General features: G+C 52.4%; 120 protein-coding genes, 1 riboswitch and 2 other annotated features (2 of these 123 running past the window's edge). Of the genes, 25 read left to right on the top strand and 95 right to left on the bottom strand.

The genetic code is table 11. The annotated features are described in order from the left end of the window. The 24 genes from rpoB to ACZ5FK_RS10940 all read right to left on the bottom strand — a co-directional run. On the bottom strand, positions 1 to 2519 hold the 5' portion of the coding sequence (gene rpoB / locus ACZ5FK_RS11055) for a DNA-directed RNA polymerase subunit beta (protein WP_464804962.1). Its footprint begins 1024 nt before the window's first position; only the first 2519 of its 3543 coding nucleotides appear in the window; it begins with the start codon at positions 2517 to 2519; the stop codon falls past the left edge of the window. Positions 2520 to 2737: 218 nt separating this feature from the next. Then, positions 2738 to 3340, bottom strand: coding sequence for a class I SAM-dependent methyltransferase (locus tag ACZ5FK_RS11050; RefSeq protein WP_464804961.1), 603 nt, complete (start codon positions 3338 to 3340; stop codon positions 2738 to 2740). A gap of 100 nt (positions 3341 to 3440) precedes the next feature. Further along, on the bottom strand, positions 3441 to 3806 hold the full coding sequence (gene rplL, locus ACZ5FK_RS11045) for a 50S ribosomal protein L7/L12 (protein ID WP_464804960.1): 366 nt from the start codon (positions 3804 to 3806) through the stop codon (positions 3441 to 3443). 73 nt (positions 3807 to 3879) lie between these two features. Continuing rightward, positions 3880 to 4380 carry a 50S ribosomal protein L10 gene (gene rplJ, locus ACZ5FK_RS11040; protein WP_464804959.1) on the bottom strand — a complete coding sequence of 167 codons (501 nt, stop codon included), beginning with the start codon at positions 4378 to 4380 and terminating at the stop codon, positions 3880 to 3882. Positions 4381 to 4413: 33 nt separating this feature from the next. After that, positions 4414 to 4558: a sequence feature (ribosomal protein L10 leader region), on the bottom strand. A 42-nt stretch (positions 4559 to 4600) separates the two neighbouring features. Beyond that, positions 4601 to 5299 (bottom strand): 50S ribosomal protein L1, encoded by a 699-nt coding sequence (gene rplA, locus ACZ5FK_RS11035; RefSeq protein WP_464804958.1) that lies wholly within the window; start codon positions 5297 to 5299, stop codon positions 4601 to 4603. Positions 5300 to 5411: 112 nt separating this feature from the next. Beyond that, positions 5412 to 5837, bottom strand: a complete 426-nt coding sequence (gene rplK / locus ACZ5FK_RS11030) for a 50S ribosomal protein L11 (protein ID WP_464804957.1) — start codon at positions 5835 to 5837, stop codon at positions 5412 to 5414. A 244-nt stretch (positions 5838 to 6081) separates the two neighbouring features. Further along, positions 6082 to 6618, bottom strand: coding sequence for a transcription termination/antitermination protein NusG (gene nusG / locus ACZ5FK_RS11025; RefSeq protein WP_464807420.1), 537 nt, complete (start codon positions 6616 to 6618; stop codon positions 6082 to 6084). Positions 6619 to 6725: 107 nt separating this feature from the next. After that, complete coding sequence (gene secE, locus ACZ5FK_RS11020) at positions 6726 to 6911, bottom strand: preprotein translocase subunit SecE (RefSeq protein WP_464804956.1); 186 nt, start codon at positions 6909 to 6911, stop codon at positions 6726 to 6728. Between the two features lie 45 nt (positions 6912 to 6956). Then, on the bottom strand, positions 6957 to 7106 hold the full coding sequence (gene rpmG, locus ACZ5FK_RS11015; RefSeq protein ID WP_464804955.1) for a 50S ribosomal protein L33: 150 nt from the start codon (positions 7104 to 7106) through the stop codon (positions 6957 to 6959). A gap of 104 nt (positions 7107 to 7210) precedes the next feature. Then, positions 7211 to 7861 carry an RNA polymerase sporulation sigma factor SigH gene (sigH, locus tag ACZ5FK_RS11010; protein ID WP_464804954.1) on the bottom strand — a complete coding sequence of 217 codons (651 nt, stop codon included), beginning with the start codon at positions 7859 to 7861 and terminating at the stop codon, positions 7211 to 7213. 70 nt (positions 7862 to 7931) lie between these two features. Beyond that, on the bottom strand, positions 7932 to 8447 hold the full coding sequence (locus tag ACZ5FK_RS11005; RefSeq protein WP_464804953.1) for an NYN domain-containing protein: 516 nt from the start codon (positions 8445 to 8447) through the stop codon (positions 7932 to 7934). A gap of 10 nt (positions 8448 to 8457) precedes the next feature. Further along, entirely contained in the window at positions 8458 to 9201 is a 744-nt protein-coding gene (gene rlmB / locus ACZ5FK_RS11000) for a 23S rRNA (guanosine(2251)-2'-O)-methyltransferase RlmB (protein WP_464804952.1), read from the bottom strand. Beyond that, a complete protein-coding gene (locus tag ACZ5FK_RS10995) occupies positions 9198 to 9617 on the bottom strand; it encodes a Mini-ribonuclease 3 (RefSeq protein ID WP_464804951.1) in 420 nt (139 codons plus the stop codon). The genes rlmB and ACZ5FK_RS10995 overlap by 4 nt, the downstream gene beginning before the upstream one ends. 6 nt (positions 9618 to 9623) lie before the next feature. After that, complete coding sequence (gene cysS, locus ACZ5FK_RS10990; protein ID WP_464804950.1) at positions 9624 to 11024, bottom strand: cysteine--tRNA ligase; 1401 nt, start codon at positions 11022 to 11024, stop codon at positions 9624 to 9626. Beyond that, a complete protein-coding gene (cysE, locus tag ACZ5FK_RS10985; protein WP_464804949.1) occupies positions 11005 to 11673 on the bottom strand; it encodes a serine O-acetyltransferase in 669 nt (222 codons plus the stop codon). The genes cysS and cysE overlap by 20 nt, the downstream gene beginning before the upstream one ends. Positions 11674 to 11781: 108 nt before the next feature. Beyond that, positions 11782 to 12008: a binding site (T-box leader), on the bottom strand. A gap of 70 nt (positions 12009 to 12078) precedes the next feature. Beyond that, a complete protein-coding gene (gene gltX, locus ACZ5FK_RS10980; protein WP_464804948.1) occupies positions 12079 to 13536 on the bottom strand; it encodes a glutamate--tRNA ligase in 1458 nt (485 codons plus the stop codon). A 78-nt stretch (positions 13537 to 13614) separates the two neighbouring features. Further along, positions 13615 to 14091, bottom strand: coding sequence for a 2-C-methyl-D-erythritol 2,4-cyclodiphosphate synthase (gene ispF, locus ACZ5FK_RS10975; protein ID WP_464804947.1), 477 nt, complete (start codon positions 14089 to 14091; stop codon positions 13615 to 13617). A gap of 10 nt (positions 14092 to 14101) precedes the next feature. Beyond that, complete coding sequence (gene ispD / locus ACZ5FK_RS10970; protein WP_464804946.1) at positions 14102 to 14782, bottom strand: 2-C-methyl-D-erythritol 4-phosphate cytidylyltransferase; 681 nt, start codon at positions 14780 to 14782, stop codon at positions 14102 to 14104. After that, positions 14782 to 15903, bottom strand: a complete 1122-nt coding sequence (locus tag ACZ5FK_RS10965) for a PIN/TRAM domain-containing protein (RefSeq protein ID WP_464804945.1) — start codon at positions 15901 to 15903, stop codon at positions 14782 to 14784. The genes ispD and ACZ5FK_RS10965 overlap by 1 nt, the downstream gene beginning before the upstream one ends. A gap of 145 nt (positions 15904 to 16048) precedes the next feature. Further along, the gene (radA, locus tag ACZ5FK_RS10960) at positions 16049 to 17425 is read right to left on the bottom strand and encodes a DNA repair protein RadA (protein ID WP_464804944.1); all 1377 of its coding nucleotides are present in this window, start codon (positions 17423 to 17425) and stop codon (positions 16049 to 16051) included. A 128-nt stretch (positions 17426 to 17553) separates the two neighbouring features. Beyond that, positions 17554 to 20001 (bottom strand): ATP-dependent protease ATP-binding subunit ClpC, encoded by a 2448-nt coding sequence (clpC, locus tag ACZ5FK_RS10955; RefSeq protein WP_464804943.1) that lies wholly within the window; start codon positions 19999 to 20001, stop codon positions 17554 to 17556. A gap of 228 nt (positions 20002 to 20229) precedes the next feature. Continuing rightward, on the bottom strand, positions 20230 to 21312 hold the full coding sequence (locus ACZ5FK_RS10950; protein WP_464804942.1) for a protein arginine kinase: 1083 nt from the start codon (positions 21310 to 21312) through the stop codon (positions 20230 to 20232). Beyond that, positions 21299 to 21853 carry a UvrB/UvrC motif-containing protein gene (locus ACZ5FK_RS10945; RefSeq protein WP_464804941.1) on the bottom strand — a complete coding sequence of 185 codons (555 nt, stop codon included), beginning with the start codon at positions 21851 to 21853 and terminating at the stop codon, positions 21299 to 21301. Before ACZ5FK_RS10945 ends, ACZ5FK_RS10950 begins: the two co-directional genes overlap by 14 nt. Before the next feature lie 28 nt (positions 21854 to 21881). Continuing rightward, positions 21882 to 22355, bottom strand: a complete 474-nt coding sequence (locus tag ACZ5FK_RS10940; protein ID WP_464804940.1) for a CtsR family transcriptional regulator — start codon at positions 22353 to 22355, stop codon at positions 21882 to 21884. A 293-nt stretch (positions 22356 to 22648) separates the two neighbouring features. On the opposite strand from ACZ5FK_RS10940, the gene ACZ5FK_RS10935 reads away from it, so the two are divergent. Beyond that, complete coding sequence (locus ACZ5FK_RS10935; RefSeq protein ID WP_464804939.1) at positions 22649 to 23227, top strand: GNAT family N-acetyltransferase; 579 nt, start codon at positions 22649 to 22651, stop codon at positions 23225 to 23227. Positions 23228 to 23284: 57 nt separating this feature from the next. Here ACZ5FK_RS10935 and bioB read toward each other — a convergent pair whose 3' ends face one another. From bioB to ACZ5FK_RS10920, 3 genes are all read right to left on the bottom strand, one after another. Next, complete coding sequence (gene bioB / locus ACZ5FK_RS10930) at positions 23285 to 24289, bottom strand: biotin synthase BioB (RefSeq protein ID WP_464804938.1); 1005 nt, start codon at positions 24287 to 24289, stop codon at positions 23285 to 23287. Further along, positions 24286 to 24885: a biotin transporter BioY gene (locus ACZ5FK_RS10925; RefSeq protein ID WP_464804937.1), complete on the bottom strand. Its 600-nt coding sequence runs from the start codon at positions 24883 to 24885 to the stop codon at positions 24286 to 24288. Before ACZ5FK_RS10925 ends, bioB begins: the two co-directional genes overlap by 4 nt. Positions 24886 to 25512: 627 nt before the next feature. Continuing rightward, entirely contained in the window at positions 25513 to 25698 is a 186-nt protein-coding gene (locus tag ACZ5FK_RS10920; protein ID WP_464804936.1) for a histidine kinase, read from the bottom strand. 126 nt (positions 25699 to 25824) lie between these two features. Then, a riboswitch (SAM riboswitch) is annotated at positions 25825 to 25928 on the top strand. A 111-nt stretch (positions 25929 to 26039) separates the two neighbouring features. Between ACZ5FK_RS10920 and ACZ5FK_RS10915 the strand changes: the two genes are divergently transcribed. Together ACZ5FK_RS10915 and metH are read left to right on the top strand one after the other, a co-directional pair. Then, positions 26040 to 27899 carry a bifunctional homocysteine S-methyltransferase/methylenetetrahydrofolate reductase gene (locus tag ACZ5FK_RS10915; protein WP_464804935.1) on the top strand — a complete coding sequence of 620 codons (1860 nt, stop codon included), beginning with the start codon at positions 26040 to 26042 and terminating at the stop codon, positions 27897 to 27899. Further along, the gene (metH, locus tag ACZ5FK_RS10910) at positions 27880 to 31317 is read left to right on the top strand and encodes a methionine synthase (RefSeq protein ID WP_464804934.1); all 3438 of its coding nucleotides are present in this window, start codon (positions 27880 to 27882) and stop codon (positions 31315 to 31317) included. Before ACZ5FK_RS10915 ends, metH begins: the two co-directional genes overlap by 20 nt. Positions 31318 to 31389: 72 nt before the next feature. Here metH and ACZ5FK_RS10905 read toward each other — a convergent pair whose 3' ends face one another. The 6 genes from ACZ5FK_RS10905 to ACZ5FK_RS10880 all read right to left on the bottom strand — a co-directional run bounded on the left by ACZ5FK_RS10905 (position 31390) and on the right by ACZ5FK_RS10880 (position 36803). Then, a complete protein-coding gene (locus ACZ5FK_RS10905; RefSeq protein ID WP_464804933.1) occupies positions 31390 to 31680 on the bottom strand; it encodes a hypothetical protein in 291 nt (96 codons plus the stop codon). A 76-nt stretch (positions 31681 to 31756) separates the two neighbouring features. After that, positions 31757 to 33205, bottom strand: coding sequence for a cryptochrome/photolyase family protein (locus ACZ5FK_RS10900; protein ID WP_464804932.1), 1449 nt, complete (start codon positions 33203 to 33205; stop codon positions 31757 to 31759). Positions 33206 to 33228: 23 nt separating this feature from the next. Further along, on the bottom strand, positions 33229 to 33897 hold the full coding sequence (locus tag ACZ5FK_RS10895; protein ID WP_464804931.1) for an ABC transporter ATP-binding protein: 669 nt from the start codon (positions 33895 to 33897) through the stop codon (positions 33229 to 33231). A 4-nt stretch (positions 33898 to 33901) separates the two neighbouring features. Beyond that, positions 33902 to 34969, bottom strand: coding sequence for an ABC transporter permease (locus ACZ5FK_RS10890; protein ID WP_464804930.1), 1068 nt, complete (start codon positions 34967 to 34969; stop codon positions 33902 to 33904). A 14-nt stretch (positions 34970 to 34983) separates the two neighbouring features. Next, entirely contained in the window at positions 34984 to 36291 is a 1308-nt protein-coding gene (locus ACZ5FK_RS10885; protein WP_464804929.1) for a protoglobin domain-containing protein, read from the bottom strand. A gap of 38 nt (positions 36292 to 36329) precedes the next feature. Beyond that, entirely contained in the window at positions 36330 to 36803 is a 474-nt protein-coding gene (locus tag ACZ5FK_RS10880) for a hypothetical protein (protein ID WP_464804928.1), read from the bottom strand. Positions 36804 to 36922: 119 nt separating this feature from the next. On the opposite strand from ACZ5FK_RS10880, the gene ACZ5FK_RS10875 reads away from it, so the two are divergent. Further along, positions 36923 to 37810, top strand: coding sequence for a MerR family transcriptional regulator (locus ACZ5FK_RS10875; protein WP_464804927.1), 888 nt, complete (start codon positions 36923 to 36925; stop codon positions 37808 to 37810). Positions 37811 to 37873: 63 nt separating this feature from the next. Here the strand turns inward: ACZ5FK_RS10875 and ACZ5FK_RS10870 are convergent, their stop codons facing one another. Continuing rightward, positions 37874 to 38053 carry a hypothetical protein gene (locus ACZ5FK_RS10870; RefSeq protein ID WP_464807466.1) on the bottom strand — a complete coding sequence of 60 codons (180 nt, stop codon included), beginning with the start codon at positions 38051 to 38053 and terminating at the stop codon, positions 37874 to 37876. A gap of 218 nt (positions 38054 to 38271) precedes the next feature. Between ACZ5FK_RS10870 and ACZ5FK_RS10865 the strand changes: the two genes are divergently transcribed. Then, the gene (locus ACZ5FK_RS10865; RefSeq protein WP_464804926.1) at positions 38272 to 38664 is read left to right on the top strand and encodes a thiol-disulfide oxidoreductase DCC family protein; all 393 of its coding nucleotides are present in this window, start codon (positions 38272 to 38274) and stop codon (positions 38662 to 38664) included. A 164-nt stretch (positions 38665 to 38828) separates the two neighbouring features. Here ACZ5FK_RS10865 and ACZ5FK_RS10860 read toward each other — a convergent pair whose 3' ends face one another. Both ACZ5FK_RS10860 and adh read right to left on the bottom strand, forming a co-directional pair. Then, on the bottom strand, positions 38829 to 39197 hold the full coding sequence (locus ACZ5FK_RS10860) for a DUF779 domain-containing protein (protein ID WP_464804925.1): 369 nt from the start codon (positions 39195 to 39197) through the stop codon (positions 38829 to 38831). Between the two features lie 31 nt (positions 39198 to 39228). Further along, on the bottom strand, positions 39229 to 40770 hold the full coding sequence (gene adh, locus ACZ5FK_RS10855; protein WP_464804924.1) for an aldehyde dehydrogenase: 1542 nt from the start codon (positions 40768 to 40770) through the stop codon (positions 39229 to 39231). Between the two features lie 284 nt (positions 40771 to 41054). Here adh and ACZ5FK_RS10850 point away from each other — a divergent pair, with 284 nt between their 5' ends. The 3 genes from ACZ5FK_RS10850 to ACZ5FK_RS10840 all read left to right on the top strand — a co-directional run bounded on the left by ACZ5FK_RS10850 (position 41055) and on the right by ACZ5FK_RS10840 (position 44441). Next, positions 41055 to 42215, top strand: a complete 1161-nt coding sequence (locus ACZ5FK_RS10850) for a S1C family serine protease (RefSeq protein WP_464804923.1) — start codon at positions 41055 to 41057, stop codon at positions 42213 to 42215. 97 nt (positions 42216 to 42312) lie between these two features. Further along, complete coding sequence (locus ACZ5FK_RS10845) at positions 42313 to 43014, top strand: winged helix-turn-helix domain-containing protein (RefSeq protein ID WP_464804922.1); 702 nt, start codon at positions 42313 to 42315, stop codon at positions 43012 to 43014. After that, entirely contained in the window at positions 43011 to 44441 is a 1431-nt protein-coding gene (locus tag ACZ5FK_RS10840; protein WP_464804921.1) for a sensor histidine kinase, read from the top strand. The genes ACZ5FK_RS10845 and ACZ5FK_RS10840 overlap by 4 nt, the downstream gene beginning before the upstream one ends. A gap of 248 nt (positions 44442 to 44689) precedes the next feature. On the opposite strand, the gene ACZ5FK_RS10835 is transcribed toward ACZ5FK_RS10840, so the two are convergent. The 4 genes from ACZ5FK_RS10835 to ACZ5FK_RS10820 form a co-directional block, all read right to left on the bottom strand. After that, positions 44690 to 45295 (bottom strand): alpha/beta hydrolase, encoded by a 606-nt coding sequence (locus ACZ5FK_RS10835; protein ID WP_464804920.1) that lies wholly within the window; start codon positions 45293 to 45295, stop codon positions 44690 to 44692. Positions 45296 to 45429: 134 nt separating this feature from the next. Beyond that, positions 45430 to 46623 (bottom strand): DUF3238 domain-containing protein, encoded by a 1194-nt coding sequence (locus tag ACZ5FK_RS10830; protein WP_464804919.1) that lies wholly within the window; start codon positions 46621 to 46623, stop codon positions 45430 to 45432. Positions 46624 to 46759: 136 nt separating this feature from the next. Then, positions 46760 to 48403 carry a ribosomal protection-like ABC-F family protein gene (gene abc-f / locus ACZ5FK_RS10825; RefSeq protein WP_464804918.1) on the bottom strand — a complete coding sequence of 548 codons (1644 nt, stop codon included), beginning with the start codon at positions 48401 to 48403 and terminating at the stop codon, positions 46760 to 46762. Between the two features lie 324 nt (positions 48404 to 48727). Beyond that, a complete protein-coding gene (locus ACZ5FK_RS10820; RefSeq protein WP_464804917.1) occupies positions 48728 to 49288 on the bottom strand; it encodes a histidine phosphatase family protein in 561 nt (186 codons plus the stop codon). A 109-nt stretch (positions 49289 to 49397) separates the two neighbouring features. Here ACZ5FK_RS10820 and ACZ5FK_RS10815 point away from each other — a divergent pair, with 109 nt between their 5' ends. Next, positions 49398 to 49592, top strand: coding sequence for a gamma-type small acid-soluble spore protein (locus ACZ5FK_RS10815; RefSeq protein ID WP_464807419.1), 195 nt, complete (start codon positions 49398 to 49400; stop codon positions 49590 to 49592). A 15-nt stretch (positions 49593 to 49607) separates the two neighbouring features. Here ACZ5FK_RS10815 and ACZ5FK_RS10810 read toward each other — a convergent pair whose 3' ends face one another. Next, on the bottom strand, positions 49608 to 50594 hold the full coding sequence (locus ACZ5FK_RS10810) for an alpha/beta hydrolase (protein ID WP_464804916.1): 987 nt from the start codon (positions 50592 to 50594) through the stop codon (positions 49608 to 49610). A gap of 157 nt (positions 50595 to 50751) precedes the next feature. Between ACZ5FK_RS10810 and ACZ5FK_RS10805 the strand changes: the two genes are divergently transcribed. Beyond that, a complete protein-coding gene (locus tag ACZ5FK_RS10805) occupies positions 50752 to 51339 on the top strand; it encodes a DUF421 domain-containing protein (protein ID WP_464804915.1) in 588 nt (195 codons plus the stop codon). Positions 51340 to 51383: 44 nt separating this feature from the next. On the opposite strand, the gene ACZ5FK_RS10800 is transcribed toward ACZ5FK_RS10805, so the two are convergent. Continuing rightward, positions 51384 to 52790, bottom strand: coding sequence for a vWA domain-containing protein (locus ACZ5FK_RS10800; RefSeq protein ID WP_464804914.1), 1407 nt, complete (start codon positions 52788 to 52790; stop codon positions 51384 to 51386). 189 nt (positions 52791 to 52979) lie between these two features. Here ACZ5FK_RS10800 and ACZ5FK_RS10795 point away from each other — a divergent pair, with 189 nt between their 5' ends. From ACZ5FK_RS10795 to ACZ5FK_RS10785, 3 genes are all read left to right on the top strand, one after another. Further along, positions 52980 to 53822: an aldo/keto reductase gene (locus ACZ5FK_RS10795; protein ID WP_464804913.1), complete on the top strand. Its 843-nt coding sequence runs from the start codon at positions 52980 to 52982 to the stop codon at positions 53820 to 53822. 169 nt (positions 53823 to 53991) lie between these two features. Next, positions 53992 to 54384, top strand: coding sequence for a hypothetical protein (locus ACZ5FK_RS10790; protein WP_464804912.1), 393 nt, complete (start codon positions 53992 to 53994; stop codon positions 54382 to 54384). Positions 54385 to 54413: 29 nt separating this feature from the next. Further along, the gene (locus tag ACZ5FK_RS10785) at positions 54414 to 55367 is read left to right on the top strand and encodes an alpha/beta hydrolase (RefSeq protein ID WP_464804911.1); all 954 of its coding nucleotides are present in this window, start codon (positions 54414 to 54416) and stop codon (positions 55365 to 55367) included. Positions 55368 to 55410: 43 nt separating this feature from the next. On the opposite strand, the gene ACZ5FK_RS10780 is transcribed toward ACZ5FK_RS10785, so the two are convergent. Both ACZ5FK_RS10780 and ACZ5FK_RS10775 read right to left on the bottom strand, forming a co-directional pair. After that, the gene (locus ACZ5FK_RS10780; RefSeq protein WP_464804910.1) at positions 55411 to 55557 is read right to left on the bottom strand and encodes a YfhE family protein; all 147 of its coding nucleotides are present in this window, start codon (positions 55555 to 55557) and stop codon (positions 55411 to 55413) included. 76 nt (positions 55558 to 55633) lie between these two features. Then, positions 55634 to 57823 carry a YhgE/Pip domain-containing protein gene (locus ACZ5FK_RS10775; protein ID WP_464804909.1) on the bottom strand — a complete coding sequence of 730 codons (2190 nt, stop codon included), beginning with the start codon at positions 57821 to 57823 and terminating at the stop codon, positions 55634 to 55636. Positions 57824 to 57971: 148 nt separating this feature from the next. Between ACZ5FK_RS10775 and ACZ5FK_RS10770 the strand changes: the two genes are divergently transcribed. Further along, a complete protein-coding gene (locus ACZ5FK_RS10770; RefSeq protein WP_464804908.1) occupies positions 57972 to 58694 on the top strand; it encodes a ZIP family metal transporter in 723 nt (240 codons plus the stop codon). A gap of 38 nt (positions 58695 to 58732) precedes the next feature. On the opposite strand, the gene ACZ5FK_RS10765 is transcribed toward ACZ5FK_RS10770, so the two are convergent. Then, positions 58733 to 58885, bottom strand: a complete 153-nt coding sequence (locus tag ACZ5FK_RS10765) for a hypothetical protein (protein WP_464804907.1) — start codon at positions 58883 to 58885, stop codon at positions 58733 to 58735. Between the two features lie 135 nt (positions 58886 to 59020). Between ACZ5FK_RS10765 and ACZ5FK_RS10760 the strand changes: the two genes are divergently transcribed. Beyond that, positions 59021 to 59314, top strand: coding sequence for an EAL domain-containing protein (locus ACZ5FK_RS10760; protein ID WP_464804906.1), 294 nt, complete (start codon positions 59021 to 59023; stop codon positions 59312 to 59314). A gap of 124 nt (positions 59315 to 59438) precedes the next feature. Next, entirely contained in the window at positions 59439 to 60701 is a 1263-nt protein-coding gene (locus ACZ5FK_RS10755) for a hypothetical protein (RefSeq protein WP_464804905.1), read from the top strand. 203 nt (positions 60702 to 60904) lie between these two features. On the opposite strand, the gene ACZ5FK_RS10750 is transcribed toward ACZ5FK_RS10755, so the two are convergent. Beyond that, positions 60905 to 62365: a protein adenylyltransferase SelO gene (locus tag ACZ5FK_RS10750; protein ID WP_464807418.1), complete on the bottom strand. Its 1461-nt coding sequence runs from the start codon at positions 62363 to 62365 to the stop codon at positions 60905 to 60907. Between the two features lie 174 nt (positions 62366 to 62539). Here ACZ5FK_RS10750 and ACZ5FK_RS10745 point away from each other — a divergent pair, with 174 nt between their 5' ends. The 4 genes from ACZ5FK_RS10745 to ACZ5FK_RS10730 all read left to right on the top strand — a co-directional run bounded on the left by ACZ5FK_RS10745 (position 62540) and on the right by ACZ5FK_RS10730 (position 65370). Next, a complete protein-coding gene (locus ACZ5FK_RS10745) occupies positions 62540 to 62779 on the top strand; it encodes a YkuS family protein (protein WP_464804904.1) in 240 nt (79 codons plus the stop codon). A 386-nt stretch (positions 62780 to 63165) separates the two neighbouring features. Continuing rightward, positions 63166 to 63882 (top strand): toast rack family protein, encoded by a 717-nt coding sequence (locus ACZ5FK_RS10740; protein WP_464804903.1) that lies wholly within the window; start codon positions 63166 to 63168, stop codon positions 63880 to 63882. Between the two features lie 147 nt (positions 63883 to 64029). Beyond that, a complete protein-coding gene (locus ACZ5FK_RS10735; RefSeq protein ID WP_464804902.1) occupies positions 64030 to 64431 on the top strand; it encodes a GNAT family N-acetyltransferase in 402 nt (133 codons plus the stop codon). A gap of 30 nt (positions 64432 to 64461) precedes the next feature. After that, entirely contained in the window at positions 64462 to 65370 is a 909-nt protein-coding gene (locus tag ACZ5FK_RS10730) for an NAD(P)/FAD-dependent oxidoreductase (protein ID WP_464804901.1), read from the top strand. 609 nt (positions 65371 to 65979) lie between these two features. Here ACZ5FK_RS10730 and ACZ5FK_RS10725 read toward each other — a convergent pair. Together ACZ5FK_RS10725 and ACZ5FK_RS10720 are read right to left on the bottom strand one after the other, a co-directional pair. After that, entirely contained in the window at positions 65980 to 66339 is a 360-nt protein-coding gene (locus ACZ5FK_RS10725) for a hypothetical protein (protein ID WP_464804900.1), read from the bottom strand. A gap of 120 nt (positions 66340 to 66459) precedes the next feature. Then, positions 66460 to 66759, bottom strand: a complete 300-nt coding sequence (locus tag ACZ5FK_RS10720; RefSeq protein ID WP_464804899.1) for a hypothetical protein — start codon at positions 66757 to 66759, stop codon at positions 66460 to 66462. 130 nt (positions 66760 to 66889) lie between these two features. Here ACZ5FK_RS10720 and ACZ5FK_RS10715 point away from each other — a divergent pair, with 130 nt between their 5' ends. After that, on the top strand, positions 66890 to 67042 hold the full coding sequence (locus ACZ5FK_RS10715) for a hypothetical protein (RefSeq protein ID WP_464804898.1): 153 nt from the start codon (positions 66890 to 66892) through the stop codon (positions 67040 to 67042). A 176-nt stretch (positions 67043 to 67218) separates the two neighbouring features. Here the strand turns inward: ACZ5FK_RS10715 and ACZ5FK_RS10710 are convergent, their stop codons facing one another. From ACZ5FK_RS10710 to ACZ5FK_RS10700, 3 genes are all read right to left on the bottom strand, one after another. Further along, positions 67219 to 68043, bottom strand: a complete 825-nt coding sequence (locus tag ACZ5FK_RS10710; RefSeq protein WP_464804897.1) for a dimethylarginine dimethylaminohydrolase family protein — start codon at positions 68041 to 68043, stop codon at positions 67219 to 67221. Positions 68044 to 68131: 88 nt separating this feature from the next. Continuing rightward, a complete protein-coding gene (locus ACZ5FK_RS10705; RefSeq protein ID WP_464804896.1) occupies positions 68132 to 68425 on the bottom strand; it encodes a hypothetical protein in 294 nt (97 codons plus the stop codon). Positions 68426 to 68456: 31 nt separating this feature from the next. Continuing rightward, positions 68457 to 68960: a methylated-DNA--[protein]-cysteine S-methyltransferase gene (locus tag ACZ5FK_RS10700; RefSeq protein ID WP_464804895.1), complete on the bottom strand. Its 504-nt coding sequence runs from the start codon at positions 68958 to 68960 to the stop codon at positions 68457 to 68459. 83 nt (positions 68961 to 69043) lie between these two features. Between ACZ5FK_RS10700 and ACZ5FK_RS10695 the strand changes: the two genes are divergently transcribed. Further along, positions 69044 to 69934, top strand: coding sequence for a DNA-3-methyladenine glycosylase family protein (locus tag ACZ5FK_RS10695; RefSeq protein ID WP_464804894.1), 891 nt, complete (start codon positions 69044 to 69046; stop codon positions 69932 to 69934). Positions 69935 to 70098: 164 nt separating this feature from the next. Here ACZ5FK_RS10695 and ACZ5FK_RS10690 read toward each other — a convergent pair whose 3' ends face one another. The 9 genes from ACZ5FK_RS10690 to fabG all read right to left on the bottom strand — a co-directional run bounded on the left by ACZ5FK_RS10690 (position 70099) and on the right by fabG (position 79637). Further along, a complete protein-coding gene (locus ACZ5FK_RS10690) occupies positions 70099 to 71403 on the bottom strand; it encodes a D-serine ammonia-lyase (RefSeq protein ID WP_464804893.1) in 1305 nt (434 codons plus the stop codon). 56 nt (positions 71404 to 71459) lie between these two features. Further along, positions 71460 to 72320 (bottom strand): D-alanyl-D-alanine carboxypeptidase family protein, encoded by an 861-nt coding sequence (locus ACZ5FK_RS10685; RefSeq protein WP_464804892.1) that lies wholly within the window; start codon positions 72318 to 72320, stop codon positions 71460 to 71462. Positions 72321 to 73083: 763 nt separating this feature from the next. Further along, entirely contained in the window at positions 73084 to 73902 is an 819-nt protein-coding gene (gene kynA, locus ACZ5FK_RS10680; protein WP_464804891.1) for a tryptophan 2,3-dioxygenase, read from the bottom strand. After that, on the bottom strand, positions 73899 to 74531 hold the full coding sequence (gene kynB / locus ACZ5FK_RS10675; protein ID WP_464804890.1) for an arylformamidase: 633 nt from the start codon (positions 74529 to 74531) through the stop codon (positions 73899 to 73901). Before kynB ends, kynA begins: the two co-directional genes overlap by 4 nt. Further along, on the bottom strand, positions 74528 to 75799 hold the full coding sequence (gene kynU, locus ACZ5FK_RS10670) for a kynureninase (RefSeq protein WP_464804889.1): 1272 nt from the start codon (positions 75797 to 75799) through the stop codon (positions 74528 to 74530). The genes kynB and kynU overlap by 4 nt, the downstream gene beginning before the upstream one ends. 111 nt (positions 75800 to 75910) lie before the next feature. After that, complete coding sequence (locus ACZ5FK_RS10665; protein WP_464804888.1) at positions 75911 to 76522, bottom strand: response regulator; 612 nt, start codon at positions 76520 to 76522, stop codon at positions 75911 to 75913. After that, positions 76519 to 77649, bottom strand: a complete 1131-nt coding sequence (locus tag ACZ5FK_RS10660; protein WP_464804887.1) for a sensor histidine kinase — start codon at positions 77647 to 77649, stop codon at positions 76519 to 76521. Before ACZ5FK_RS10660 ends, ACZ5FK_RS10665 begins: the two co-directional genes overlap by 4 nt. A 67-nt stretch (positions 77650 to 77716) precedes the next feature. Next, positions 77717 to 78769, bottom strand: a complete 1053-nt coding sequence (gene desA / locus ACZ5FK_RS10655; protein WP_464804886.1) for a Delta(5) desaturase DesA — start codon at positions 78767 to 78769, stop codon at positions 77717 to 77719. Between the two features lie 127 nt (positions 78770 to 78896). Further along, positions 78897 to 79637 (bottom strand): 3-oxoacyl-ACP reductase FabG, encoded by a 741-nt coding sequence (gene fabG / locus ACZ5FK_RS10650; protein WP_464804885.1) that lies wholly within the window; start codon positions 79635 to 79637, stop codon positions 78897 to 78899. Between the two features lie 444 nt (positions 79638 to 80081). On the opposite strand from fabG, the gene ACZ5FK_RS10645 reads away from it, so the two are divergent. Further along, positions 80082 to 80303: a transcriptional regulator gene (locus ACZ5FK_RS10645; protein ID WP_464804884.1), complete on the top strand. Its 222-nt coding sequence runs from the start codon at positions 80082 to 80084 to the stop codon at positions 80301 to 80303. Positions 80304 to 80456: 153 nt separating this feature from the next. Here ACZ5FK_RS10645 and ACZ5FK_RS10640 read toward each other — a convergent pair whose 3' ends face one another. Next, the gene (locus ACZ5FK_RS10640; protein WP_464804883.1) at positions 80457 to 80789 is read right to left on the bottom strand and encodes an MGMT family protein; all 333 of its coding nucleotides are present in this window, start codon (positions 80787 to 80789) and stop codon (positions 80457 to 80459) included. 84 nt (positions 80790 to 80873) lie between these two features. On the opposite strand from ACZ5FK_RS10640, the gene ACZ5FK_RS10635 reads away from it, so the two are divergent. Then, positions 80874 to 81434: a hypothetical protein gene (locus ACZ5FK_RS10635; protein ID WP_464804882.1), complete on the top strand. Its 561-nt coding sequence runs from the start codon at positions 80874 to 80876 to the stop codon at positions 81432 to 81434. A gap of 12 nt (positions 81435 to 81446) precedes the next feature. On the opposite strand, the gene ACZ5FK_RS10630 is transcribed toward ACZ5FK_RS10635, so the two are convergent. After that, entirely contained in the window at positions 81447 to 82112 is a 666-nt protein-coding gene (locus tag ACZ5FK_RS10630) for a phosphatase PAP2 family protein (RefSeq protein ID WP_464804881.1), read from the bottom strand. A gap of 132 nt (positions 82113 to 82244) precedes the next feature. Here ACZ5FK_RS10630 and ytxJ point away from each other — a divergent pair, with 132 nt between their 5' ends. Then, the gene (gene ytxJ / locus ACZ5FK_RS10625; RefSeq protein WP_464804880.1) at positions 82245 to 82577 is read left to right on the top strand and encodes a bacillithiol system redox-active protein YtxJ; all 333 of its coding nucleotides are present in this window, start codon (positions 82245 to 82247) and stop codon (positions 82575 to 82577) included. A gap of 362 nt (positions 82578 to 82939) precedes the next feature. Here the strand turns inward: ytxJ and ACZ5FK_RS10620 are convergent, their stop codons facing one another. The 33 genes from ACZ5FK_RS10620 to ACZ5FK_RS10460 all read right to left on the bottom strand — a co-directional run. Then, a complete protein-coding gene (locus ACZ5FK_RS10620; RefSeq protein ID WP_464804879.1) occupies positions 82940 to 83098 on the bottom strand; it encodes a hypothetical protein in 159 nt (52 codons plus the stop codon). Further along, positions 83095 to 84333 (bottom strand): helix-turn-helix domain-containing protein, encoded by a 1239-nt coding sequence (locus ACZ5FK_RS10615; protein WP_464804878.1) that lies wholly within the window; start codon positions 84331 to 84333, stop codon positions 83095 to 83097. Before ACZ5FK_RS10615 ends, ACZ5FK_RS10620 begins: the two co-directional genes overlap by 4 nt. A 164-nt stretch (positions 84334 to 84497) precedes the next feature. Then, positions 84498 to 85493, bottom strand: coding sequence for an ABC transporter permease subunit (locus ACZ5FK_RS10610; RefSeq protein WP_464804877.1), 996 nt, complete (start codon positions 85491 to 85493; stop codon positions 84498 to 84500). Next, complete coding sequence (locus ACZ5FK_RS10605) at positions 85462 to 86397, bottom strand: ABC transporter ATP-binding protein (protein ID WP_464804876.1); 936 nt, start codon at positions 86395 to 86397, stop codon at positions 85462 to 85464. The genes ACZ5FK_RS10610 and ACZ5FK_RS10605 overlap by 32 nt, the downstream gene beginning before the upstream one ends. Continuing rightward, on the bottom strand, positions 86394 to 87083 hold the full coding sequence (locus tag ACZ5FK_RS10600) for an ABC transporter ATP-binding protein (RefSeq protein ID WP_464804875.1): 690 nt from the start codon (positions 87081 to 87083) through the stop codon (positions 86394 to 86396). The genes ACZ5FK_RS10605 and ACZ5FK_RS10600 overlap by 4 nt, the downstream gene beginning before the upstream one ends. Then, positions 87076 to 87444, bottom strand: coding sequence for a GntR family transcriptional regulator (locus tag ACZ5FK_RS10595; RefSeq protein ID WP_464804874.1), 369 nt, complete (start codon positions 87442 to 87444; stop codon positions 87076 to 87078). Before ACZ5FK_RS10595 ends, ACZ5FK_RS10600 begins: the two co-directional genes overlap by 8 nt. Continuing rightward, positions 87441 to 88250 (bottom strand): hypothetical protein, encoded by an 810-nt coding sequence (locus ACZ5FK_RS10590; RefSeq protein ID WP_464804873.1) that lies wholly within the window; start codon positions 88248 to 88250, stop codon positions 87441 to 87443. The genes ACZ5FK_RS10595 and ACZ5FK_RS10590 overlap by 4 nt, the downstream gene beginning before the upstream one ends. A gap of 2 nt (positions 88251 to 88252) precedes the next feature. Further along, a complete protein-coding gene (locus ACZ5FK_RS10585; RefSeq protein ID WP_464804872.1) occupies positions 88253 to 89041 on the bottom strand; it encodes a hypothetical protein in 789 nt (262 codons plus the stop codon). 49 nt (positions 89042 to 89090) lie between these two features. Continuing rightward, a complete protein-coding gene (locus tag ACZ5FK_RS10580; protein ID WP_464804871.1) occupies positions 89091 to 89459 on the bottom strand; it encodes a hypothetical protein in 369 nt (122 codons plus the stop codon). A gap of 81 nt (positions 89460 to 89540) precedes the next feature. Beyond that, positions 89541 to 90491, bottom strand: coding sequence for a hypothetical protein (locus ACZ5FK_RS10575; RefSeq protein WP_464804870.1), 951 nt, complete (start codon positions 90489 to 90491; stop codon positions 89541 to 89543). Positions 90492 to 90592: 101 nt separating this feature from the next. Further along, positions 90593 to 91069, bottom strand: coding sequence for an acyl-CoA thioesterase (locus tag ACZ5FK_RS10570; RefSeq protein WP_464804869.1), 477 nt, complete (start codon positions 91067 to 91069; stop codon positions 90593 to 90595). 107 nt (positions 91070 to 91176) lie between these two features. Continuing rightward, a complete protein-coding gene (locus tag ACZ5FK_RS10565) occupies positions 91177 to 92196 on the bottom strand; it encodes an ABC transporter ATP-binding protein (protein ID WP_464804868.1) in 1020 nt (339 codons plus the stop codon). Further along, the gene (locus ACZ5FK_RS10560; protein ID WP_464804867.1) at positions 92193 to 93137 is read right to left on the bottom strand and encodes a C40 family peptidase; all 945 of its coding nucleotides are present in this window, start codon (positions 93135 to 93137) and stop codon (positions 92193 to 92195) included. Before ACZ5FK_RS10560 ends, ACZ5FK_RS10565 begins: the two co-directional genes overlap by 4 nt. Continuing rightward, complete coding sequence (locus ACZ5FK_RS10555) at positions 93137 to 94243, bottom strand: mandelate racemase/muconate lactonizing enzyme family protein (RefSeq protein WP_464804866.1); 1107 nt, start codon at positions 94241 to 94243, stop codon at positions 93137 to 93139. Before ACZ5FK_RS10555 ends, ACZ5FK_RS10560 begins: the two co-directional genes overlap by 1 nt. Positions 94244 to 94274: 31 nt before the next feature. Further along, complete coding sequence (locus ACZ5FK_RS10550; RefSeq protein ID WP_464804865.1) at positions 94275 to 95198, bottom strand: S66 peptidase family protein; 924 nt, start codon at positions 95196 to 95198, stop codon at positions 94275 to 94277. 156 nt (positions 95199 to 95354) lie between these two features. Beyond that, on the bottom strand, positions 95355 to 97025 hold the full coding sequence (locus ACZ5FK_RS10545; RefSeq protein ID WP_464804864.1) for a peptide ABC transporter substrate-binding protein: 1671 nt from the start codon (positions 97023 to 97025) through the stop codon (positions 95355 to 95357). Positions 97026 to 97066: 41 nt separating this feature from the next. Then, on the bottom strand, positions 97067 to 98209 hold the full coding sequence (locus ACZ5FK_RS10540; RefSeq protein WP_464804863.1) for an ABC transporter ATP-binding protein: 1143 nt from the start codon (positions 98207 to 98209) through the stop codon (positions 97067 to 97069). A gap of 5 nt (positions 98210 to 98214) precedes the next feature. Continuing rightward, the gene (locus ACZ5FK_RS10535) at positions 98215 to 99150 is read right to left on the bottom strand and encodes an ABC transporter permease (RefSeq protein ID WP_464804862.1); all 936 of its coding nucleotides are present in this window, start codon (positions 99148 to 99150) and stop codon (positions 98215 to 98217) included. Next, positions 99150 to 100085, bottom strand: coding sequence for an ABC transporter permease (locus tag ACZ5FK_RS10530; protein WP_464804861.1), 936 nt, complete (start codon positions 100083 to 100085; stop codon positions 99150 to 99152). Before ACZ5FK_RS10530 ends, ACZ5FK_RS10535 begins: the two co-directional genes overlap by 1 nt. A gap of 12 nt (positions 100086 to 100097) precedes the next feature. Beyond that, positions 100098 to 100922 (bottom strand): M55 family metallopeptidase, encoded by an 825-nt coding sequence (locus ACZ5FK_RS10525; RefSeq protein WP_464804860.1) that lies wholly within the window; start codon positions 100920 to 100922, stop codon positions 100098 to 100100. 172 nt (positions 100923 to 101094) lie between these two features. Continuing rightward, positions 101095 to 101250 carry a hypothetical protein gene (locus tag ACZ5FK_RS10520; protein ID WP_464804859.1) on the bottom strand — a complete coding sequence of 52 codons (156 nt, stop codon included), beginning with the start codon at positions 101248 to 101250 and terminating at the stop codon, positions 101095 to 101097. 175 nt (positions 101251 to 101425) lie between these two features. Next, positions 101426 to 103270 (bottom strand): oligopeptide ABC transporter substrate-binding protein, encoded by a 1845-nt coding sequence (gene opp4A, locus ACZ5FK_RS10515; protein ID WP_464804858.1) that lies wholly within the window; start codon positions 103268 to 103270, stop codon positions 101426 to 101428. A gap of 21 nt (positions 103271 to 103291) precedes the next feature. After that, positions 103292 to 104206 (bottom strand): ABC transporter permease, encoded by a 915-nt coding sequence (locus ACZ5FK_RS10510; RefSeq protein WP_464804857.1) that lies wholly within the window; start codon positions 104204 to 104206, stop codon positions 103292 to 103294. Positions 104207 to 104228: 22 nt separating this feature from the next. After that, positions 104229 to 105197 carry an oligopeptide ABC transporter permease gene (gene opp4B, locus ACZ5FK_RS10505; protein ID WP_464804856.1) on the bottom strand — a complete coding sequence of 323 codons (969 nt, stop codon included), beginning with the start codon at positions 105195 to 105197 and terminating at the stop codon, positions 104229 to 104231. 14 nt (positions 105198 to 105211) lie between these two features. After that, positions 105212 to 106138: an ABC transporter ATP-binding protein gene (locus ACZ5FK_RS10500; RefSeq protein WP_464804855.1), complete on the bottom strand. Its 927-nt coding sequence runs from the start codon at positions 106136 to 106138 to the stop codon at positions 105212 to 105214. Beyond that, positions 106116 to 107147 (bottom strand): ABC transporter ATP-binding protein, encoded by a 1032-nt coding sequence (locus tag ACZ5FK_RS10495; protein ID WP_464807417.1) that lies wholly within the window; start codon positions 107145 to 107147, stop codon positions 106116 to 106118. Before ACZ5FK_RS10495 ends, ACZ5FK_RS10500 begins: the two co-directional genes overlap by 23 nt. Before the next feature lie 378 nt (positions 107148 to 107525). Then, positions 107526 to 108503, bottom strand: coding sequence for a DUF4003 family protein (locus ACZ5FK_RS10490; RefSeq protein WP_464804854.1), 978 nt, complete (start codon positions 108501 to 108503; stop codon positions 107526 to 107528). 57 nt (positions 108504 to 108560) lie between these two features. Beyond that, positions 108561 to 109340 carry a tryptophan synthase subunit alpha gene (trpA, locus tag ACZ5FK_RS10485; RefSeq protein WP_464804853.1) on the bottom strand — a complete coding sequence of 260 codons (780 nt, stop codon included), beginning with the start codon at positions 109338 to 109340 and terminating at the stop codon, positions 108561 to 108563. Further along, a complete protein-coding gene (trpB, locus tag ACZ5FK_RS10480) occupies positions 109337 to 110539 on the bottom strand; it encodes a tryptophan synthase subunit beta (RefSeq protein ID WP_464804852.1) in 1203 nt (400 codons plus the stop codon). The genes trpA and trpB overlap by 4 nt, the downstream gene beginning before the upstream one ends. A 3-nt stretch (positions 110540 to 110542) precedes the next feature. After that, positions 110543 to 111145, bottom strand: coding sequence for a phosphoribosylanthranilate isomerase (locus tag ACZ5FK_RS10475; protein WP_464804851.1), 603 nt, complete (start codon positions 111143 to 111145; stop codon positions 110543 to 110545). After that, positions 111142 to 111930, bottom strand: coding sequence for an indole-3-glycerol phosphate synthase TrpC (trpC, locus tag ACZ5FK_RS10470; RefSeq protein WP_464804850.1), 789 nt, complete (start codon positions 111928 to 111930; stop codon positions 111142 to 111144). Before trpC ends, ACZ5FK_RS10475 begins: the two co-directional genes overlap by 4 nt. Further along, positions 111930 to 112958, bottom strand: coding sequence for an anthranilate phosphoribosyltransferase (gene trpD, locus ACZ5FK_RS10465; protein ID WP_464804849.1), 1029 nt, complete (start codon positions 112956 to 112958; stop codon positions 111930 to 111932). Before trpD ends, trpC begins: the two co-directional genes overlap by 1 nt. Positions 112959 to 113641: 683 nt before the next feature. Beyond that, positions 113642 to 113654: the final stretch of an anthranilate synthase component I family protein gene (locus ACZ5FK_RS10460; RefSeq protein ID WP_464804848.1), read on the bottom strand. 1355 nt of this gene lie beyond the right edge of the window; 13 of the gene's 1368 nt are visible here — the last part of the coding sequence; the start codon falls outside the window, past its right edge; its stop codon occupies positions 113642 to 113644.

Below are 113654 nucleotides of genomic sequence, written 5' to 3'. Positions count from 1 at the left end.
TCGCGCACTTCGGCACCGACACGGATGATTCCGCGGTCGTCCAGGTTGCGAAGGGCATCTTCCCCGACGTTCGGAATATCACGCGTGATCTCTTCAGGCCCAAGCTTCGTATCACGGGCTTCAGATTCGTATTCCTCGATATGGATGGACGTGAACACGTCATCCTTCACGAGGCGCTCACTCATGATGATGGCATCCTCGTAGTTATAGCCGTCCCATGTCATGAAGCCGACGAGGACGTTCCGGCCAAGGGCAAGTTCGCCTTGTTCCATCGACGGTCCGTCAGCTAGGATGTCACGCGGTTTAACACGGTCTCCCACTTTGACAATCGGACGCTGGTTATAGCAAGTTCCTTGGTTGGAACGGATGAAATTCTCCAGACGGTACACAGTAAGGTCACCCTTCACCTCTTTACCGTCAATTGTTTCAATGCGGCGCACCCGCACTTCTTTCGCTTCGACATGTTCCACGATGCCGTCGAACTTCGCGAGTACCGCGGCACCTGAGTCACGGGCTGATACGTGCTCCATCCCAGTGCCTACAAAAGGCGCCTCCGGATTGAGCAGAGGCACAGCCTGCCGCTGCATGTTCGCACCCATGAGGGCACGGTTCGAGTCATCGTTCTCAAGGAACGGAATACAAGCTGTCGCAGCCGACACGACCTGTTTCGGGGAAACGTCCATGTAGTCGATCTGCTCACGTTTGAAGACCGTGTTGTCACCTTGGAAACGGCCGACAACTTCTTCATTCGTGTACGTGCCGTCTTCGTTGAGCGGCGCGTTCGCTTGTGCGACTACATAGTTATCCTCGATATCTGCAGTCAGATAGTCGATATGTTCTGTGACGCGGTGTGTTTCAGGATCCACTCTCCGGTATGGAGTTTCGATGAAACCGAACTTGTTGACGCGCGCGAAAGTCGACAGCGAGTTGATCAACCCGATGTTCGGGCCTTCCGGCGTCTCGATCGGACACATACGGCCATAGTGGGAATAGTGGACGTCCCGGACTTCCATGCCCGCACGCTCACGCGTCAAACCACCAGGTCCGAGAGCGGACAGACGGCGCTTGTGCGTCAATTCGGCAAGCGGGTTCGTCTGGTCCATGAACTGCGAAAGCTGGGAGCTTCCGAAGAACTCCTTGATCGATGCGATCACAGGCCGGATATTGATCAGTTGCTGCGGTACGAGCGATTGAGTGTCGTTGATGGACATACGCTCTTTCACCACACGTTCCATCCGGGAAAGACCGATGCGGAACTGGTTCTGAAGCAATTCACCGACCGAACGCAGACGACGGTTTCCGAGGTGGTCGATATCATCCGTGTTTCCGACGCCGTGCAGCAAGTTGAAGAAATAGCTGATGGATGCGACGATATCAGCTGGTGTGACATGCTTTACCGATTCATCGATCTCTGCGTTTGAAATTACGTTGATGACTTGCTTGTCTTCGCTTTTCGGGGCATAGATCTTGATCGTCTGGATCGTAATGTCATCTTCCAGCACACCGCCGACGTGGGAAATCTCTTCAACGCCGATGCCTTTGCTTAGGTGCGGCAATAACCGGTCAAGCGTACGGCGGTCGATCAGCTGGTCTTTCTCCAGAAGGATTTCTCCTGTTTCCGGATCGACAAGAGTCTCTGCAACTGTCTGGTTGAACAGGCGGTTCTGAAGATGAAGCTTTTTGTTCATCTTGTAACGTCCTACGTTCGCAAGGTCATACCGTTTCGCATCAAAGAAACGGGAGAACAGAAGGCTCTTGGCGCTTTCGACTGTCGGCGGTTCACCCGGACGCAGACGTTCATAAATCTCTAGAAGCGCCTTTTCCGAGTTTTCGGTGTTGTCTTTTTCAAGTGTGTTTCGCAGGTATTCGTTATCACCAAGCAGGTCGATGATTTCCTGATCGGTTGAGAAGCCTAGCGCACGCAGCAGAACAGTGACCGGCAATTTACGGGTCCGGTCGATCCGTACGTGAACGACATCCTTAGCATCCGTCTCATATTCAAGCCATGCACCGCGATTCGGGATGACGGTAGCCGAAAATCCGCGCTTTCCGTTCTTGTCCGTCTTATCGCTGTAATAAACGCTAGGCGACCGGACGAGCTGGGATACGATGACCCGTTCCGCACCGTTGATGATGAACGTTCCGTTTTCCGTCATGAGCGGGAAATCACCCATGAAAACGTCCTGTTCTTTCACTTCTTCTGTTTCTTTGTTGTGCAAGCGGACTTTGACGCGGAGCGGTGCCGCATACGTCACGTCGCGCTCTTTCGATTCATCGACAGGGTATTTCGGCTCGCCGAGTTGATAATCGACGAATTCCAACGAAAGATTCCCTGTGAAGTCCTGGATCGGAGAAATGTCGTGGAACATTTCGCGCAATCCTTCCTCCAAGAACCATTCATAAGAAGCCGTCTGAATCTCAATCAGATTCGGCAGCTCAAGAACTTCGTTGATCCGCGCGAAACTTCTGCGCTGACGGTGTTGACCATACTGAACTAAATGACCTGTCAACTCTTTCACCCCTCAAACAATATTAGTTCTTTGCGAAATCATAAAAATGGTGTATGATATCGAAAAAACAAAAAGAAAACGAGTTCCGGCAAGACCTCATTTTCGGTTTCACAATCTTTTATCCATTGCCAGTATGCCTATCTTTGCCACTGCTTATGCAAAAGGGCACACGACCGCATTATAATAATTTATGCATTTTTTAATGCTACCACAACTGGGCAGTCAGGTCAACCTTTTTTTGACTTGAGAATGAAGTATCCCCGGCTTTTCGCTGCTGTCTCCACATTGCCGAACAAGCTTTCAAGCTTTGCCATCGTAGAAGGCGCACCTTGCTTCTTCTGAATGACCACCCATAACTCTCCGCCATCCGCAAGCTTCTCATACGCCCCTTCGTAAATTCTGAACACCGTCTCTTTTCCCGCCCGGATAGGGGGATTTGTCAAAACTGCGGCAAACTGTTCCGCCGATACGCCCGCAAGTGCGTCACTCTGGTAAATCTCCGTATTTCCTATCCCATTCGAGACGCTGTTTGCCTTTGCTAACCCTAGCGCTCTTTCATTCACATCCACCATATGGACGCTCCGATCTGGAAAAGATGCGGCGATTGACAATCCGATCGGGCCATACCCGCATCCGACATCAAGAAGATCTCCCGGGACCTCAGGCAACGCAAAGGACTCCGCAAGCAGACGTGAACCGAAATCCAATTCCCCTTTGCTGAATACGCCAGCATCCGTCTTGAACCGCAGGGATTTTCCGCGAATCTCCGTTTTCCACTCTTTCGGGTCACTTTTAGCACTAGGAGTCTTTGAGTAGTAATGCTCCGACATACACATCCTCCTGAACTGTTTAATCCATTCCTTTACGCACGCAGATATAAAAAAACGAAGAAAAGCCCGTCCAAAGACGAGCTTTTCCCCCGTATTCAAATTACTTAAGTTCTACGCCAGCGCCAACTTCTTCAAGTTTCGCTTTCATTTCTTCAGCTTCTTCTTTAGAAACGCCTTCTTTAACTGCTTTAGGAGCGTTGTCAACTAGTTCTTTTGCTTCTTTCAAGCCAAGACCAGTGATTTCGCGGACAGCTTTGATGACTTTGATTTTCTCTCCGCCAGCAGAAGCAAGAATTACGTCGAATTCTGTTTGCTCAGCAGCAGCTTCACCAGCGCCAGCGCCGCCTACCATTGCTACAGGAGCAGCAGCAGTTACGCCAAATTCTTCTTCGATTGCTTTAACAAGGTCGTTAAGCTCAAGAACTGTCATTTCTTTAATTGCGTCAAGGATTTGTTCTTTAGTCATTATAGGTTCCTCCTAAATTTGTTTTAATGGGCGGGTCACCCCGTCAGCCTTTGATCAGGCTGATCTCTTGCAATTATGCGCCTTGCTCTTCTTTTTGCTCGGCAACAGCTTTTGTTGCAAGCGCGAAGTTGCGCATTGGTGCTTGAAGTACGCTGAGTAGCATGGAAAGCAAGCCTTCGCGGGATGGAAGTTCCGCTAGTGCCTTCACGTCTTCTACAGACGCTACATTGCCTTCGATGATACCTGCTTTGATTTCAAGGGCTTCGTTTTTCTTTGCGAAGTCGTTGAGGATTTTAGCAGGAGCCACGACGTCTTCAGTCGAGAATGCGATCGCATTCGGTCCTGTCAAGTGTTCGTTCAATCCTTCAAAACCAGCAACTTCAGCAGCACGGCGAGCCATCGTGTTCTTGTACACTTTGAAATCGATGCCTGCTTCACGAAGCTGTTTACGAAGTTCAGTCACTTGGCTGACGTTCAGACCGCGATAGTCGACAACGACAACCGATGCAGCTGATTTCAATTTACCTGAAATCTCATCTACAACCGCTTGTTTCGCTTCTAATACTTTGCTCATCTTGACACCTCCTAATGAAATTGGGGAGTCATTTATACCATACGAAAAGCCCTCGGTCCATGCGAGCATAGACACGAGGGCAGAAAAGTCGTCATCTTTAAAGAAAGAGCGTCTTGTCCTCGGCAGGATCATTAAGCGCTAAGGCCCCTGCTGTCTACGGTACAAATGATATATTTCACACAAACGATATCTTACACGAAGATTCTTCGCTTGTCAATAATTATTTGATCACAACTGAAGAAGGATCGATTTTCACTGCAGGTCCCATAGTAGTCGTCACGTTGACGGACTTCATGTACGTTCCTTTTGCAGCTGCAGGCTTCGCTTTTTGGATTGTTTCGAATACAGTCGTGAAGTTCTGTTCCAACTTCTCGTTGTCAAACGAAGCTTTTCCGATTGGCGCATGGATGATACCAGCTTTGTCAGCACGGTATTCCACTTTACCAGCTTTGATCTCTTGAACAGCTTTAGTGACGTCAAATGTCACAGTTCCTGTTTTAGGGTTTGGCATAAGACCTTTTGGTCCGAGTACACGGCCGATCTTACCGACTTCACCCATCATGTCAGGAGTCGCTACGATTACATCGAATTCGAACCAGCCCTGCTGGATCTTGTTGATGTAGTCAGTGTCGCCGACAAAGTCAGCGCCAGCAGCTTCCGCTTCCTTCGCTTTTTCGCCTTTTGCGAATACGAGGACGCGTTGTGTTTTACCAGTACCGTTCGGTAGCACGACTGCCCCGCGGATTTGCTGGTCGTTCTTACGAGTGTCGATTCCTAGGCGGAATGCAACTTCAACTGTCGCGTCAAAATTGACCGTGCTTGTCTTTTTCGCAAGTTCGATCGCTTCTTTGTAGTCGTATGTTGTTGTACGGTCTACAAGTTTTGCAGCTTCAGTGAACTTTTTACCTCTTTTAGCCATTTGTATTTCCTCCTCATTGTGGTTTTAACGGATTGAACCTCCCACGAATAAGGGTTGCGTGTTCATATGAACAAGCGCAACCCCCACTTACAAAACCAGTCGCTATCCGGGATCAGTCTTCGATCGTGATTCCCATACTGCGAGCAGTACCTTCAACCATTGCCATCGCCGCTTCAACAGATGCTGCGTTTAGATCTTGCATTTTCTGTTCTGCGATATCGCGAACCTGGTCGCGCTTCACAGTTGCAACTTTTTTCTTGTTCGGCTCACCAGAACCTTTTTGAACTTTCGCTGCAACCTTCAGCAAGACTGCTGCTGGCGGAGTTTTTGTAATAAACGTAAATGAACGGTCTTCAAATACAGTTATTTCAACAGGGATGATCAAACCTGCCTGATCTGCTGTACGTGCGTTGAAGTCCTTACAGAATCCCATGATGTTGACACCTGCTTGACCTAGCGCCGGTCCAACTGGCGGAGCCGGGTTGGCTTTACCTGCAGGGATTTGCAATTTAACAACTTTCGTCACTTTTTTAGCCACGAGACACACCTCCTTAAGTCCGTGATGTGGTAATTGGGTTGCCCCTCCCACTCAATATGTGCCTGCCGGCTTTTCGCCGGTAGAATTGGTTAATCCGTTCAGACTATCGAAATGTAGTCTGACCTTTGAAATGATACCACTTCCATGTGCGATTTGCAAGTATCTGGCTAAAATATAAAGAAGTTTTTTCGCTTCCCGCGTCATAGGCGGATTTTAGCGCAAATGAAGCCCGTCACTCAAAGGCTTATTGCATTTTCTCCACTTGGTCGTAGTCGAGTTCCATGATCGTCTCGCGCCCGAACATGTCGACGGACACTTTCACTTTGCCTTTGTCGGTATCGATCTCTTCGACTTTTCCTTGGAAATGCGCGAACGGCCCTTCGAGGACTTCGATCATTTCTCCAATCGCAAAGTCGACTTCCGTCTTGCGCTCCTTCATGCCCATCTGGCGCAATATGAAATCCACTTCTTCAGGAAGAAGCGGTGTCGGTTTAGCCCCTCCGCCCGAAGAGCCGATGAATCCCGTGACTCCAGGCGTGTTCCGCACAACATACCACGAATCATCTGTCATGACCAGTTCCACAAGCACATAGCCCGGGAATGTCTTCTTCATCACAGTCCGCTTCTTGCCGTCTTTAAAGTCAGTCTCCTGTTCTTCAGGGATGACGACACGGAAGATCTTATCTTGCATACCCATTGTCTCTACACGTTTTTCCAGATTGGCTTTGACTTTGTTTTCATAGCCGGAATACGTGTGGACGACATACCAATTTTTCTCCATCTCCATAACGAGGACTGAGTGTCCGTCCCTCCTTTTTTTAATCAAATGAAAAAACCCGTTCCTTCAAGCAGACGGGATATTTTCAACGAGATATTCATACTGCCTTATTATAGCGCAAAATACCATTCCATCACTTCTGAAATGCCCAGATCGACCAGACCGAAATATACTGCCATGAATACGACAGTCACGATGACTACGATCGTGTAGCGTGTCAGCTGCTTGCGTTTCGGCCAGCTTACTTTTCTCATTTCCGAGACAACGTCTTTAAAAAATCCGGTTATATTCCCCATCGCAACGTAACCCTCCGAACTAAAATTGCTTCACAAAAAGAGATTTCAAACGGTTTGTTTATGTGTTGTATGTGCATTGCAATGCTTGCAATATTTCTTCACTGTCAATCGCTTGGCCGGATCATGTGCCCCTTTCGGAACGGAATAATTCCGCGTACCGCACTGCTCACAGCTTAAGACTAATTTTTTTGACATCTTACCACCTGATATTCTTTTGTTCATGCCTTGCTAAAGAGTACCATTTGCCATTCCCTTTGTCAACATGATGGAAAAACATTTACAGGGTGGTTCACCATGGATCACCGCATTCCTGCAGGCTGCATATGCCGCTCCAGTTTACGCTTGATGCGCTGGAGGGCGTTGTCGACCGACTTCACCTGGCGGTTCAATTCATCCGATATTTCCTGGTATGTCTGCCCTTCCAGATAAAGCGAGAGCACTTGTTTCTCAAGACCGCTCAGCACCTTGTTGATCTCCTCTTCCATCAGGAAGTGATCCTCTTTGTGGATGATCAAGTCTTCGGGATCGTCCAGCGTGGACCCGGCAATCACATCGAGCAGCGTCCTGTTTTGTTCCTCGTCATAGACGGGCTTGTCCAAGGAGACCGATGTGTTGAGCGGGATATGCTTTTGCCGCGTGGCAGTTTTGATCGCCGTGATGATTTGCCTTGTGATGCATAGTTCCGCAAACGCCTTGAATGAGCTTAACCTATCGCCCTTGAAATCCCTGATCGCTTTGTAGAGACCGATCATCCCTTCCTGGACAATATCTTCACGATCTCCCCCCATCATGAAATAAGAGCGTGCTTTCATTCTTACAAAAGACTGGTATTTTGTAATTAAATAATCAAGCGCATCTGTCCCGCCAGCCCGGATCAGCTCTACAATCTCTTCATCGGTGCGACTGTTGTAATCCATTTCCCTATCTTGAACACACATTTGTGCCAACATTGCCCCCACCCCCGATTCGTCGTTGCCGTTTCACCCAGTATAGCGTATGGAAAATTTTTGCGTCAACCGTTCATTTCATCCCCCGACGCCATTTTTCAAATATTTCCGCCACCTCATCGGTCAGCTGAATCTTGGAAAACGGGCGCTGCTCCTGGATTTCCTTCACCTGGGAAGCAATCTTTTTATCGATTTCATTCATCTCAATTTCTAGTTCCCGTGCAGACTTCCGAAGGGCCCCTTGTGCGAAAATGACCCACTGTTCGGTACGGTCCGATGTCGCGACATGGATTTGCACGCGCCGGCCGCTCAGCTCGGCGACCAGCTTTTCAATCCGCTCGTCGGCGGTTTCGTTCTCACGCGTAAAAATGACTTCGATCTTGAATTTCCGCTTTTTCTTTTCGATGCCGGGTACAAGATGCGCATCGAACAGGACGATGACTTTCCAGCCAGTATGGGCCTGGTACTCTGCCATCCGCTCAATCAGGCGGTCACGCGCATCCGCCAGCCGCTCATTTTTCAGCTGTTGCAGTTCCGGCCAGGCACCTATGATGTTGTATCCGTCGACGAGCAGTATGTCCCTCTTCATGGCTCGTCATCTACGGGCGCCGGTTCCGGAGCACTTCATACATGAGCAGGGAAGCGGCGACAGATGCATTGAGCGACGTGACATGTCCAACCATCGGAAGCGAATAGAGGAAATCGCATTTATCACGCAAGATCCGCGACATCCCTTTCCCTTCGCTGCCGATGATGACCGCTAGCGGCAGCGTCGCATCCATCTTGCGATAGTCGACTTTCGCTGCAGCGTCTGTTCCGGCGATCCAGACACCAGCCTTCTTCAATTCTTCGACAGTTTGCGACAGATTGTTCACCCGTACGACAGGGACATGCTCGATGGCGCCGGTCGAAGCTTTTGCCACCACCCCGGTAAGTCCGACAGACCGGCGTTTGGGTATGATGATGCCATGGACGCCCGTCGCATCCGCAGTCCGGAGGATCGATCCAAGATTATGAGGGTCTTCCAGTTCATCCAGCACGAGGATGAATGGATCTTCCCCTCGCGATTTGGCAAGTGCGAATACATCATCCAGCTCCGCGTAGCTGTACGCAGCGACAGAGGCGACGATTCCTTGATGGTTGACGTCCAGCATGGTGTCCAGTTTTTTCTTCGGTACTTCTTGCACGACGATTCCGCCCTGTTTCGCCAAAGAGAGGATTTCCCCGATGCTCTTTTTATTAAGCCCTTCCGCGATCCAAATCTTGTTCAATTCCCTGCCGGAGCGCAGTGCTTCCGCGACAGGGTTCTTACCTCCGATCATTTCCGTCTCTTGCATCGTCATTTCGCCTCCTCCTTCGGTTGCTCCACAATTTCGATCGTCTTCGCGATGAATTCCCTGACGCGGTCGTGCCGGCCGAGCAAGTACAGATAGCCGATGACCGCTTCAAAACCAGAGCTATAATTATAGGTGATCACATCCGTGTTTTTCGGTACTGATCCCGACTTCGCATTCCTTCCCCTTCGCAGGACCGCCTCTTCCTCTTCGGACAGGAACCCTGATTGCTGCATCGTTTTAACGGCCGCGGCCTGCGCCTTCGCTGATACATACTTGGTCGCTTCCCGGTGAAGCGTATTCGGTTTGACCCGGCCCGAGCGGAGCAGGCGTTCACGTATCGCCTGCTCGTAAACCGCGTCGCCCATATAGGCGAGGGCCAGGGCATTCAGTTGTTTAACGTCGATATTCCGTAATTCAGCCAAGGCGCGTCACCCTCTCTTCCAGCGTGTGCCTTGCGCTGTGTCCTCAAGGATGATGCCTTTTGCTTTCAAGTCGTCACGTATTTCATCCGCCCTTGCAAAATCCCTGTTCCGTCTCGCTTCCAGCCGCTCCTCGATCAGCGCCTCGATATCACTGCCCGCAAGTTCCTCTTCGTCTTGGAAAGGGATGCCCAGAACGCCCATCAGCGCGTCGAACGTCTCAAGGAACCGCGTCAAGACACTCGCTTCCGTATTTTTTTCTCGCAAATAGATATTCGCAAGGCTGACAAGCTCAAAGATTGCCGCCATGCCATTTGCAGTATTGAAATCATCATCCATCGCCGTCTCAAATGCGGTCCGCTGCTCATCGATCTTGTGGAACCAGATATCCTCCTGATCGCCAAGCCCAGCGGAAGCGGCCAAGCGGTGCTGTACATTCCGGTACGCTGTCCGGATCCGCTCCAGAGCATTCGCAGCGCTTTCCACGAGCGCCTGCGAGAAATTGATCGGATGCCGGTAATGGACAGACAGCATGAAGAAGCGGAGCACCTGCGGATCGATCTGCTTGCGGATATCGTTGACAAGAATGAAGTTTCCGAGCGATTTCGACATTTTTTCATTATCGATATTGATATACCCATTGTGCATCCAGTAGCGGGCAAATGGCTCCCCTGTCATCGCTTCCGATTGGGCGATCTCATTTTCATGATGGGGGAAGGTCAGGTCCTGGCCTCCCGCATGGATGTCGATCGTATCGCCGAGATGCTCCCGCGCCATCACAGAGCATTCGATATGCCAGCCAGGACGGCCAGGGCCCCACGGACTGCTCCAAGAGATCTCGCCTTCTTTCGCCGCTTTCCAAAGCGCGAAATCCAGTGCATCCTCTTTGATGTCGCTCTGTTCAATCCGCGCGCCGACTTTCAGTTCATCGACCGATTGGTGCGACAGGCCGCCGTAGCTGTCGAATTTCCGCGTGCGGTAATACACATCACCGCCCGATTCATACGCATAGCCTTTGTCGATCAGCACTTCGATGAACGCAATAATGTCATCGATATGTTCCGTCACCCGCGGGTGGACATCCGCCTTCGCGCAGCCAAGGGCACCGACATCTTCAAAATACGCATTGATGAAACGGTCGGTCAGTTCACCCACTTCTTCTCCCAGCTCATTCGCTGTCTTGATGATTTTGTCATCGACATCCGTGAAATTCGAGACATACGTCACATCATAGCCCCGGTATTCCAGATAGCGCCTTACAGTATCGAATACGATGACCGGGCGGGCGTTCCCGATATGGATGTAGTTGTAGACGGTCGGTCCGCATACATACATTTTCACTTTCCCTTCCTCCATCGGAATGAAAGGCTCTTTCTTGCGGGACAATGTATTAAAGATTTGAATGGTCATAACGATCCCCTTCCTTTCTCTCCAGCTCAGCAAGCCGCAGTTTCAATTGGTTGATCTCCTCTTGCAAAGAATTGCATACATCACCTACCGGATCCGGCAACTTATGATGATCCAGCTTTTGCTTCACTCGCACACCGTTTGAGATGACGACTTTTCCGGGTATGCCGACGACCGTGGAATTATCAGGCACGTCTTTCAGGACGACAGACCCGGCCCCGACTTTACTGTTGTCGCCGATCAGGATGTTACCTAGCACCTTGGCGCCAGACGCGACAAGGACATTGTTGCCGAGCGTCGGATGGCGCTTGCCTTTCTCCTTGCCCGTTCCCCCAAGTGTGACGCCTTGATACAACGTCACATCGTCACCGATTTCACATGTTTCCCCGATCACGATGCCCATGCCGTGGTCGATGAAAAGACGGCGGCCAATCTGTGCGCCAGGATGTATTTCAATGCCCGTAAAGAACCGGCTGATCTGCGAGACGGCCCGGGCCAGGAACAGCATATTCCTCTTATATAATGCGTGAGCGATGCGGTGCGCCCATATTGCATGAAGTCCCGAATATGTCAGCACTACTTCCGCCGCGCTGCGGGCTGCCGGGTCCTGATCGAAGATGCACCGGATATCCTCCTTCATCCTCTTGAACATCGTATTTACTCCTCCTTATGCGCAAGGCGCATGTGTATACGAAAGAATCCCGCTTTAGTATGTCGTCCTTGCTAGGACAAATAAAAAATGCGCCCCTGCCTATAAATAGACAGAGACGCATTGAATGCGCGGTTCCACTCCGCTTGAAAGACGGCACTGACCGCCTTTCCGCTTATCGCCAAGTAACGCTGGCGAGACGTCCGGCCTACTGAAACTGCTTCGGCACGGCACTCAGAGGTGCATTTCCTTAGTGCAGCGGCCTGGGTCACTTTCAGCCGGTGATGACCCTCTCTGTCAGGCTTGCGCTATGTACTTCTCCTCATCCACGCTTTTTTCGTTCATTCTATCGTACGTCAATTGTACACGGACTAATCGGAAAGTCAATCGTGATGTCTGATGGTCCGGTCACATCAAGCGGGCAACACGCTCAAGCGCCTTCTCCTTGCCGATGAGCGCAATTGAATCAGGAAGCTCAGGACCATGCATCTGCCCTGTGACTGCAATCCGGACCGGCATAAAGAGATTCTTGCCCTTATGCCCCGTTTCCTTCTGCACGGCCTTGATGGCTGCTTTGATGGAGTCTGCGTCAAACGAGTCGAGCTCCTCCAATTGCTTATGGAAAGAGGCCATCACTTCAGGCACTTGTTCCCCGCTGAGCACTTCTTTTGATGGTTCATCATATTCGATGTCATCCGTGAAGAACTGGGCGGTCAATTCAACGATTTCCGCTCCGTAGCTGAGCTGTGCCTGGTATAAGGCAATCAGGTCATGGACCCAGTTGCGCTGTTCGTCTGTCATGTCTTCCGGCACGCGTCCCGCTGCTGCGAGATGCGGCAAGGTGAGCTCAATCACTTGGTCCAGGCTCAGTTTTTTGATGTATTGGTTGTTCATCCATGTGAGTTTCTGTTTGTCGAACATCGAAGGTGATTTCGAAAGCCTGCTTTCATCGAAACGTTCGACCAGTTCGTCATGCGTGAAGATCTCCTCTTCCCCGCCCGGCGACCAGCCGAGCAATGCGAAGAAGTTGAACATCGCATCCGGCAAATAGCCGAGCTCCTTGTACTGGGAGATGAACTGGATGATCGATTCATCGCGTTTTGAGAGCTTTTTCCGGTCTTCATTCACGATGAGCGTCATATGGCCGAACCTTGGATAGTCCCAGCCGAACACATCATAGACCATGAGCTGTTTCGGCGTGTTCGTCAAATGCTCCTCCCCGCGGAATACGTGGGAAATGTCCATGAGATGGTCATCAATCACGACCGCAAAGTTGTAAGTAGGGATGCCGTTCGTTTTCACAAGCACCCAATCTCCGACATCCTTCGACTCGAAAGCCACTTTTCCGCGAACCATATCGTCCACTTCGTATGTCACATTTTCAGGGACTTTCATGCGGATGGTGTACGGCATGCCAGCCGCTTCTTTTTCCGCCACTTCGCTAGCGGTAAGGTTGCGGCATGTTCCCGCGTACATCGGTGCTGCAATTCCGGCTTCTTTCTGTTTCTCACGCTCCGCATCCAGCTCTTCCGGCGTACAGAAACATTTGTATGCATGTCCTTCATCGAGCATACGCTGTGCATGCTCTTTGTACGTATCCAATCGTTCCGTCTGGCGGTACGGAGCATACGGGCCACCAATATCGACGGATTCGTCATGATGGATGCCGAGCCATTTCAGGTTATCCAGCTGAGACAGTTCTCCCGCTTCGATATTCCGCTCTGTATCTGTGTCTTCGATTCTGATGACAAATTTACCACCATGATGCCGGGCAAACAAATAGTTGAATAAAGCCGTCCGCGCTCCGCCAATATGCAAATGGCCGGTCGGACTTGGCGCGTAACGTACGCGTACTTCTTTTGACATAATGAAACCTCCATCCCGTTCGTTCATATCCATTGATCCATAAAATAGTTTATCACCCGCAGGCTTTTCGCGAAAGGTTCATTCTTTCACAAGCAGGATGGTCGCCATGGAAGCGATCCCTTCTTCCCTGCCGGTAAAACCTAGTTTTTCAGTCGTCGTCGCTTTGACATTCACCTGGGAGACATCCGCTTTGAGCAGCTCCGCGACCCTTTCACGGATCGTATCGATATGGGGTGCCATCTTCGGCCGCTGCGCGATGATTGTGCAGTCGATATTCCCTAGGCGATATCCCCTTTCCTCGACAAGCGCCCAGATCTTTTCCAGAAGCACTGCCGAATCGGCGTCTTTGAATGCCGCATCCGTATCCGGGAAATGCTTGCCGATGTCGCCTTCTCCGATTGCGCCGAGTGCGGCGTCTGTGATCGTATGCAAAAGGACGTCAGCATCCGAGTGGCCGGTGAGCCCCCGATCATGCGGAATGGTCACGCCGCCGATAATAAGCGGCCTTCCTTCTTCAAACTGATGTACGTCAAATCCTTGTCCCACTCGAATCATCATTATCCTCCTAAGTCAACCGTGCAAGGAAGACCTCGCCGATTGCCAGGTCTTCCTGCGTCGTCATTTTCAAATTATCATATGTGCTCTCCACAATACGCACAGGGTGTCCGAACCTCTCCACGAGCATCGATTCGTCAGTCCCGATGAACCCTTCCGCTTCCGCCCGGTCCGAGGCCTCTTTTAGCACTTCATACCGGAATGCCTGCGGCGTCTGGATTATCCAGAGGGATTCCCTGTCGACAGTACTTTGGACGATGCCCTCTTGCACGACTTTCATCGTATCCTTCGCTTTCACGCCCGCGACAGCAGCTCCATGTTCTTCCGCCGTCCGGGCCAGTTCATGGACGACTTCCTTGTGCACAAATGGACGCGCTGCATCATGGACAAGGACGACACCGCCGCCTGTATGTGCCGCAATGCATGCAGCGACGCTCTGCTGCCGCTCAGCCCCGCCTTCCACAATTTTTGCCGCTTTCGTGATGGAAAACGTCTTGATCATATCCATGATTTTCTGTCGTTCATCACCGCGCACAGCCAAGATGATGGCATCGCATGCCGGGTCCTTTTCAAACAGTTCGAGCGTCCGGATCAGAATCGGCTTGCCGCCAAGCTCTAAGAACAGCTTGTTATGGCCTGCCCCCATCCGTTTTCCGCTGCCCGCTGCCGGTAACATTACAGTATACGCCACTAACTTCCCCATCTTTCCATTTTACGTCCATTCATATCATGCTTTCCTTGCTTCGGCTTTGCGAAGATCATCCGGCCTGCAGACGTTTGAAGCACACTCGTCACGACGACATTGATCGTGCTGCCGATATGCGACTTCCCTTCCTCGATGACAATCATCGTGCCGTCATCCAGATATGCGAGACCCTGATTGGCTTCCTTGCCGTCTTTGATGACAGCGACCTGCAGTTCTTCACCCGGAATGACCACGGGTTTGACAGCATTGGCCAGGTCGTTGATGTTCAGAACTGAGACGCCATGCAAATCAGCCACTTTGTTCAAGTTGAAATCATTCGTGACAACAAGGCCTCCCCTGCTTTTCGCCAGTCTGACCAGTTTCAAGTCCACTTCCGGCACATCTGCGAAGTCTTCATCCGTAATGAAGATCTCCGGTCCTTCTTCCGTCTGGAGCCTTTTCAGAATATCAAGTCCCCGGCGGCCTTTCGTGCGTTTCAGCGAGTCCGCCGAATCCGCGATATGCTGAAGCTCGGTAAGGACGAACTGCGGCACGACGAGAAGCCCTTCCAAAAAACCGGTAGCGGCAATATCGGCGATCCTGCCGTCGATGATGACGCTCGTATCGAGAATCTTATCTCCGCATACTCGCGCCTCGGCTTCCTCCCCCTCTTTCTTTTTCGGGGTGCTGTTCTTCATCGCGAACATCGCGCTGATGAATTCCTCCCGTTTTTTAAAGCCGACCTGGAAACCGAGATAGCCAAGAAGGATGGAGAGCAAGATAGGAATAATGGAAGTGATGACAGGAATTTCGACGCTTCCAAGACCGAAGCTTACGAGAAACGCGACGATCAATCCAACGATCAGACCAAGCGTTCCAAACAGCAGATCGAATATCGGCGCTTTCAGGAGCCGGTCCTCCATCCATTTGATGAAGTTCACAATCGGTTCAGTTAGGAAAACGCCAACGATCGTGAGCAATATGGCTCCAATCACAGCTTCGGTGTACGGATTCTCAATCCATGGCTTGGAAGTAAATGAAAACAAGGTGAATAAATGCGGTAAGAACAAAACGCCAAGAGTGCCGCCGATGAGAAGGAACCCGATACGTACGACCCATTTCAACATTCGAACACCTCCTTTGATTAGTATTAACTATACATGTATTTTTCCATTTTCGCTTCAATGGCCCTTTACCGTACTACTGACTAGAAAACCTGTATTGAGGTTCCCCCCGGGGAAAGGGAGATGCGAGGCTGAAGGGCCCCGCACATCAGCTTCCGCCAAACGCCTCCTGCATCGCCTCTCGTATTGTTTCGACGCCAATGACTTTGATACCTTCCGGGTATTCCCACCCTCCCATATTGGAGGCAGGAATGATCGCCCGTTCAAACCCAAGTTTGGCGGCTTCAGACACACGCTGTTCGATACGGGAGACCCGTCGCACTTCGCCAGTCAGCCCGACTTCGCCGATGAAACAGTCGGTGGCGCCTGCAGCAGCGTCGCGGAAACTCGACACGATGCTCATCAGCACAGCGAGATCAATCGCAGGCTCATCCAGCTTTACGCCGCCCGCAACTTTGATGTACGCATCTTGCGCTTGCAAAAGCATACCCAGCCGTTTCTCCAGGACAGCCATCAAAAGGGATACCCGGTTCTGGTCAATGCCTGTCGCCATCCGTTTTGGATAATTGAAGCTGGACGGCGTTACGAGCGCCTGGATTTCAACAAGGATCGGCCGCGTACCTTCCATTGAAGCGACGACTGTCGAGCCTGCCCCGCCCTGTGACCGTTCCCTGAGGAAGAGTTCGGACGGATTGAGCACTTCCTTCAGGCCGGACTGCAACATTTCGAAAATCGCAATCTCGTTCGTGGATCCAAACCGGTTTTTTACACTCCGGAGGATCCTGTACGTATGATGGCGCTCCCCTTCAAAATAGAGGACTGTATCCACCATATGCTCAAGAAGCCGCGGACCTGCAATCTGGCCGTCTTTTGTCACGTGTCCGACGAGGAAGATCGCAATGTTCTGCGTCTTTGCGATGCGCATGAGTTCCGCTGTACATTCCCGCACCTGGGAAACGCTGCCCGGCGCCGACGTCACTTCCGGGTGGTGGATCGTCTGGATGGAGTCCGCAATGACGAGCTGCGGCTTCACCTCTTCGATCGCCTCATGGATCTTCCCAAGATCGGTTTCCGCATAGATATACAACTCATCCGATTTCACGCCGAGCCGCTCTGCGCGCAGTTTCGTCTGCCTGATCGACTCCTCGCCTGAAATATACAATACCCGCAGGCCTCTGTTTGCAAGCAGGGAAGATACTTGCAAAAGTAACGTCGACTTCCCGATACCCGGGTCTCCGCCGACCAGTACGAGCGATCCGGGAACGACCCCGCCTCCGAGCACGCGGTTCAATTCACCCAGATCCGTATCAATCCTCGGTTCCTGCATCGTTTCGATCTTATTGATCGGCACCGCTTTGCTCTGGACGCGATCCGAGTGCTGGAACGCCCCCCGCGGGCCTTTTTGGACAAACTCCACTTCCTCATCCATCGTATTCCATTCACCGCAGCCAGGGCATCTGCCCATCCACTTCGGCGATTCGTATCCGCACGACTTGCACATGAACTTCGTCTTTTTCTTAGCCATTCCAACCCCCCATATATAGACGAAAAGACAGCCGCTCCCCACCACGCTTCAACGGGCAGAAGGGCCATCCTTTTGATTCTCTTTATTATAACATGGCCGCGGGCATAGCTACACCCGCGGCACTTTCCTTATTCCTTGAGGGCAGGTTCCTTCTCCGTCTTCACGACGAATTCCCCATCTTCCACGTCAACAGTAACCATGCCTCCGGTCAATACTTTGCCTTTCAGCAATTCCTCAGAGAGTTTATCTTCGACATGTTTCTGTAGGGCCCTGCGAAGCGGACGCGCGCCGTAATCAGGATCATACCCTTCTTCAGCGATTTTCTCCTTCGCCGCGTCTGTCAGGACAAGCTCGATATCCTGTTCCGCAAGACGCTTCTTCAATTCGTTTGCCATGAGGGTAACAATCTCTTTCAAATGCTCTTTTTCAAGAGAGTGGAAGACGATCATTTCATCGACACGGTTCAAGAATTCAGGGCGGAACGCCTTCTTCAATTCTTCCAGCATTTTCGCCTTCATGTCTTCGTAATCGCGCTCGCCGTCCTGCAAGTTGAAACCGACATAGCGGTTCTTCTTGAGTGTTTCTGCCCCGACGTTCGAAGTCATGATGATGACCGTATTGCGGAAGTCGACAGTACGTCCTTTCGAATCGGTCAATCGGCCATCTTCCAGCACTTGCAGAAGGATGTTGAATACATCAGGGTGCGCTTTCTCAATCTCATCCAGCAAGACGACCGAATATGGCTTGCGCCGCACCTTCTCGGTCAATTGGCCGCCCTCGTCATATCCGACATAGCCTGGAGGAGATCCGACGAGACGGGATGTCGCGTGTTTCTCCATATACTCCGACATATCGATGCGGATCATCGCATCTTCGTCGCCGAACATCGCATCCGCAAGCGCACGGGCGAGTTCCGTCTTACCGACGCCGGTAGGACCGAGGAAGATGAAGGAACCGATCGGACGCTTCGGATCTTTGAGTCCTGCGCGGGCGCGCCGGATCGCACGCGAAATGGCTGTGACCGCCTCGGCTTGGCCGATGACCCGCTCATGGAGCGCTTCTTCCATATTAAGAAGTTTCGCAGTTTCCGTCTCCGCGATTTTCGCAACCGGAACACCGGTCCACATTGCGACGACTTCAGCAATGTCATTGACCGTCACTTCAGACTCCTTCTGTCCTTGCTTCTCTTTCCATTCGGCCTTCGTCTTTTCAAGTTCTTCTTTCATCTTCTGTTCCTTATCCCGGAAAGAAGCCGCCTTTTCGAATTCCTGGCTTTGCACCGCTGCGTTCTTTTCGTGGCGCACAGATTCCAGCTTCGCTTCAAGCTCTTTCAAGTTAGGAGGCGTCGTGTAGGAACGGAGGCGCACCTTAGAACCCGCCTCATCGATCAGATCGATCGCCTTGTCAGGAAGGAAACGGTCCGAGATATAGCGGTCGGACATTTTCGCTGCCGCCTCGATCGCCTCATCCGTAATTTTCACCCGGTGATGCGCTTCATAGCGATCTCGCAAACCATGGATGATCTGAATCGATTCCTCGACAGTCGGCTCATCCACCTGGATCGGCTGGAACCGGCGCTCAAGCGCGGCATCCTTCTCGATATATTTCCGGTATTCATCCAGAGTCGTCGCCCCGATGCACTGAAGCTCTCCGCGGGCAAGCGACGGCTTCAGAATATTAGAGGCGTCAATTGCACCTTCAGCGCCCCCTGCACCGATCAGCGTATGCAGCTCATCGATGAACAGGATGATATTGCCCGCCTGGCGGATCTCTTCCATCACTTTCTTCATGCGGTCCTCGAATTCACCGCGATATTTCGTTCCCGCGACGACGGTACCCATGTCAAGTGTCATAACCCGTTTGTCGCGCAGGATCTCAGGCACTTCGTTATTGACGATCTGCTGGGCAAGCCCTTCCGCGATTGCCGTCTTACCGACGCCTGGTTCCCCGATCAGGACAGGGTTGTTTTTTGTTCTGCGAGCAAGCACCTCGATGACGCGGGTAATCTCCTTGCTGCGTCCGATCACCGGATCGAGAGACCCTTCCCGCGCGATTTCAGTCAAGTCGCGTGCAAGTCCGTCTAGCGTTGGCGTCGAGGCCGAGGATGCAGTGCCTTGGCTGCTGACGCTCGTGTCGTTGCTGCCAAGCAGTTGGAGCACTTGCTGGCGCGCCCGGTTCAAGCTGACGCCCGCATTGTTAAGGACGCGCGCCGCAACGCCTTCCCCTTCACGGATGAGGGCAAGCAAGATATGTTCCGTGCCGATATACGAGTGGCCGAGTTTCCGTGATTCATCCACGGAAAGCTCAATCACTTTCTTGGCGCGAGGCGTGTAGTGGACGATCGGGCCCACTTCCTTCGTGCCGGTGCCGACAAGGCTTTCCACTCCCTTTTCAATCGTTTCAAAGCTGACATCGATCGCTTCAAGCGCTTTTGCGGCAATGCCGCCGCCTTCTCTGATGAGGCCGAGTAAAATATGTTCAGTGCCGATGGATTCGTGTTTCATACGGATTGCTTCTTCTTGTGCAAGCTGCAGAACTTTCTGCGCCCGTTGTGTAAGACGGTTGTTGAACATCATATCCATTCCACTCCTTTATCGTGTTTCATAAAAACTCTCCGGCAAAGGGAGAGGGAACTCTTTTTTTAAACAAAACTTATAAGACATGCATATGAAGGAAAAACCCGCCCTCATTCCTATACGGAAGATATAGGCGTTTTTCCATTTCGTAAAAGATGTCCTTTGTTTGACTTTGACTATCTTTGACTTAATTATACTAAACGGCATTTGCCTGTGCAAAGAAGATGCTCATTCCCCGCTGCTATCAGCTTGATCCTGGCAATCCGGCGCAAGGCGTTCGCGGAACATTTTCGCCCGGAAGACATCCCGTTCTTCTGCCGAAAGCTCGGATCCCGCAAAATGCTGAAGGAAGCCAGGCTGCATGAAGACCATCAGCTCATTCAGAATCGTCATGTCAAGGTCTTCGATGAGACCAAGGTCGATGCCGAGACGGACATCCGACAGGCATCTTGCCGCTTCTTCGGAGGGAAGGATCCGGGCAAACGAGATCACCCCGAGGGAACGGAACAGCTTATTTTCGACGGCCAGTTTCGATTTGGCGAGAAGCAGCTCACGCGATCTCCTCTCGTGGGCTATGATCCGCATCGTGATATTTTTCAGCTCCGACAGGATTTCTTTCTCTGTCTTTCCGAGCGTCGCCTGATTCGAGACTTGATAAATGTTGCCGAGCGCTTCGCTTCCTTCGCCGTAACTGCCGCGGACGACAAATCCGAGACGCGAGATCGCCGGGACAATCCTGTTAATCTGCTTCGTCATTGTCAGAGCCGGCAAGTGCATCATGACGGACGCACGCATGCCAGTGCCCGTATTGGATGGACAGCTTGTCAAATAGCCGAATTCCTCATCAAATGCGTACGGCAGTTTCTTTTCCAGATCATCATCGACCTCATTCGCCATTTCGTATGCCGTGTCAATCTGAAGACCCGGATAAATGCACTGGATCCTCACATGATCTTCCTCATTCACCATGATGCTCACTTTCTCATCATCAGACAGGATGACTGCCCCCTGGCGCTTAGGATCGGTCAATTGCGGACTGATCAGATGCTTCTCGACGAGCACCTGCCGATCCAGCACAGGTAAATCAGACATCTTCATATAGGAATACCCATTTTTTTCTGAATTAAGCAAGCTATCCGCTACTTGCCTATCAACTTCTTTCGCATCTTCGTCTGTAGCGGCGATCGGGAACCGATGCCCCCGAAGGTTGCGAGCAAGTCTGACCCTTGTCGACATGACGATATCCGAATGCTCACCATGGGAAGTCATCCAGCCTGTCACCGCATTTTTCATGAACTTATCGATCGACATTGCCTGAGCCTCCTCCTTCCGCCAGCATCCGTTTCAGCTCATTCGCTTCATCACGCAGAGCAGCGGCTTCCTCGAATCGTTCCTCAGCGATCGCATCCTGCATCTTTCTGCGAATTTCTTCCACACGCTTTTTGAGGGCGTACTGCTCATTGAAGGAAACGGGAACTTTCCCTTTATGGACCGAGTGCCCATTGTGAAGTTTGACAAACAGTCTAGGAAGCCGTTCCCGGAATGTTTCATAACAGGTCGGGCATCCAAATTTGCCGACATCAAGAAATTTCCGGAACGTCAGGCCGCACTCTGGGCATTTCGGCCCTTCAGGGAATGATTCTCTTGCCTGCTGCACTTGCATGGCTTCTGTTCCGCTCAGCCAATTTGATAGAAATTGCTGGATCGATAATGGCTCCTCACCCGATCCATAGTGGGACATCTGCGATTGGAATGCACATCTCTCGCACAGATGGCGTTCCGTCGCCCCGTGCATCGTCTCTTGTGTGAAGATGACAGAAGCCGGTCTTTCATTGCAGATTTCACATAACATATAGGCCACCTCAAATTCGTAAGTTTCACTAGTCGTCCTGTTGTTCGTACAGAAGCGTCAAGAGCATCGCCCGTAATATGCGGGCCCTGATATGATCGCGTTCAGGAATCGGGTAATGGAGTGTCGTCCTGTCAACAGCGGCCAGGATGATTTTCGCTTCGCGCTCAGAGACCGCTTCTTCTTGCAGCAATCTGTATATGACATCTTCAGCCATTGTATAGGTGGCGCCCTCACGGATTCCCTCTACGATATGTTCGATCAATTCTTTATGCGAATTGGTCTGCACCCTGTAGATTCGGATATATCCGCCCCCTCCCCGTTTCGATTCAACCGCATAGCCGCGTTCCAGTGTGAAACGGGTATTAATGACATAATTGATCTGCGAGGGAACGCATTGGAACTTCTCCGCGATTTCACTCCGCTTGATCTCAATGACGCCGTTATCTCCCTTTTCGATAATCATTTTTAAATACCCTTCAATTATGTCCGAAATGTTCCGCATGTTTTTCACTCCTTCCCTTTCGAAGTGTGAATGTCAATTGACTTTGACTATCTTTGACTTTATATTACATGATTCCATTTGATTTTCGCAATGAATTTGCCTACTATCCGGAAAAATGTTTGCATATGGTGAGAACGGGTATACAGTAAGCTGAGGATTTTTTTCTGACCTCTTTTTTCCTCTTATTTAGGGTCCTTCCCCCAAAGCATTGACACCTATGCTATACACACGACTGGCCCCTCTTTAAACAAAAAGCTCCAGGTACATAGCGACTGTGGAGGAGATTTACCAACATGAACTGGTACAAGAAGCTGAGTGAGTACTTCCCGATTGAAGAAATGAAGTCAAAAGAACATATGGACGCGCTGCTGAAAGATAAGAAGAATGTCTATATAAAAGAAGAAGGACCTCATCACGTTCTAATGTATGTTGAGATGGAATCTTTCATTTTCATTGATTACCTTTTTGTCTCCGCCGAATCACGCGGCGCAGGACTGGGAAAGAAGTTGCTGATGTCATTGAAAAAGAAAGGGAAGCCGATCATCCTCGAAGTGGAACCGGTTGATTATGAGGATACCGATACGATGAAGCGCCTGCGTTTTTACGCAAGGGAACATTTCCACCACGCTTCCCGCATCGGATATCGCCGCCGTTCAATCGCGACAGGCGAGCACAATGACCTCGAGATCCTGTATTGGTCCCCGAAAGATGCGGATGAGAAAAGTGTTTACGAAGCGATGAAACAGACGTACGAAGATATCCATACGTACAAGGATGAAGCATTTTACGGAGAACCATACGACCCTTCAGATAAAGTGTTCAACTTTTTGACGGACGGGAAGGAGAACATCTTGGAACCATACCGGGTATGACGAAAAAGCACGCGCGGCGAGAAGCCGGCTGCGTGCTTTTTGGTTGGCAGGAATTATTCAAGAAATACTGGCAGCCTCTTTTTGAAGTGGAAGCAGGTCGACTTCGAAACCGAGGTCTTTGAGCATTTGAAGATCGTTGTCACCTTCCTGGCCCGCTGTCGTCAAATAATCACCGACAAAGATGGAATTCGCAGGATATAGGCCAAGCGGCTGGAGCGAGCGCAGGTTCACTTCCCGTCCGCCCGAAATCCGGATCTCCTTGGATGGATTGATGAACCGGAAAAGGCTGAGCACTTTCAAGCAGTAAAGGGGTGTCAGCTCATCCGTGCCTTCGAGCGGCGTGCCGTCGACCGCATGCAGGAAGTTGACCGGTATGGAGTCCGCGTCCAGCACGCGGAGGCTGCGTGCCATATCGATGACGTCCTCTCTCGTTTCACGCATGCCGATGATGACTCCCGAACAAGGCGAGATGCCTGCGGTCTTTGCAGATTCAACCGTACTAACACGGTCCTCATACGTGTGAGAAGTCGTAATGCTGCTATGGTGGGCGGCAGATGTGTTGAGGTTATGATTGTACCGGTCGACGCCCGCTTCTTTGAGACGTTCCGCCTGGCCCGGCTTCAAGATGCCGAGACATGCGCAAACCGTCATTTGAGGATGCTTCTCTTTGATCTCCTTAACGGATTCAACGACGATATCGAGTTCCCGGTTCACCGGCCCCCTGCCGCTTGCGACGATGCAATATGTTCCCGCGCTAGCAGCTGCAGCCCGTTCCGCTCCCGCGACAATCTCTTCCTGTTTCATCATCGCATACTTCTCGATGGGTGCTTTTGAGACGATCGATTGTGCGCAATATCCGCAGTTTTCCGGACAAAGGCCGGATTTTGTATTAATGATCATGTTGAGTTTTACTTTATTGCCAAAGTAATGTTTCCGAATCTTATAAGCAGCGTGGAGAAGAGGAAGCAGATCCTCATCCGGCGACTCCAATATGGACAGCGCCTCCGCGCCGGTCAACTCATGTCCTTGCAATACACGATCAGCGAGTGCTTCATAATTCATCGCAGCGCCCTCTTGATCTTGAGCACTTTAGACATCCTGTAGCCAAAGATTCCAGCCAGTATGGCCAGGAGGAAATCTTTCGGCAGCGGAGGCACCATCCAGGCCCATGCAATCTTGTACGTAAATACCGGGGGTGCAGCAGCCCATAACTTATAGGCATAATACATCCAGTTCGTGCCGATCAGGTAGTTGATGACCGTCCCCAAAATCGCAGCTGCAATATAGGATTTCAAGCTGCTGTTCTTCTCAACAATCTTCCCTACTATATAGGCGACGATAATGAAGGAAACGACAAACCCGAATGTCGGACTGAGGAGCTGGCCAAACCCACCCGAGAATTTCGCAAATACAGGTGCACCCGCCAGGCCGACAGCCATATAGACCGTCATGGCAACCGCCCCAAGCCGGCTGCCGAGCAGCAATCCCGCAAGAACGGCGAAGAATGTCTGCAAGGTGATCGGCACCCCGCCGACCACTAAAAACGGCACGAACGATGTAATATTGGCACCGATCATCATGAGTGAAGCGAACATGGCGCAATACACCAGGCTCAGCGCACTCATACTCCCCTTTTGCTTTACTGTAGCAGTCGTCATACAAATAACCCCATTTCCATTTCCAAATATGTATTCCATTTTTAGAATATAAGATTACGAGGTATTGTGTCAACCTTATTTTATTTTAGGTTAACACAAATGAAAGGCTGTTGGCGTTGGCTGGAGGAAGGCCTGGCAGGTTATTTGGGATTCGGGCGCATGGCATGGCTAAACGGGCGTTCCTGGGCGGAATCGGGCGTTCGACATGGCTAAATGGGCGTTCATGGACGGATTCGGGCGTTCGACATGGCTAAATGGGCGTTCCTGGGCCGAATCGGGCGTTCGACATGGCTAAACGGGCGTTCCTGGACGGATTCGGGCGTTCGACATGGCTAAATGGGCGGTCCTGGGCCGAATCGGGCGTTCGACATGGCTAAACGGGCGTTCCTGGGCCGAATCGGGCGTTCGACATGGCTAAACGGGCGTTCCTGGGCCGAATCAGGCGTTCGGCATGGCTAAACGGGCGGTCCTGGGCCGAATCAGGCGTTCGACATGGCTAAACGGGCGTTCCTGGGCCGAATCAGGCGTTCGACATGGCTAAACGGGCGTTCACGAGCATAATTGGGGGCACGCACTCATGCCCACTATAAAAAGACGCACTAGCGGAAAGCCAGTGCGCCACTTCTTCTATTTTTTTCGTTCCTCGCTTTTCGGAAAGAGGAAATAAGCGAGGATCCCGCTGAGCAGGCCCGCCCCTAGCACGATCCAGAGACGGTGCTCCTTTGGGACTTCCTGAAAGTTATTGCCGAGCATGAACCAGGCGATCCATCCTACGATGATCGCGATCGGAACCGAGTATTTGAATATTCGCAAGCCGTTCACCTTCCATGTTTGTCCTACCGCAAGTGTATCATATCCGCCCTTTTGTGCAAACGAGGGTTGACGCCATGGGGAATCCACGTTATGATGTGTTAAATATTTCGAAAAACCTAATAATGATTCTTATCAAGAGAAGCCGAGGGACTGGCCCGATGACGCTTCAGCAACCAGCCATACGTGGTCAGGTGCTAATTCCAGCGGGCAAGCTGTCCGGCAGATGAGAAGGAGCGTTCATTCCACGCATGTAAAAGCCTTCTTTTTTCAATGAAGGCTTTTTTTATTTTTCCAACCTTCTCACTGCCGCCGGCTGATATAACATGAAAGGGTGCGATGGGATGAAGTTGCTAGAAAAATTGAAGACGAATATATTGACGGCTGACGGAGCGATGGGGACCCTCCTCTATTCCAACGGCATTGATTTTTGTTATGAAGAACTGAATGTGACAAAGCCGGAGACGATCGCCAAGATCCATTCCGATTATATTGCGGCGGGTGCAGATATCATCCAGACAAATACATATAGCGCAAACCGCCATAAGCTCGCCCGCTATGGCCTTGAAGATCAGGTGAAAGCATTCAACGAAGCGGCCGTCCAGATCGCCAAAGAAGCGGCCGCGCCAGGCGGGCAGTACGTACTCGGCACGATCGGCGGGCTGCGTGGCGTCCGGCGCAGCGACCTGTCAATAGAAGATGTGCTCCGTATCGTCAGGGAGCAGGCAGACCCCCTCCTTTCCGGACAACCGGATGGCCTGTTGCTTGAGACGTATTATGATTTTAATGAGTTATCCGCTGTTGTAAAGGAGTTGCGCGGATTGACAGACCTGCCGATCATCGCCCAAGTATCCATGGAAGAGCCCGGCGTGCTGCAGCAAGGGTTGCAGCTGAATGACGCGCTCCATGAACTGGAAGCGATCGGGGCGGATGTCGTCGGTGTCAACTGCCGCCTCGGCCCTTATCATACGATCCAGGCGTTCGAGACGGTCACATTGCCGGAGCGCGCTTTCCTGTCCGCTGCGCCGAATGCGAGTCTGCTTGACGTGGAAGACGGACGGATCGTCTATGTGTCGGAGACGGATTATTTCGGGCGGGCCGCTGTCCTGTTGCGGAATGAAGGCGTCCGGCTCATCGGCGGCTGTTGCGGCACGACGCCGAATCATATCGCTGCCGCCAAGAAACATCTGGCTGGTCTTGCGCCGGTCACAAAGAAGACCGCGAGACCGAAGAAGCCGATCATCATCCGGGAAGCGGAGCCTGCGAGCCATGAACCGCTTCACGAGAAGGCGAAAACCAAGCGGACGGTGATTGTCGAGCTGGATACACCTCGCCACCTGGAGACAGCCCCCTATATCGAAGGAGCGAAACAGCTGTATGCTGCAGGAGTCGACGCCGTCACAATGGCGGACAATTCCCTCGCTTCCCCGCGGATCAGCAACATGGCGATGGGGTCGATCTTGAAACTCGAGAACGACATCCGGCCGCTCGTCCATATCACGTGCCGCGACCATAACCTGATCGGCCTGCAATCGCATCTCATGGGACTGGATGCGCTCGGCATCCACGATATCCTTGCGGTGACAGGGGACCCGACTAAAGTCGGCGATTTCCCGGGTGCGACAAGCGTCTATGATGTATCGAGCATGGAGCTGCTGCAGCTGATCAAACAATTGAATGAAGGGATTTCCTTCTCGGGGAAACCGCTCCGCAAGAAAGCGAACTTCTCAGTAGCAGCTGCTTTCAACCCGAATGTCCGGGTGCTGGATCGTGCCGTGAAGCGGCTCGAGAAGAAAATCGAGTGCGGCGCTGATTATTTCATCACGCAGCCTGTCTATACAAAGGAAAAAATCATTGAGATCCACGAAGCGACAAAACATCTGGAGACACCGATCTTCCTCGGCATCATGCCGCTGACGAATATCCGCAATGCCGAATTCTTGCACCACGAAGTGCCGGGCATCAAGCTGTCAGATGATGTACTGGAGAGGATGCGAGCTTGCGGCGAAGACCGTCAGAAGGCGACAGCTGAGGGTATTGCGATAGCGAAGGAACTGATCGATACGGCGGCAAGCCTGTTCAACGGCATCTATATCATCACGCCGTTTCTCCGCTATGATATGTCACTAGAATTGATAGATCATATAAACGAACTTGATGCACAGAAGGAGAGGGGTTTGGTCCATGCCGAAACATCTTATTGAACAACAACTGGAGAAGCGCATCCTGATTCTTGACGGAGCGATGGGGACGATGCTGCAAGCCGAAAACCTGTCCGCGGAGGATTTTGGCGGAGAGGACTATGAAGGCTGCAATGAATACCTGAATATCCTGCGGCCCGACATCTTGAAAAAGATCCATTCGGAGTATCTTGAAGCAGGCGCTGACATCATCAGCACAAATACATTCGGCGGCACTCCGCTTGTCCTGAACGAATTCGGCCTTGGGGAGCATGCCCACGCCATCAATAAAAAAGCGGTCGAGCTCGCGAAAGAGTGCGCAGCAGAATTCTCAACGCCTGAGCGTCCCCGCTTCGTGGCCGGTGCAATCGGACCTACGACGAAGACATTGTCTGTCACAGGCGGCATCACATTCGACGCACTCTCGGAAGACTTTTATGTGCAGGCGAAAGCGCTCATCGAAGGGGGCGCTGACCTCCTGCTCATGGAGACGAGCCAGGATATGCTGAATGTCAAAGCAGGGACAATCGGCATCCGGCGGGCCTTCGAAGAGACGGGCATCGAACTGCCTGTCATGATCTCCGGAACAATTGAACCGATGGGCACCACCCTTGCCGGCCAGAGCATCGAAGCATTCTATGTCTCCATCGAGCACATCAATCCCCTTTCGGTCGGCCTTAATTGTGCGACAGGCCCGGAATTCATGACCGATCATCTGCGCTCGCTTTCGGACCTCGCGACAAGCTATGTCACCTGCTATCCGAATGCCGGCCTGCCGGATGAGGAAGGGCATTACCATGAATCACCCGAATCCCTGTCACAGAAGCTGAAAGGATTCGCAGAAAGAGGCTGGCTGAACATGATCGGCGGATGCTGCGGCACGACCCCCGCCCATATCCGCGCCATCCGGAAAGCGGTCGGCGGCCTCCCTCCCCGCCCGAAACCGGAGGAAGGCCATCCGCATGTCGTATCCGGCATCGAACCGCTCGTCTACGACCCATCCATGCGGCCGCTATTGATCGGGGAACGGACCAATGTCATCGGTTCCCGGAAATTCAAGCGGCTCATCGTTGAGGAGAAGTTCGAGGAGGCTGCGGAGATCGCCCGCGCCCAGGTGAAAGGCGGCGCGCATGTGCTGGATATCTGTCTCGCCAATCCCGACCGCGATGAACTGGATGATATGAAGCGGTTCATGGAAGAGGTCGTCAAGAAAGTGAAGGTCCCTCTTGTCATTGATTCGACAGATGAAAAAGTGATTGAAGAGGCGCTGAAATACTCGCAAGGAAAAGCGATCATCAACTCCATCAATCTGGAGGACGGCGAGGAGCGTTTCGACGCGGTGCTCCCTCTTGTGAAGAAGTTCGGGGCAGCTGTCGTCGTCGGCACGATCGACGAAACCGGGATGGCTGTGACGCGGGAACGCAAACTTGAAATCGCTCAGCGGTCCTATGACCTGCTTGTAAACAAATGGGGACTTGCACCGGAAGATATCATATTCGACCCGCTTGTCTTCCCTGTTGGAACTGGCGACGAGCAGTATATCGGGTCGGCAGTCGAGACGATTGAAGGGATCCGGCTGATCAAGGAGAAGATGCCTCGGTCACTGGCGACACTCGGCGTCAGCAACGTGTCGTTCGGATTGCCGCCGGTCGGGCGCGAAGTGCTGAATGCCGTCTATCTTTACCACTGTGTGCAGGCTGGCCTCGATTATGCCATCGTGAACACCGAGAAGCTGGAGCGGTATGCCTCGATTCCTGAAAATGAAATCAAGCTCGCGAATGACCTGCTCTTTAAGACGACGGATCAGACGCTCGCCGACTTCACTGATTTCTACCGGGACAAGAAGAAAGAGAAGACTGAAGACGATATACCGAAAACCGTACCCGAGCGGCTCGCTTATTATGTTGTCGAGGGGACGAAGGAAGGGCTCATTCCGGATCTGGAAGAGGCTCTGAAAATGTATGACACGCCGCTCGATATCATTAACGGGCCGCTCATGGAAGGCATGGCCGAAGTCGGCAGGCTGTTCAACGACAACCAGCTTATCGTGGCGGAAGTGCTGCAGAGCGCCGAGGTCATGAAGGCGTCCGTCTCCTTCCTTGAGCAGTTCATGGAGAAAAAAGAGGATGACTCTGGAAAAGGGAAGATCATCCTTGCGACAGTGAAAGGCGATGTGCATGACATCGGCAAGAACCTCGTAGATATCATCCTGAGCAACAACGGTTTCAAAGTGATTGATATCGGCATCAAGGTGACGCCCGCAACATTGATTGAAACGATCCGGAAAGAAAAGCCGGATATCGTAGGCCTCTCCGGATTGCTCGTGAAAAGCGCTCAGCAAATGGTGCTCACCGCCCAAGATTTCAAATCGGCTGGCATTGACATACCTGTCATGGTCGGCGGTGCTGCGCTCACCCGCAGATTCACGGAGACGAAAATTGCGCCTGAATATGGAGGCCCTGTCTTATTTGCGAAAGATGCCATGCAAGGTCTAGACCTCGCGAACCGCCTGCAAGGAGGCGGGAAGGAAGAGCTGCTGAGCGAGCTCATCGAAAAACAGGAGAAGCGCGCCCAGGCGGAAGCGATTCGCGGATCGCGCGACACTGCAGTCGCCGTTCTTGAAAAACCGGTTAAAACAGTCCGCGAAGATGTGCCGGTCTTTACGCCGCAGGATTTGCGAAGGCGGGTGCTGAAAGACTATTCGGTCTCCCACCTGTATCCGTATGTCAACATGCGGACATTGATCGGCCATCACCTCGGGCTCCGGGGGTACTCCGACAAGCTGCTCGCTGAAGGGGATCCGCGTGCTTGCGAACTACATGAACTGGTCACGGGTTTCCTGGAATCGGGGAACCTTGGGGCTTCCGGCATGTATCAATTCTTCCCGGCCCAATCGGACGGCGATGACGTCATCATCTATGACCCGTCGGATGCCAGCACGGAGATCGAGCGATTCACGTTCCCGCGGCAGGAAAAGGCGCCGTTCCTCTGTCTCGCCGATTATCTGAAGCCGGTCAGCAGCGGCATCATGGATTATGTCGGTTTCATGCAGGTGACTGCGGGACACGGGGTACGGGACTATGCGAACCAACTGAAGGCAGAGGGAAAATTCCTTGAAAGCCATGCCTTTCAGGCGACGGCGCTGGAACTTGCGGAAGGGTTTGCGGAGCGAGTCCATCAGGAAATGCGTGATCAATGGGGATTCCCGGACGCGACCGACTTCACGATGCGCGAACGGTTTGCGGCAAAATACCAGGGGCAGCGTTTCTCGTTCGGCTATCCGGCATGCCCAAACCTCGAAGACCAGACGAAACTATTCAGCCTGATCAAACCTGAAGACATCGGCGTCCATCTCACAGAGGAATTCATGATGGAGCCAGAAGCTTCCGTCTCGGCGATCGTCTTCGCCCACCCGGACGCCAGATACTTTAACGTGGAATAAGGGATTCAGATACGTCAAAAAGGCGAAGGGCCCATTCCCTTCGCCTTTTCTTCGTCCATATTTCAAGAGCATTTAAAAGAACCGGCGTCTCCTGCCGAATCCCTGGCCAGGCCCTGGACCAAATCCTGGACCGCCGAATCCTGGACCGAATCCTGGATATGCGGTCGTCGTGCCTCCTGGTACTGTTGTATTTGTCTCTGTGTAATAATGGCGTGGCACTTCCACCGTATGCTGACGATTCACATTAACAATCGGATGGATGTACGGCACTTCCTGAGGGACGAATGTGTCATGGTAGCGGTATTGCGTCGGGCAGACGACTGGCTGGACCTGATTATTCATGCATCCTCCATATTGCATCATCATGCTCACCTCCTATCACTATTACATGCCGGAATAGGAAGGACAACCGGGCGAGCATCTATGGGTGCACAATGATTTAATCGGTTCCCGGGTCGCTTCTGCGCAGTGAGTGATAGACATGCAGCGCCCGTTCCCTCGCTTTGGCATGATCCACGAGCCGAGCAGGATACGTTTCTCCTAGCTGCACGCCCGCCTGCTGCAGGACTGCACCGGGAGCTTTCCACGGCTCATGTATATACAGATCAGGAAGTCCGGCCAGTTCAGGCAGCCATTGCCGGATGTAAGCGCCTGCCGGATCGAATTTTTTGCTTTGCGTCACAGGATTGAAGATCCGGAAATAGGGAGCTGCGTCAAATCCCGTCCCGGCTGCCCATTGCCAGCCCATCGCATTGTTTGCCGCATCGAAGTCCACAAGCATCCGCTCGAACCATGCGGCCCCCTCTGTCCAGGATATCAGCAGATCCTTTACGAGGAACGAGGCCGCGATGAGGCGCGCCCGATTATGGATGAACCCGGTATGCTCGAGCTGCCGCATGCCCGCGTCCACAAGAGGGTAGCCGGTCTTGCCTTGCTGCCAGCTTTCCAGGTGCCCAGGCGTATCAAGCCAGGGAAACGCCTGGAAACGCGGCTGCATGACGGTTTTGAGCATACCCGGAAACCAGTAGAGCGAGTAATGGGCAAACTCACGCCATACAAGCTGTCGCAAGAATGCATGGACGGAGGAACTGTCAGCAGGACTCTCCTCAGCTGCTGACCGTGCGGAATGCCAAAGGGCCCGCACACTCAGGTCGCCTGACGCAATATAGGGTGACAGCTCGGAAGCGGAAGACTCGACGGGCGCCAGGAAGTCACGCTTACTGCCGTATCTGTACAGATTCCGCTCCATGAAGTGTTCCCAGCGGCGGATGCCTTCATCCTCGCCTGGCTCCCATGCCTCTTCCAGCAGCCCCATTCCAGCTTTTCCGGGACAGAGTCCGAGCTCTTCCGGCTGCAGAGACGACATCTTTCGGTGAATCCCCTGCAGCGAGGCAGGCGCTGGATAAGGTGCTGAAACCGTCTCCTCCAGCCCCCGTTTCCAATAAGCCGTAAACACCTTGTACGGCTCGCCTTTCTTCGTCAGAATCACATGCGGTTCAAACAGCATGCTGCCCGGGAACGAACATGCCTCAAGCCCGGCCGCCGCCAGAAGGTCCGCGGTCTCTTCGTCACGCAGCCGCACAGCAGGTTCGTCACTTTCATTGAAATAGACCGCATCCGCTCCGGTCTCTCTGGCAATCGATGCGAGCACTTCGACGCTTCTGCCTTTTCGGACCACCAGCTGAATGCCTTTGCCTTCAAGGGTCCGCTCAAAGCCTTGAAGCGACTTGCCGAGCCACCAATTCGACCTTGCCCGTCCTTTGCATTCCTTTTCGTCATCCGGCGTCCAGATGAACACCGGGATGACCGCACCCCGCGCACAAGCTTCAGCGAGTGCTGGATGATCATGCAGCCGCAGGTCACGGCGGAACCAAACAATCGTCGTCATGGCATCCTCCTATCCGGATGGTGTCATTCCTGTCGCAAGACACCGTCCGTCATCTTATATACGTGGTCACAATAGGTTGTCAGCCTCGTATCATGCGTCACAACCAATGTCGTCGTATTCTTCTTTTTCGTCTCGTCTTTCAGCAGCTCCATCACTTCGTACGCACGGTCCGAGTCGAGGGAAGCGGTCGGCTCATCCGCCAGAAGTACGGACGGATTGGAGTATAACGCTTTGGCGATGGCCACCCGCTGGCGCTCGCCGCCCGACAGATCGGATGGATATTTCTTCAGCAATTCCCCGATCCCGAGCTCGTCATACAGTTTCGCCAGCTCCGCTTTTTCCATGTTCCCCTTCTTTACTTGGTCCAGCAGTTTCATCTGCTGGCTGACCGTCAGGAAAGGGATCAGATTCGAAGCCTGCAGAATGAAGCCGATCTCCTGCAGCCGGACGCCCGATAAGTCTTTCTCGGACATACCGGAAATTGTTTTGCCATTGACGATCACCTCTCCGGATGACGGGGTCAACAGCCCGCCGGCAATGGTCAGGAACGTGCTTTTCCCTGAACCGGAAGGCCCGATGATCGCAATCATTTCCCCTCTGGATGCCTTGAAATCCGTCTCCTTCAACGCCTCGACTTCCGTCCTTCCCTTGCCGAACGTCTTTCGCACATTCCGTAATTCAAGCACTGTCATCACTTTAACCCCCAATCGCTTTCAGCGGATCAATGCGGACAATCGTCCAGACAGAGAAGACCGCTCCTGCTATCGCCACAATGACGAGCACCGCCCCGTAAAGCAACAAGGTCGGTATGGCGAATGAAACCGGCACAGCCGCCGGAAGGAAGGAACCGGTCACAAGGGCGAGCACGAATCCCGCCAGCACGCCTGCAAACGCGAGCAGGAATGTCTGGGCGATGACCGATCTTGCCAGATACAGATTCGAGATCCCTTCCGCTTTCATGATGCCGAACATGCTGATCTTCTGCACCGTCAGCACATATAGGAAAATCGCCACGATGACAGACGAGATGATGAACAGAAAATAGATCATGAACTTCAATGTAAGATTCTGCTCCGAGTAGCCCGGCAGCTTTTTGATAAAGGTCTCAGACGGTATCACTTCCAGTGAATCATCACCCGTCACCTGATCAAGCGCTCCCGATTTAATGACAACTGCATTGATCTGATTGGCTCCGGACCCAGCCGCCTCTCCGTATTTCACCTTGTTAAATGTGTCTTGATCCATATAGAGGACAGGCGCCGCATTGAAGCGCGCTTGTTTTGTAAAGCCCGTGATCGTCAGCACCTCATCGGACGAAGAGATATTCAATTGGTCGCCAATTGAAAAACCCTCGTCTTTCAGCGATTCACCTGCAATCACTTCGCCCTCGTGCTGGAAGGCATCTCCTTCCGATACGTCCGGCATGAGGAATTCATCCGGACGGATGCCGAACAGCGAGACATTCTTTTTATCCTTGCCATTCCCCGCGATGGCGCTCAGCTGGCTGAGCACCGCGGTTTCATCCGCCTGGATGCCGTCTGCCGCCCCGATATCCATCGAAGACTGATAAAGGCTTTTATCCGCCTCTTCCGTCAAGATGACTGCGTCCGCCTTCCATTTATCGACCGCTTCCCGGTTCATCGCCTGCAGCCCCGAGGCGAGTCCGGACAGGAAGAATACCAGATAGGCGACCAGGAACAGAACCCCTGTGATGAGGATGAAACGCAGCTTGTTTTTCCTGATTTCATTCCATGCCAGAAACATATAGATCCCCCTTCTTATAAGTCGACCGCGGCACGGTGCAGATCATCCGCGGTGGCAGACACCCTTTTCGTGCCCTCGCCAATTTCAGTGAAGACATGCACGAGTGCATCGACATCAGATTCCACGTGGCCGATGTGCGAGGAATTCTCCTCGATCGCCTCAAGGATCTTATCGAACTTCAATTTGGATTCCTCTGATTTGGCAAGCCCTGACCGGACCCCTTCACCGACGTCCGAAATCGCCATGACTGCCTGTTCCGCCAGGTCGGTCGATGTGTGGATCAGCCCTGTGATCTCTTCCACTGACCGTTTCGACTGCTCTGCGAGATTCCGCACTTCCTGCGCGACGACTGAAAAACCTTTGCCGGCGTCGCCCGCTCTCGCCGCTTCAATGGACGCGTTGAGGGCCAGGAGATTCGTCTGCTCTGCGATCTGCTTGACGAGACGGATGATCGCAAAGATTTCATCGGACGAACGCTTCAAATCATCCGTGATCCCGCCAACACGCTGCGTGCCCTCTCCGATCAGCCCCATCTGTTCATTGAGCTCCTCCACTTTCCGTCTGCCCAGCCCTGCAAAGCGGCTGATGGCGTCCATACCTTCCACACTTGCGTGGATCCTGCTATGGATTTCCTGTATATTGCCTTCCGCCTGTTCGGCTAAGGCATTCGTTTCAACTGTCAGGTCTGCAAGACTTTCGCTGATAGAGGAAATCTTCCCTTTCAACTCCCCTTTCACACGCTCATACTGCTCCTCGCGTATCTTCACATTCTGTTTTTCATACTCTTCCAGGACGATCTGCATTTCAAGGTTGATCAACTTGCCAATTGTTTTGGCAGCCAGTTCCTTTTCGTCCGCCGACTTCAGGTGGGCGGCGATCAGACGGAGAAGAGTCTCTTCAATCTGTTTGAAGACACCGATATACCATTTCGGCTCAACGCCCATTTGGAAATGGATCCTCGCCAATTTCTCTTTCTTGCGGATTGCATCCCCGTCAAGGACCCCGTCAAACATTCCGGCAATATAGTCGCCGACCACTTTCTTCAGGTACTCCACCTTGGTCCTCTCTTCGATCAATCGGCGCAGTGACGGAACCGCTAAGACATGGTCATAGAAAACTGTCACCACTTCATCAATGCCCGCTTCCACGAATGTCCCGTATGTCTGTAATCTATGTAAGTCTGCCTGTCCGAAACCGATCATCTGCAGTTGTCCCTGCAAATCTGGATATCCAGGCAAATCGATCGTCAACGCCTGGTCATTATGTCCCACGTCCATGTTCTGGACCGCCATTCCGCTCTGTTTCCGAAACAATCCTAGCACCACTGTATTCGCCCCATTCCCTAGTCATTGTTACCTAATTATCGCGGAAGGTTGTCCTGTTTGTCAAATGTTTGTACAACGTAATCGGCTTTTTCTTCCTGTACAGCTGCCAGAAGAAGGCCCACAGCCAGCCCGTATACTAGATGGCAGCCCGTCCAAATGGCGATCGAAGGGATGCTGGAAAGGGGCGGCGTCCTGTCCGACAGGGCGGTGACCGGGTAAAGGCATCCGGCGATTATCACATTCACGACCATGCAGAATAACAACGCATGCCTGATCTTAAAATGCCGTATGGCGGCATATAGGCAAAAACAGAGAAGCACGGAGACGATCAGATGGAAAGATACTTCCACGCCCTCTGAGAATTGGAACTCTTTGAGAACAGGGATGTAATCAACATTCAGCAGCAGCGTGTAGACCCTGTGCCCTGTCAACACCTCCGCCGCTTTCAGCACTCCCGCCAGCAGCAGCCCGGAAAACAGGCCGGCAGCGAGGATTCGTAGGCCTTTCATCCAACCAACTCCCCCATTGTTTAGTAGGAGCATATCACAAAGGTTATACAACGAGCATTGTACAGGCCTGCAAATTGTTTTATACTTATAGATAAAATGAGAGGGGAGAGTGTGCGTCCATGTCGCATGGCATCTATACAATCAAACAGGCAGCTGACGCCACGGGACTCTCCAGGCAAGTGATACGGAAATGGGAAGAGCGGTACAGCCTTGTCGCCCCCAAGCGGCTGGACAACGGATACCGGATCTACAGCGAGGCCGATCTGCAGCTTCTGCGGCAAGTGAAGACGCTGTCAGAGCAGGGATTCACTATCCGGCAGGCCGCGGAACTTGCGAAGCAGAAGATAGGAACCCCTCTGCCTGTCAATCGTCCAGATTTTGCGGCCCGCAGCCAAGGGAATGAACAGATGATCGGCAAACTTCTGCTTGCCGGCACGAATTGTGATGAGCTTGAACTGTCGGTCCAGCTGCAAAATGCTTATCTGCTGCTAGGTTTGGAACCGTTTCTTGAGACGGTCATCATCCCCTTCCTGAAAGAAGTCGGAAGGCGCTGGGAAACCGGGGAATGGAACGAATACCAGGAGTCCGTCTCCAGCATTGTTGTGCGTGATTTCCTCGTACAGATCCGCCGGAGCCATACATTCCGGGAAGAAGCGCCGATGCTGCTCGCTGCCTGCCTGCCGGAAGAACGCCATGAACTGCCGCTGCACATCGTATCGCTGCAAAGTATCATGAGAGGGTACAAGACTGTGCTTGTCGGTGCGTCTCCCGCGCCGGGCGCCATCCAGTCGCTCGTCAAACGGCTGCGGCCTGACAAAGTTCTGCTATCCGCCACGACCACGATGCCATTTGAAAAAGATCCTGGCCTTCTTCAGGAGCTGGATGAATTTGCTGCAGCAGAACCGGACATCGACTTTTACATTGGCGGAGCTGGAGCTGAGCTCTATACTCCCCTGCACCCTGCAGTCCATATTACGATGACAAACCGTCTGGAGGATGTGCTGTAAAGAGACTCATACAAAAACGTGCAGACGCAACGCCCGTCTGCACGTTTTTCTGTTCCGGCCAGCCTACTGATACGCCGGCGGCAATTCCTGTTCCTCAAATCCGTCTTGCTCCGGCCGTCTGATTGAGGGACCTCCCCCAGTATAATGTACAGGGGCGCCCTCTCCGACCATGTCCAAAGAAGCCATGTAATCCAAATCCTGCCGCAGCTCCATCTCTGCCCGATCAACCGGCATCCATTCCACGCCAGCATCCTCCTTTTCAGTACTCCATGGCAAAAAGGGACTGAACAACGATTTTCTTACTTGTCTTTAACCTGAAGGTGGGACGAGTAAACTACTATATTCCCTACTTTCCAAGTGTATTCATAGTTCAGTAAGGGAATTGAGAGAGTCCATTCCGTTTCAGGCAGCCCGGTTTCGGCTATAGTAAAAGAAAGGGTACATAAGGAGGTAAGATGGATATGAAACGGATTGTCCTCTTTGACGGCGAATGTAATTTCTGCAACTCCAGCGTCCAATTCATCATCAAGCGCGACCCTGCGAACCACTTCCTGTTCTCTTCTTTACAAAGTGAAACAGGAGAAAAATATAGGAAAGAGTACGATATTCCTGACGACGTCGACAGCATCGTCCTCATTGAGAACGGAAAGGCCTATACGAAATCTTCAGCAGCCCTTCGCATCGCGAAAAAGCTGGACGGCCTCTGGCATCTGCTCTTCCTATTTATACTCGTTCCACGGCAGATTCGTGACGGCGTCTATGATTTCATTGCCAGGAACCGTTATAAATGGTTCGGCAAACAGGAAGAGGCCTGCATGCTGCCGTCGCCCGAACAGCGTAAAAAGTTCATTTGACTGCGATCATACGACAACGTGGTTTCCAAAGACAGAAATCACCAGAGACGGCAAGCTTTACGCAAGCACAGCCAGTTCCTGGTGATTTTTTAATTTACTTACACAGCATTCATCTGTCCGCCCATCTTTGAAAACAGAATCTGGACATGACAGGACTGGCATGTTTATGTCCCAGCAATTTCTTGAAGCTGCTCATTCTCCTCTTTCGTGAAAGCCCGCGACCTTGTCAGGAACCGCTTTCCTTCCACCCCTTCCAGGGAAAACATGCCGCCCCGGCCATCCACCACATCGATGATCAGCTGGGTATGCTTCCAATAGTCGAACTGATTCTTATGCATATAGAACGGAACTCCGCCGATTTCCCCGAGCCGGACGTCCTGATCACCGATGATCAGATCGCCGTCCGGGTAGCACATCGGGGAAGAGCCGTCGCAGCAGCCCCCTGATTGGTGAAACATGAGGGGGCCGTGCTTTGTCTTCAGCGATTCAATGAGCTCAAGCGCAGCGTCCGTTGCGAGTACGCGCTCTGGCATTCATCCATCTCCTTTCTTCCGTGAATAAGGATCAGAAGAAGCCCTGCTTCTCTTCACTGTAGCTGACGAGCATGTTCTTTGTCTGCTGATAGTGGGACAGCATCTGCAAGTGGTTCTCACGCCCGATTCCGGAAGCTTTGTAGCCTCCGAACGCTGCGTGTGCTGGATACGCATGGTAGCAGTTCGTCCAGACGCGGCCCGCCTCGATGCCGCGGCCGAACCGGTATGCCGTGTTCATGTCGCGCGTCCAGACGCCTGCACCAAGTCCATACAATGTATCGTTAGCGATTTCCAGCGCCTCTTCCTTCGTTTTGAACGTCGTGACAGATACGACCGGCCCGAAGATCTCTTCTTGGAAGATACGCATCTTATTATTGCCCTTAAAGACGGTCGGCTTGATATAGTAGCCGTCCTTCAGCTCGCCGTCCAGTTCGTTGCGCTCGCCTCCCGTGAGACATTCCGCGCCTTCCTGTTTGCCGATGTCGAGGTAGGAAAGGATTTTTTCCATCTGCTCTGTCGACGCCTGCGCACCCATCATGACTGTCGGATCGAGCGGATTACCTGTCTTGATGGCTTTTACGCGTTCAATGGCGCGTTCCATGAATTTATCATAAATCGATTCCTGGATGAGTGCGCGGGAAGGGCATGTACAAACTTCACCCTGATTCAGCGCAAACATGACAAACCCTTCGACCGCCTTATCAAGGAACGAATCATCTTCCGCCATGACATCCTCAAAGAAGATATTCGGCGACTTGCCGCCAAGCTCAAGCGTCACAGGGATCAAGTTCTGGGACGCGTATTGCATGATCAGGCGGCCCGTCGTCGTCTCACCAGTGAACGCGACCTTGCCGATGCGCGGGCTTTGAGCGAGCGGCTTGCCCGCTTCCAGGCCGAAGCCATTGACGATATTGACGACACCTGCAGGCAGCAGATCCTCGATCAGCTCCATGAGCACCAGGATGGACGCCGGCGTCTGCTCCGCAGGCTTCAAGACGACGCAGTTCCCTGCTGCAAGCGCAGGCGCCAGCTTCCAGACCGCCATGAGGAGTGGGAAGTTCCACGGAATGATCTGGCCCACAACGCCGATCGGCTCATGGAAATGGTAGGCGACCGTATTGTTGTCGATCTGGCTGACGCCGCCCTCCTGCGCGCGGATCGCCGATGCGAAATAACGGAAATGATCGATCGCGAGGGGCAGATCGGCATTCAGCGTCTCACGCACCGCTTTTCCGTTCTCCCATGTCTCCGCGACTGCCAGCATTTCAAGATTCTCTTCCATTCGGTCCGCGATTTTCAGCAGGATGTTCGCACGCTCTGTGACGGATGTCTTCCCCCAGGCATCCTTCGCCGCATACGCCGCGTCAAGTGCCAGTTCAATATCTTCTGCCGTCGAACGCGCCACTTGCGTGAACACTTTTCCTGTCACAGGCGTCGGATTGTCGAAATACTGCCCTTTCGCAGGAGCTGTCCACTTGCCGCCGATATAGTTATCGTACCGCTCCTTGAAGTTCACCTTCGCCCCTTCCGTGTTCGGAAACGCATATACGTGATTCTCTACTGCTTGTACCATGATTGAATTCCTCCCTTTCCCTTTTGAATTGCTATTGTAAAGTGCTCTTTGCACACAACGCCACCTTATGTCTGCAGTACTCCCCTTATTCTGACTGTAATCGCTTACATTTCACAACTTCATTCTATCTGACTATATAAATAGTTTCAAGTTTTTTAGTTGTTCAGTTTTCTAATCGTTTTCTCTCTCACTTACATTAACCATTTGTTCATTCTCCGGTAATAATTTGTTCATAATTTGCTTTTACAATGAAGACAACAACATACACAAAGGAGACATGCAATATGGGATTTGCAAAAAAATTTGTTTCAACGATCGGGGCAGGCGTCGTCGGTTCGGCTTTGACACTTGGGGTTGTGGCAAATACGGATCTGCTGCAGCAAGATGCTAGTGCGCAGACATCAAATGTGCTCTCTTCATCCCAAAGCGGGCAAAGCGCCTCCAATATCCTTCAGACATCCGCTTCAACACCGCTCTCTCTTTCGGATATGGTCGAATCGGCTTCTAAAGGGATCGTCGGGATCACCAACTTTCAATCAGCGGGCAACCGGTTCGCAGGACAGTCTGAAACTCGCGAGTACGGCACGGGTTCCGGGGTCGTCTTCAAAAAGGACGAGGCTTCCGCCTATATCGTGACAAACAACCACGTCATCGAAGGGGCTTCCAAGCTTGAGGTCACGATGGCGGACGGTCAGAAAGCGGATGCGGAGCTTGTCGGAAGCGATGCGCTCACAGATCTCGCTGTCATCAAGATCGACAAAAAGTATGCGGACACAGTGCTTGAATTCGGCAACTCCGATCAAGTGCGGGCAGGAGATTCCGTTGTCGCAATCGGCAATCCGCTCGGCCTTGACTTTTCAGGGACGGTAACGCAAGGGATCATCAGCTCGCCTGCCCGTTCCATTGACGTGAAAACCTCTGCGGGCACCTGGAAAATGGATGTTATCCAGACGGATGCAGCCATCAACCCCGGCAATAGCGGCGGCGGTTTATTCAACGCAGAAGGCCAGGTCATCGGCATCAACAGCTTGAAAATTGCGGAAAGCGGGGTGGAGGGACTCGGCTTTGCGATCCCAAGCAATGATGTCCTCCCTCTCGTGGATCAGATCATGAAGTCAGGAAAGATTGAACGCCCGTATATGGGAGTCGGTCTTGCTGATCTCGCAAACGTGCCGTATATGTATGTTCAGAACTTGCCGGAAGAAGTGAAAGGCGGCGTCATGGTGACAAGCGTCGATCCGAACTCAGCTGCAGCGAAAGCCGGCATGAAGGAACAAGACGTCATCACCGCAATCAACGGCAAGGAGATCACAAACTCGATGGATCTCCGGAAAGTGCTGTATTCAGACTTGAAGATTGGCGATAAGGCGACCTTGACCATATACCGCGACAACCAGAAGCAGAATGTCGAACTGACTCTGACAAGCAACTCGGACATGAAATAACAGACTGGGAACACCTCTATCGAAGAAGCGGTAGAGGTGTTTACGCGTCTAACTTCCGGTATACTTTTCCTAACACGATCGCAGGGAGGACTAGGCCATGAAAATCCTCGTCATCGAAGACAATGAAAGCGTGTCGGCCATGATCGGCCTGTTTTTTGAGAAAGAGAAGATCGAAGGGGCGTTTGAGATGGACGGCCTTGCGGGGTATGAACGGGCAAAGGCGGAGCCGTGGGACTGCCTGATCATCGACTGGATGCTGCCCGGTATGGACGGCGTGTCGATCTGCCGGAAGCTCCGGCAAGAGAAGGTCGATGTGCCGATCATCATGCTGACCGCGAAGGACAGCGAATCCGACCAGGTCCTCGGCCTTGAGATGGGAGCGGACGACTACGTGACTAAACCGTTCAGCCCGCTTGCGCTCATGGCCCGCATTCGGGCAGTGACGCGCAGATACAGCGGCCGGCAGGAGGAAGCGGAGGATACGGAATGGATTACGACGAGACATTTCCGGTTGAATCCGGCAACGCGGGAAGTATTGCTGGACGGCAATCCCGTGCCGAATCTGACGCCGAAAGAATTCGAACTGCTTCAGTTTTTCATCCAGCATCCGAGACAGGTTTTTTCGCGGGAGCAGCTGCTCGACCGGGTATGGGGCTATGACTTTTACGGAGACGACCGGACCGTTGACGTGCATATCAAGCGGCTCCGCTCCAAAGTACAGACAGAGGGACAGCCCTTTTTCCATACAGTGTGGGGCGTAGGCTACAGATTTGATGAGACGGAAGGCGCCGGCGGATGAGAATCAAATACTTCTACCAGCAGCTCGCAAGCCATCTCGGCGTCATTGTCATCGCCTTCATCATCCTCAGCCTGCTGTTCGCGAGTTTCGCCCGCAATTTTGTTTATGAAAATAAAACCGAAGAGCTGATGTCTTACGGCTCTTCCATCCTTGCAGACCTTGAGACAGGCAGCAACTCACGGTTGGTGCTTCAGTCATACGGACATGTGCTCGGCGGCCGAGATATCCAGTACAGCCTGTTCGATGAGAACTCGAAGATCATCTATTCCACCGGACTGAAGACGCCGCTGATTGAACTGGACGATGCGGAGTGGCGGGAGCTGCAAAACGGCAAGGCGATCACTGTGAAGCAGGAATATAAGCGTTTCAACCAAGCCGTCACTTTCGCCCTCCTTCCGTATTTCCATGAGGGACGGTTCGGAGGCGGCGTCTTGCTTACCTCGCCGCTGAAGGGATCGCGCGAGCTCATTTCCGAACTGAACAGCTACGTCCTGTACGCCATGGGACTTGCGCTTCTCGCTTCCCTTCTGCTCAGCGGCCTGCTGTCACGGCTGCACGGCAGGCGCATCAAACGGCTGCGGGACGCGACCGCCGCCGTATCTGAAGGTGATTACTCCGTGCGAATTCCTGCACCAGGGACTGACGAAATCGGAGAACTCGCAGGCGACTTCAACAGCATGGTCGCAAAACTTGGTGCATCTATGGATGAGATCGAATCGCTCGAAAATCGAAGGCGGCAATTTATGGCTGACGTTTCGCATGAATTACGGACGCCGCTCACAACAATCCGCGGCATCCTCGACGGCCTGCGAAGCGACATGATCTCGGAATCGGAGAAGGAGCGAGCACTCGGGCTCGCCAGCAGCGAAACGATGCGCCTGATCCGGCTTGTGAATGAAAACCTGGACTACGAAAAAATCCGCTCCAATCAAGTGACGTTATGGAAGCAGGATATCGATCTTCGTGAATTGCTTGAAATCATCAGCGAGCAGCTGGAAGATGCCGCTGAGGAGCGCGGCGACCGGATTGTTGTTAAAGTAGACGACCCCGTGCGGGTATGGGCTGATTATGACCGGCTCACCCAGGTGTTGATCAATATCACAAAGAACAGCATCCAGTTCACGGAAAATGGCACGGTATGGCTGCGTGGAAAGGTAGAGGGCAGCATGACGCTCATCGAAATCGAAGATACCGGCATCGGCATGGATCCGGGCGAAGTCGAGAAGATCTGGAACCGTTTCTACAAAGCGATCGACTCGCGCACGACAAACCCGTACGGCGAATTCGGGCTCGGCCTGTCAATCGTCAAACAGCTCGTCCAGCTCCACGGCGGCTCCATCTCCGTGGAAAGCGAGAAGGGACGCGGCACGTTATTCCGAATTCAGCTGCAAAGCCAGCCGAAAGAACAGGCGGCCCGGGAAGAGTAATCTTCCAGGCCGCCTGTTTTGTGTTGGGTGCTGAGGGGTGAACGCCCGTTTACGACTAATGAACGCCCATTTATGTGCCTCGAACGCCCATTTAGACATTTAAACGCCCATTTATGTGCCTCGAACGCCTATTTAGATAGTTGAACGACCATTTATGCGCTTCGAACACCCATTTAGACATTCAAACGACCGTCGACCGCCAACTCCTCGAGTAGAGGACTACTGTGTTTGTCATGTTAATTCTCTCCCTATGAAAAGTGGTTTGCATACCAACCGGCGGCGGCCGCTGCCTCCGACATGGTCAGTGCGTGGCCCGACTGCTCCCAGTGAACGGCTGTTTCTGCTCCTGCTTCACTCAGCAGCATCGCGAGTTCCTCTGTCTCTTCCGGGGGACAGAGGGGGTCGTCCGTTCCGGCGGTTATGAACACCTGCGTGCCTTGTAATCCAGGCAGCTCGATCCCTCTTCTTGGCACCATGGGATGGTGAAGGATGGCACCGCGTAATGTGCCAGCAAAGTGGAATAGCAGACTCGCAGCGATGTTCGCTCCGTTTGAATAGCCGACCGCCACGATATTATTCCGGTCAAAACCATATTCCGATGCTGCTTCGTCCAGGAACGCATGCAGTTCCCCAGTCCGGCAGATGAGATCCTCTTCATCGAAAATCCCTTCAGCAAGCCTTCGAAAGAAGCGGGGCATCCCGTTCTCCAGCACATTTCCCCGAACGCCCAGGACAGACGCCTCTGGATCAATCCGCCCGGCAAGCGGCAGCAGATCCTTTTCATTGCCGCCGGTTCCATGGAGCAGCAGCAAGACAGGCCGATTGGCCCCGCCTTTCTTAAATACGTGATTCATCGCTAATCCATTGCCCCCTCGATTCTATTGTCTTGAATTCGAGATAAATGTACAGGAAGAAGAACTCCTTGTCAAAAGGGACGTCTTGCACGAAAAAAAAACACCCTGGCAACCGCCGGCCAGGGCATCATCCGTTATTCAAAATTGCTGCACCGCCAATAATTATAGGCGATGATGTCCGACATGAAGGCGAGTCCGGCGCTCTCTGTCTGCAGGACAGGCTGCCAGACGCCCTCTTCCCCGCGCGACAGGTAAATCTCATGATCCGGGGCTTGGTCAAAATACCCCGACAGATCGAATGTACCATGCCGGCGCAACACCGCTTTCACTTCATAGTCAATATTAGGAGCCGTCGTGAGCGGGTTTCCGACGGAATGATCGATCAGGAATCCAGCCTCCTCCTTGCCATGATCCAGCCGTTTAAATTGGATGCCGTCCGCGGATGCCGTCTGCTTCTCCCGAAAATTCTTCATGTAACTATAAGCGATAGATGGCCCTACTTCTTTCGTGAAGGTCATCGGCGCCCGATCGAGATCATAAGCCAGCTCCACATCGACCCGCGTCCTGAAACTGTCACCCTCCGGATCAAATCCACGGTTATCCCCTGTGAAGTAATGGTTCGGAGACAGCAGATTCGGGTTCATGACCCACTCATCACGCAAAAAGGCCGTGTATCGGAACTTCCATCGATCCACTTTCTTGAGTTCATGCTCACGCTGATCCACCGGCAGCAGCAACTCATTCGGAGCACCAATCCACTTGATGATGGTGAACGTCTCCGTAGAGGCCTTCCGCTGAGCGGTCGGCGTCAGCACATCATAGACATTCGACATCACGGACTTGATGATGTTCAGCTTTTCATCCGACTCGGCAAGCGGCCTTTTGGCACGAATCGCGTAGGCGTACGGTTTGTCCGTTTGAATATCGCGGTCAATGTACCGGTTCGATTTCACTGTTCCGACAAGCTCACCATTGCGGAATACCTCATATTCTTCAATATCCCGGATGCGCTCCCATGACAATGCGATCTGGGTCTTCGCCACAATTGTCGTCATGACGAGCGTCTCCAGCACATTATCCGCATTCTTTTCCGGAGAGAACGCCGACGTCTGCATGGCGATGACATCTGTTACACCATTGTTCACCGTCCGCTCAATCGTATAATGATACAGCTTCCCCTTCTGCAAATCCCCATCCGTAAACTCCGGCACCGTGCCTTCGTATAACTGTTCTCCATCGCGGTACACATAATAATAGCCTCCGACATCATTCCAAGCGAACGAGATCAGATCCTGCTGATGCGTCACCCGCTTTATCTCAAAATCCAAGTGATCCGCCTCCTTCCAAATTGAAGAAAGCCGCCCGTTCCATTGCGCACTTCCATTCATTACATACTTGCCCGACTTTAGGGGGAATAAAACAGTGACGGCATGGCGGGCAGGCGAATAGGAAGGGGTCATCCCTTTACAGTTCCCTCAGTTCGCGGCTGACGTTGCGAAAGGCATGATCGAGTTCCGCGTATTTCGGATCGGCCGGGGTGATGGTGCTTAGCTCCCCTAAGATGGCTTGCAGCCGTGTCTCCAGTACAAGCCGATCCTGGGCAGGCCGCATATTTATGGCCGGCAGTTCTTCCTGATCATCCAAAGTGCCCAACACTTTCCGGACAGTCCCCTTGTCAAACAGCAGCAGTCCTTTCGATAGCTTGCTGACGAAAAAGCGGTCATGGGACGCAATGAGAAGCGTGCCCGGAAATGTGGCGAGCGTGCTTTCGAGCTGCTCCCGCGACGGCAGGTCAAGATGGTTGGTCGGTTCGTCAAGGAGCAACAGATCCTTCCCTTCCAGAATGAACTGCATGAGCTTGATCTTCACCCGCTCGCCTTGGCTCAGCTGGCCGATCGGCAAATTCCAGTGCCGGCTGTCGAGGCCGAGACCTGCCAGCAGGGTGCGCACATGGCCCTGGTCCGCAAACGTCATGGGGTTGAAGAATGCTGCCACGGCCTTATCGCCGGGCAGATCGTCCGTCGTCTGGCTCATATACCCAATGGACAGCCCGGGCGAAAGCCAAATGTCGCCCTCTCCTGACTCTTCACCGAGCAGCATTTTGAACAATGTCGATTTCCCGCATCCGTTCGGGCCGCTCAGTGCCAATCGTTCCCCCGCTTGTACAGTGAGCGAAACGTCCTTGAACAGGATCCTGCCGCCGTATGATTTGCCGGTCTTCTGCAGCTCCAGAATACGGTTCCCCCTTTTCTTCGCGCCCTCCACGTCAAACGATACTGTGATATCTTCAGCAGGTTTCTCAATCCGGTTCTTTGCCAGTTCCGCCTCCAGCCGTTTTCGTTTGGAGCGGATCTGTACATCCTTTTTCTTCGCTTTCATCCGGAAATACTCTTTCGCCCCGCCCTTTTTCGTCGATTCCCGGTGTGCTTTTGCCGACCACTCGGAGAGTTGTGCAATCTGATCTTCCACCATGGCGATTTTCCGTTGCTGCTTGTCATATTGGTGTCTCTGCACGTCGCGTGCATGCGCCCGTTTCGCCCGGTAGTCCGTGTAATTGCCAGTGTACACCGTGAGCTTTCCATCCTCGAGCGCAAACACATGATCCGCCACCTGGTCAATGAAGTGCCGGTCATGCGAGACGATGATGAACGTCGCTTCCTTTTCTTTGATGACCCGGATCAACTCTTTTAGACCGCCTTCGTCCAGATGGTTGGTCGGTTCATCCAGCATGTACAGCTCGCTTTGCTCCGACAGCGCATCGGACAGCCGCAGCTTCATGCGTTCGCCGCCGCTCGCCCCCTTGTAATCATCCCGGCCTGCCACATTCCATCGTGAACGATGCAGCCCGGTTTCGGCTGTGCCGCGAAGTGCCGCGTCTTCATCCACCTGTTTGAAATAAGTAATGGACGGACGTTTCCCGATCCAGTGCAGCGAGCCTTCCGTCTGCTTCCGCACGCCTGCCATGATTTCCAGCAACGTCGTCTTGCCCGTCCCATTCGCCCCGACCAGTGCGATGCATGAGCCCAGCGGAATTTCAGCCGTCACTCCTTGAAAGATCGCTGTATCTGCTATCGAATAGCCAATTGATTGTAAATGACCTAGTAACATATCCATTCCTCCATTTAAGAGGACACAAAAAAGCCCTCCGTTAAAATAGAACGGAAGGATTGTTGCCCGCAAATATCCATGTCATCCGGCGCACGCGAAATAAAACCATAGGAAAAAGAACCCTAGTGGGACAGAGCGGTGCCGCTGCGTGAAAGTGATGACGATAAATGGACAGACTAATCCTGTTTTCCGTTCGAATCAAACATATTCATGCCGTTTCGGAAAATAAGATTAGTTAATCATCGTCCACCCGTCATCCCTTTCATCAAATATTGCTTCTACCCTACCAGATCACCGGCAGGCATGTCAATATTCTGAAATAGATCAAGCACCTGCATCCGCAGCATCATTTCCCCATACCCGCTGGATCCGCGACTCACCATCTGTCTGCACCACTTCATAAACATCCGGATTTGTGAGCGCTTGCCACTCCTGGAATCCGATCCGCTCATCGAAACAGCGCAGCAGCAGCGTCATCAGATTTCCATGCGTCACGAGAACAACACGGGAGCCGTCAGGCAGTTCATCCACCACATCGCAGACGCGTGCTGATGCTTCATTGGATGATTCGCCCCCCTCGTATTTCAAGTTCATATCGAGGAACGTATCTTCCAATTTCAATAACCAATCCTTGAATTCATGGCTGCTGAGGGTCCGTTCCGCCAGCCGGCTGTCCTCTTCGTAATGGAACCCAGCCTTCTCCGCGATCGGCGCCGCCGTCATGCGTGCGCGCAAATAAGGGCTTGTGATGATGCGATCGATGTCCTTATCCTCAAAAAAAGCCGCCAGCTCATTCGCCTGAAGCACGCCTTCCGCCGTCAGATCGGCATGAGGCGACTGCCCCTCCGCTTCACAATGACGCACGATGTAAATTGTTTTATCCATATCGGTAGCCTCCTTATTGTCTGTTTCCCCTCTCCGGTTTTCCAGAAAACATTCTGCCTTACGCTAATAAAATACCCATCCTGGCAGACAATATGGCGAAAGGAGGCGCATTTCATTGGATCAAAACAAGAACTATACGGTTGCCGGCACGAATATCAATGAAGTCAAGAGGCAGAATGCAGATTCGGGTTTGACGTACAATGAAGTGAAAGCGCTGATCGCAAAGACAGGCGGCAAGGGGAGCGCGCAGTACAGCGACACCGATCCCGAACAAGTGAAGCGCGACATACGCGGGGAACGCTAAAAAACGCCGGGCCTCCTATTTGGAAGCCTGGCGTTTTTCAGGAAAATGCTCACCGAGGAACTGATTGAGCTTTTTCTTATATTGATCACCCGCAAGCGCAAACGCTTCGCCGTGATTCGCATTCGGCACAAGAAGGATATCCTTCTCGCTCGCCGTCTCTTTGTATAGCTCTTCCGCATTCTCCGTCGGAACGAATGTATCGCTCATCCCGTGAATATAGAGGATCGGCACGCGGGTCCGCTTCACTTCGTTCAAGGCATTCGCTTCGCGAAGCGAGTAGCCGGCGCGCATTTTCGTTACGACGCTTGTGCCGTCGAGCAACGGGAATGCCGGCAAGTGAAACATCCGGTCCATCTGGTAGGAAAATAGCTGGTACACCGACTGATACGGACTGTCCGCGATAATCGTCTCCACCTGACGCGGCAGGTCCTTCTCGCCGCTCGCCATGAGTACGGTCGCCGCTCCCATTGATAATCCATGATACGCGACTTCCGTGTCAGCCCCAAACTTCGCGACTAGCATATTCGTCCAGTCAATCAAATCGAGACGGTCCGGCCAGCCGAAGCCATAATAATCGCCTTCGCTCGATCCGTGCCCCCGTGCATCCGGCATGAAAATGTTATAACCCAAATCGTTATGGTAATACTGCCCGAACAGGCCCATCTGTTTCGCATGGCCGAGATAGCCGTGCGTCAAAATCACCAATTTATTTGTCGGCTTCGCCGCAGGCAAGTAGTATCCGGTCAGATCCAGCCCATCACGCGACTTCAAATGCATGGTTTCGAATTTCTGGTTTCTCACCCATTGCTTCCAGTCGCCATTTAAATAAAGTTCCAGCGTCTCTTCCTTCACTTCGAGATCCGCATTACCTTCCAAAAACTCTTTCGGCCCTCTCTTGATGGCCAAGTCATAGAAAAAGAAACTGCCCGCGACTTGAACGACGCAAAATACCGTGACAATTAGAATCAACACCTTTTTCCAATTGAACCGTATGGTACTCAATCCCCTTCACTCTCTCTATGGCAGTCTCGCTACCTACCATTAATATACAGGATTTCGGGTGGAAAAACAGCTGATTTTCGAAAATACACGAATTTGCCATAGGTCCCACGTATAGCTTTTCATTCCTAACGAACAATACGAAAAAGGAGTTGAATATATGCAATACATTTGGCAAACGGTACTTATCTTCATTATCGGCACTGCTCTGCTTCGGATTGGTGGGCGGAAATCGATTTCGCAGATGACAGTTCCCCAGACGATCATCATGATTGCAATCGGCACGTTGCTCATTCAGCCGGTCACCGGACATGGGCTTTGGCCAACCTTTGGCTATGCCGCCATCCTGACGCTCTGTCTCATTGCAGCTGAATGGATAAGCATTAAGATGGATAAAGCCGAAACCCTTATCTCTGGAAAAAGCAAACCCGTCATTATAAACAGTAAGCTACAAATCGAAACGATGCGCCACTTACGGCTCACTGTCGACCAGCTTGAATCCAGAATGCGCCAAAAAGGCATCTCTTCCATAGAGGATGTCCAGTACGCGACACTGGAATCGAACGGCCAGCTCGGATACATGTTAAGGCCAGAGAAACAGCCTGTCACAAAGGAAGATCTCGACCGCCTGATCACGATGATCCAAAACGGCCAGCTGGCGGCACCGCCTCCCTCCAGCACGGACAATATCTTTTCGGAAACAAATACCAAGCAGCCCACAAAAGACGAATCCGATTTCCTGCAATGAACAACCAGGCGCGTACATTCAGCCGCCTGGTCGTTCCTTCTTGTTCATTTTTTCAATTCATCCATCCACTTCGACTTCCAGGCCTCAACTGCTTCATCGATTTCCTTCATCGCCTGCTCTGCTTCCTCACTCTTTTGATCCTTCAACTCACGGAAGGCGGTATCCCGCAGTTCACCCATCCGTTTCGCTAGCTCAATCACTTCATCCGCCACTTCATCGCTAATAAGTTTTTCGTTTCGCAAATGATAGGCTGCGTCAGATATACGAGCCGTTTCTCGTGTTGAAAGATTGGATAGCGGATCATAGATTGCGATCAAATCTTCCTTCTGATGGACCAGTTCGTGCAGCTTGACGCCCTGCTGGCTGAGGACCTGCATCATGCTCGGCTGCCATTTTTTGATGAACACCCCGTCGATCTGCTCTTTGTTCTGGACAGTCGTATATGTCCCGCCGCCCGCTTCTGCGATTTTCTTCAATTCTCTCTGCCCTTCATCATCTACATCAAAGCCAATGATATTAAGCTTCGCCTCAATATTCCCTGTACCGAGACGCTTCGCCGCTTGGATGGGGTCTTGGTCGCACGTTTCAATCCCGTCACTGACGACGTATACGATATTGCGGTATCCTTCCTTGTAGGGAGCCAGATAATCTCCTGCCTGATCCATCGCACCGGCGAGCGGAGTCCAGCCGCTTGCACCGAATGACTCCATTGCCTGATGGAAGGACTCACTGTCATAGGCGCTTAGCGGGTACAATTCCTCGATGGCGGCGCAGGATAAAGCCTTGTCTGTATTTGTCCCTGCCCCTTTATGGCCGTAAGCGAAAAGCGCGACATGCACTTCGTCATCCAGCCCGCTTGTGAATGTCTCAACCGCTTCCTTCGCGAGCTGCATTTTCGGTGTGCCGTCGATCTCCGCCTTCATGCTGCCGCTCGCATCCATGAGCACCACAACATTCGTCCGAGTCTCCTTCGCCTGCTCAATCTCATCCTTTCCGTCCGGCAGTTCCGGCATGACATACCCATGTTCATACGAAGCCAGCTCCTGATAAAGCGGCTTGTACTGTCCGGAGCCGAGCTGATAAACGAGATAATCGTAAATATCGTCCGCACTCATTCCTTCATGGCCAGCCATGTATCTCTCCGCTTCCTGTCTCGCAATGTCGCGGAAGTCATCCTCGTAGAAGCGGTGGTAGCTGACCCAGTTGACAGACCGCGCTGCCTCAACGGCCGGGTCCATATGGGTCCCCACCAATACTCCTGCGGGCTGTGCTATCATTTCTTCTACGGTCCTGGCAGCTTTCGGTATCTGATTCCCTCCTGCCGGTTCATCAGCTGCGGCCGCCTCTTCGGGGGCCTCCTCCGCCAATCCTGCCTCTGTCTCATCCGAGCATGCGGCAAGCGGCAGAACAGCGATGATCAGCAGCAGCCAGAAATGCCATATCTGTTTCATCAGTTCCCCTCCTTCTCAATACCTTCCTCACTTACGCTGGCAAGATCACAAAAGTTTCTGATGAAAAATTCCCTTTTCTGAAAATAGGCAATAAGTCAGCTTGCCTTCAAGCACAAAAGCGGCACCCTCTGATAAACCTGTGAGATGATGGACAGGATAGGCAAGATATCGAAAATGGGAGGTTGCAGAATGCCAAAAAACTTGCAAGACCGCGTTGAGCTGCATAACGGCGTTGAAATGCCATGGCTCGGACTCGGCGTATTCAAAGTCCAGGAAGGTCCCGAAGTGGTGGAAGCAGTGAAAACTGCAATTAAAAACGGATACCGCAGCATCGATACGGCGGCTGTCTACAAAAACGAAGAAGGCGTCGGACAGGCGATCCGGGAAGCGATCGAGGAAAATGGATTGACGCGCGAAGACTTGTTCATCACATCAAAAGTTTGGAATAGCGACCAAGGGTTCAAGCAGACATTCGAGGCGTATGAAACAAGCCTGCAGAAACTCGGCCTTGACTACTTGGATCTGTATCTCATCCACTGGCCGGTCAAAGGAAAGTACAAAGACACTTGGCGTGCGCTGGAATCTCTCTATCAGGACGAAAAAGTCCGGGCAATCGGCGTCAGCAACTTCAAAGTGCATCACCTCGAAGATTTGCTGCGCGATGCGAATGTGGTGCCGATGGTCAATCAGGTCGAGTACCATCCACAATTAACACAGCAGGAAGTCAAAGATTTCTGCAAGGAACGCAACATCCGGCTGGAGGCTTGGTCGCCGCTTGCGCAAGGCCAGCTGCTGGACCATCCGGTGCTGTCCGAAATCGCGGCCGCCCACGGCAAGTCTGTCGCACAAGTGATCATCCGCTGGGACTTGCAGAACGGCGTCGTGACCATTCCAAAGTCCATCAACGAAAACCGCATCATCGAGAATGCGGACGTGTTCGATTTCGAACTGTCGCCTGAAGAGATGCAGCGGATCGACGCGCTGAATGAAGACAAACGCATCGGCCCGGATCCGGACCATATCGATTTTTAAGCGAAAACAGGCACCTGAGCAGGTGCCTGTTTTCTTGCATGTTACCGTGGATGGATTGCTTCGTTTGGAGTGCGTGTTGCTTCGTTCGGCGGCCGCGTTGCTTCGTTTTCAGCCATGATTGCTCCGATTGGCGGCCGGGTTGCTTCGTTTAGTGAGGTGATTGCTTCATTTGCAGTCTGGATTGCTTACTTCTAGCACGGTGCTGCCCTATTCGCGGGACGACCCGGCGATACGGGCCGCTCTTCCTTCGCGCTGCATGCACTTGACCATCCATTTTCTCCGATTGCTTCATGACAGCCACACTTTTGCAATAGAAATTACCTCGAACGAGATCGGCATTGCTTCGTTTGGCGTGCGTGTTGCTTCGTTCGGCGGCCGGGTTGCTTCGTTTTCAGCCATGATTGCTCCGATTGGCTGCCAGGTTGCTTCGTTTAGTGAGGTGATTGCTTTATTTGCAGCCTGGATTGCTTACTTCGATGATTGCTTCATTTGCGCTGCAAGGACCAACCCTCTACGCATGTCCGAATTTTGGAAAATGGCTGTCCTATTCTGCCCTTACTGATGATATGATGAAATAAAGGGGGAATCGGGATGAATCGGAAAATTGGAATCGCTGCTGGGGCGGTCGTCGGTATTTTGCTGATTGCGCTGCTGGTGGCGGGAAATTATTTTTATAATCAAGGCGTCAAGCGCGGGACGGAAGTAGAACTTCACCGGGAAGCCGCGGCCGTGAATGCGGCGGCGAGCGAAGGTGACCAGAAGCTGCTGCAGGAATCGAAGGATTGGTACGACGCGCAGAACCGAGAAACAATCGAAATGACTTCATATGATGGACTGAAGCTGAAGGCGCAGTTCATTCCTAATGAAACTCCGGCCGGCAAAGCTGTCATCTTGGCGCACGGCTTCCGAAACACGGGCGACGACATGGGCAAGCTGGCAAAGTTATATGCCGATATGGGCTATGATGTGCTGTTGCCGGATGCACGGGGTCACGGGAAGAGTGAAGGCGATTATATCGGGTATGGCTGGCACGACCGCCTTGACTATAAGGATTGGATCCAGCATCTGATAGACGAGCACCAGGCAAAGCAGATTGTGCTCCACGGTAATTCGATGGGGGCGGCGACGGTGCTGATGACGAGCGGCGAAGAGTTGCCGCCTGAGGTGAAGGCGATTGTAGCGGATAGCGCATACAGCACCGTTAAGACAGAGCTTGCGCATCAGCTGAAGTCCATCTACAATCTGCCGGCATTCCCGCTGCTGGAAGTGACAAGCATCGTGTCGAAAGTGCGCGCTGGCTACACGTTCACGGAAGCGTCAGCGCTTGAACAGGTGAAGAAGAATAAATTGCCATTACTCATCATCCACGGCAATTCGGATGATCTTGTGCCGACGTCGATGGCAAATGAGCTGTACGAGGCGGCAGGCGGTGAGAAAGAGCTATGGATCGTGCCGGATGCGGGCCATACTAAAGCCTATGACAACATCACCGAAGAATACGGAGCAAAAATACAAGAATTCATCCACCGCACTGTAGGTGAATAGACAGACGAAAGCCGCAGACCTCAAGGGCCTGCGGCTGTTTTCGTCATTTCTGCGGCTTGTTGTTGCCGTTATCGTTTTTCGCTGCGTTATCCGCGCGCTTAAAATCCTTGGCATAGAGAACTTCCTGTGCATCCTTCAGTCCGTTGTTCTTGTCTGTCAGCGTTTCGTGCGGCTGTTTGTTCTCCTTCATGGAAACACTCCCTTTCGTAAAGTCTCTCCTTCTTGTTGTTCCCCGAATGGCGCTGCCCTAATCGTATTTCCTCAAATCAATGGAACAGGCCCGACTCCTTCGATTTCTCGAGCGTCTGCTGCGTCTTCCGGTTGATGAAATCTTTGAACAGAATTCCAGCCAGGAACACGACGACCGCTGTCACAACCAAGAAAAGGAGATCGGCTCTCACCCGTTGCCAGACGATGCCGCCGACCGCTTCGCGCATCAGGTCGATGGCGTACGTGAACGGCAGGCCAGGATTGATCGCCTGGAAAAACTTCGGCAGCAGCATGACCGGGTATGTTCCTCCGGATCCTGCAATCTGCAAGACGAGCATGACGATCGCCATTGCCTTGCCGATGTTGCCGAATAGCGAGACGAACGTGTAGACGATCGTCATGAATACGAGACTGATGAACAGCCCGAACAGGACAAACATGGCCGGGTTGTTCACCTCCACTTTCAGGATGAACAGGTCGCCGAGCGTGACAATCAGCGTCTGTGCAAGACCGATGGAAGCGAATGTCAGGAACTTCCCGACATAGATCTCCTTCGGCGTCGCCTGCAGTGCATGCGGTTCCGTCGCAAGCAGGGAGATGAGCAGGAGGCATCCGACCCACGTCGACAGCACCGTGTAAAACGGCGTCATGCCAGTACCGTAGTTTTTGATTGGGAATAGCTTGTTTTCGTTAAGTACGATCGGCTCTTCGAAGAACCCACGCTCCGCTTCCGGATTGTTGCGGAGCAGTGCGATGATCTGGTTGATATCGGTTTCACCCTGTACGGCGCGGATACGGTCTGCCAGCACCTGTATCTTTTCAGCGATGACCGGATATTTGGCAAGTGCACTGTCAATCGATGTCTGCCCATCTGCGAGATGTGCCGATGTGCTGGTTACAATCCGTTCCGCTTCCGGCAGCGCTGTTTGGATTTCGGTCAGAGTCGTGCGGCCTTTCTGCAAGGTGCCTTTCGCGCGTTTCACCTCTGCCCGGATGGTCGGCTCAATCGTTTCGCTGTAATCCCGGGCGAATCGGTCGAGCTTGACGGATACATTTCCGGAGATGTCCTGGATGTCCGCAATCGCATCCTCAAGCTGCTGCTGCCTGCCCTTGAGCAGGTCACTGAGCGAGCGGGCGTTGCGCTGCGCTTCTTCCATCAGCCGCTTCAAGTCCGCGGTACGCTCAATCGCCGCTTGCACGCGCTCAGCCCGCGCCGGATCTGCCGGAGGCCCCTCGCTCTCCGCGGCGTCTTGATCCACGAACCCTTTCAGCCAGACAAGATCCTCCTGGACGGCGCCGACTTTCCCGATGGCATCTGTCATTTTGGCGTCTACCTGTGTTTTCGCATTATCCAGTTCTGTGAAATCAATCTGGACGGAGCCCGCCCTCTTGAAAAAGTCATTCACTTCTTTTGAGATACGCTGTGCGGTCTCGAGGTCTTTGCGGATCGAAGGCGCCATCTCATCCAGCCGCGCTTCCGCCGTGTTTAGATAACCGAGTGTCCGGTCGATCGTCCCGAGTCCTTCTGAAACCGTCTGTCTTGCGCCAGGCAAGGCGAGCTGCGCTTTCCGCACCAGCTGACGCGCCTCTTTTGCGTCCCCTCTCGTTCCGACAAGCGTGCTATATATGCCCGGAAGCTTCTCCTCTATTTCAAAGACATAGTCCTCGAACCGCTCGATGTCCGGCAGGTCCTTTTCGATCTCGATGCCAAGCTTGTTGAATTGATCAAAGATAACTTCATTCACCGTCCCGACAAACTCACTGCTGACATTCTGGACGATGACGCTCGCCCCTTTTTCCGTGATCTTCGGCGCGATGGAATTCAGTTTTTCATTCACATAGTAATCAATTTCGGATTTCTGCGGATTGCCGGAGACAACCGTCGCAAGACGCTCCGAGAAGTCCTCCGGGATGATCAGCACTGCAAAGTAATCACCGTACTCGATCCCTTCCATCGCGGTTTCCCGCGTGGTGAAATGCCAGTCCATCGACCGGTTGCCCTTCAGCGTATCGACCAGTTTGCCGCCGACGTTGATGTCTTCGTCACGGACCTCGGCCCCTTTATCTTCATTGACAATGGCGACTGGCAGCTGATCCGTGTTCGCATATGGATCCCAGGACGCAAAAATATTCAGCCATGCGTAAAGGGACGGCAGGAAAATCAGGCCGCCGATGATGACCGCGGCCACCCAGTTGCGGCCGAGGCTCTTCAAATCGTGTATGTAGATGGACCAGCTGTTCCGCATGACGAGGACCCTCCAGACATCGTGCTTTCAGGCAGAGTATACCCTTGAATGATGCCGGTAAATCGTGGACGGGCGAAAATCCGGGTACTGCCCGGCCCGGCCCGGACATACACTTCCATATCCAGATTCGTAAGGAGGAACTGCGGTTATGCCGATCCTTACCACTATCTTCATCGCTTCCTTCATGACACTCGCCGGCGCACTTCCCGTCGTGTTCATCAGGCAGATGTCTCATAAACGGAAGGACATGCTGCTCGCGTTCACGGCCGGCGTCATGGTCGCCGCCTCTACCTATAGCCTGATCCCAGCAGCCCTGCATATTTCCAGTTTGTCCATCCTATGCGCCGGGGTTTTATCGGGAGCCGCCGTCCTGCTGCTGCTCGAAATGTGCCTGCCGCATACCGATTTTCATTCTTCATCTGACCAGGTGACGTCAGGAGCGTTCCTGCTATTCATTACCATGGTGCTGCATAATCTGCCGGAAGGCCTGTCGGTCGGCGTCAGCTTTGCAAGCGGCGTTGCAGACCTAGGCCCTCTCGTCGCGATTGCCATCGGCATGCAAAATATCCCGGAAGGATTCCTGCTCGCCCTCTTCCTTGTAGCCCAAGGTGCAAGCCGCCTGAGAGCGATCTATTACGCGACAATCGCCGCGTTAATGGAGTATCTTGCTGCACTCGCAGGACTGATCTTTGGCGAACAGATTGCCGGTATCGTTCCGTACGGCCTTGCCTTTGCAGCCGGTGCGATGCTGTTCATCGTCTATAAGGAATTGATACCGGAAAGCCACGGAGACGGCCACGCCCGGTCGGCGACAATCACTTTCCTTCTGGGCCTTCTTGCGATGATCATGCTGACAAGTTACTTGGAATGAAGAAAGAACCGGCAGCCGCTCGCGGACGCCGGTTCTTCTTATGCGTTCTTCTCCTGCTGTTTCTTCACTTCGTCGTGCGCTTCTTTCTTTATGTCGTCCACCTGTTCTTCCGCTCTTTTGGCCGCTTTGTCTGCGACGGATGCGGCATCGTTCCGGTTCTCTTCTGCGTTGCCAGAATAACTTTTCGTCAACGTTCATCACTCCTCATCCGTTTCCTATAGCATTCCCGTTTTCTCTGTATTAAAACTTCTTGACAGGCTGCCGTGTCTCTTCAGAAGCAAATGCGCAAGCCGATATATGATGTATCACTGAAGCGAGGTGCCGTCATGGCTGATTTTCATATGATGCATGCGCATCATCATAACCCTTATCTTGTTGTCTTATCCTACCTCATTGCCACTATTTCCGCCTATGCGTCAATCGATCTCGCGACCATCGTCCGCTCCATGATCCAGCTCGGGCATAACTTGAATCTGCAAGTGCTCGTCGAAGGCGTCGAAGAGGAAGCAGAAGTCGACTGGCTGCAGCAGGCTGGCTGCGACCTGATCCAGGGCTACTATTTCTCCAGGCCAGAGAAACCGGAACAATTGCGGCCGATGCTGCAGAAAGTATGTGTATAGGATACAGAACGAATCCCCGGACGGGCAAAATCCGTTCGGGATTTTTCCCGTACAGCCCGCCGGATTGCACCGCCTGTTCGCGGCATGCTACAGTGGGGAGGATAACGAAAGGACGGTACAACGAATGGATAAACGACTGCAGACAATCGCGGATCAGGCAGCCGCGGACTTCGGGCTGGATGCCTATGTGCTCGGGCGCTATTCCACGCACAAGCATGCAAATGAACTCGGCGCGGCTGACTATATTTTCACGATGGAATGGTTTCCGAGAGACGCGGAACTGCCGGACGAAGAAGATCTCAACCCAGACGGCACGGCGGTCATCGATTATATACTCGGCAACGGGCGTTATAAAAGTGTAATTTTCACGATGGATAAGACGTTGGCCACCCGGCGCTTCTTCAAAGACAGGACGGTCACGGAAGCGGCCGCTTTTGTCGAGCGGCAGACAGGCCTCCGGTACATGGAACACTTCTTCGCGGAGGAAGGGCATACCGGCGGTTTCCGGTTTGAAGCGCGGATCGAAGGTTTCCGCCTCTCACCAGGCTTCACGGTGGATTTAGAGTATGACGAGGATGGCAGACTGCTCACCTACGTGACATTCGGCGAATTGCCGGATCTCAGCCTCTTCCGGCCAGAACCGTTCAATTTAACACTTGAGGAAATTGAACCTGCCGTACGGGCGCAGCTGAAGCTGATCCATCTTCCTGACGAAGTGAACAAAACGATTCTTCCTGTCTATGCAGTGGATGAAATATATATAACCGCAGACGGCAAGACGTTCATCCCCTACTTCCCGGAAGAAAGGACAGATAAGCAAATCGGCCAGCTGCTGGAATGGTCGGAACCGCTGAACGGCCAGATCGAACGCCAGCCTGTCTTCGGACATCAGGAAGTCCCCGCAGAACAAGCGGCCGGGCAGCCGGAAGAAACCCCATTTGACTGGAATGACATCGATACCGGCTGCTGCATCCAGCTTGTCACCGATGCGCTTCGGATAGAATACCCGGAATCGAGCGGCATCTGGCAGCTGGATTCGTTGCGCTACGAACACTCGATGATCCTCGCCCGCTGCAGTAAAGCAGCCGCAGACAGCGGAATCATCAGCCCGAAAATCGTCGTCTTCATCGATCCGGACAATATGAAAGTGATCAACCTGGTCAACAACGAAATGATCCACCAAGAAATGTTCGCAGACTACGCGCCATCACCTGGACCTGTCGTCAGTCATGCCGACGCATTTGAAAAAATGCTCCCTTCCATCACCATGGAGCCAACCTATGTCTACGACGTCCACTCGAAAGCCTATATATTATGTGGATTGATCGACTCCGACCAGGCAGTGGACGCGGTAACCGGAGACGTGCTGTCGCTTTCGGAATTATGATGTTCGGCGAGCGAGCGGTTAAGGCGAAGCGACCGTTTACGCGGCGGAACGATCCGTTTAGCTTCGCGAGCGACCGTTTAGCCGGCAGAACGATCCATTTATCCCGTCGGGCGATCTGTTTATACAGAAGAACAATCCGTTTAGCCGGCGATACAGAACCAAAACGCCTCAAAAAAGCGACCGCCTAACGGTCGCTTTTTTCGTTATGTGCCGCAGTAGGTCCGGTATGGAACTCCAGAACTGGACGGCATCGTATAGGCGATCTGCTCTTCATTGTACGCGTATGGATCGGTCAGCACGTCGAGCAAACGGTCCAGCACTGTGAAGTCGCCGCGCTGGACTGCAGCTTCGAGCGCTTCTTCGACTCGGTGGTTGCGCGGGATGATGGCGGGATTGCTGCGACGCATAAGAGAGGCGCTTTCGTCCCCGGATGCGGCCTGCCGGCTGCGGCGGGCGGTCCAGTTTGAATGCCATTTCTTAAAGACGGGCGTTTCGCTCATGGCGAGTTCGTGCTCGGTTCCTTGGGTCAGCGCCCGGAACGTGTTGGTAAAGTCCGCACCTTGCTTTTCCATCATTGAAAGCAGGCCATCGATGAGGCCGGTGTCGTCTTCCTCTTCGCCAAGGAGACCGAGCTTTCGCCGCATGCCGTCCAGCCAGTTATCACGGAACAGTCCGCCGAACCTGGACAGCCGCTCTTCCGCAATGGCGATCGCCTTTTCCTGCTCCTCGTCAAATAGCGGCAGCAATGTCTCTGCAAACCGCGCCAAATTCCAATTGGCGATGCCGGGTTGATTGCCGTAGGCGTATCTGCCTTGTCTATCAATCGAGCTGAAGACCGTCCTTGGATCGTACATATCCATGAACGCGCATGGCCCATAGTCGATCGTCTCGCCGCTGATCGTCATATTGTCTGTATTCATGACACCGTGGATGAAACCGACCAGCTGCCATTTCGCAATCAAAGACGCCTGGCGTTCGAGGACGCCATCGAAAAATGCGATATATGGGTTTTCCGTTTCTCGCGCTTTCGGGTTATGCCGGTCAATCGCATAGTCCGCGAGAGCCTTGACGTCACCGGTCACTTGACGGGCAGCTGCGTACTGGAATGTGCCGACGCGCAAGTGGCTCGCTGCCACCCGTGTAAGAATCGCGCCTTCCAGCACATCTTCCCGGTATACAGGATCGCCTGTCTTTACTACAGCGAGACTGCGCGTCGTCGGGATGCCAAGTGCATGCATCGCTTCACTGATGATATATTCGCGCAGCATCGGCCCGAGCGCAGCCCGTCCATCGCCGCCGCGTGAAAATGGCGTCCTGCCAGATCCCTTCAGCTGGACATCAAGCCGTCTGCCGCTGGGGGTGATCTGTTCGCCAAGCAGCACTGCACGCCCATCCCCGAGCATCGTGAAATGGCCGAACTGATGTCCCGCATATGCCTGGGCGATCGGCCGGCTATTTTCCGGCATCTCATTCCCTGCGAGCACTTCCAGGCCTTCCGCGGCAAGCTGATCCGGATCAAATCCGAGCTCCGCGGCAAGCGGCCGATTCAATTTGACAAGCTCCGGCGAGGGAGAGCGCTCCGGATGCGTATCGGCGTAAAAGGCGTCTGGCAGCTGCGTATAACTGTTTTCCAAATGCCACCCTGTTGTATGCTTATTTTCCATCATGCCGCCCCTTTCAACTTCCTTTTCTATATTGTATACCCGATTATCCTCACTCACATGAATGGCGATTCCTCCTTAGGTTGAATGAAAAGCGTTATTCCATCCCACATAATTGCGAAATCCATGGGAATCATACGGATGCATGTCATTTCAACTGAACAGGAGGGACCTATTATGGTGAAAATCGCAGTCGAGCAGCCATACGAAGACGTGATGGCGGCACTTCAGGCAAAAGGATTCGAAGCGAACATGTTCAATTCGGACGACCATGTGACGGGGTATGACATCGGGATTGTCCGTGCGATTAATGAGGGGAATCCACAAGAGTTCGACTTCCCCGTAATCTCCATGCGAGGCATGTCGATCGAGGATGCAGTCAAAGCAGTTGAGGAAAAGGCGAATCTTCTGCATTAATCTTTTGCAGGCACCGGGGCATCTCTTGCCGCCTCGGTGCTTTTCTTCGTACAAAAGATATGTTCTATTCCGCCAAAAGGCCCGCTCCCCTCTCCCCTGAAAGGTTTATTTCCCGCAAATCATGAACACATTCCCCTCCTCTTCCGTAGAAGATGAAAACTACGATGAGGAGGTACACACATATGAATAAAGCGATTATGCCGCTAGCCGCGCTTCTCTTTCTCTTATCGGCATGCGCAGGGCAGCCCGCTGAACCAGACACATCTTGACGCAGTGACCTAGAGGCTCTCGGACCTAGGACTGAGCTCAATTTCATGCATTCGGCCGGTCATTTCCTTGAGAAATTCGCTTATGATAGAGTCAAAGGATAAAAGGAGCGAAAGCGTATGCAAAAGGTGTTAACGGCAGCCCTCATCGCAGGATTTCTCGTTGTTTTCGGGATTTGGGGGTATAATCGTTTTTTCACGAATGGAACATCAGGGGATGTAGTAATTGAGCAGGACCATGCGAAAAGCCTGAAAGTCGATATCGATTTCGGGTATGGAGACCTCTTCATCACAGGCGGTTCGGATGAGTGGATGACCGGCTCCATCAACACGAATAGCAAGAGGCTGCAGCCTGTCGTGTCGTACAAGAACAAGAAGTCTACCGGCATAATAGCTATCACGCAAAAGTCCGCCTTCCTGTCAGGATTCCGGAAGATACACAATGATTGGGATCTGCAGTTGACCAATCAAGTGCCGATTGACCTTGAGATCGACATGGGGGTTTCCGACTCGCATATCGATCTGTCAGACATCCGTCTCAGCAGCCTCTCCATTGACGCAGGCGTCAGCGATGCGACGATCGATCTGAGTGGCGAGTGGCACGATAGCTTCAAGGCGGACATCGATCTCGGCGTCGGGGATGCGACGATCCTTTTGCCAAAGGAGACTGGTGTACGGCTGACCGTCTCAAAAGGAATCGGCTCCCTTGGCGCAAAAGATTTCATTTCGGAAGGCAAAGGCGTCTATGTGAACGAGGCTTATAAGAACGCCGACGTAGTCATTGACATGAAAATTGACCTAGGCGTCGGAGATCTCGTCATCGATCTTGTCGAATAAACTGCCCCTTCTTTCCTGAAGACATGGGGAAGAAGGGGTTTTTGCGTCGAGTAATTCGGCCAAAGCCCTCTTTTTTTGATTACAACACAATCATTTAGGCTATATAGAAAGAAGGTGGATTTTTAACAATGGAAAGGGGACATGATAATGACAATTACATATACATTCGATCGATCAAAGCTGACTGAGGAGAATGTAGGAAGGCTGTTCCAATCTGTCGAGTGGGAGTCGGCGGACTATCCCGAAGACCTTTTTGCAGCCATCATGAATTCGCATTCGGTCGCGACCGCTTGGGATGGCGACCAGCTGATCGGACTTGCGAATGCCCTCTCCGATGACGCAATGGCTGTGTATTTCCATTATGTACTGACAGATCCCGCATACCAGGGCAGCGGCATCGGAAAAGAGATCATGCGCATGATGCTTGGAAAGTATGAGGATATGCATACGAAAGTCCTCGTCTCCTACCCGGAAGCGGTCGGCTTCTATGAAACGATTGGATTCGAACCGGAACAGAAGAGCGTCCCTATGTATGTGTTCTCCCGCTGATGACAAAGGAAAAAGGAAGTGTACGAACGGATGAGATACGATTGCGCCATTATCGGCGGCGGCCCGGCCGGTCTTAACGCCGCGCTTGTTTTAGGCCGTGCAAGACGGAATGTGGCATTGATTGATAACGACCAGGCACGGAACCGGCCGACGCGGGAAGCTCACGGATTCATCACCCGGGACGGAATCTCCCCGAAAGAGTTCCGTAAAATCGCCCATGCGGAAATTGACCGCTACCCGAGCGTGGAATATATGAAAACGACCGTCCAGTCGCTTGAGCGAATTTCGGACACCCATTACGAGCTGACGACAGCGGACGGGCAGACGATCCATGCGATCAAAATCTTGCTGGCAACAGGACTGAAGGATGAGCTGCCGAACATCCCTGACATCGAACGCTTCTACGGTACCAGCCTGTTCAGCTGCCCTTATTGCGACGGCTGGGAATTGCGCGACCGGCCGCTAGCCGTGATTGCGGATAAGAACGTGTTCAAGCTGGCGAAAGAGGTATTTTCCTGGAGCCGGGACCTAGCTGTCTTTACAAATGGCGAAGGGCGGCTGGAGCTGGAGGAACGCAATAAACTCCTCGCCAAAGGGATCCGCGTCTATGAAGATATCGTTGCTGGCCTCGAAGGCGAAAACGGCCAGCTGCGCAGCGTCCGCCTGGAGGACGGCACGCTAATCGACCGCACCGGCGGCTTCGTGACACCCCTTTGGAGTCATGCCACGCCATTCGCGGAGCAGCTTGGATGCGAATGCAACGAATACGGCGGCATAGAGACCGACGAATACGGCCGCACGAATGTCTGGAACGTCTACGCGGCAGGCGACGCCGCCCATATCGTCCCCTCGCAGCTCGTCATCGCGGCAGGCGCGGGCAGTGCCGCCGCCATCGGCATCAATGGTGATCTGACAAATGAATACTTTGATACGATGTAATGTAAAATCAGCCCGCCTGCGCATGCAAGCGGGCCGATGTCAATTATCGGTCCAGCAGGCGCCGCCTCCGCTCGATGGCGGCAGACCGCTCGCGCTCCTGTCGCAAGCCCTCCTTCCGCAGCACACCGTTCATCCGCGGATCTTGGGCGGCCATCTCTTGCCATCCCGACGGTCCTGTAGCCTTTCGCGCACGCTGGATTTCATCCTCAAAAAACAACATGTCCGAACCCTCCCTCCCCGTGTATTTTAACTCGACATTTCCCCTACACTCTAGCGTACGCGGCTTCTCCCGCGGGACAAGGGATACTTGCACAGCTGCAGGACGAAATATAAAAAGAGCCGTCTTCCGCCAGACGGCTCCCTGCCATTTCCCTTTATACAAATGACTCCATCCAAATGGTCACTGCAATGCCTAACACGATTCCCACGATAATCGTCGCGCCAAAGAGAAAAACCTGTTTCAATGAACTCCTCCCCCTATTTATCCAGTACTAAACTGTATTAGGGGAGACGGAGGATTATACTTCGCAATCCGGATATGCACTTCAGTTACATATAAAAGACCCCATGCAGCAACCAAATGCCGAATGGGGTAACACGCAAATTCAATTATATAGCGGACATGCCCTCAAGCAATGCCTTCGCATCCGCATTCAAATAATGGTGGATATCCTCCCGCGCAAACAGCGACGGATTCTCTGCAAGCGACAATTGCAAGCCCCGCAAATTGAACGTTGAAGCGTACGTATTGATATGCTGGATCTGATTCATCTCCTGCCGGTTCAGCGGCTGAATGCCCGTATCCGCCATCGCAGCCAGCACCTCGACCAACTCGCGGATCTGCCGGGTCAACAAATGAGGATGCTGCTGCAGCTCCGCCATATGCTCCTCCGCCAAACGCCTCGCCGCCACCAGATCCGACGAAGCTACACACTTCTCAATGGCATGCACCAATTTTTTAATATGCATCCATACCCCTCCTGAACGCTCCCATATGGAATGGATAGTCTCCCTACCATAAAGATACCAGCTATGACAGATGACGGGAAGGGACTTTTGGTGCGTTTATGGCAGGCATCAGGAACGGACTCATGAATCCCCCGGAAAACGCCCTTCGGTGATTTTCCGGCCCAATGCAAACCATACATAACTGCCAGCTGCCAGGCCAAGGATGACGGCCATCACAAAGACTGTCTTGCTGAAAAATGCATTCGGCACCTGATGCGCGAGCCAATTACCTCCATAATAGATCAGAATAAAAGCAACCAGCACTGCCAATAGATAAGCCCCGATCAAGGCCAGCCGTCTTGGCACCGTCAGCCGCAAAAACTCGTCTTTCTGCTGATAGGCAAAAAAACCGAAAATAATAAGTGAAATGAGGATAGACATCGGAATGGAACACCTCCCAGTATCTAGTACGAGCCAGTCAGGTTCGAAGATTCAATAGAAACTTCGATTTTTGGGCATAATCCTTCTGATTGCGTGCATCCTACACGCAACCGATTAAGGAGGACTGACGATGAAACGAGAACAGATGCCAGAAGAGACGCCGCTGGCCAAGTTGACTGATGTACAGCTCGAAGCACTCGGCGCGATGGAAAAGGAACTGGGCGTGACCCTCATAGCGTATGAGAATGAAGATGATGGAAAGACAAATATTTTTGAAGGATGAGGACTGCCGGGCAGTCCTTTTTTAATGGGAAGAGAGCTGATTACAGTACAGTCGGATAAATGGACGGGGGCTGCGATTCAACTGGCTCAGCAGGCTTTCATCATGACACGGGATGCCGATCACCCATAAAAGCCCACCAAAAAAGCCGCCCCCGCAAGGGCAGCTTTTCTCTCGTTTTAATCCCGCACAAGCGGCATACTGCAGCAACGGAAGGAGCCTCCAGATTTAATGATCTCAGAGAGGTCGATCTCGATGACTTCGAAGCCTTCCCGGCGCATTGCTTCGTTTACTTTCGGATTTTGCGGCAAGCTAAACAGTTTGCCGTCTCCGATGGAAAGCACATTCGTCCCCATCGTGAACTGCTCGTCCGCCTCCACTTCAATCAGTTTAAAGGTAGCTGCGAGTTCATCGACCGTCTTCTGATCGAATGCCGGCGGGAAAATGAGCGCGACGCCGGGTGCCAGGATATTGAAAACGCAGTCGAGATGCAGATAGCTCTCGTCAAACGGGAGCGGTTTGACAGTCCGTCCTGGCAGCGCGGCCTCCAGTTTTGAAGCGGCCGCTTCGCATGTCCGGCTGCTGATCCCGACGTAGACGGTGTCGCGGTCGATAATGACGTCGCCGCCTTCCACTTCGCTCGTTGCAGCGCGGTAAGGAATGCCCTGTTTTTCAAGCCACTCGATCAGCGTCTTTTCCTCACCTTTACGGATATCTTCCGCCATTTCCGCCACAAAAACGGTGTCGCCGATTGTAAAACCGATATCACGCGTAAAGACCTGCTCAGGCAGCTCCTCGGACGGTGAAAGTTTGATGACGTTGACGCCGTTCTCCACTAACGCTTTCTCAAATGCATTATGCTGCAACATCGCTACGTTTGTATCTATATTTTCATCAATATATTCTTTCTGCACCTCATTGATGGCATCCTCGATCGCCATATGTTTCGGCGGACAAAGAATAACCTTTTTGAGAGTTCCATATTCCGTATTACAAGTAGTCATGGTTGGTTCTTCTGCTGTTTTCACTGTACAGATGCCTCCAAGTCGAGTTGTCATTTCTACTATTCCCTGTTACCAGGAAAATGAAACATCACTCGCCGTCGAGGTCTGCCCTGCAATTTCGGTCTGACATGATTGGACTATACTCCGTCATCGTCTCTTGAAGCGGTTGCAACAATTCTCCCGGCACACCATCCATCCCTCCGCTTGGGATTTTCCTGATCACAAGCTCATCCTCTTTCAGGATGGCCAGCACCTCTTCCCCGGCCTGAAGCTTCAAATGCGCTAGAACTTTTCCGGTTATGGTGACCGCAAATCCTTCTTCCGATTCGATGATCCTTTCGTACGTATAGGACGGCTTACCGCCATTCCATTGATCCTCCATCCAAATCCCTCCCGCCTCCATTTTCCCCAAATTACGATGAGATGATACGGCCTTCGAGCACTAACAGCCGGCCCTTCATCTCAAGACCTCCGCGAAAGCCTGTCAGCTTTCCATCCTTTCCGATGACACGGTGGCAGGGGACAGCCAGAAGCACCGGATTCGCCCCGATCGCCGCGCCGACTGCCCGCACTGCGGAAGGCCGTTTGACCGCTTCCGCAATATCGGCATAGCATGCTGTCTCGCCGTACGAAATGTCTTGAAGCGCACGCCAGACGTCAAGCTGAAATTCGGTCCCCTTCAAGTCGACAGGAAATGTAAACGTCTCCCGCCTGCCGTCCAAATAAGAGATGACTTCCTCCATCTCTGCTGAAAGCTGTTCCTCATCTTGCCTGACAGAGGCATCCGGCAGCCGTTTTTGGCACCATTTGTTGAAATCCCCGTCCGCAGTATCCAAGTAACAAACACCATGTTTCGTTTTAGCGATCATAAACGGCCAGCCCTTGTGCTCGCCTCGCGCCCAGATGATTTCATCCAAATCGTCCACTCCCCTTTCAATACTCTTATTATACCGACTGGCGTGAGGCTATGGTACAACTATAGGAAAGGGAGGGTAGCCGCATGGAAAAATTTCATATTCATGTGCCGGATGAATTCAGTTTTCAGCAGAACATCCGCTACTTGGCGGAGGCCGGGAATGAATGTATGTACGAAGTGAAGGATTCCCGTGTCCGCCGGGCAATTAGACTAGAAGGAGAGGAACCTGCTGTCTTCGAAGTGGAGGAGAATATGGACGGAGGCTTGCTCGTTACCGTGTTTAGCGAGCTGACAAACGAGGGTCGATTAAAAATCAAACGGTTCATCACTGACTGGTTTGACCTAGAAACCGACTTACAGCCATTCTATGAAATGGCGGAAAATGACCGGTATTTGAAACGGGCGGTCACAGAGTTTTACGGCTTGCGGAATATGGGCATTCCTGATCTGTTCGAGGCCGTTTGCTGGGGGATTATCGGCCAGCAGATCAACTTGGCATTCGCCTTCACGTTGAAAAGGCGGTTTGTAGAGGCTTATGGGGAATCTGTCGAAGCTGAGGGCACATCATATTGGCTATTTCCCGAGCCACACGTTATTGCCCGTCTCACTGTCGAAGATCTGATGGCCCTGCAGATGACAAGACGCAAGAGCGAGTACCTCATCCATGTCGCCGATCTGATTGCAAGCAGGGACCTGACAAAAGAAAAGCTGCTTGCCGCAAAAGACTTCAAGGATGCGGAACGAATGCTGACGCGTATACGGGGCATAGGGCCATGGACCGCTAATTACGTCCTTATGCGCTGCCTCAGATTCCAGTCCGCTCTCCCGCTTGCAGATGTCGGCCTTCTCAACGCCATCAAATTTCTTGATAATCTTGAAGAAAAGCCGACCCGGGAAGCCGTACTCGAGATTTTCGCTCTTTGGGGAGGATGGGAAGCATATGCTACGTTCTATCTTTGGCGATTCCTCTACTAAGATTAACCTATATTCGACTTTAACACCGTTATTTCCCGACTTATTGCAATGAAATATTTATTCCCAAACTTCTATCAAGAACCAGAAACCTTGATATGACAAGGCTTTATGAAAATACTTTCCCGGGAAATATGTCGATTTCCCGGGAAATAAAGAGTATTTCCTCACCGGGCAAGCTGATCTTTTCCGATGCCATAGTAGATATCCATCTCCTCTTCAGGCACCATTCCGCCGCCCGTTCCCCATACAAGATGCGTAGCAGTAACCGACTTTGCGTCTTTCACATTCTCAGAAATCATTCTTAACGGACCTGTCATTCCGGCTAGGGCTGATGGTTCCAGGCGGATATTCTCTGAATCCGCAAGCATGGCGAGCGAGCGGAACAGTCTGTTGTCTGAAACGGTGAAACAACCTGCAAGCAGGGGGTCCATCACCTTTCCGACAAATCCTGATGGCCTGCCGACCGCGAGTCCGTCAGCCGCCGTCTGATTATCCAGCCCGATATCCTCGACTGAAATATCCGCATGCAGCCGAGTACACATTCCAAGCAGCATGGCGGGCGAGTGGGTCGGTTCCGCGAAAAAACAATGGACATGATCGCCAAACACGAGTTTCAGCCCGAACGCCACGCCGCCAGGACCGCCTCCGACGCCGCATGGCAAATAGACGAAAAGCGGATGGTCCTGATCGACCCGGATTCCCTGCTTTTTGAACTGCCCGGCAAGCCTCTCACCTGCGACTGCGTAGCCGAGAAAAAGATCCTTGGAGTTCTCGTCATCAATGAAATGACAGAGCGGGTTCTCTTCCGCCTGTCTGCGGCCTTCTTCGACCGCCTTGCTATAGTCATCCGCATATTCGACAACCAGTACGCCCTTCTCCCGAAGGAGCTCCTTCTTCCACTCTTTTGCATCTGCTGACATGTGGACGGTCACATTGAAGCCGAGTTTCGCACTCATGATCCCGATGCTAAGTCCAAGATTCCCTGTCGATCCGACAGCAATCTTATGCTTCGCAAACAAATTCCGCAGCTCCGGCTCGTCGAATTTCTCATAACTGTCGCCGCTGCTCAGCAATCCATGTTCAAGTGCAAGCGTTTCGGCATGCTTCAACACTTCATAGATGCCGCCCCGCGCTTTGATTGATCCTGAAATGGGCAGTGCATTATCCTCTTTCAGCCATACTTGGCCTGGAATCGACATGCCGCCGAACTGCTCCAGCGCTTTCTGCATCTGAGGGATTCTCGTAAGCGGCGATTCGATCAGTCCGCCTGCGTCCCGTGTTTCCGGAAAAACCCGTGCGATATAGGGAGCGAACCTGCGAAGCCTTCCTGCCGCGTCCTGGACATCAGCTGCCGTGATGCCGGACTGCCGGATTCCCATTGCAGCACTTTGTACATTTGGGTTCAGCCAAAGCAGTTCCTCCTTTGCCGCCAGCTGTTGCACGAGCGGCATATCCTGCCATCGTTCCATGCGAGTCCCCCCTTACTATTCCCTACAGTATAGCACGCGAAAAGGCGCTCCGCTTTTCATTGGCGAAGCGCATAGGCATCCAGCAATTCCCGGGTCACATCAAACCGCGTTGGCCCCGAGCTGCCATCATCCTTTCCGGCCCCCATGACGATGGTGATGATGCGTTTTCCGCCGTAAATTCCTGTACTCGCGAAACAGGAGCCGGCCTTCTCGGTATAGCCTGTCTTGAGACCATCCATCCCGCTTACCGCATCAGGCATTCCAGGCAGCATGGCATTCGTACTCCACCGGCGCACCCCCTCTTCTGTCGTGAAATCCGTCATCTTCGTAAATTCAAGAACTTCCGGATGGTGCTCCAGCAGCTTTTGGGCAAGCGCCGCGACATCCCGGGCGGATGCAATGTTGGTCCGCTCTTCATCCAGTCCCGTTGCATTGATGAAACGGGCACTGGCAAGGCCAAGCTCGTCCGCCTTCTCGTTCATCGCCTCTACAAATCCCTCTTCGGAACTTGCCGTCATCCCGGCAAGCGCGATGGCTGCGTCGTTTGCGGAGATGACCGTCATGGCTGTAAACAGCTCATGCACCGTATAGGCATGCCCTTTCTCAAGGCCGAGCGCCGCCATTCCAGGCTGCGCCATTTTACGGATCTCTTCATCACCCGGCTGATAGACATCATGCCAGTCAAGATCACCCGCCTTTATGGCGTCCAGCACAAGATACTGTGTCATCAATTTTGACATGCTGGCGATCGGCAGAGGCTCCTGGCCATTTTCTTCGTATAAGATCTGGTTCGTATCCGCATCCATCACGATTGCCGCTTTCACGTTCTCCGCATCGTCTCCGGTCAGCGCCGATCCTTTCATCCATCCGGCGACAGCCAGCGCAGCGACCAGCAGCAGAGCACCTAGTTTCTTCATCCTACCGCCCCCAAGTTTTGGTTATCACTATCTTCCCACTGAAACATGAAGAATTATGCATCGGCTTTCTGAAGAATTTCTGAAGATAGGCGTACAGGCATCGGCACACACCGCAATGACACGCCTTGAATATAGTGAAAATAACGATAAGTCCGCCAAGCAGTCCGCTTTGGCGGATGGCCGGGGCTGGTCTCCTGGTCTACCAAGGGAGCGTGATGCATATTCCATTGTATAAGGATATTCTTCTAGTCCGATTGTGAAAGGAAGAAGATGCTGTACGAACGGGCAGCCTTGCCTCTGTGCGTATGCCGCATGGACCTCAGGCTGCAGGATGGATCGCAATCTCCCGGGTGGGGCAATGGGCCGAAACGGTTCGGGGAGGGGTTCCTACGGCCGAAAAGACGTTCAATTCGGCAGGTTCATTGCCAGCTCGGTTTTTTGGAATGACGTGAGACTGAAAAGTGGAGTGACTGCGGGGCAGGTTGAGCGGTGGTAACTGGCGCCGGATTTGTAGCCAGGCGGTGATAAACTTGCTTCAGCCGGTGATAAAGTACATCTAGCCGGTGATAAACTGGCTCTACCCGGTGATAAACTTGCTCCAGCCGGTGATAAAGTACTTCTACTCGGTGATAAACTGGCTCTACCCGGTGATAAACTCCTGCTACCCGGTGATCACGCACCAAGCGGGCCAATACACTTCTGCTATTTCCTACATACGCATCAAAAAAGCTGCCGGATATGCCGCCTGGCAGCTTTTCGCATTTTATAACTTGGTCCGCACATCCCACAATTCCGGGAAGAAGCGGTGGTCGAGCACTTGCTTCAGATAGCTGACGCCCGAGGAACCGCCTGTGCCGGACTTGAAACCGATGATCCGCTCGACGGTTTTCATATGGCGAAAGCGCCATTGCTGGTGGCTGTCTTCGATGTCGACGAGCTTCTCCGCAAGCTGATACAGATCCCAGTAGGTATCGACATCACGGTAGACCGTGAGCCAGGCGGCCGCAACTGTCGGATCGCCCTCATAGGTCACGGAGTAGTCACGCTTGAGCAGCTCCGGGTTGATCGCAAAACCTGCACGGCTGAGTGCGCGTATGGCGACGTCGTAAATGCCAGGTGCATGGTAGGCGGCCGTCATTTCACGGGCAAGCTCCGGATCCTTCTCATAGATCTTGAGGATATGCGGCTGTTTGTAGCCGAGCGCGAACTCGATCAGCCTGTTCTGGTACGACTGGAAGCCGGACGCACGGCCGAGGCTCTCTCGAAACTCCATGTATTCCGCAGGGGTCATCGTCGCGAGGACATCCCATGCCTGGATGATCTGCGCTTGGACACGCGACACGCGGGCAAGCATTTTGAACGCTTCCGGCAGTTCCCCTTTTTCAATCAGCGCAATCGCCGTATTCAACTCATGCAGAATGAGTTTCATCCACAATTCGCTCACCTGATGGATGATGATGAACAGCATTTCGTCATGATGGCCGGACAAACGCTCCTGACTCGCAAGCACCTGATCCAGGCGCAAGTACTCGCCGTATGTCATATTGTCTTTGAAGTCGGTATGGATCCCCTTTTCCGTCATCCGTGCCACTTCCTTACAACGGCGCGCACAGGACTTCCGTCTGCGTCCTGCAGCGGGAGCGGGAGCGCAATCAGTTCATAATCTCCCGGCTCCACTTCGTCCAGCACGATATTTTCAAGAATCAGCACACCATTCTCATGAAGCGAGTGATGCGCGTCGAGCGACTTGCTCTTCTCCGGATCGACGGAAGGCGCGTCGACCCCGACCAGCTTCACGCCCCGCCCTTTCAAGAAAGGTCCGATATCCGCCCGCAGCACCATATAATCTGCAGGGAACTTACCTGTATTGCGTCCTTTTTCGCTCTTCAATAAAATGCGCGTGGCACCGCCGAAGTCGAAGGCCTCCAGATCCGCACGGCCGACGCTTGCAAGACCCGATACATCGATAACACGCGCTCGGCCGATATACGTATCGACGGGCAGCTCATGCACCTTCTTGCCGTCATTGTCATAGTGGAAGGGCGCGTCGATATGCGTGCCCATATGCGTGCTCGTTACCAGCCTGCCAATGTTGGCAGAACCAGTGTCCTCTTTCTTAAAAGCGACTTCGTACTGGAATGGCGTGTCGCCCGGCCACTCTGCAATACCGTTATAGAGCGGCTGCGAAATATCAATCCATCCTCCCGTCATGCGACAACCCCCCTCTTGTTTTCGAATTGCTCATAGCGTTTCTCTTCCATGATCGTTTTCAAGATCTGGACGGTATGCCAAACGTCTTCAAACGAATTGTAAAGGGCGACCGGCGCAAGACGGATGCCGCTCGGTGCGCGGAAATCCGGGATGACGCCGTCTTTTTTCAGCGCTTTGCAGATGCGTGCCGCTTCCGCATGCTCCAGCAAAATATGGCCGCCGCGGGAATCGTCAACCGGGTTGCCAATCGTAAAACCTAGCCCTGCTAGCTCCGCCTCGGCCAATTCCAGCATGAAGCCGGTTAGGTGCAGCGACTTCTCCCGTACTGCCTTGATGCCCGCTTCTTCAAAGTACTCGAGCGAACCGAGCAGCGGGGCCAGACTGAGGACATGCGGCGTGCCGATCTGGAGTGCACCTGCCTGCTGCGCCGGCGTCATTACATGCTCCATGTCAAATTGCGCTCCCTTGTCTGACCCGAACCAACCGGCTAGACCCGGAACGACAGGCAGATGCTTTTCGTGGATGAATAGCCCGCCGACAGATCCCGGACCTGCGTTCAAATGCTTATACGTACACCAGAACGCAAAATCGGCGCCCCAGTCATGCAATTCATGCGGAACAGAACCGATGGAGTGGCAGAGATCAAAACCGATCGGAATGCCGCGCTCGTTCGCCGCTTTTGACAGGCGTGCCATATCGAGAACCTGACCGCTCCGGTACAGCACCCCGGGCAGCACGATCAGCGCCACCTCATCCGTCATCGCTTCAATAAGATCATCTTCACTGAGCATTCTACCGTCACGGCTTTTTGAGCGGATCAAGTGCTCATCCGGGTCGTACCCCTTCAGCTGAAGCTGGCTTTGCAGCGCATAGATATCTGACGGAAAGTTGAGTTCATCCGCCAGTATCTTCGTGCGTGTGCCAGACGGCTTGTAGAACGTCGCCGCCAGCTGATGCAGATTGCCTGTCGTGGAACCGGTTGCAATCACCTCATGCGCTGATCCCCCGACGAGCGGCGCCATCTTACCGCCTGCCTGCTCGGACAGGTAGTACCATGGGTGCCCGCCTTCCGTCCAGCCGTCAATGCCGAGCGTCTTCCACGATTCCAAAAGCTCCTGCAGCGTACGCTCTGCACGTTTCGAAAGGAGGCCCAGCGAATTGCCATCCATATAAATTGCGTTCTTCACTTTATAAAATTCTTCACGATATATGGCAAGCGCATCCTCCTGATCCAACTGCCGAGCACGTGCCAATGTCGTATCTCCCATGCCAATTCCCCCTTTTGTCATCTTACGAAAATGATAGCATAGAATATGGCCGAAAATCCTTGCACTACAGGCATATAACCTAAAAAACCCCGCATCAACAGGCGATGCGGATCATTTATGCCAGCCTTTCTCTTTGAAACGGGCAATCGCTTCGATTCGGTTGCCGGCTCCTAGCTTATCAAGGATGGTGGAAATATAATTGCGGACCGTACCTGGGGTGAGATACAGTTCGCCGGCAATCTCTTTTGTCGTTTTGCCATCCGCAACAAGACTGAGGACCTGGCTTTCACGTTCGGTCAGCGGATTTTCGGTTTCGTCGCTGCCGCCGTATGCAATGTCGACCAGTTCAGGCGCGTAGATGCGGCGCCCGTCCATGATGGCGTGAATGGAGGCGACCAGTTCCTCGATCGGGCTGTCTTTCAGCAGATAGCCGCGTACGCCTGCTTTTCGGGCCCGTTCAAAATAGCCGGCACGCGCGAAGGTCGTGAGGATGATGATTTTCACCCCGCTCACCTGCAACGCCTCGGCTGCATCGAGTCCCGTCTTCACCGGCATTTCGATGTCCATGATGCAGATGTCCGGCCGCTGTTCATTCACCATCTGAATCGCCTCTTCGCCGTTTCGGGCCATGCCGACGACTTCCATATCGTCCTCCATGTTGAGCAGCGAACCGAGCGCCCCCAGCATCATACCCTGATCTTCCGCAATGACAATCCGGATCATGCCGACCCCTCCTTTCCTTGATGTGTGATGACGAACGGTACACGCATCGTAAGCGTCGTCCCTTGATCGGTTTCAACCGTGAGACTGCCATTGATGAACTCGAGGCGCTCTGCGATGCCGCGCAGCCCGCTTCCTTCAAGGCCCGTCTTCTTCAGTCCTATCCCGTTGTCACATACGCTCACTATGAACTCATTCGGCCCCTTCTCAAAATGCACTTCGCATCGTGTCGCGCCGCTATGTTTTACGACGTTCGTGACCGCTTCCTTAAGGCACATGCTCACCACATTTTCCACATGGCCCGGCAAGCCCGTCGATTCGGCCTCCCCTTCGATGACCGTTTCCATCTCTGCCGCACGGAGAATTTCCCTCACCCGGATCACTTCATCCTGGAGTTTAGTCGCCCGAATGCCCGCGACAAGCTCACGCACTTCCTTCAGCGCGATGCTCGCGGTGTTGCGGATATCGCTCAATTCCTGCTCGGCGGCTGCCGGGTCACGCGAAATGAGCCGACGCGCCAGATCACTTTTCAACCCGATCATCGATAGCTTCTGGCCAAGGGTATCATGCAGGTCTCGGGCGATCCGTTCCCGCTCCTCGAGAAGGACGAGCTCCGAAATCCGTTCCTTCGCATCTTCCAGCTGCCCTTCAAGGTTCTCCCGTTTATTGCGGTAATACAAATTGAATGGAAGCAGGATGACCCCGATCACTGTGATAATGACAAAGTGGAGCTGCGTCAAGAAAAGGTGGATATCGATGAAGAACCCCGACAGGATGGAACTGATCGTAAAGAAGATATGCAGTCCATACATGATGAAAAAGCCCGTCGATCTCCGGATGTTGCCGATGAAGAATGCCGTGAAAATCGACAAGTACACATATCCGAACAAAAGCGTCATGACAATATTGATGGCGATTTCAAAACTGAGCCACATATACACGAGGCCGCTCTTTGATTTAAATGAAAAGAAATACGACAGGAAAAACAGCAATAGCAGAGCGATGCCGACGAGGATGCTGATCAGATTGGAGGAACGGAAAATGAAAAAGAACGGCAGCAAGCAAAAGATGATCCATGCATATATGCTGAGCCACGGATTCCGCGGAAAAATACTATACCATTTTTGCATACTGTCACCTTCCCTTGCCAAAGCGGCCGCCCCCCCTGTCGGGTGGCAGCCGCTGATTATTCTATGATCACTTACTGTCCAGGCTGGTACGCTTCCGTTTCAAATCGAGCGATACAGCCGGCATTTTCATCTGCCGTCTTACTTCCTTGAACGTCACGAATGTTTTATGTTCCGGATCGTACAGCTTATAGCGGAGCGATTCGAGACTCGTACGGATCGTAATAGTCGTTGCCTGGTGGAGTGGAGGCGTCGAATCATGCGCAAGCTCCAAGTTATAGTTTGGCACTCGCGGTGCCAAGTGATGGACGTGGTGGAAGCCGATATTGCCTGTCGCCCATTGAAGCACTTTCGGCAGTTTGTAGTACGAGCTTCCTTCAACTGCAGCCTTCACATAGTCCCATTCCGATTCTTCCTCGAAATAGGAATCCTCGAACGTATGCTGGATGTAGAACAGCCAGATGCCGAGCGCAGCAGCGACAAACATGATCGAGCCCTGCACGATGAGGAACGACTGCCAGCCGACGAGCCAGATAAGCAGTCCATAAACGACGACTAGAATGACATTCGTCAAATATGTGTTCATTCGCTCTTTACGTCTCGCATCTTTGCGGTTAAAACGGCTGGAAATCAGCACTAGATAGAGCGGTCCGAGCCCGAACATGACGAACGGATTCCGGTAGAAACGGTATGCGAGGCGCGTCCATTTAGAAGCTGCCTTGTATTCGTCGATGGTGAGCACCCAGATATCGCCGACGCCGCGCTTGTCGAGGTTTGAACTCGAGGCATGATGGATTGCATGCTCACGCTTCCACTTTTCATACGGGAACAGCGTCAGGACACCAGTGATGGTTCCTACGACATCATTTGCTTTTTTATTCTTGAAAAACGAACCGTGTGTGCAATCATGGAAGATGATGAATGTGCGCACGACGAATCCGGCTGCGACAATTGCAAGCGCGAACGTGAGCCAGATGGAGACAGAAAGACTTTGATAGGCCAAAAACCATAACACCAGAACTGGCGGCACTGTATTGATCAGTTGGACGACACTCTTTTTCATATCCGATTTTGCATATGGCGCAACAGCCTTATGCAACTGCTTCGTTTTCTCTTTACTCATGGAAACGTTCCTCCCCTTCGGAAGATGTTGTTGTTACCATAGTAAAGCGTTTTCAGAAAATGCAGTAGACATAAATGTCATGACTTTTCATATGACAAGTATCACTTTTTGTGAAAACGTTCACAATCTATTTCAGCATGCCGCCATCCACTTCCAGCACTGTCCCATTCACGAAATCCGACTTATCGGAAGCCAGGAACAGATAGGCATTGGCCACGTCTTCCGGCTTGCCGAGCCGCGTAAACGGCGTCAGCATGTGAATCTGCTGCATCACCTTATCTGGAATCGTCTCAATCATATCGGTTTCGATGAACCCCGGGGCGACTGCATTCACATTGATTCCCTTCGGTCCATACTCCTTCGCCCATGTACGCGTCATGCCGATCACGCCTGCCTTTGAAGCTGCATAATTCGTCTGCCCGATATTCCCGCCGGTCCCCGCGATGGACGACGTATTGATGATTTTCCCTTTACCCTGCGCAAGCATCGCCGGCAGGAATGCCTGCGTGCAATTGAATACGCCGGTCAAGTTTACGTCTAGCACCCGCTGGAAATCGGCAGCCGTCATCTTTACAAGCAATGCATCCTTCGTGATGCCAGCATTGTTTACAAGGATGTCCACCTTGCCGAAATGCGACATCACGCGCTGCGCAGCCTCCTTTGCTGAGGCTTCGTCTGCAACATCCGTTTTAAAAAACTCGACTTCGATGCCTTCCGCATGCAAGGCCGCCGCTGTCTTCTCTCCAGCCGCCTCGTCGAAATCCAAAATCGCAACCTGCGCACCCTTCTTGCCAAACAAATGCGCCGCCACCGCCCCAATTCCATTCGCTCCGCCTGTAATGACTGCCGTTTTTCCCTCTAGCCGCACTCGATAGCCCCCTACTACTTTTTTTGATTATTCTCATCCTACCATAGAGACCGGCTGGCAGGAAGCGGAAGCTTGGCGGCAGGGGATTGCTTCATTCGGCAGGCAGGTTGCTTCTTTCTGCTTGCTGGTTGCTTCGATTGGCAAGCGGATTGCTTTATTGGGCGGGAGGGTTGCTTCTTTTGGCGTGGGGATTGCTTCGTTTTGTACATCGATTGCTTACTTTGCAAAGTCAGCCTTGATTTTTGGCCATGCGAGTTGCCAGGCGGGCGGCGCGAGAACTAACAGCTATTCACCTTTCCCCGGTGCGCTGCATGCTTTGGCACCACGGACAGCCCTTATCCGCGCTTACTCCCTGATGGAAATCAACACAGCATCTGTAAATTGCATTTGTTTCTCTGTTCGCATATAATAAGAACAAACGTTCCTGACGAAAGAGGGATCCAGATGCGAAATGAACTGCTTAAACTATGCGAACGCCAGTCTCTGGCTGAGATGATCTATATGCGGGCGGACGGGAAATTGTCCAAACGCAAGGTGCATATCCTTGCAGTCGGCCAAGATTCATTTCAAGCCTATTGCCATCTGCGGCACGAGAGACGGCTGTTCAAGATGGACCGGGTGCTGTCCATCCAGCGAGTGATCAGCAAACCGCTGCGTGCGGTTTAACGCCGGCGGTACATCCAGCTGGCCACTGCATTTCCTGCAAACATTCCAAACATGATAATGAGCACAGCTCCTATTCAAACGAACGGCGGATCAGGGCATTCAGAAGAAAGGAGGCGGCAATTCCGATCAGGGTGCCGGCGTATGCCTCTTTTCTCATAACCAGTCTTCTCCATTCTCCGGCTCGTGGCGATACTGCCCGAGGTCGATTTTGCCATCCATGCCGAACTGCACACCTTCCGCTTCCAGCAACTCCCTTTGCAAATAGCCTTTTTCCTCACGTTCCGCAGGGGTCGAGATGCCCCCTTGCGCATTGATGACCCGGTGCCAAGGAAGTTCATATTTGCTGCTCATCGAATGCAGTACGCGCACGACTTGGCGGGCGCCGCGCGGATTGCCGCTGCAAGCCGCAACCTGGCCGTATGTCATGACTCTGCCTGCCGGAATGCCAGATATGACCTGCACAGCCCGTTCTGTAAATGGATTCATGCCACAATCTCCTTTCAATAAATGAAACCAATCATTTCCTGTATCGTATACTACCTATCTGAAAGATTTCAAGGAGGCGGCAGGATGATCACATTTTTCAAGAAACGCAGTGCAATCGGCTATCTGATAAAAATTGCATCTATAGTAGTGATGGGCTGGGGTGTGTTGCAAGCCATATTCTTTTTAGTCGTGGCATCTCAAACCGGCGCGTATATGTACGATGAGTTTGGCGGGATGATGGGACAGCAGTTCGAGCTGACCGGGACAGCATTGTTCGGTTTCATCGGCATCATTGCGACACATGCCCTTTACGGCTTGCTGATCATGGGATTCGGCGAAGTGATCGATCTGCTGCAGGATATTTACTTCCAGATGAACCCTGATGCGAAAAAAAGATGGGAACAAGAGCAGGAGCTGCGGAAGGAAAAGAAAGGATACGTCACTGAAAACGGCGAGATTCCGTTATACGTCGAGAAGGAGATCAAGGATTTCTATCTGGGGAAAGAGGAAACGGCCGAATCGATTTTCAACACAAGCGACCGGGATGTCTATCGGGTCCTTGTAAACGGGCGGACAGAATACGTCGAACTGGGCGGTTTCCAGCCGCGTGTGCTATCTGACGAGGAAGCCAACAAGTATGAATGAAAAAATCGTCCCTCATAGCGGGGACGATTTTAACCGTTTAGCCTGTCGATCGCGGTATTGGTCATAGACAGTGATGGAAACGATCAGCCAGAATGCGCTTGCCGCCATGCCGCCTAGCACGTCGCTTGGGTAGTGGGCGCCGAGATAGATGCGGCTGATGCCGATCATGACGAACATGAACACCGCAAGCAGTGCAAGGACTACCCTACCCGCATTCGACCGGGCGTGCCGCCATAAGATATAGGCGAGGATCACATACAAGCTGAATGCCATCATCGTGTGGCCGCTCGGAAAACTGTAGCCGCTCACTTCCGTCAGGCGATGGAAGGTCGGGCGGTCACGCCGGAAGATATACTTCAGCACCTGGTTCAGCACCCCTGTGCCGACCATGGCAGCCGCAAAAAGATACGCATTCGGGCGTTCTTTGCGGATAAAATAAAGAATAAGGAAAATAGCGGCCATCAGAAGCAGGACGACAGATGTTGAACCGATGAAAGTGAATGTCTTCATGATAGGCGTAAGCCACGATGCTTCCCACCCTTGCACCGTGTCAATGACGGATTTGTCAAAACCATCGATGGATGCCTTGCTGATGCCGCGCGCTATGTATGCAAAAATGCCGCCGAACACCAGGCAAAACAGAAAAGCGATCGTCAGCCGATTCGCAAGAATTTTCATTTCTCAAATCACCTCTTCCCCACTATAAAGGAGACGCGGGCAAAATGGAAAGGTTCGCACGCCGAATGTTTGGAAATCCGGGGAAAACGGGGAATAGAATAGTATCAGGAAAAAAAGAAGGAGAGGATTTGCATGGCCATGAAGGAAATCAAGTCTTCCGATGAGTGGGAAGATATTTGCGAGCAGTCTAAAAACGGGGCGGTGTTCGTGCTGAAGCATAGCTCCACGTGTCCGGTCAGCGCGGCGGGCTTCCGTGCATTTGATGAGTATGATACGAAGCTTCCGAAGTATTATGTCACCGTCCAAACACATCGCAACATCTCAAACGACATTGAACTGAGTACAGGTGTTGCTCATGAAACGCCGCAACTGCTGCTGCTTGTCGACGGAAAAGCCGTTTGGAACGCCAGCCACTACGTCATCATGCAATCAAAAATCCGCTCAGCAGAAGAGACCTACGCATAAGAGGGAAAAGACACTCGCCGGCCGGGTGTCTTTTTGTGTCATGCTCGTCGCGATTGCGAGGGTTCCCTTCCTCCACACTTCCGCCACAACTCCTTCCCTGCCTTACGTTGCCACCTTTCGCGGCTGATGGTACAATAGTCAGTAGGATATCGATATAAGGGAGTGAAGCAATAATGTGGTTCCTGATCATCTTGGGCATTTTGTTCGCATTTATCTTGGGCGGCACACTTTTCGGTTTGGTGCGGACGTTCGGCAATCATAAATAAGTTTGGCAAACACCGTTTAGGATCGTGCAACGGTGTTTTTTTATTTCCCATGAAAAAAACCGCTCCTCCGGATGGAAGAACGGCTTGTCCACTTTCTTATAGCGGCGGCATGACATCAGGCGGATGCAGGTTTTCGTTGCCTTTTGCAAGTGACGACATGTCGTCATTCACTTCAAGCGCTGCATCTGCATGGCCAGGCCCGATATACGCCAGCAGGATAGCTGCAAATAGTGTGGCAATCAGTTTTTGTTTCATTCCATCGTCTCTCCTTTCTGATAAAAATATTGTGTGTAGGAATCCGCTTTTGCGAAATTACCATTCATGCGGTAATACTCGGCCAATCGCCAAGCAAATCGTCTTGCTTCCCCTATATAACCATGTTCTTTGAAGAAAGGGAATGCAATTTGTTCACAATAGTCAATTAGTTCTTGTTGGGAAAATTTCACCTTTCGAAAGTAGGTGAGCTGGATGTTCAAGTATGGGTCATTTTTCCTTTCTGCCCACACTTCGAGCTCCTCGATCAGATGATCCGTCCGCATGTCTTCCTCTGCCGCTGTCTGCAGCATATGGATCAGAACCGAAACATAGAGCGGGTTGTCTGGTGAAAGCAGCGTCTTGAGTTCTTCCAGCAGCAGATAGGCCGACTTATGGTGCCCCCGCCGGTTCTGCAGCATGGAATAGTTATAGAGCACGCCTTCATACAACGACGACTCTTCCATAAGGCGCGCGTTGCGCAGAAGCGTCTTGAAATAGTCTTCCGCCTGCAGAAAAAGGTCCCGATTTGCAAAATTCACCGCCTGCAGCATCTGTGCATGCATGAGGCGCACGTAGTTGCTGTCCTTCTGATAATGATAGATGGCGAGTTCCGCATAATAAGAGGATTTGCCGTATTCCGTCTTCCGTTGCAGCATCCATGCGTTCAAGTAATAGAATTCCCCTTCGAACAGATGCGGGACGCGCACCTGGCTGCTCTCGATGCGATCTGCGATTTCAGCAGCCTTCTTCTCGTTCTGCATGGAGGCGTAGTAAATAAAATAAAACACTTTTGCGACGCCCCGTTCGTATTCGTCGAACGTCTGCTCAAGCCGGTCCAGGATCCCCATCTGCTGCGTTGCCCGCTGGTGATCTTGTTTGAACAGATAAAACCGGAGCTTATATAGTTCATAGCGGTTGATCAGATCGGTCGACTGGAGATAGTCCCGCTTGCGCTGCAGTTCATCGTAAAGCCTTTCCATCGATTTCAGGTCATAATACACTGAATAGGTGATGAATTTCTCGAGTTTCACCCGGCATTCTTCGTAGGCATCCTGTTCCTGATCCCACTTGACATTCATACGGGCGAATAGTTCATCGAGCGTTTCCGGATGCGGGACATACTTGTTCGCTTCAATTTTGCTCAGGTGAGAGATCGAGCAGATCCCCTCGCATAATTCCGCTTGCGTCAAATTATTTTTCATCCGGTGATATTTCAAGATGGAACCTGCATTCATTCAGCCACACCCCCACTTTTCTATCAACCTATCACAAAGTCTCGCAAATGGACATGAGAAAACAGTCCCAGGGGAGAGAGGGACTGTTTTCATAAACTATAACCAACTACATTTTTACTTTATCAAATAAATCTCCGTTCCGTAATTGGGAAAACTGAAACCCGTTACGCTTTCACATCACGCTGCGTGAATACCGTGTAGCTGATCACGAGGAACAGGACGATATACGCCGCCAGCACCGCAAGCGAGAACGGAAGCGAGATGCCTTCGACCAGCTGATAGCCTGTCTCATACTGCGTGAGATCCATGTGGGTGAACAGAATATATTTTGCGATCTCGTATCTCGCGAGCAGCACCGTCACCGTCGATCCCATGAAATAGATGAACAGCGACAGGCCGATCGCGAGCGAACTGGAACGGAATACGCTGCCGACCATGAACGCGAATGCCGATGTGACGAAGACGCTTCCGAACGACAGGAGCAGCATATAGGCGCTCCGGCCGAACACAGACCCCTGGACGACTTCCTTGCCATTATAGACGAGATACTGGCCATCCCCTGATTTGAAGAGGATGAAGGCGAACAGGACAAGCACCGCATAGCCGATGAGCATCAGCAGTATGCCGAACAGGTTGACTGTGATGAATTTCGACGTCAGGATCTTCCACCTGCGTACCGGTCGCGTCAGCAGCATTTTGATCGTCCCTTGGGAAAACTCGGATGCCACAATGCCCGCCGCCACAATTACCGCTAGCAGCACGACCAGCCCTGAAATGCTGGATGGATCCATAATGATCGCTTCCCGGCTGTACTGGTCAAGTGGCTGTATATCATTCGCCAGGCGGTATTCCAGGACTTTCGCCTCTGCTTCCGCGTCTTTCCGTTCGCCTTTGTCAAGCGACTGATCTTCCAGCTGCCCCTTCAAGACAGCGAGCTTCGCCTCCGACTCCGCTTGCCAATCCGCTTGCGGCATACCCGTCACTTCGACGGACGCATTGCCGGCCGACTGTTCATAGCTGGATTGCTGTGTATCGATCCATTTCGTCAGCAGCATCATGCCTGACATCAGGGCGACCAGCAGCACCACCATGACCCATGTACCTTTCTTTGCCCACAGTTTCATCCATTCATTCTGCAGCAGTTTCAGCAATCTGGCCACCTCCCGTCATCTCAAGGAATTCGTCCTCCAGTGTCTTGCGGTGCGGCTGCATGGCATAGACGTCTAGGCCAGCTGCAACGAGCGACCGGAGGAGCTCCGGAACTTGCTCCTGCTTCGCTTGGATGATGAAGCCGTTCCCACTTGGTTCGGCGGCGATTTCCCGCTCAGCGAGCAGCCGGAGCGCTTTTTCAGCAGGCGCAGCTTCCACATAGTAATAGGAGCCTTTCGTCTCCGCCATCTCCCGGATATCGATCAGCTTCCCGTTCTGGATGACCGCAATCCGGTCGCACATGAGCTCAATTTCCGACAGCATATGGCTGGAGACGAATATGGACACGCCTTCCGTCTCCGCGATTTTTCGCAGATACATCCGGAACTCCCGGATGCCTGCCGGGTCAAGACCGTTCGTCGGTTCATCGAGGATCAGGAATTTCGGCCGGTGGAGCAGCGCTTGCGCAAGGCCGAGCCGCTGCCGCATGCCGAGTGAATAGGTTCCGACCTTTTCATGGATGCGGTTCTGCATGCCGACTTGATGGACGACCTCGTCGATCCGCTCCTTCGTCACGCCCTTCTGCATCCGTGCGAAATGCACAAGGTTCTTATATCCAGACATGAATTTGTACAGCTCCGGGTTCTCTACAATGACCCCCACTTTCGAGAGTGCCCCTTCAAAATCCTCATGCAATGACACACCATCGATAATCACTTCCCCGCTCGTCGGCTTCATCAGCCCTACCATCATCCGGATCGTCGTCGTCTTCCCCGCCCCGTTCGGCCCAAGGAATCCAGTGATCTGGCCTGGGTACAGCGACAGATCCAAGTGATCGATCAGTTTCTTGCCGCCAATCGTCTTTGACAGCTGTTTCAGTTCCACTATCGGTTTCATGTCTCCCGCTCCCTTCATTTAAATAAAGACACCATCCAGCTTGTCGCATCCATGCCATAGTCGCTACGAATCGTATCAACCTCTTCATGCGCGATGATCCGGCCACCGCGGAATACGATAATCTCATCCAGCAGCGGCTCGATCTCCTTGATTTCATGTGTCGACAGCAAGACCGTCTGCCTCTCGGGATCCGTGAACCGGATGAGCCCTTTTGCAATATCGTCCCGCACCATCGGATCCAGCCCAGAAAATGGTTCGTCCAGCAGATAATAATCCGCTTCCCTTCCAAGGGTCGCCGCTATTTTCACCCGCCCCCGGTTCCCCTTCGACAGGCTTTTGATCCGCGCATCGAGAGGCACATTCAGAAACTGCGCAATCTCCTTCGCTTTGATCAAATCGAAATCCTGGAATTGCGACGCGTAAAAGTCGAACAGCTGGCTCACTTTGAAATACGTATAAAAGTCGTCCGTATCCGACATGTAGGCCAGATGTGCCGCGATGTTCCGCGTGATCGGTTCCTGGTTGTACATCGCGCTTCCCCCATCGGTCGTCAGAAGACCCGCGATGACTTTCAGCAACGTCGTCTTCCCGCTGCCGTTCTCGCCGACCAGCCCGATCATCCTCCCTTTCGGCAGTGATAGGCTCACGCTGTCCAATGCCCGCTTGCCCCCATATTTCTTCACGACATCATGCAGCTCAATCATTTCCGTCACCCCTTTTCTCCAAGACCTGTATGATCTCCCTCGGCGTAAAGCCGAACGCCTCGATATTCTGCAGGAAGGAAGCGACAAGCTGTTCTTTCATCTCATCACGCAAACCTGCAATCCTCTCTTCATTCTCCGTCACGAACGATCCCTGCCCCCTTCTCGTCTCCGTGATTTCCCTTTGCTCCAGCTCCTTGTACACCCGCTGCATCGTATTCGCATTGACGCCTGCTTCCATCGCGTACTCCCTGACGGATGGTAATTTTTCGCCCGGCGCAAGACTGCCGCGGATGATGTCTCCGGTAATCCGGTCAATGAGCTGCTGGTAAATCGGCCGGTCTGGTGCAAATTCTATGCTCATCGCCCGTACCTCACTTTCTTATCGAGCAGGAATACCCCCGCAGCATATCCAATTACGATCAGCAGACCTGCAAGCAGCAGGCTGCCCCCTGTCAGCATCGCCTTTGAAGGTGCCAGCACATTAAAGACGAGATGCCGGAACTCCATATAGGCGACCTCTCCGCTTGCCGGATTGCCGATCAACACCGGACCCGCTTCGCGCACTGCCTGCAGAACGCCGCTGAAGTTGACATAGGACCACCCCACAATGAGCAGGAGCAGAAAGCCGATCGTCACCGCATAACCCGCAAAACGGGAAGCGGTACGGCTCGCGACAAGCCGGTAGAAGGCCCAAACGACAAAACTGGCCATCATGACGAACAGCGCGCTGAGCAGTGTCATGATGATAGCACCGGTCCCAAGCCGGAGTGCAGTCGAAATAGCCACTTTCTCCTCCCCAGGTGCCATGTAATAGACGATTCCGGTCAGAATCCCGAGTGCGACAAGTGAAATGAGCACCCCCGTCGCTGCCATAACCGCCTTCGCTCCAGTCAGCCGGGCCAGCGATTCCTTTGAATGCAGCCAGAGATCCGGGTGGATGAATTCCTGGTTGATGCTCGAAAGGAACACGACTACCCCGAAGAAAAGGTGAAGCATGAACCAGAAATCGACCATATCCGCGATTTCCGAACCTGCGTCCAGCCTTGGATTTTTCAAGACCGGCGCATACACAGTGGCCGCTATCGCCAGATATACGACAAGGAACGTGATATACGTCCACCGCGATTGCATCCATTCTTTACACAACAACCCTTTAAACGCCCGCATCCTTATCGCCTCACTTTCTGTTCAAGCAAGTAACAGCTGAGCAGGAAGAGAAATACCGCGAACGCCACATACACAAGCAGCTCGCCCGCATACATCTCGGTCGCAGTGTACGCGAAATATCCACCACCGACATCGATCTGGGGATTTTTGAACCGCAACAGATTAAACCGGCCCACCCGGATGAACGAATCGTAAAAATTGCTCGACGTAATCACTGTGTACATCCAATTACTTAGGAAGAACAACAGCAGCGTAATGACCATGGAAAACCCTTTGAACAAAGGTTTGATCAGCTGATCCACCACCATAAAGAAAAAGCCGATGATCATGACAAGAAGCGAACCTGCAAAAATGGCTGCCGTGAACAGACTGCCGAAGAACAGTACCTCGTCAAACGGAAGGAACGGCTCAGGCGATACAACGTACCAAAATGCCACTGAACCGACCGCAAGCAACAGCGCAATGACACCACCCAGCATACTGATCACCATCTTGACACTAATCAGCTGCTGTATAGAAGCCGTCGTATGCAGCCATAAGTCCGGCCGCTTCAGACTGCGGTAGAACAAAATAAGGAAGAAGAAGAGCGGCACGAAGATGCAGGCGCCGGCCCACATGAAAGCAAGCAGCGACGCGATCTCAAACACCGGAAACTCATCTCCCGTCAGAAACCGGTTTACGCCGAACGGAAACAGCAACATCGCAATCACAGCCAGCACACACGCCGCAACCACCTGCCCACGAACCTGTATCCACTCCCTCCACATCAACCCATTCCACTGCTTGATCATAATGAACTCCCCTTTTGTATCAGTGTGTTAGTTGTATAGTACACTTTGTTTAGAGGGATGTAAAGGTGAAAGGTGAGAAGAGGTGGTAATTATTGTTTGGGGTTCCTTGATTAACACCGTTTGAAAGTGGGTTATCACCGGCTGACGGCGCGTTATCACCGGGAAATAACGAGTTATCACCGGGAAATACGGGTTTATCACCGGGTAGCACAAATTTATCACCGCCTAGCGACAATTCTTGACGGTTATCACCGGGAAATAGAGGTTTATTACCGGGAAATAACGGTTTATCACCGGGTAGCACGAATTTATCACCGCCTAGCGACAATTCTCGACGGTTATCACCGGCTGACAGCGCGTTATCACCGGGAAATAATGAGTTATCACCGGGAAATAACGGTTTATCACCGGGTAGCACAAATTTATCACCGCCTAGCGACATTTCTCGACGGTTATCACCGTTCGAGAGGATACATCTCCACTAAAAAACGCCGCGTCCTCACGATTCGAGGATGCGGCGCTCTTCTTCGTCGAGCCGTTTCAGTTCTTCCTGGCCCTCGTCCTTCTTCCGCGCGAGTTGCGCCTGCACGCCATGGACGTCCTTCAGAACGGCAGTCAACTGCTGCATGGCTTCTGTAATGCGCGAGTGGACGACTAGATCCGAGAAGAAATTATCGAACACGATGTCCGTGAACGTAAAGAAGTCGTTGCGGTTCACTTGGAATGATTCCGACGCGACGTTCTGCACGTCCATCAACTCCGTCTTATAGAGCCGGAGCGCCCGCTGCGCCTGGTGCACGAGGTCATCGGAGCTGTTCATCTCGGAGTATTTCAAAGCGCTGACGAGGAGTCCTCCGCCCAGGAACGTGTCCCACATCGACAGTCCCTCTGCGTTGCCGAGTTTATCAAGCGCCAGGTCGAGCGCTTTGACCGCAAGCCGGCCCGCTTCGATCGCTTCGTCAATCTCCCGCAGCATGGAGCGGATATGCACCCGGTCATCCGCGATTTTGCGGAGCGTCCGGTCCGAGTCCGAATCGTTCATGCGGATCCACGCCTCTTTCTCCAGGAGAAAATCCGCCCAATCGTCTTCGATGAACGACAACTCAGGCCGGGCTGCCTGCTTGCGAAGTTCCGCCGTTTCCACCTCGACGTCGGCCACCATCTTCTCGGCCTCGTTGTATGCAAGTTCCGCTTCCGCCGCCTCCTGGATCTCCCTTTCCATCTGAGCGTCCCACTTACCTGACCATTCTTTTAATTTATTCATAAAGGAAAACGAGCCGAGCTTCACGACATCCTGCTGCTCTTTTGTCAGCTGCCGCTTCAGCCGGTCGCGCTCCCTCTTCGCTTCCTCCAACTGCGCCTCAGCCCCATCCAGCCGCCGTTTCACCCGTTTGAACTCATTCCGACGTGCCGTCAGTTCCATCTGCCGCTCCCGCATTCCTTCCCTCATCACGTTCACCTCTTTTCTTATCTACGTGGAAATGAAGTGGAAAGTTTCATCCCGTCCATTAAAAAAACCAGCCGCACGATATGGGCTGGTTCAAGTACTTGTTAGTGTCGCAGATCACGCCGCGCATTCCGGTGTTCGCGCCGGGCAGGACCGGTATCGAACAGCCGCTTCTCGGCAATCGTTTCCGGATAGACGGGCTGGACGAGGGTCGGCCGGTTCTGCTCATCCATGGCAACAAACGTCAGGAATGATTCCGTCGTGAGTTTCCGGCTGCCGGTAAGCAGATCGACAGAGTGGACCTGAACGAAGATTTCCATCGATGTGCGGCCAGTAGAGCTGACGACGGCCTCCAGTTCGAGGACATCGCCGACATATGCGGAGGAGACAAAGTCGACGGAATCGATCGAAGCAGTGACAACGGCAGCGTTAGCATGTTTCATCGCTGTGATTGCAGCAATCTCATCAATGTAAGCGAGGACCTTTCCGCCAAAAATAGATTGAAGGTGATTGATATCAGGCGGGAGGACGAGCTTTGTCTGGATCGTCCGTGAGTCGCTCATGGGTCTTCCATCTATCATGTCATTCTTCCTTTCCATAATGAATTTCCTCATTCATCATAGCCCTTTTCCAGCCAGGCCGCAAAAAAGCCGCACAGTGACATACGTCACCATGCAGCCTCTCCTTCTTATACACTCGCCATCGGAAGAGCACCCGGTATGGCGTCTTTGCGCTTCATGACGTCTTCATCATAGAGATGGCACGCGACGAAATGATTGGTGTCTTTCTCAATCCACTTCGGTTTCAATTCGGCACATGCCGGCATGGCATATGGACAGCGCGTGCGGAATACACAGCCGGATGGGGGATCGATCGGGCTCGGCAATTCGCCGCGCAGGATGATCCGTTCGCGCGATTCCTCGATGTCCGGATCCGGAATGGGAATTGCGGACAGAAGCGCCTGCGTATACGGATGGAGCGGCTTTTCGTACAGTTGCTCGCTCGTCGTCAACTCGACCATATGCCCGAGATACATGACGGCGATCCGGCTCGAGATATACTTGACCATCGAAAGATCATGGGCGATGAATAAATACGTCAGCCCCTTTTCCCGCTGCAGCCGTTGCAGCAGCTTAACGACTTGCGCCTGTACGCTCACGTCAAGCGCAGAGATCGGCTCGTCTGCAATGATGAATTCCGGGTCGAGCGCAAGTGCACGCGCGATGCCGATCCGCTGGCGCTGTCCGCCAGAAAACTCATGAGGATAGCGGTTCGCATGGTCCCGGTTCAATCCCACGTCTTCCAGCAATTCATTCACCCGCTCGCGCAGTTCCGCTTTCGTCTTATACATGCCATGCACTTCCAGCGGTTCCGCAATAATCTCATATACCGTCGACCGCGGATTGAGCGAGGCGTATGGATCTTGGAAAATCATCTGCATTTTCTTCAGGAAACTGAAACGTTCCCGATCGGTCATCGAGTGGACATCCCGCCCTTCGAACAGCACATCACCGCCGGTTTTATTGTACAGCCCGAGGATTGTCCTTCCTGCCGTCGACTTGCCGCACCCCGACTCGCCGACGAGGCCGAATGTCTCGCCTTTGTATATATCGAAACTGATGCCGTCGACCGCCTTCAGCGTCTGGCCGCGGCCGACATCGAAATGGCGCTTCAAATCTTGCACCGATAAGATGACTTCCTGTTTCATAAAGAACCCCCTTCTTCCGTCCCGTACCGCCGAACGCCGCATAATTCCTTCTCCAGTTTCGAGCCGGCCAGCTTCAGCAGCTCTATGGATTGTCCTGTCGAAGGAGAGTGCAGCATGAGTCCGTCTCCGTAATAAAACCCGACGTGACGCACATTTCCGGTTCCTTCATCATTCGCAAAAAACAACAGATCACCCGGTTTCCACTGCGACTCGTCTTCCTTGTCGACTTCAAGTCCATGTCTCGCCTGATCGCTCGCATCCCGCGGAATGAAATGGCCGCAAGCCTTCATCATGTTGTACGTGAATCCTGAACAGTCATAGCCATACGGGGACATCCCGCCCCAGAAATAAGGCAAATCAAGATACTGCAGCCCGTCCTCCACCGCCTCCGCTGCACACCGCTTATTGAAGTGATGCACAGAGGAAGCCCGGTCGACATCTGTTTGGCGGATTAATTTCGTACCGTCCGGTGTGGAGACGGTAAAGAATCCATCTGCTTCGTCCGTCAAGGGAAGGATCGTATTGAAAGGGACAAGAAGGAACGGCGTCCTGTCTTCATTCCAAAGCACCGCTTTCCCGCTTGCCACCCGGATGAACCCGCCAGCTTCCTCGAGGGGCTCCGACTCTTCCAGTTGCGCGAGCGGAACCCACCCCGGATAACCCCGCTCATCCTTTTTCGATGGCTGCCATACCGCAATCACTTTCGCCCAATCGTCCTTCGTTTCTTCCACGATCACCGGCTCCCCATACAGCAGTTGCGTTTGAACACGGTTGCCGTCACAAAGGTCGAGCCGCTCCGCATGCGGCAATTTTTCCAGCCATTCATTCAAACGGACAGGCCTCGTGATGCCAGGCGTGTCGATGTCCCGCGCAGACTCCGGTGATGTCCAAACCGTTGCGACCGGCACTGCGCATACATGCATATTTACTGTCTTTTCCATTACGACCGCTCCCCTTTCCACATGATGTCCATCCCGGCAGGATCGAGCCCAAGCCCCGTTCCTTCGGTGAACCGGATTGTCTTGCCCTCATAGATGATGCCGCCAGCCACGATATCCTCCGCCAGCATAAGCGGCGCATCAAAATCAAACCGTGTGATATTCGGCTGGCTCGCGGCGAAATGTGCTGCCGCCGTAATGCCTAGCTTTGTCTCGATCATGCTGCCGACCATGCATGGAACGCCGAACGACTCCGCGAGGCTATTGATTTTCAGCGCCTCATGGATCCCGCCCGACTTCATTAGCTTGATGTTAATCAAATCGGCTGCCTGGCTCCGAAGAACACGCAGCGCATCGTCAGGCGAAAATACACTCTCGTCTGCCATGATCGGTGTCAGCGTATGATCCGTCACATATTTCAGCCCCTCGATATCATGGGCCGCAACCGGCTGCTCGATCAGCTCGATGGCAAGACCCGCGTCCTCCATCTGGCCGATTGCGTATACCGCTTCCTTCGGTGTCCAGCCCTGATTTGCATCGAGCCGGATTTTTGCGCCGGTCCCGATCCGTTCCCGGATGGCGCGAATCCGATTGATATCTTCCTCGATCTCCCCGATGCCGACTTTCACTTTCAGGACATCGAAGCCATCTGCGATATAACGTGCCGCGTCATCCACCATTTCAGCGGGACTATTCACGCTCACCGTAAAGTCCGTCTCCACCTGTTTCCGGTAGCCTCCGAACAATTCATAGAGCGGCAGACGCGCAAGCTGTCCAAGCAGATCATGCAGCGCCATATCGACTGCGGCTTTCGCACTCGTATTGCGCGCAAGCGAGCGCTTCAGCAGGCGGAACAGCTCCTCCCGGTTACGCAAATCCTTGCCGAGCAGAAGGGGTGCGATCACCTCTTCCACGGCGTATGTAATGCTGCCGATTGAATCGCCTGTGATGACATGGGTCGGCGGCGCTTCACCGTACCCGCTCTTCCCGCAGTCTGTTGTCACTTTCACATAGACGGAATAGGCAGTTGTCACTGTCCGCAGTGCTGTCTTGAATGGCTTCGTAAGCGGTACGGCGACTTGCTTCGTTTCAATTGATTGGATCTTCATTCCCTAGCCCCCCAGCTATGTGTCACTCGCGTCATTCCACGCCCGGCAGAACGGTCAATGTCTTACGGTCTCCGTCCAGCCGCGCTTGTACCCCAAGCGGAATTGCGAAATGCGGTTCGCAATGGCCGATCTTGAATCCTTTGACTGCAGGCTTTCCTGTCACGCCCAAGTACTGGTCGAACACGTCATCCATCGAAAGAGAAGGTTTTTCCTTCCGAGGCACTGCATCCGAGAAATCGCCGATTACGAAGCCCGCCGCGTCACTGAGTTTTCCTGCCATGCGCAGCTGGTTCAGCAACCCGTCGACCCGGTATGGTTCCTCTCCGACATCTTCGATGAACAGCAATTTCCCCTTTGTATCGATTTCAAATTTCGTCCCGATCGTATTCGCCAGAAGCGACAGATTCCCTCCGACCAGTTCGCCTTCCGCGAGCCCGCCGGTTAGGGCGGCCAGCGGGGAAATCTCCTCTGTATAATGCAGTTCCATCGGCTCGAACAGCTGCCGGAACATTTTCGCAGATAGGTCGTGGAACGTATCCTTGCCGACGCAGGACGCCAGCATCGGTCCATGGAATGTTACTAGATTCGCATACTGGCCGATTGCCGCATGGAGAAACGTGATATCACTGAAGCCCCAAAATACTTTTGGATTCTCCTCCAGCAACGGGAAATCCAAGCGGTCTGTGTACCGGGCTGAGCCGTAACCGCCTCCTGCACAAATGATCCCTTTTACTTCAGGGTCTTTGAACATCGTTTCAAGATCCGCGAGCCGGTCATCATCCGTGCCTGCCAAATAGCCGTTCACGTCTTTCACATGCTTGCCGAACTTCACGTTCAGTCCAAGCTGCTCCAAAAAAGCAAGCGACCGCTGCAAGGATTCCTGGTCCGGCGGGCTTGATGGAGCCACAATGCCGACCGTATCCCCCCGTTGAAGCCTCTTTGGCCTTGTTCTCATTCCTCCAGCTCCTTCCGTTATGATGAAATACTGATTGCTTCTACTTTGAAATTTATAGGCAAGTGCATATATTTCCCGGGAAACGACACAATGAATTGCTATCATTCCTTCAAATAGATAAAGTCGCGGCGCCAAGACGGACACCGCGACGATCAATCAGTTTTTATCCGCAGTCTTTAGGTCAAGGTAACCGACCGGGTGGCGGAGAATACCGGTGACGCCCGGTTTTTCAAGTGTTGTCTGGTTGTAGAAGTATAGTGGGAAGACAGGCATTTCTTCCATCAGAAGGCGGTCGGCATCCTGCAAGAGTTCCCAGCGTTTCGTTTCGTCAGTTTCGTTTTTGATGTCCGCGATCAATTTATCGTATTCTTCGTTCGACCATGTCGTACGGTTCATCGAAGAGCCAGTGATGAAGCTCTCAAGCGCGTTCACCGGGTCTGCATAGTCATAAAGGAAAGACGAGCGGGACATCTGATATTTGAATTCCTTCTGATCGGAGAGGAATACACCGCTCTCCACGTTTTGCAGTTCTGCATCAACTCCCAGCACTTCCTTGAACTTCGATTGAAGTGCAATCGCAATGTTTTGATGTGACTCACTTGTGTTATACGTGAGTGTCACTTTTGGAAGCTCCGTATATCCTTCCTCTTTCATGCCTTCTTCAAGAAGCTGCTTCGCTTTTTCCGGATCGTAAGAAACGATATCGCCTACCGTATCCCGGAACTCCTTGCCATCCGGGCCGATGAAGCCATAGGACACGAATCCGTGTGCCGGTTTTTCACCGTTCTTTGTAACATATTCAACAATCTCTTCCTGATCGACAGAGTATGCGAATGCTTGACGGATCTTTTTGTTCTGGAACGGCTCCATCGATGTGTTGAAACGATAGAAATAGAGGCCCGCCTGGTCATCGATGCGAAGCTCATCGCTGTCCTTCAACTGGTCTGCCAGTTCAGAAGGGACATCCGACACATCCAGCTCGCCGGATTGGTACATCTGATATGCCGTATTGGAGTCGTTGACCATCGCCCAGTGGACTTTATCCAGCTTTACGCTGCCAGCATCCCAGTAATTCTCGTTCTTTTCGAATTCAAAGCTCACGTCGTGATCCCATTTCGTCAATTTGAACGGTCCGTTGCCAACAAACGTATCAGCATTTGTATGCCACTTCGGATCGGCTGACGCGACCTTTTCGTTGATCGGGAAGAAGCTTGGATTTGTGATGATGTTCAGGAATGCTTCGTTCGGCGTCGTCAAGTTGACGACGAATGTCTTATCATCTTCCGCTTTGATGGCGATATCATCAGCCGAACCTTCACCGTTGTTGTAGTCTTCCGCCCCTTCGATGAAATACGCAAGGAACGCGGCAGGTGAAGCTGTCTCCGGATCCAGCATATGTTTCCAGGCGAATACAAAGTCCCCAGCTGTCACTGGATCACCGTTCGACCATTTCGCGTCGTCACGGATTGTGAATGTGTATGTCAGTCCGTCATCAGATACATCGATCTTCTCAGCAGTCGCCTCAACCGCGCGGTGATCTTCATCCAGGCGCGTCAAGCCTTCCATGATATTGTTCAGAGCGCTCCAGGAAACCGCGTTGAACCCGACAGACGGGTCGAACGACGTCGGCTCTTCCCCGTTGTTCATATAAAGGATTTTGTCACCGCCGGATGCTTCCTCCTTTTTGCCCTCATCCGTATTCTCACTCTTCGTCCCTTCATCTTTCCCCGTGTCAGCAGGTTCTTTACCAGCTTCCTTGTTTGCGGTACAAGCCGCAAGCACCAGAGCCAGCATCATCGCCGTCAGTAACACCAACCACTTTTTCATCCAATGACTCCCCCTTTGTTTGATCGTTCTATAGAAGCACTTCAGTGCAGAGCACCCGTTGCAAGCTCCCCATAAACTCGTTTCGCCCGTTCATCCTGCAGCCAGCAATCCACCTGATGCGTCTCTGACTTTGCTGTCGTGCCCGGGTATACCCGTTCGCAAACTTCCATTGCGAATGGACAGCGGGCTGTGAAAGGACAGCCGACAGGCGGCGCGAACAGATCTGGCGGCGACCCCTCGATCGGCTGCAGTTCCTCCTCTTTCAAGTCGAGGCGCGGGACAGACGCGAGCAGACCCTGCGTATACGGATGCTGCGGCGTGTAAAACACTTCCCGTTTGTCCCCGATTTCGATCACCTTTCCCGCATACATGACCGCGATGCGATCGGCGATTTTCGCGACGACGCCCAGATCATGGGTGATCAGGATGATGGAGACACCGGTGCGTTCCTGGATCTCTTCGAACAGTTCGAGGATCTGCGCCTGGATGGTCACATCTAGCGCAGTCGTCGGTTCATCCGCAATCAGCAGCTCTGGCTCACAGATGAGCGCAATCGCGATAACGATCCGCTGACGCATGCCTCCTGAAAACTGATGCGGGTATTGCTTGAGCCGTTCTTCCGGATTCGGAATTCCAACAATTTCAAGCAGCTCGATCGCTTTCTTCCGTGCCTCTTCCTTGCTCACCTTCTGATGCGTGCGCAGCCCTTCTGTCAGCTGCTCACCGATTTTGAGCGTCGGGTTGAGAGCGGTCATCGGATCCTGGAAAATCATCGAGATGTCCACCCCTTGCACATTCCGCATCTCGCCCTTGCTCATCTTCGTCAGGTCTTTTCCTTTAAACAGGATTTTCCCGTTTTTAATCCGTCCTGGCGGCTGGGGGATGAGTCCCATGATTGTGTTCGCCGTGACGCTCTTGCCGCATCCCGACTCTCCGACCACCGCGAGCGTCTCCCCTTTATACAGATCGAACGAGACGCCGCGCAAGGCTTGTACTTCCCCGCCAAATGTCTTGAATGCGACATGCAGGTCTTCGATCGAAAGCACTTTCTCCGAGTAATCCGGCTTGCGTCTCCTCTTTTTACTTGTTTGCTGACCGGTATCCGTTGCAGGTCTGTCAAGCGACGCATCTTCACGCCGTTCCCTCATCATTTCTTTCGCGTTCGCAAGTTGTTGTTCATTCATACCAGTCACCTCCTCAGTTTCGGATCAAGCGCATCTTGCATACCGTCTCCGAGGACGTTAAATGCAAACATGGTCATAGAGATGAAAAACGCAGGGAAGAATAATCTCCACCAATGGCCCGAGAGGATGACGGGCAATGCGTCGTTCGCCATGACTCCCCAGCTCGCGAACGGCGCTGAAATGCCGAGTCCGAGGAAACTGAGGAACGCTTCTGCAAAGATTGCGCTTGGAACCGTGAGTGTCATCTGTACAATAATGGGCCCCATCGTATTCGGCAGCAGATTGCGACGGATGATCCGCGGCGTTCCGGCTCCGAATGATTTGGATGCCGTTACGAATTCATAGTTTTTGATCTGGAGCACTTGCCCCCTCACGATGCGGGCCATGCCGACCCAGCCGGTGATGGTGAGTGCGACAATGATCGTCGTCAGGCTCGATCCCATGATGACCATGAGCAGAATGACGACGAGCAAGTGCGGCAGGCCGTAGAGCACTTCAATGACGCGCATCATCGCGGAATCCGTGCGTCCGCCCTTATACCCGCTGATCCCTCCATAGATGATGCCGATGAAGAAGTCGATCAATGCAGCCATGACGCCGACGAACAAGGAAACCCTTGCGCCATACCAGGTACGGGTGAAGACGTCCCATCCTTTGTCATCCGTACCAAACCAGTGCGTAGAGGACGGCGGCAAGTTCTGGTTCTTGTATTGTGTCGTCGTAATATCATGCGGTGACAAGATCGGTGCAAATATGGCGAATAGGGCAAGGACCACTAGGAAGATGAGTCCGCTCATCGCGAGCTTGTTCTGCCGCAACCTGCGCCAGGCGTCCTTCCAGTAGGAGAGCGACGGCCGGACGACCGCTTCCGCTTTCTCCCTGTCTTTCTCAAGCGGCTTGAACCAATCGTCCTGCACTTGCGGCGGCTGATGGCTTACCATTACGCCTCACCTTCCTTCCGGTGCAATTTGATACGCGGGTCGAGGAACCCGTAGACGATGTCGACGAGGAACAGCATGAACACCAGGAAGGAACTGTAGAAGACCGTCGACCCCATGATGACCGGGTAATCCCGGTTGTTGATGCTTTCCACGAAATATTTCCCCATGCCTGGAATGGCAAAGATCCGTTCGATGACGAATGTCCCTGTCAGGATTCCTGCGAGCATCGTCCCCATGATTGTCACGACCGGCATCAGCGCATTGCGGAGCGCATGGCGGAATACGATTCGAAATGGCGACAGTCCCTTTGCCCGCGCCATCTTCATGTAATCCTGCGTCAGCACCTCCAGCATGCTGGAACGTGTCAGCCGGGCGATGATGGCAGTCGGCCCCGTCGCAAGCGCAATCACCGGTAAGATCATATGCTTCGGGCTGCTCCACGTAGCGGGCGGAAGTATCTGCCAATTGACCGCTAGCTGCTGGATCAGCAAGGTCGCCAGCACGAAGTTCGGGACCGAGATCCCGATGACTGCAAAGGCCATGGCGGAATAATCGATAATGCCGTTATGCCGCAGCGCCGCAAAGGTTCCGAGCGTGATGCCCGACAGAACCGCGACCAGAATGGTCACCATCCCGAGCTCGAAGGAGATCGGGAACCCTCTCGCCAGCAGCGTATTCACCGATTCATTCGGCTTTTTGATGGATGGCCCAAAATCGAATGTCACGATTGACTTCAAATACTGCAAATACTGGATGTGCACTGGTTGATCCAATTTATAAAACTTCTCCAAGTTTGCCTGGATGGTCGGATTGGACGTACGTTCCTCATCGAATGGCGACCCTGGAATCGCATGCATTAAGAAAAAGGTCAAAGTGGCGATGATCAGGATGGTCACAATCATCATGAAAAAACGTTTGATAATATACGTTGCCATGCGCTTCCCCCCTTAACAGAACTTCGTTTGCATGGCCAGTTCCACCATGACCAGCATCGCTCGGTAGGCCTCCAAAATATCGGCTGCCTCAAATTTCACGATTGTCGTGCCCGGCTCGATGACGCATCCCGGCATCAGTGCGGCCCATTCCGCCTGCCCGTAGTTCGTAAACTCAATTTTAAGCACCGGTTGCTTAGGAGGCAGTAGAGGCTGGATGGAAGCCCGCTTCGCAATCGCTTCTTCCGTCTTCTCCTCAATTAACACCCTTGCCTTTACCGGATGCAGCGTCTTCACAGCGGAGCGGCTGATCGACTCCTTGACCGCAGCGGTCACCACTCCCGGAATGAGCGCTTCCGCTTCCCGGCAGGCGCAGTCATCTCCAGCTACGAGTATGACGGGTACGCCAAAATGGCCTGCCACGTATGCGTTAAATCCGAGCTCGCCTATTTCCACATCATTTATGTACATATTCTGCACGCCAAAAATCATGGAATGGCTCATCACACCCGGCTGCCCGGCCCTGGCGTGATACCCTGCAAATACTGCTCCGGCAAACGTCTCATCCAGCCCTTGCACCATCGAAAGCGTTTTCAAATCCCCTGTAATCAGGTCTGCCTCCGGATGCAATTCCTCGACGAGCAGATTGTTCATCTTCGAATGGCTGTCATTGACGAGGACTTCAGTCGCCCCATTACCGACCGCGGCCCGCACAATCGCATTTGCCTCCTCCGTCATGATCCGCCGTGCACGCTCGTAATTATGCCGGCTGGAATCGACGAATGTATAATCCGGCAGCCCCGTGATCCCTTCCATGTCAATCGATACATATAGTTTCACTATGTCTACCCCCCAGATGCCTAAAACTCTATAAATCAATCAAAACGATTAGTAGGTAATTTCAATCCTATCAAATATTTTAGATTATTTCAATGTCAATTTAAGCGAAATGTTCTGAGTAAATCAAAAAGCCATAGACAAGCGGATGGCTTGTCCATGGCTTATGTAAAGATTAGGGTCTGCCCTGGCAGTAACCCTGCTGATTGCATTTTGGCTTTTTCACACCATCAATCGGCATCTGCTCGATCGGCTTAGCCTGAGCAAGTGGTGAGAATGCGAACATCATGACAGCCGCACTGGATAACAAGAATGCTTTTTTCTTTTTCATTATCTAGCCTCCTTCTATTGATAGTTTAAAGAATACTATAACGAACGTATAAAAGTAACTAACTTTCAGTCTATTTTGTCTAGTCATTATTGACTGTTTAATAACAGAAATAGTATAGGAAAAAACCGCCATCCGGAAACGAATCCGGAAGACGGTTTTTGTAAATGCACAGCGATTACTCGCTTACACCCATTTCATAAAGCCATAGATCAGTAGATGGGTCGATTGAGTAGTTAACAACGCGCTTGTTAACAGCCATTAGGTAGTAACGGTAAACAGTTGGTGCTTGTGGTACTTCTTCAACTGTCAGCTCTTGCCATTGCTTGTAGATATCTTTACGCCATTCAGTATCGAATGCCTTCTCAGAGTTACCTTGTTTCAACAACTCATCATTCTTGTCATCAACCCAGCGAGAATAGTTGAATGATGCAGTTCTTCCGAATAGGCCAGATGGATCTGGGTCAGAACCAGTTCCGAATGCAGCTTGGAAGATATCCACTTTCGGATCGTCTTTCTTGATCATGTCATAGAACGAGTTGAATTCGTGTAGACGGCCATCAACAAGTTCAACTTTCAAACCGACTTCTTCCCAGTTTTGGATGTAGAACTTAGCGATTGGCTCAGCAACATCTCCACCGGACATGGAAGCAAAGTTGATAACTAGTTTCTCACCATTTGGATCTTCACGGAATCCATCGCCATCGACATCTTTATAACCCGCATTCTCAAGAAGTTCTTTAGCTTTCTCTGGGTCATATGTTGGTGTTTCAATAGATGAATCATGGAATGTAGCAAAGAACGGAATTAGCAAAGTTGTAGCTGGGAAACGAAGACCGTGGTAAAGTTCTTTACCGATTGTTTCGTTGTCCATTGCGTACCACATAGCTTTACGTAGATCTTTGTTAGCCATCTTAGCATCTGGATTTGGAATGACTTCGCCTTTTTCAGCATCCCACTTACCAAGTTTGAAGCCGATGTACGTATATGCATTGTCGATGTCAGCTAGCAATTCGATATTGTCGATTTCTTTCGCTTGCAAGTACTTATCAGTTGGGATGTCAGCTAGGTCAACATCGCCTTTTTTCAATGCTTCAAGGATAGATGCAGTGTTAACAACTTTTAGAACTAGAGATTTTAGAGCTGGCTCGCCTCTCCAGTAGTCGTCGAAACGCTCATAAAGAACAGATTCACCTGGTACGATTTTCGTAACTTTGTAAGGTCCGAAACCGAGAGGCTCTTTACGGATCTTATCAGAAGATGTAAGTTCGTCCATTGTAAGTTCACCAGCAACTACGTCTCCAACATAGTGTCTTGGAACTGGAGCTGTCCAAATTCCAGAAAGGACAGATGGAGTAGCTTCAGTGTAAGTGATCGAGATTGTCTTCTCGTCTTCAGATACTTCGATACCAGAGATTTCTTTAGTTTTACCTTCATGGTATTCAGGCATACCTACTACGTTTTCAATCATGAAATCGTAACGAGCGCCTTCATAGTCAGGGTGTCCAAGCAATTCGTATGCGTAAAGAAGGTCGCTCGCCTTAACAGGCTCGCCATCTTGCCACTTTACGCCGTCTTTGATTGTAAGTGTAATTGTCTTATTATCATCAGAAAGCTCGTAAGTTGCAGCACCGTCGTTAGTGATCAGGTAGTCTCCGTCAACTGCCAAGAGACTCTCGTCGAAATACTTGATGACTTCATAGTCTGGAGCACCAGTGTAGAATACACGGTTAAACGTTCCTTCAAATGGTGTATCAGAAACCAAAGCAACTGTCATTTCGCCATCTTTCATTGGCTCAGCTGTGTTCGATACTTCGAATGGGAAGTCAAGTTCAGTACCCTTGTCCCCTGCTTCTTCACCGTCTTTTTCGTCGTCTTCTTTCTTAGTTTCCGTGCCTTTGTTTCCATCGTCTGCTGGCTTCTTATCGCCAGTTTCTTCTTTGTCCTTACCAGTACATGCAGCGAGGAATACGCTGAGTACAAGCAAGAGACTTGCAAGGAGCAAGAACTGCTTCTTTGCCATTTTATTACCTCCCCTTTTTTGTTAGGCTAATCTTTGCCTTGCGTCGGATGCGCGTTTAACCGCTTGGCCGACATAATTTATACACAACATCATTACTAGTATCAGTAATGCTGCAGGTAACCAAACCCACCACTTGTTCATGACAACATCCGGATTGTTCGCGAATGAAATCAATGTTCCGAGAGACGGAGTGCCGATCGGCAATCCGAAACCGAGATAAGTGAGACCTGTCTCGATGCCGATATTTCCAGCAAGAGAAAGTGTCATGTTAACGATGACGAGGGAACTCAAGTTAGGGAACATCTCAAACAGCATGATCTTCCAGCTTGGCGTGCCCAGTGTCCTGGAAGCATTGATATAATCGAGCTCCCGTTCTTGCAGTGCCCGTGATCGGATCAGACGCGCTTTACCGAACCACTGGAACGCACTGACGATCAGGATAAACATGAAAATTGTATAGTTCGGAATGATAGTGACTACAACGATGATAACCATAAGGGATGGCAGAACCATTAGGAATTCCAAAATCCTCATCATGATATTATCGACGAATCCACCATAAAAACCGGAGATCAAACCATATCCAAGGCCGAACAGGCCTGCAATAAGCGTTACACATAACCCGATTGTAAAGGAGTTCCGGGTTCCTAGCAGAAGCTGGCCGAATACATCTCGGCCTCCGTCATCGGTACCAAGCCAATTTTCTGCCGAAGGCGGCTTCCACGTCTTCAAGAAGTTCATCTTATCTAACGCCACTTGGTCAATGAATAAAGGCGATAGATATGCTGCCCCGATGATGATGATAAGCAGGATCAACGATCCGAAGGCCATTTTATCATGCAGGATTTCTCGCCATACTGTTTTCATAAAAGAAGGATTGTTTTCCTTCTCTTTTGCAATCAATTGTTTTTCGTCTAGGATGACTGTATCTTTCATAATTTTCCCCTCCTCTTCTACGTCATTCAATCCGAATCCGCGGGTCTACAATACTCAGGATGATGTCCGAAAGCATTGTTCCGACAATTACAGCAGTTCCTGTGATCATAATCAGCGCTGTAACGACTGGGAAGTCACGCGTTCCCATTGATTGGATGAATAGGTAGCCGAGTCCTGGGTAACTGAAGATCGTTTCAATAAAGACTGAGCCGCCCACTAGCATCGTAATTTCCAGGCCTAGAAATGCTGCAATCGGCAACAGGGAATTACGTAGAATATGGCGGGTGTACACTTTACCTTCCGGCACACCTTTCGACCGGGCTGTCTTCACATAATCTTTTAATTTCTGATCGATGATGTCATTCCGCAAATACTGGATAGTACTGAACGTTGCTAGCAGTGATCCGGAGAGTACGGGAAGAACCAAGTGTTTCGCCCGACTTACGAAATACTCCCATGTGCCCACTTTCAGTTTGATGTCAACACTGTTTCCGTATGGAAGCCAATCCAGGACAAATGCGAAGAGGAACATCATAAGCAATGCGAAAACGAACGTTGGTGTCGCAAATGCGAAGTAGTTGTACGTAACAATCGTTTTATCTGCCCATGAATCTGTCCAGCGTCCCGCAATAATGCCGAGTGGTATGGCGATGATATAGGTAACGATTAGTGTAAAGAACGATAGGATGATTGTATTGGATATTTTATCCGCCAAGATGTTTGTCACTTTTTGCTGGTGCACATATGATTTGCCCAAATCGCCCTGTATCGCATTTCCGATCCACCGCCCATATTGCTGGTACCATGGATCGTTCAGCCCCATTCTATCTCGCAGGTCTTCTATATGCTCTTGGGAAACGTTTGGATTCGATTCGAAAGCGCCTGTCAACGCATCTCCCGGCATCGCTTTGGCGAGCAAGAAGACAAGTAGACTGAGAAGGAATAGCTGCGGGATCATGAGCAATGTTCTACGCAAGATAAATTTCAACATTCACATCATCCCCCTTACTGCATGGCTACGGAATGCGAATCTGAAATTCTTTTCAAATCGTACACCCGTCCATCTTTATCGAAATAGTTGTTGTATTCTGTTTGGTATTCTTGGTTGATCGATTGCCGCAGATGCATCTTCTCGAAACGCTTTTCCGGATCCATTTCAGGGATTGCTGCAATCAAGCGCTTCGTATACATATGTTTCGGATCATTATAGATGTCTTTAGCTGTCCCTTCTTCAACAAAACGGCCGCGGTACATGATGCCGATCCGGTCACACATATGCTGGATGATGCCAAGGTCATGCGAGATGAACAAATATGTCAGGTTAAACTCATCCTGGATCTCTTGCATGAAGTTCAGTACTTGCGCCTGTACGGATACATCCAATGCTGATACTGGCTCGTCCGCAATGATCAGTTTCGGATTCAGCGCGAGTGCTCGTGCGATGCCGATCCGCTGACGCTGTCCGCCTGAGAACTGGTGCGGGTATTTGTAGATCGATTCCGGTGACAAGCCGACCCGTGCGACCAGCTCCTGCACTTTCAGCAGCTCTTCCTTCGGAGAAAGGCGCTCAAAGTTCCGCAGCGGTTCTGCGATGATATTCAATACGTTTTTCCTTGAGTTCAGCGAGGAATACGGATCTTGGAAAATCATCTGGATGTCTTTCGTATATTTACGGCGTTCCATCCGTCCCATTTGAGCAAGATCCTTGCCTTCGAACAGCACTTCTCCGCTTGTCACATGGTTAAGGCCGATGATTGCACGCCCTGATGTTGTTTTTCCGCAGCCTGATTCACCGACCAGACCGTATGTCTCGCCGGGCTGCAGTTCAAAGCTGATGCCGTCAACTGCTCTTACGTGATCGACGACTGTACGGAAAAAACCTCCGCGGATCGGGTAGTGGATTTTCAGGTCATTTACTTTCAGTAGCGACATATTCTCTCTCTCCTACTCTGTCCTCCGGGAAATAGAACGTCTTGTAACAAGAGCAACGGACAAAATGGTTTGGCTCGGCCTCATGCATCCCTGGGTGAGCCTCATGGTCCTCCTCAGGAATCCATTCGATCCGCGGTGCAAAACGACAGCCTTCCCGGTCAAGATTTTGAAGCGATGGTACAATTCCGTCAATTACGTGCAACTTCTCTTTCTCTTCCATGTTGGAAGGAATCGAGTTGAGAAGTGATCGTGTATATGGATGAAGCGGATTCTCAAACAAGTTCTTAACATCCGCAATTTCAACAACTTCACCTGCATACATGACGACGACGCGGTCCGCCATCTCAGCAACGACCCCAAGATCGTGCGTGATAAGGATGATGCCTGTCTTCATCTGGTTTTGCAGTTCTTTCATAAGGTCCATGATCTGCGCCTGGATGGTCACGTCGAGCGCGGTTGTCGGCTCGTCCGCCAGCAGGAGTACCGGGTCACAAGAAAGTGCTATCGCGATGACGACACGCTGTCTCATCCCTCCGGACAGTTCATGTGGGTATTGACTGTAGACACGCTGTTCGTTCTTGATACCGACCCTGCGCAGCAGCTCCATCGTCTTATTCTTCTTTTCGGCTGCCGATAGCTTCAGGTGGTAATCCATCGGCTCTTCGATCTGCCTGCCGATCGTAGCAAGAGGATTTAGCGCGGTCATCGGATCCTGGAATATCATGGCAATATCCTTGCCTCTAATTTTATTCAGTCTGGAAACCGGCAATTCTAGCAGATTTTCATTCTTAAAGTTGATTTGCCCTTCCATCTTCGTGTTCTTCAAGTTATGCAAACCCATGATGGAGTTTGCCAGGGCGCTCTTGCCGCAACCCGATTCCCCTACGATGGCTACGACTTCGTTCTCGTGGACTGTTAAGGAAACTCCGTCAACCGCTGCATAAAAATCGCCCTTTATTTTAAACGATGTACGGAGATCGTTAATTTCCAAGACCGGGTTCTTCAAGATACTTCCTCCTTACTATAATGACACGTGTTCGAATAACTAATTTTCAGATTAAAGTTATTGGACTTAATATACTACACAAAACTTGTCCTGACAATACTATTTTTTTAGAATATCAAAGCTTTATGACGATTCAATTGTTACAAACACATTACAAACGTTGATTTGTAAGCGTTTTCCACTGTTTTCACCTTTTAAATTTTTTTGCATCTTTTTCGCGTTTAATGCAGATTTGGACGCAAAAAAAGACTTCACTGTTGTATTACAATGAAGTCTTTCCTCTCTCCTTATTAGGTGGCGGCACTTTAATCTAGGCGATAAAAGGTTCGTCTGATTTCAGGTTTCTGCCATCTTAAAGCTATTCTCAAAACATCTTTTTGCTCATGAATTACCGGATGAAGCGGCAGCTGACGATGCGGCGACTGCAGCAACTGTCGCTGCCATGACCGCCTGTTGCGCCTGTATGACCAGTTCGATCGAGGCGGCAAGACTGAAATGCATATCTTCCGCCTGCTCCGTCATCTGGTGCATGATATAGCCTGCCGCCAGCGTTAGTGCCATTTCCTTGCTTCCCCTGAACAGCTTCATCGTCTCGAAACGGTGTGCAAGGTAGATGATCTCCTGCACTTTGTCCTCCTGGACGCCGAACACAACGAGAAAGCCGATCATCGGATAATGGACCGGTTTCGCCTTGGTCTCACGTTTCAGCTGATCGAACAAGCGGACCGCATTGCTGACCTGCTCCGCGTTGTAGCCGGCTTCGATATAGGTCATCACTTGAGAAAGCCATTGCAGTTCGTTGCCCGACCGGAAGCCTTCTTTCCGGAAAGCATCGTAGTACGCTTTCATCTGTTCCGCGTGGTATGCGGCCTCTTCGCCCTTTTTTCCAAGGAGCATGGCATAGGCGTAGTCGTCATCTGAAGTAAGAAGAAAATGCTGTTTCTTCATAGCATCATATAGCGCCTTTGCCTGCTTTGCCTCCGCTTCGTACATGGCGGGATCATCGGTCATGAGGAGGGCGGCCAGGTAGGAGTGGATGGTATTGCGGAAGCCCGCTTGCCGGAGTATTTTCTGCTTCGCGAATAGCCGCTCCGACGCCTCGTCGATCGATGTGTCCGCTCCCGTTAGGAACGCAGCCATCATTGGCAGCAAATTGCCCCGAAGCGGTGAGAATAGGCCGCTCTTTTCCTTGAGTGCACTCACCGCCCGGTTGAATAAAGCCGCGTCAAATTCCCTGTCCGACGTCACATAATACGACGTGACCGTCAGGACAACCCGTTTATCGACGCTCCAACCGGCAAGCGATTTCACTTTCGAGTATGTTGTTTCCACTTCCTGCATGACCATATCCGTCCACATACCGCATCTCCCCTTTCCAATAAGTACGTTTGAACGGACAAAAATGTTTCAAGTTTTTCAGTGAACTTGGTTTTTTGCTGCCCCTATCAATTCAGAGATGACGGTTTTATCGCCAATCTGAAGAGCCTCGACGATTTTACTTCCGACAATGACGCCGTCTGCATGCCTGCAGAACTCTGTAACATGCGACGGGTTTGAAATACCGAATCCCGCAAGGACCGGTACCGGGCTCGCCTGCCCGAGCAGGTTGAAGTGATTCGCAAGCTCTTCGGCCGGCATGTCTCTCGTTCCGGTAATGCCATTCACCGTCACGGCGTACAGGAACCCGGATGCCCGGCCTGCAATTTCACGTATGCGTGCCTCTCCGCTGGTAAGCGAGACGAGCGGAATGAGCGCTATTCCGGTTTCTTCAAGCACCTCCTCCAGCAAGCCGCTCTCCTCAAGAGGCAAGTCGGGGACGATCAGCCCGCTGATGCCGCTCGATACGCATGCGGCTGCAAATTCACTTACGCCGTAAGCGAGGATGGGATTCAAATAGGTCATGATGATGAGCGGCACCTGAACGTCATCCTGGAATCGGCGCAGTTCATCCAGCACGTTCCGCATCGTGACCCCTTCCGAGAGTGCCCGCTGGCCCGCCTGCTGGATCGCCTCACCGTCTGCCACAGGATCGGAGAACGGGATGCCGAGCTCAATTGCAGTCGCCCCTGCCTCCTGCAGAAATAGGATTTGCGTGCGCATCATGGAGAGCCCCCCATCGCCTGCCATCATATAGGGGATGAACGCCTTGCCTCCTCGTTCCAGTTCTGACCGGATTGCCTTCTCGACTGCCATCATATCCGTTTTCCTCCCATCGCTTCGCGTACTGAATGCATATCCTTGTCCCCTCGGCCGGACAAGCAGACGACGATGATCTCATCTCGCGCCATGCTTCCCGCTAGTTTCGCCGCATAGTAAACGGCATGGGCACTTTCAAGGGCCGGGATGATCCCTTCCGTCTTGGCGAGCAGCGACAGCCCTTCCAGCGCCTCGCCGTCCGTCACGGAGCTGTACGACGCCCTTCCGGTTTCATGCAGATGGCAATGCTCAGGCCCTGTCGCCGGGTAATCAAGCCCTGCTGAAATCGAGTGCGCTTCTTGGATCAGCCCATCCCCGTCCTGCAGAATGTACATAAAGGCGCCATGCAAGACACCTTCCTTCCCGCCTGCGATGGCAGCCGCGTGCTTACCGGAAGAGATTCCGCTTCCGGCCGCTTCCACGCCATGAAGGGCTACACCTTGGTCGCCAATGAACGGATGGAACATGCCAATTGCATTGCTCCCCCCTCCGATGCAGGCAACCACCACGTCCGGCAGCCGACCTTCCTTGCCGAGGATCTGCCGCCTCGTTTCAAGCCCGATGACACGCTGGAAATCACGGACGATCTGCGGAAACGGATGCGGACCGAGCGCCGAGCCGAGTATATAGTGGGTGTCCTCTACATGCGCCACCCAGTACCTGAGCGCTTCATTCACCGCATCCTTCAGCGTGCCCGCACCTTTGTCGACCGGCACCACTTCCGCTCCAAGCAGCTCCATGCGGAAGACATTCAGCTCCTGCCTGCGCACATCCTCCGTGCCCATGAACACGCTGCATTCGAGGCCCAGCAATGCACAGGCCGTAGCCGTTGCCACGCCATGCTGTCCCGCCCCCGTCTCCGCGACGATTTTCCGCTTGCCCATCCGGACGGCAAGAAGCGCCTGCCCGAGCGCATTGTTGATCTTATGGGCGCCGGTATGGTTCAAGTCCTCCCGTTTCAAATAAATCTTTGCGCCGCCGACCGTCTCCGTCAGCCGCTCCGCGAAATAAAGGGGTGTCTCCCTGCCGACAAAATCACGCAAATAGCCATCCAGCTCCGCCTGGAAATGTGGATCCCGGCACGCCGCGTCATATGCCGCTTCCAGCTCCTTCAGCGGTGTCATAAGCGTCTCCGGCACAAATTGCCCGCCGAACCGTCCGTATCTTCCTCTCTTTTGCTCCTCGATTATCTCTACCATCACTCATCTCTCCTCTTCTTTTGCTCTTCTGATAAATTCCCGGATCAGCGTCTCATCTTTACGCCCATCCTTTTCGACCCCGCTTGATACGTCGACCATTGCAGGCCGGAATAGGCGGATTGCCTCTTGTACGTTTCCTTCATGAAGCCCTCCTGCCAGGATGAGACGGCTGCTTGGCACATTCCCCTTGCCAAGCGACCAGTCGAATGTTTGGCCGGTTCCGCCACCCGGAGCATCCAGCAGGAAGTAATCTGCATCCAGACCGTCCGCTATCCCGTTCAATTCTTCACCCGTTTTAACTGATACCGCTTTAATAGAAGGAAGTCCGATTTTTCTGATCTCTTCTTTTGTTTCTTTTCCATGGAATTGGATAAAATCAAGAGGTACTTCTCTGTAAGCCCGCTCGATATCCTCCCAATCCGCGTTGACGAACACACCGATTTTCAAGACGCCTGGCGGGATTTTCGCAGCCAGCAAAGCGGCCTGCTCGATGGATACACGGCGGCGACTTGGCGCGAACACGAAACCGATCGCATCCGCCCCTGCCTCGATTGCCGCGTTGACATGTGAAAGTTCCATCAACCCGCAGATTTTCACTTTTGTCATGAAGTGACACCATCCCTCTTCACTTGCAGAGCCCGGATGGCATCCTTCACGGAACCGCTCCGCATCAAAGATTCACCGACCAGAACAGCGCCCGCTCCACTGTTTGCCGCACGGATTGCGTCAGTCTCAGAGGCGATACCGCTCTCGCTGATCAAGACACGGCCTTCGGTGAATGGAAAGCCCGCCGCGATCTCCTCCGTCTTGGCGAGGTCCACCTGAAATGTCCGTAAGTCACGATTATTCACGCCGATCAGCTGCGCGCCGGCAGAGATGGCTCTCGCAAGTTCTTCTAGGTCATGCACTTCAACAAGCACCTCCAGGCCGTTCTCTTCTGCATACTGCTGCAGACGGCGGAGTGACGCCTGGTCAAGAGCCGCCACGATCAGCAGAATCACAGATGCCCCTGCCCGCTTCGCTGCGTCAATCTGCACTTCATCGATGATAAAATCCTTGCAGAGCAGAGGGACGCTTGTCTCGCGCGCAACAGCCGCAAGATCATCGAACGAGCCTTTGAAAAAGGCATGGTCGGTAAGCACCGAGATGCAGGCCGCTCCTGCTGCTGTGTATAATTGAGCCTGCCTGACCGGATCAACGTCTTCGTTGATGATGCCTTTTGAAGGGGATGCGCGCTTGATCTCCGCGATGACCTGCAGACGGTCCGCTTGCCTGATCGAGTCGATGACAGACGGCCGGGATTTCTCAGGAGCAGCCGCGGCGGATGGCTTTGACTTCAAGTTTTCCACTTCCAGCCGCTTTGCTTGAAGGATCTTTTCAAGGATTGTCATTATGCAAGCACCTCCTTTTGAAGCGTCCGGCTGAAGTGTGCGGCGGATTCAAGTTTGTGCGCCGCCCCTCCGGAGAGGATGCTTTCCATCGCACGTGCCACTCCTTCCCGGATTGTATCAACTTCTCCACAGGCGAACAGGGCGAGCCCTGCATTCAGCACGACTGTATCAAATTTCGGACCACGCTCGCCCCGGAGGACGCTGCGGACGGCTTCCGCATTCTCGCTCGCGTCGCCTCCTTTAATTGCGCTGAGCGGCGCCTCCGATAACCCCAACTCTCTTGCCGTCAGCGTGAACGGAATCAGATCGCCTTTATCCAGCAGGACAAATGAATTTGCCCCAGCCAGTGACGCTTCATCCATACCGCCCGGACCACTCACGACGAGCGCCCGCTCCCGTCCGAGCATATGCAGCACGGATGCGTACTCCATAAGGAAATCAGGCCGGTTGATGCCCGTGAACTGCGCATGGAGCGGCGCTGGATTCGTCAGTGGTCCGACCAAGTTGAAAATGGTCGGCGCTTTGATAGCGCGGCGCACTTCGCCAATCCGCTTCATATACGGATGGAAAACGGGCGCGAACAGAAAGGCGAGCCCTTCTTCGGCAAGCATCCGCTCCGCTGCGGCAGGCGTGGCAGGGGCCTCGATGCCTAGCGCCTCCAGCACATCATGGCTTCCGGCTCGGCTCGAAATTTTGCGGTTGCCGTGTTTCGCGACTTTCACCCCGGCGCCTGCCAGCACAAAAGCAGCAGTTGTGGAGATATTGAAACTCCCCGCGCCGTCGCCCCCCGTGCCGCAATTGTCCATATAGCGGCCGGGCGGTGCCTCAAGCGGCATAGCCAGCTTCCGCATTACCTGCGCAAGCGCCGCCACTTCTGTAGCCGTCTCTCCCTTCTTGGCAAGCCCTAGAAGGAATGCGGCGGTAGCTGCTGGCTCAGCGTCTATCGCCAGCATCGCAGCTGACGCCTGCTTCATTTCCTCATATTCCAGATGGCGTCCTCTTTCCACTTTTTCGATAAACTGTCTCATTGCTCATCTCTCCTCTGCTCATCTTTTACTTGCTGGTCCTCGTCTCAATTGGGCGATTGCTTACAAAAGCCGACTTGTTGCTTCGTTTGGCCAGACGATTGCTTCGTTCGACAGGCTGATTGCTTACTTCAACCACTTGATTGCTTAATTTGAAAGCCGCGTTGCTTCGTTTCGCCGGATATTGCTTACTTCTGCATGGCTTCGCTTTCGGGCCGGCCGGCTTCTCCGGCTGGCCGGCGATTGCTTACTAAAGCGGGCTTGTTGCTTCTTTTGGCCGGACGATTGCTTCGTTTGGCGGGGTGATTGCTTACTTCAACCATTTAATTGCTTACTTTACATGCCGGATTGCTTCGTTTGGCCGGATATTGCTTACTTCGGCACGAGATCAGGCGCCCCCCAAGGCGAAGTGATTCGTTATAGCGGATAATCGGGCGTTCATTCTGATAAATTGGTGTCCCTGGGTGCTAAATAGGCGTTCAGTTGGCTAATTGGGCGTTCGCGGGCGCTATTTAGTTGCTAAATGAATCGCTCTGCCGATTAATCGGATCGTTCAGTTAGCTAAATGAATCACTCTGCCGTTTAAACGGATCGTTTGGTCAGCTAAATGAATCGCTCTGCCAAGTAAACGGATCATTCAGCATGCTAAATGAATTGTTCTGCCGGCTAAATGGATCATTCCTCCGTCAAACCGTCTCC

The sequence above is a fragment of the Sporosarcina sp. GTC18466 genome (assembly GCF_055389225.1).
The sequence above is the reverse complement of the archived record's forward strand: the minus strand, read 5'-3'. Positions and strand labels throughout refer to the sequence as shown.

Excerpts from the sequence above, each read along its gene's own strand:
- ACZ5FK_RS10845 (WP_464804922.1), top strand. The coding sequence starts at position 42,313 with ATGAAAATCCTCGTCATCGAAGACAATGAAAGCGTGTCGGCCATGATC.
- ACZ5FK_RS10620 (WP_464804879.1), bottom strand. The coding sequence starts at position 83,098 with ATGAAACAAAAACTGATTGCCACACTATTTGCAGCTATCCTGCTGGCG.
- desA (WP_464804886.1), bottom strand. The coding sequence starts at position 78,769 with ATGAGTAAAGAGAAAACGAAGCAGTTGCATAAGGCTGTTGCGCCATAT.
- ACZ5FK_RS10760 (WP_464804906.1), top strand. The coding sequence starts at position 59,021 with ATGGCTGATTTTCATATGATGCATGCGCATCATCATAACCCTTATCTT.
- ACZ5FK_RS10750 (WP_464807418.1), bottom strand. The coding sequence starts at position 62,365 with ATGGAAAATAAGCATACAACAGGGTGGCATTTGGAAAACAGTTATACG.
- ACZ5FK_RS10555 (WP_464804866.1), bottom strand. The coding sequence starts at position 94,243 with ATGAAGATCCAATCAATTGAAACGAAGCAAGTCGCCGTACCGCTTACG.
- ACZ5FK_RS10615 (WP_464804878.1), bottom strand. The coding sequence starts at position 84,333 with ATGAATGCAGGTTCCATCTTGAAATATCACCGGATGAAAAATAATTTG.
- ACZ5FK_RS10520 (WP_464804859.1), bottom strand. The coding sequence starts at position 101,250 with ATGAAAAAGAAAAAAGCATTCTTGTTATCCAGTGCGGCTGTCATGATG.
- trpD (WP_464804849.1), bottom strand. The coding sequence starts at position 112,958 with ATGAGACAGTTTATCGAAAAAGTGGAAAGAGGACGCCATCTGGAATAT.
- ACZ5FK_RS10965 (WP_464804945.1), bottom strand. The coding sequence starts at position 15,903 with ATGTTGAAATGGGTCGTACGTATCGGGTTCCTTCTCATCGGCGGCACT.
- ACZ5FK_RS10735 (WP_464804902.1), top strand. The coding sequence starts at position 64,030 with ATGACAATTACATATACATTCGATCGATCAAAGCTGACTGAGGAGAAT.
- metH (WP_464804934.1), top strand. The coding sequence starts at position 27,880 with ATGCCGAAACATCTTATTGAACAACAACTGGAGAAGCGCATCCTGATT.
- ACZ5FK_RS10745 (WP_464804904.1), top strand. The coding sequence starts at position 62,540 with ATGGTGAAAATCGCAGTCGAGCAGCCATACGAAGACGTGATGGCGGCA.
- ACZ5FK_RS10935 (WP_464804939.1), top strand. The coding sequence starts at position 22,649 with ATGAACTGGTACAAGAAGCTGAGTGAGTACTTCCCGATTGAAGAAATG.
- ACZ5FK_RS10550 (WP_464804865.1), bottom strand. The coding sequence starts at position 95,198 with ATGAGAACAAGGCCAAAGAGGCTTCAACGGGGGGATACGGTCGGCATT.
- rplA (WP_464804958.1), bottom strand. The coding sequence starts at position 5,299 with ATGGCTAAAAGAGGTAAAAAGTTCACTGAAGCTGCAAAACTTGTAGAC.
- ACZ5FK_RS10860 (WP_464804925.1), bottom strand. The coding sequence starts at position 39,197 with ATGCCAGAGCGCGTACTCGCAACGGACGCTGCGCTTGAGCTCATTGAA.
- ACZ5FK_RS10850 (WP_464804923.1), top strand. The coding sequence starts at position 41,055 with ATGGGATTTGCAAAAAAATTTGTTTCAACGATCGGGGCAGGCGTCGTC.
- ACZ5FK_RS10565 (WP_464804868.1), bottom strand. The coding sequence starts at position 92,196 with ATGAAACAGGAAGTCATCTTATCGGTGCAAGATTTGAAGCGCCATTTC.
- ACZ5FK_RS10545 (WP_464804864.1), bottom strand. The coding sequence starts at position 97,025 with ATGAAAAAGTGGTTGGTGTTACTGACGGCGATGATGCTGGCTCTGGTG.
- clpC (WP_464804943.1), bottom strand. The coding sequence starts at position 20,001 with ATGATGTTCAACAACCGTCTTACACAACGGGCGCAGAAAGTTCTGCAG.
- ACZ5FK_RS10690 (WP_464804893.1), bottom strand. The coding sequence starts at position 71,403 with ATGGAACGATGGCAGGATATGCCGCTCGTGCAACAGCTGGCGGCAAAG.
- ACZ5FK_RS10540 (WP_464804863.1), bottom strand. The coding sequence starts at position 98,209 with ATGAATGAACAACAACTTGCGAACGCGAAAGAAATGATGAGGGAACGG.
- ACZ5FK_RS10720 (WP_464804899.1), bottom strand. The coding sequence starts at position 66,759 with ATGTCTATCCTCATTTCACTTATTATTTTCGGTTTTTTTGCCTATCAG.
- ACZ5FK_RS10635 (WP_464804882.1), top strand. The coding sequence starts at position 80,874 with ATGATCACATTTTTCAAGAAACGCAGTGCAATCGGCTATCTGATAAAA.
- ACZ5FK_RS10665 (WP_464804888.1), bottom strand. The coding sequence starts at position 76,522 with ATGATCCGGATTGTCATTGCGGAAGATCAGGGTATGATGCTGGGGGCG.
- ACZ5FK_RS10590 (WP_464804873.1), bottom strand. The coding sequence starts at position 88,250 with ATGCGGGCGTTTAAAGGGTTGTTGTGTAAAGAATGGATGCAATCGCGG.
- ACZ5FK_RS10770 (WP_464804908.1), top strand. The coding sequence starts at position 57,972 with ATGCCGATCCTTACCACTATCTTCATCGCTTCCTTCATGACACTCGCC.
- ACZ5FK_RS10740 (WP_464804903.1), top strand. The coding sequence starts at position 63,166 with ATGCAAAAGGTGTTAACGGCAGCCCTCATCGCAGGATTTCTCGTTGTT.
- ACZ5FK_RS10730 (WP_464804901.1), top strand. The coding sequence starts at position 64,462 with ATGAGATACGATTGCGCCATTATCGGCGGCGGCCCGGCCGGTCTTAAC.
- ACZ5FK_RS10560 (WP_464804867.1), bottom strand. The coding sequence starts at position 93,137 with ATGGAAAAGACAGTAAATATGCATGTATGCGCAGTGCCGGTCGCAACG.
- ACZ5FK_RS10685 (WP_464804892.1), bottom strand. The coding sequence starts at position 72,320 with ATGAAGAAACTAGGTGCTCTGCTGCTGGTCGCTGCGCTGGCTGTCGCC.
- ACZ5FK_RS10780 (WP_464804910.1), bottom strand. The coding sequence starts at position 55,557 with ATGAAGGAGAACAAACAGCCGCACGAAACGCTGACAGACAAGAACAAC.
- gltX (WP_464804948.1), bottom strand. The coding sequence starts at position 13,536 with ATGTCAAAAGAAGTACGCGTACGTTACGCGCCAAGTCCGACCGGCCAT.
- ACZ5FK_RS10875 (WP_464804927.1), top strand. The coding sequence starts at position 36,923 with ATGTCGCATGGCATCTATACAATCAAACAGGCAGCTGACGCCACGGGA.
- rlmB (WP_464804952.1), bottom strand. The coding sequence starts at position 9,201 with ATGACGATGCAAGAGACGGAAATGATCGGAGGTAAGAACCCTGTCGCG.
- opp4B (WP_464804856.1), bottom strand. The coding sequence starts at position 105,197 with ATGTTGAAATTTATCTTGCGTAGAACATTGCTCATGATCCCGCAGCTA.
- ACZ5FK_RS10775 (WP_464804909.1), bottom strand. The coding sequence starts at position 57,823 with ATGCGGAACAGCTGGTCCATCTACATACACGATTTGAAGAGCCTCGGC.
- trpC (WP_464804850.1), bottom strand. The coding sequence starts at position 111,930 with ATGACAATCCTTGAAAAGATCCTTCAAGCAAAGCGGCTGGAAGTGGAA.
- ACZ5FK_RS10535 (WP_464804862.1), bottom strand. The coding sequence starts at position 99,150 with ATGGTAAGCCATCAGCCGCCGCAAGTGCAGGACGATTGGTTCAAGCCG.
- ACZ5FK_RS10795 (WP_464804913.1), top strand. The coding sequence starts at position 52,980 with ATGCCAAAAAACTTGCAAGACCGCGTTGAGCTGCATAACGGCGTTGAA.
- ispF (WP_464804947.1), bottom strand. The coding sequence starts at position 14,091 with ATGATTCGAGTGGGACAAGGATTTGACGTACATCAGTTTGAAGAAGGA.
- ACZ5FK_RS11005 (WP_464804953.1), bottom strand. The coding sequence starts at position 8,447 with ATGAAGAGGGACATACTGCTCGTCGACGGATACAACATCATAGGTGCC.
- ACZ5FK_RS10725 (WP_464804900.1), bottom strand. The coding sequence starts at position 66,339 with ATGCATATTAAAAAATTGGTGCATGCCATTGAGAAGTGTGTAGCTTCG.
- ACZ5FK_RS11050 (WP_464804961.1), bottom strand. The coding sequence starts at position 3,340 with ATGTCGGAGCATTACTACTCAAAGACTCCTAGTGCTAAAAGTGACCCG.
- ACZ5FK_RS10710 (WP_464804897.1), bottom strand. The coding sequence starts at position 68,043 with ATGACTACTTGTAATACGGAATATGGAACTCTCAAAAAGGTTATTCTT.
- ACZ5FK_RS10805 (WP_464804915.1), top strand. The coding sequence starts at position 50,752 with ATGCAATACATTTGGCAAACGGTACTTATCTTCATTATCGGCACTGCT.
- trpB (WP_464804852.1), bottom strand. The coding sequence starts at position 110,539 with ATGGTAGAGATAATCGAGGAGCAAAAGAGAGGAAGATACGGACGGTTC.
- cysS (WP_464804950.1), bottom strand. The coding sequence starts at position 11,024 with ATGACCATTCAAATCTTTAATACATTGTCCCGCAAGAAAGAGCCTTTC.
- ACZ5FK_RS10820 (WP_464804917.1), bottom strand. The coding sequence starts at position 49,288 with ATGGATAAAACAATTTACATCGTGCGTCATTGTGAAGCGGAGGGGCAG.
- ACZ5FK_RS10785 (WP_464804911.1), top strand. The coding sequence starts at position 54,414 with ATGAATCGGAAAATTGGAATCGCTGCTGGGGCGGTCGTCGGTATTTTG.
- ACZ5FK_RS10925 (WP_464804937.1), bottom strand. The coding sequence starts at position 24,885 with ATGACGACTGCTACAGTAAAGCAAAAGGGGAGTATGAGTGCGCTGAGC.
- trpA (WP_464804853.1), bottom strand. The coding sequence starts at position 109,340 with ATGATGGCAGTCGAGAAGGCAATCCGGTCAGAACTGGAACGAGGAGGC.
- ACZ5FK_RS10475 (WP_464804851.1), bottom strand. The coding sequence starts at position 111,145 with ATGACAAAAGTGAAAATCTGCGGGTTGATGGAACTTTCACATGTCAAC.
- ACZ5FK_RS10915 (WP_464804935.1), top strand. The coding sequence starts at position 26,040 with ATGAAGTTGCTAGAAAAATTGAAGACGAATATATTGACGGCTGACGGA.
- cysE (WP_464804949.1), bottom strand. The coding sequence starts at position 11,673 with ATGTTCAAGAGGATGAAGGAGGATATCCGGTGCATCTTCGATCAGGAC.
- rplJ (WP_464804959.1), bottom strand. The coding sequence starts at position 4,380 with ATGAGCAAAGTATTAGAAGCGAAACAAGCGGTTGTAGATGAGATTTCA.
- ACZ5FK_RS10900 (WP_464804932.1), bottom strand. The coding sequence starts at position 33,205 with ATGACGACGATTGTTTGGTTCCGCCGTGACCTGCGGCTGCATGATCAT.
- ACZ5FK_RS10595 (WP_464804874.1), bottom strand. The coding sequence starts at position 87,444 with ATGAGCATAGAATTTGCACCAGACCGGCCGATTTACCAGCAGCTCATT.
- kynB (WP_464804890.1), bottom strand. The coding sequence starts at position 74,531 with ATGACGGGAGGATGGATTGATATTTCGCAGCCGCTCTATAACGGTATT.
- ACZ5FK_RS10800 (WP_464804914.1), bottom strand. The coding sequence starts at position 52,790 with ATGAAACAGATATGGCATTTCTGGCTGCTGCTGATCATCGCTGTTCTG.
- ACZ5FK_RS10715 (WP_464804898.1), top strand. The coding sequence starts at position 66,890 with ATGAAACGAGAACAGATGCCAGAAGAGACGCCGCTGGCCAAGTTGACT.
- ytxJ (WP_464804880.1), top strand. The coding sequence starts at position 82,245 with ATGGCCATGAAGGAAATCAAGTCTTCCGATGAGTGGGAAGATATTTGC.
- kynU (WP_464804889.1), bottom strand. The coding sequence starts at position 75,799 with ATGGGAGATACGACATTGGCACGTGCTCGGCAGTTGGATCAGGAGGAT.
- ACZ5FK_RS10530 (WP_464804861.1), bottom strand. The coding sequence starts at position 100,085 with ATGGCAACGTATATTATCAAACGTTTTTTCATGATGATTGTGACCATC.
- ACZ5FK_RS10490 (WP_464804854.1), bottom strand. The coding sequence starts at position 108,503 with ATGTGGACGGATATGGTCATGCAGGAAGTGGAAACAACATACTCGAAA.
- nusG (WP_464807420.1), bottom strand. The coding sequence starts at position 6,618 with ATGGAGAAAAATTGGTATGTCGTCCACACGTATTCCGGCTATGAAAAC.
- ACZ5FK_RS10660 (WP_464804887.1), bottom strand. The coding sequence starts at position 77,649 with ATGCAAAAATGGTATAGTATTTTTCCGCGGAATCCGTGGCTCAGCATA.
- ACZ5FK_RS10945 (WP_464804941.1), bottom strand. The coding sequence starts at position 21,853 with ATGTTATGTGAAATCTGCAATGAAAGACCGGCTTCTGTCATCTTCACA.
- ACZ5FK_RS10630 (WP_464804881.1), bottom strand. The coding sequence starts at position 82,112 with ATGAAAATTCTTGCGAATCGGCTGACGATCGCTTTTCTGTTTTGCCTG.
- ACZ5FK_RS10940 (WP_464804940.1), bottom strand. The coding sequence starts at position 22,355 with ATGCGGAACATTTCGGACATAATTGAAGGGTATTTAAAAATGATTATC.
- ACZ5FK_RS10905 (WP_464804933.1), bottom strand. The coding sequence starts at position 31,680 with ATGATGCAATATGGAGGATGCATGAATAATCAGGTCCAGCCAGTCGTC.
- radA (WP_464804944.1), bottom strand. The coding sequence starts at position 17,425 with ATGGCTAAGAAAAAGACGAAGTTCATGTGCAAGTCGTGCGGATACGAA.
- rplL (WP_464804960.1), bottom strand. The coding sequence starts at position 3,806 with ATGACTAAAGAACAAATCCTTGACGCAATTAAAGAAATGACAGTTCTT.
- abc-f (WP_464804918.1), bottom strand. The coding sequence starts at position 48,403 with ATGTTACTAGGTCATTTACAATCAATTGGCTATTCGATAGCAGATACA.
- ACZ5FK_RS10645 (WP_464804884.1), top strand. The coding sequence starts at position 80,082 with ATGCGAAATGAACTGCTTAAACTATGCGAACGCCAGTCTCTGGCTGAG.
- ACZ5FK_RS10950 (WP_464804942.1), bottom strand. The coding sequence starts at position 21,312 with ATGTCGATCGATAAGTTCATGAAAAATGCGGTGACAGGCTGGATGACT.
- ACZ5FK_RS10755 (WP_464804905.1), top strand. The coding sequence starts at position 59,439 with ATGGATAAACGACTGCAGACAATCGCGGATCAGGCAGCCGCGGACTTC.
- sigH (WP_464804954.1), bottom strand. The coding sequence starts at position 7,861 with ATGTTGGCACAAATGTGTGTTCAAGATAGGGAAATGGATTACAACAGT.
- ACZ5FK_RS10880 (WP_464804928.1), bottom strand. The coding sequence starts at position 36,803 with ATGAAAGGCCTACGAATCCTCGCTGCCGGCCTGTTTTCCGGGCTGCTG.
- ACZ5FK_RS10835 (WP_464804920.1), bottom strand. The coding sequence starts at position 45,295 with ATGAATCACGTATTTAAGAAAGGCGGGGCCAATCGGCCTGTCTTGCTG.
- ACZ5FK_RS10840 (WP_464804921.1), top strand. The coding sequence starts at position 43,011 with ATGAGAATCAAATACTTCTACCAGCAGCTCGCAAGCCATCTCGGCGTC.
- kynA (WP_464804891.1), bottom strand. The coding sequence starts at position 73,902 with ATGACGGAAAAGGGGATCCATACCGACTTCAAAGACAATATGACATAC.
- ACZ5FK_RS10705 (WP_464804896.1), bottom strand. The coding sequence starts at position 68,425 with ATGGAGGATCAATGGAATGGCGGTAAGCCGTCCTATACGTACGAAAGG.
- ACZ5FK_RS10695 (WP_464804894.1), top strand. The coding sequence starts at position 69,044 with ATGGAAAAATTTCATATTCATGTGCCGGATGAATTCAGTTTTCAGCAG.
- ACZ5FK_RS10890 (WP_464804930.1), bottom strand. The coding sequence starts at position 34,969 with ATGTTTCTGGCATGGAATGAAATCAGGAAAAACAAGCTGCGTTTCATC.
- secE (WP_464804956.1), bottom strand. The coding sequence starts at position 6,911 with ATGGGGAATATAACCGGATTTTTTAAAGACGTTGTCTCGGAAATGAGA.
- ACZ5FK_RS10895 (WP_464804931.1), bottom strand. The coding sequence starts at position 33,897 with ATGACAGTGCTTGAATTACGGAATGTGCGAAAGACGTTCGGCAAGGGA.
- ACZ5FK_RS10500 (WP_464804855.1), bottom strand. The coding sequence starts at position 106,138 with ATGTCGCTACTGAAAGTAAATGACCTGAAAATCCACTACCCGATCCGC.
- rpmG (WP_464804955.1), bottom strand. The coding sequence starts at position 7,106 with ATGTCAAAAAAATTAGTCTTAAGCTGTGAGCAGTGCGGTACGCGGAAT.
- ACZ5FK_RS10575 (WP_464804870.1), bottom strand. The coding sequence starts at position 90,491 with ATGAGGGAAGGAATGCGGGAGCGGCAGATGGAACTGACGGCACGTCGG.
- ACZ5FK_RS10605 (WP_464804876.1), bottom strand. The coding sequence starts at position 86,397 with ATGAAGGGAGCGGGAGACATGAAACCGATAGTGGAACTGAAACAGCTG.
- ACZ5FK_RS10600 (WP_464804875.1), bottom strand. The coding sequence starts at position 87,083 with ATGATTGAGCTGCATGATGTCGTGAAGAAATATGGGGGCAAGCGGGCA.
- opp4A (WP_464804858.1), bottom strand. The coding sequence starts at position 103,270 with ATGGCAAAGAAGCAGTTCTTGCTCCTTGCAAGTCTCTTGCTTGTACTC.
- ACZ5FK_RS10640 (WP_464804883.1), bottom strand. The coding sequence starts at position 80,789 with ATGAATCCATTTACAGAACGGGCTGTGCAGGTCATATCTGGCATTCCG.
- bioB (WP_464804938.1), bottom strand. The coding sequence starts at position 24,289 with ATGAATTATGAAGCACTCGCTGATCGTGTATTGCAAGGACATGAGTTG.
- ACZ5FK_RS10865 (WP_464804926.1), top strand. The coding sequence starts at position 38,272 with ATGAAACGGATTGTCCTCTTTGACGGCGAATGTAATTTCTGCAACTCC.
- ACZ5FK_RS10510 (WP_464804857.1), bottom strand. The coding sequence starts at position 104,206 with ATGAAAGATACAGTCATCCTAGACGAAAAACAATTGATTGCAAAAGAG.
- ACZ5FK_RS10570 (WP_464804869.1), bottom strand. The coding sequence starts at position 91,069 with ATGATAGATGGAAGACCCATGAGCGACTCACGGACGATCCAGACAAAG.
- ACZ5FK_RS10585 (WP_464804872.1), bottom strand. The coding sequence starts at position 89,041 with ATGATCAAGCAGTGGAATGGGTTGATGTGGAGGGAGTGGATACAGGTT.
- adh (WP_464804924.1), bottom strand. The coding sequence starts at position 40,770 with ATGGTACAAGCAGTAGAGAATCACGTATATGCGTTTCCGAACACGGAA.